General features: G+C 63.9%; 94 protein-coding genes and 1 tRNA gene (1 of these 95 running past the window's edge). 52 read left to right on the top strand and 43 right to left on the bottom strand.

Annotated elements, in window-relative coordinates; genetic code table 11:
- Positions 1-940, bottom strand: partial view of an anthranilate phosphoribosyltransferase gene (gene trpD, locus M2D63_RS10790; RefSeq protein WP_285862873.1) — the 5' portion only. The gene continues 110 nt to the left of window position 1, outside the view; 940 of the gene's 1,050 nt are visible here — the first part of the coding sequence; its start codon is at positions 938-940; its stop codon lies off the left edge, out of view.
- Between the two features lie 9 nt (positions 941-949).
- Entirely contained in the window at positions 950-1,543 is a 594-nt protein-coding gene (locus tag M2D63_RS10785; protein ID WP_285862871.1) for an aminodeoxychorismate/anthranilate synthase component II, read from the bottom strand.
- Between the two features lie 386 nt (positions 1,544-1,929).
- Between M2D63_RS10785 and estP the strand changes: the two genes are divergently transcribed.
- Positions 1,930-3,852, top strand: coding sequence for an esterase EstP (gene estP / locus M2D63_RS10780; protein ID WP_285862870.1), 1,923 nt, complete (start codon positions 1,930-1,932; stop codon positions 3,850-3,852).
- A gap of 42 nt (positions 3,853-3,894) precedes the next feature.
- On the opposite strand, the gene trpE is transcribed toward estP, so the two are convergent.
- The 9 genes from trpE to M2D63_RS10735 form a co-directional block, all read right to left on the bottom strand.
- Positions 3,895-5,376, bottom strand: coding sequence for an anthranilate synthase component I (trpE, locus tag M2D63_RS10775; RefSeq protein ID WP_285862869.1), 1,482 nt, complete (start codon positions 5,374-5,376; stop codon positions 3,895-3,897).
- A gap of 69 nt (positions 5,377-5,445) precedes the next feature.
- Positions 5,446-6,264, bottom strand: coding sequence for a phosphoglycolate phosphatase (locus tag M2D63_RS10770; RefSeq protein WP_285862868.1), 819 nt, complete (start codon positions 6,262-6,264; stop codon positions 5,446-5,448).
- A complete protein-coding gene (gene rpe / locus M2D63_RS10765; protein ID WP_285862867.1) occupies positions 6,261-6,935 on the bottom strand; it encodes a ribulose-phosphate 3-epimerase in 675 nt (224 codons plus the stop codon). The genes M2D63_RS10770 and rpe overlap by 4 nt, the downstream gene beginning before the upstream one ends.
- 180 nt (positions 6,936-7,115) lie before the next feature.
- Positions 7,116-7,943, bottom strand: a complete 828-nt coding sequence (locus M2D63_RS10760; RefSeq protein WP_285862866.1) for an ABC transporter permease — start codon at positions 7,941-7,943, stop codon at positions 7,116-7,118.
- A gap of 11 nt (positions 7,944-7,954) precedes the next feature.
- Positions 7,955-9,202, bottom strand: a complete 1,248-nt coding sequence (locus tag M2D63_RS10755; RefSeq protein ID WP_285862865.1) for an ABC transporter permease — start codon at positions 9,200-9,202, stop codon at positions 7,955-7,957.
- A gap of 64 nt (positions 9,203-9,266) precedes the next feature.
- A complete protein-coding gene (locus tag M2D63_RS10750; RefSeq protein ID WP_285862864.1) occupies positions 9,267-10,298 on the bottom strand; it encodes an ABC transporter substrate-binding protein in 1,032 nt (343 codons plus the stop codon).
- 40 nt (positions 10,299-10,338) lie between these two features.
- Positions 10,339-11,463 (bottom strand): ABC transporter ATP-binding protein, encoded by a 1,125-nt coding sequence (locus M2D63_RS10745; RefSeq protein ID WP_285862863.1) that lies wholly within the window; start codon positions 11,461-11,463, stop codon positions 10,339-10,341.
- A gap of 288 nt (positions 11,464-11,751) precedes the next feature.
- Positions 11,752-12,384: a response regulator transcription factor gene (locus M2D63_RS10740; RefSeq protein WP_285862893.1), complete on the bottom strand. Its 633-nt coding sequence runs from the start codon at positions 12,382-12,384 to the stop codon at positions 11,752-11,754.
- Between the two features lie 7 nt (positions 12,385-12,391).
- A complete protein-coding gene (locus tag M2D63_RS10735; RefSeq protein ID WP_285862862.1) occupies positions 12,392-14,782 on the bottom strand; it encodes a PAS domain S-box protein in 2,391 nt (796 codons plus the stop codon).
- Between the two features lie 94 nt (positions 14,783-14,876).
- Between M2D63_RS10735 and M2D63_RS10730 the strand changes: the two genes are divergently transcribed.
- A complete protein-coding gene (locus tag M2D63_RS10730) occupies positions 14,877-15,881 on the top strand; it encodes an alpha/beta hydrolase family protein (protein WP_285862861.1) in 1,005 nt (334 codons plus the stop codon).
- Here the strand turns inward: M2D63_RS10730 and M2D63_RS10725 are convergent.
- Genes M2D63_RS10725 through M2D63_RS10715 form a run of 3 tightly spaced genes read right to left on the bottom strand, consistent with a single transcriptional unit; the run spans position 15,878 to position 18,337 of the window.
- Positions 15,878-16,642, bottom strand: a complete 765-nt coding sequence (locus tag M2D63_RS10725) for a TerB family tellurite resistance protein (RefSeq protein WP_285862860.1) — start codon at positions 16,640-16,642, stop codon at positions 15,878-15,880. The two genes, M2D63_RS10730 and M2D63_RS10725, sit on opposite strands and share 4 nt — an antisense overlap.
- 1 nt (position 16,643) lies before the next feature.
- Positions 16,644-17,315 carry an N-acetylmuramate alpha-1-phosphate uridylyltransferase MurU gene (gene murU, locus M2D63_RS10720; protein ID WP_285862859.1) on the bottom strand — a complete coding sequence of 224 codons (672 nt, stop codon included), beginning with the start codon at positions 17,313-17,315 and terminating at the stop codon, positions 16,644-16,646.
- The gene (locus tag M2D63_RS10715) at positions 17,312-18,337 is read right to left on the bottom strand and encodes an aminoglycoside phosphotransferase family protein (RefSeq protein WP_285862858.1); all 1,026 of its coding nucleotides are present in this window, start codon (positions 18,335-18,337) and stop codon (positions 17,312-17,314) included. The genes murU and M2D63_RS10715 overlap by 4 nt, the downstream gene beginning before the upstream one ends.
- Before the next feature lie 129 nt (positions 18,338-18,466).
- On the opposite strand from M2D63_RS10715, the gene M2D63_RS10710 reads away from it, so the two are divergent.
- The 11 genes from M2D63_RS10710 (at position 18,467) to M2D63_RS10660 (ending at position 32,536) form a co-directional block, all read left to right on the top strand.
- Positions 18,467-21,316 (top strand): LPS-assembly protein LptD, encoded by a 2,850-nt coding sequence (locus tag M2D63_RS10710; protein ID WP_285862857.1) that lies wholly within the window; start codon positions 18,467-18,469, stop codon positions 21,314-21,316.
- Positions 21,297-22,616: a peptidylprolyl isomerase SurA gene (surA, locus tag M2D63_RS10705; RefSeq protein ID WP_285862856.1), complete on the top strand. Its 1,320-nt coding sequence runs from the start codon at positions 21,297-21,299 to the stop codon at positions 22,614-22,616. Before M2D63_RS10710 ends, surA begins: the two co-directional genes overlap by 20 nt.
- Positions 22,613-23,602: a 4-hydroxythreonine-4-phosphate dehydrogenase PdxA gene (gene pdxA, locus M2D63_RS10700; RefSeq protein ID WP_285862855.1), complete on the top strand. Its 990-nt coding sequence runs from the start codon at positions 22,613-22,615 to the stop codon at positions 23,600-23,602. The genes surA and pdxA overlap by 4 nt, the downstream gene beginning before the upstream one ends.
- A complete protein-coding gene (gene rsmA, locus M2D63_RS10695) occupies positions 23,599-24,405 on the top strand; it encodes a 16S rRNA (adenine(1518)-N(6)/adenine(1519)-N(6))-dimethyltransferase RsmA (RefSeq protein WP_285862854.1) in 807 nt (268 codons plus the stop codon). Before pdxA ends, rsmA begins: the two co-directional genes overlap by 4 nt.
- A 104-nt stretch (positions 24,406-24,509) precedes the next feature.
- The gene (gene apaG / locus M2D63_RS10690; protein WP_285862853.1) at positions 24,510-24,890 is read left to right on the top strand and encodes a Co2+/Mg2+ efflux protein ApaG; all 381 of its coding nucleotides are present in this window, start codon (positions 24,510-24,512) and stop codon (positions 24,888-24,890) included.
- Positions 24,890-25,765, top strand: a complete 876-nt coding sequence (locus M2D63_RS10685) for a symmetrical bis(5'-nucleosyl)-tetraphosphatase (RefSeq protein WP_285862852.1) — start codon at positions 24,890-24,892, stop codon at positions 25,763-25,765. Before apaG ends, M2D63_RS10685 begins: the two co-directional genes overlap by 1 nt.
- A 14-nt stretch (positions 25,766-25,779) precedes the next feature.
- Positions 25,780-26,109, top strand: a complete 330-nt coding sequence (gene glpE, locus M2D63_RS10680) for a thiosulfate sulfurtransferase GlpE (RefSeq protein ID WP_285862851.1) — start codon at positions 25,780-25,782, stop codon at positions 26,107-26,109.
- A gap of 283 nt (positions 26,110-26,392) precedes the next feature.
- The gene (locus M2D63_RS10675) at positions 26,393-28,315 is read left to right on the top strand and encodes a PrkA family serine protein kinase (RefSeq protein ID WP_285862850.1); all 1,923 of its coding nucleotides are present in this window, start codon (positions 26,393-26,395) and stop codon (positions 28,313-28,315) included.
- A gap of 104 nt (positions 28,316-28,419) precedes the next feature.
- Complete coding sequence (locus M2D63_RS10670) at positions 28,420-29,691, top strand: YeaH/YhbH family protein (protein ID WP_285862849.1); 1,272 nt, start codon at positions 28,420-28,422, stop codon at positions 29,689-29,691.
- Positions 29,688-31,250, top strand: coding sequence for a SpoVR family protein (locus M2D63_RS10665; RefSeq protein ID WP_285862848.1), 1,563 nt, complete (start codon positions 29,688-29,690; stop codon positions 31,248-31,250). Before M2D63_RS10670 ends, M2D63_RS10665 begins: the two co-directional genes overlap by 4 nt.
- Before the next feature lie 56 nt (positions 31,251-31,306).
- Positions 31,307-32,536, top strand: a complete 1,230-nt coding sequence (locus M2D63_RS10660; protein ID WP_285862846.1) for a multifunctional CCA addition/repair protein — start codon at positions 31,307-31,309, stop codon at positions 32,534-32,536.
- A gap of 51 nt (positions 32,537-32,587) precedes the next feature.
- On the opposite strand, the gene folK is transcribed toward M2D63_RS10660, so the two are convergent.
- Both folK and folB read right to left on the bottom strand, forming a co-directional pair.
- Positions 32,588-33,097, bottom strand: a complete 510-nt coding sequence (gene folK, locus M2D63_RS10655; protein WP_285862845.1) for a 2-amino-4-hydroxy-6-hydroxymethyldihydropteridine diphosphokinase — start codon at positions 33,095-33,097, stop codon at positions 32,588-32,590.
- Positions 33,088-33,441, bottom strand: coding sequence for a dihydroneopterin aldolase (folB, locus tag M2D63_RS10650; protein WP_285862844.1), 354 nt, complete (start codon positions 33,439-33,441; stop codon positions 33,088-33,090). The genes folK and folB overlap by 10 nt, the downstream gene beginning before the upstream one ends.
- A gap of 74 nt (positions 33,442-33,515) precedes the next feature.
- Between folB and plsY the strand changes: the two genes are divergently transcribed.
- Positions 33,516-34,085: a glycerol-3-phosphate 1-O-acyltransferase PlsY gene (gene plsY / locus M2D63_RS10645; RefSeq protein WP_285862842.1), complete on the top strand. Its 570-nt coding sequence runs from the start codon at positions 33,516-33,518 to the stop codon at positions 34,083-34,085.
- A gap of 23 nt (positions 34,086-34,108) precedes the next feature.
- Here plsY and tsaD read toward each other — a convergent pair whose 3' ends face one another.
- On the bottom strand, positions 34,109-35,134 hold the full coding sequence (tsaD, locus tag M2D63_RS10640) for a tRNA (adenosine(37)-N6)-threonylcarbamoyltransferase complex transferase subunit TsaD (protein WP_285862841.1): 1,026 nt from the start codon (positions 35,132-35,134) through the stop codon (positions 34,109-34,111).
- Positions 35,135-35,336: 202 nt separating this feature from the next.
- Between tsaD and rpsU the strand changes: the two genes are divergently transcribed.
- The 16 genes from rpsU to M2D63_RS10560 all read left to right on the top strand — a co-directional run bounded on the left by rpsU (position 35,337) and on the right by M2D63_RS10560 (position 55,573).
- Positions 35,337-35,552 (top strand): 30S ribosomal protein S21, encoded by a 216-nt coding sequence (rpsU, locus tag M2D63_RS10635; protein ID WP_002551877.1) that lies wholly within the window; start codon positions 35,337-35,339, stop codon positions 35,550-35,552.
- Between the two features lie 304 nt (positions 35,553-35,856).
- Entirely contained in the window at positions 35,857-37,827 is a 1,971-nt protein-coding gene (gene dnaG / locus M2D63_RS10630) for a DNA primase (protein WP_285862839.1), read from the top strand.
- Positions 37,828-37,894: 67 nt separating this feature from the next.
- Complete coding sequence (gene rpoD, locus M2D63_RS10625; protein ID WP_285862838.1) at positions 37,895-39,745, top strand: RNA polymerase sigma factor RpoD; 1,851 nt, start codon at positions 37,895-37,897, stop codon at positions 39,743-39,745.
- Positions 39,746-39,853: 108 nt separating this feature from the next.
- A complete protein-coding gene (locus tag M2D63_RS10620) occupies positions 39,854-43,597 on the top strand; it encodes a bifunctional diguanylate cyclase/phosphodiesterase (RefSeq protein ID WP_285862837.1) in 3,744 nt (1,247 codons plus the stop codon).
- A gap of 13 nt (positions 43,598-43,610) precedes the next feature.
- Positions 43,611-43,687, top strand: a tRNA-Ile gene (locus tag M2D63_RS10615).
- A gap of 321 nt (positions 43,688-44,008) precedes the next feature.
- A complete protein-coding gene (locus M2D63_RS10610) occupies positions 44,009-44,800 on the top strand; it encodes a lipopolysaccharide biosynthesis protein (RefSeq protein ID WP_285862836.1) in 792 nt (263 codons plus the stop codon).
- Positions 44,801-44,891: 91 nt separating this feature from the next.
- Positions 44,892-45,350, top strand: a complete 459-nt coding sequence (locus tag M2D63_RS10605) for an Lrp/AsnC family transcriptional regulator (RefSeq protein ID WP_285862835.1) — start codon at positions 44,892-44,894, stop codon at positions 45,348-45,350.
- 163 nt (positions 45,351-45,513) lie between these two features.
- Complete coding sequence (locus tag M2D63_RS10600; RefSeq protein WP_285862834.1) at positions 45,514-47,196, top strand: NAD(P)/FAD-dependent oxidoreductase; 1,683 nt, start codon at positions 45,514-45,516, stop codon at positions 47,194-47,196.
- Between the two features lie 13 nt (positions 47,197-47,209).
- The gene (locus M2D63_RS10595; protein ID WP_285862833.1) at positions 47,210-48,010 is read left to right on the top strand and encodes a carbon-nitrogen hydrolase family protein; all 801 of its coding nucleotides are present in this window, start codon (positions 47,210-47,212) and stop codon (positions 48,008-48,010) included.
- Between the two features lie 38 nt (positions 48,011-48,048).
- The gene (gene pqqF / locus M2D63_RS10590; protein WP_285862832.1) at positions 48,049-50,391 is read left to right on the top strand and encodes a pyrroloquinoline quinone biosynthesis protein PqqF; all 2,343 of its coding nucleotides are present in this window, start codon (positions 48,049-48,051) and stop codon (positions 50,389-50,391) included.
- Positions 50,392-50,550: 159 nt separating this feature from the next.
- Positions 50,551-50,622, top strand: coding sequence for a pyrroloquinoline quinone precursor peptide PqqA (gene pqqA / locus M2D63_RS10585; RefSeq protein WP_008365141.1), 72 nt, complete (start codon positions 50,551-50,553; stop codon positions 50,620-50,622).
- A gap of 67 nt (positions 50,623-50,689) precedes the next feature.
- The gene (gene pqqB / locus M2D63_RS10580; protein ID WP_285862831.1) at positions 50,690-51,601 is read left to right on the top strand and encodes a pyrroloquinoline quinone biosynthesis protein PqqB; all 912 of its coding nucleotides are present in this window, start codon (positions 50,690-50,692) and stop codon (positions 51,599-51,601) included.
- An 8-nt stretch (positions 51,602-51,609) separates the two neighbouring features.
- The gene (gene pqqC / locus M2D63_RS10575) at positions 51,610-52,365 is read left to right on the top strand and encodes a pyrroloquinoline-quinone synthase PqqC (protein ID WP_285862830.1); all 756 of its coding nucleotides are present in this window, start codon (positions 51,610-51,612) and stop codon (positions 52,363-52,365) included.
- Positions 52,362-52,637 (top strand): pyrroloquinoline quinone biosynthesis peptide chaperone PqqD, encoded by a 276-nt coding sequence (pqqD, locus tag M2D63_RS10570; protein WP_285862829.1) that lies wholly within the window; start codon positions 52,362-52,364, stop codon positions 52,635-52,637. Before pqqC ends, pqqD begins: the two co-directional genes overlap by 4 nt.
- Positions 52,609-53,769, top strand: coding sequence for a pyrroloquinoline quinone biosynthesis protein PqqE (pqqE, locus tag M2D63_RS10565; RefSeq protein WP_405309706.1), 1,161 nt, complete (start codon positions 52,609-52,611; stop codon positions 53,767-53,769). The genes pqqD and pqqE overlap by 29 nt, the downstream gene beginning before the upstream one ends.
- On the top strand, positions 53,735-55,573 hold the full coding sequence (locus M2D63_RS10560; protein WP_285862828.1) for a S9 family peptidase: 1,839 nt from the start codon (positions 53,735-53,737) through the stop codon (positions 55,571-55,573). Before pqqE ends, M2D63_RS10560 begins: the two co-directional genes overlap by 35 nt.
- An 80-nt stretch (positions 55,574-55,653) precedes the next feature.
- Here the strand turns inward: M2D63_RS10560 and M2D63_RS10555 are convergent, their stop codons facing one another.
- Complete coding sequence (locus M2D63_RS10555; protein WP_003177654.1) at positions 55,654-55,812, bottom strand: YqaE/Pmp3 family membrane protein; 159 nt, start codon at positions 55,810-55,812, stop codon at positions 55,654-55,656.
- A gap of 160 nt (positions 55,813-55,972) precedes the next feature.
- Positions 55,973-57,253 (bottom strand): aspartate aminotransferase family protein, encoded by a 1,281-nt coding sequence (locus M2D63_RS10550; protein ID WP_285862827.1) that lies wholly within the window; start codon positions 57,251-57,253, stop codon positions 55,973-55,975.
- Between the two features lie 158 nt (positions 57,254-57,411).
- On the opposite strand from M2D63_RS10550, the gene M2D63_RS10545 reads away from it, so the two are divergent.
- Entirely contained in the window at positions 57,412-58,335 is a 924-nt protein-coding gene (locus M2D63_RS10545; protein ID WP_285862826.1) for a LysR family transcriptional regulator, read from the top strand.
- Positions 58,336-58,565: 230 nt separating this feature from the next.
- Here M2D63_RS10545 and M2D63_RS10540 read toward each other — a convergent pair whose 3' ends face one another.
- The 9 genes from M2D63_RS10540 to bioB form a co-directional block, all read right to left on the bottom strand.
- Positions 58,566-60,344, bottom strand: coding sequence for an acyl-CoA dehydrogenase C-terminal domain-containing protein (locus tag M2D63_RS10540; RefSeq protein ID WP_285862825.1), 1,779 nt, complete (start codon positions 60,342-60,344; stop codon positions 58,566-58,568).
- Between the two features lie 123 nt (positions 60,345-60,467).
- The gene (locus M2D63_RS10535) at positions 60,468-61,751 is read right to left on the bottom strand and encodes a diguanylate cyclase (protein WP_285862824.1); all 1,284 of its coding nucleotides are present in this window, start codon (positions 61,749-61,751) and stop codon (positions 60,468-60,470) included.
- A gap of 222 nt (positions 61,752-61,973) precedes the next feature.
- On the bottom strand, positions 61,974-63,779 hold the full coding sequence (locus M2D63_RS10530) for a phenylacyl-CoA dehydrogenase (protein WP_285862823.1): 1,806 nt from the start codon (positions 63,777-63,779) through the stop codon (positions 61,974-61,976).
- A 269-nt stretch (positions 63,780-64,048) separates the two neighbouring features.
- Positions 64,049-64,345 (bottom strand): pyrroloquinoline quinone biosynthesis protein PqqE, encoded by a 297-nt coding sequence (locus M2D63_RS10525; RefSeq protein ID WP_285862822.1) that lies wholly within the window; start codon positions 64,343-64,345, stop codon positions 64,049-64,051.
- A 107-nt stretch (positions 64,346-64,452) separates the two neighbouring features.
- Positions 64,453-65,133, bottom strand: a complete 681-nt coding sequence (gene bioD, locus M2D63_RS10520) for a dethiobiotin synthase (RefSeq protein WP_285862821.1) — start codon at positions 65,131-65,133, stop codon at positions 64,453-64,455.
- Between the two features lies 1 nt (position 65,134).
- Positions 65,135-65,959: a malonyl-ACP O-methyltransferase BioC gene (gene bioC / locus M2D63_RS10515; protein ID WP_285862820.1), complete on the bottom strand. Its 825-nt coding sequence runs from the start codon at positions 65,957-65,959 to the stop codon at positions 65,135-65,137.
- Positions 65,952-66,683 (bottom strand): alpha/beta fold hydrolase, encoded by a 732-nt coding sequence (locus M2D63_RS10510; protein ID WP_285862819.1) that lies wholly within the window; start codon positions 66,681-66,683, stop codon positions 65,952-65,954. The genes bioC and M2D63_RS10510 overlap by 8 nt, the downstream gene beginning before the upstream one ends.
- Positions 66,676-67,848: an 8-amino-7-oxononanoate synthase gene (gene bioF / locus M2D63_RS10505; RefSeq protein WP_285862818.1), complete on the bottom strand. Its 1,173-nt coding sequence runs from the start codon at positions 67,846-67,848 to the stop codon at positions 66,676-66,678. The genes M2D63_RS10510 and bioF overlap by 8 nt, the downstream gene beginning before the upstream one ends.
- 7 nt (positions 67,849-67,855) lie before the next feature.
- The gene (gene bioB / locus M2D63_RS10500) at positions 67,856-68,914 is read right to left on the bottom strand and encodes a biotin synthase BioB (protein WP_285862817.1); all 1,059 of its coding nucleotides are present in this window, start codon (positions 68,912-68,914) and stop codon (positions 67,856-67,858) included.
- An 88-nt stretch (positions 68,915-69,002) separates the two neighbouring features.
- Here bioB and M2D63_RS10495 point away from each other — a divergent pair, with 88 nt between their 5' ends.
- The 5 genes from M2D63_RS10495 (at position 69,003) to rarD (ending at position 74,597) form a co-directional block, all read left to right on the top strand.
- On the top strand, positions 69,003-69,740 hold the full coding sequence (locus M2D63_RS10495; RefSeq protein WP_285862816.1) for a ComF family protein: 738 nt from the start codon (positions 69,003-69,005) through the stop codon (positions 69,738-69,740).
- 58 nt (positions 69,741-69,798) lie between these two features.
- Positions 69,799-70,563 carry a TOBE domain-containing protein gene (locus M2D63_RS10490; protein ID WP_285862815.1) on the top strand — a complete coding sequence of 255 codons (765 nt, stop codon included), beginning with the start codon at positions 69,799-69,801 and terminating at the stop codon, positions 70,561-70,563.
- Positions 70,564-70,627: 64 nt separating this feature from the next.
- Positions 70,628-72,529 (top strand): PhoX family phosphatase, encoded by a 1,902-nt coding sequence (locus M2D63_RS10485; RefSeq protein ID WP_285862814.1) that lies wholly within the window; start codon positions 70,628-70,630, stop codon positions 72,527-72,529.
- Positions 72,530-72,671: 142 nt separating this feature from the next.
- Complete coding sequence (locus M2D63_RS10480; protein ID WP_285862813.1) at positions 72,672-73,646, top strand: serine/threonine protein kinase; 975 nt, start codon at positions 72,672-72,674, stop codon at positions 73,644-73,646.
- A gap of 63 nt (positions 73,647-73,709) precedes the next feature.
- On the top strand, positions 73,710-74,597 hold the full coding sequence (gene rarD, locus M2D63_RS10475) for an EamA family transporter RarD (RefSeq protein ID WP_285862812.1): 888 nt from the start codon (positions 73,710-73,712) through the stop codon (positions 74,595-74,597).
- Positions 74,598-74,808: 211 nt separating this feature from the next.
- Here rarD and M2D63_RS10470 read toward each other — a convergent pair whose 3' ends face one another.
- The gene (locus M2D63_RS10470) at positions 74,809-75,327 is read right to left on the bottom strand and encodes a glycine cleavage system protein R (RefSeq protein ID WP_285862811.1); all 519 of its coding nucleotides are present in this window, start codon (positions 75,325-75,327) and stop codon (positions 74,809-74,811) included.
- A 435-nt stretch (positions 75,328-75,762) separates the two neighbouring features.
- Here M2D63_RS10470 and M2D63_RS10465 point away from each other — a divergent pair, with 435 nt between their 5' ends.
- Positions 75,763-77,940, top strand: a complete 2,178-nt coding sequence (locus M2D63_RS10465; RefSeq protein WP_285862810.1) for a malate synthase G — start codon at positions 75,763-75,765, stop codon at positions 77,938-77,940.
- 54 nt (positions 77,941-77,994) lie between these two features.
- Here the strand turns inward: M2D63_RS10465 and M2D63_RS10460 are convergent, their stop codons facing one another.
- Complete coding sequence (locus tag M2D63_RS10460) at positions 77,995-78,438, bottom strand: response regulator (protein WP_285862809.1); 444 nt, start codon at positions 78,436-78,438, stop codon at positions 77,995-77,997.
- A gap of 236 nt (positions 78,439-78,674) precedes the next feature.
- Between M2D63_RS10460 and M2D63_RS10455 the strand changes: the two genes are divergently transcribed.
- The 7 genes from M2D63_RS10455 (at position 78,675) to M2D63_RS10425 (ending at position 86,914) form a co-directional block, all read left to right on the top strand.
- Complete coding sequence (locus M2D63_RS10455; protein WP_285862808.1) at positions 78,675-80,612, top strand: DUF294 nucleotidyltransferase-like domain-containing protein; 1,938 nt, start codon at positions 78,675-78,677, stop codon at positions 80,610-80,612.
- The gene (locus M2D63_RS10450) at positions 80,609-81,313 is read left to right on the top strand and encodes a PolC-type DNA polymerase III (RefSeq protein ID WP_285862807.1); all 705 of its coding nucleotides are present in this window, start codon (positions 80,609-80,611) and stop codon (positions 81,311-81,313) included. Before M2D63_RS10455 ends, M2D63_RS10450 begins: the two co-directional genes overlap by 4 nt.
- A gap of 95 nt (positions 81,314-81,408) precedes the next feature.
- Positions 81,409-81,927: an RNA polymerase sigma factor gene (locus M2D63_RS10445; RefSeq protein ID WP_285862806.1), complete on the top strand. Its 519-nt coding sequence runs from the start codon at positions 81,409-81,411 to the stop codon at positions 81,925-81,927.
- Positions 81,924-82,889, top strand: coding sequence for a FecR domain-containing protein (locus M2D63_RS10440; RefSeq protein ID WP_285862805.1), 966 nt, complete (start codon positions 81,924-81,926; stop codon positions 82,887-82,889). Before M2D63_RS10445 ends, M2D63_RS10440 begins: the two co-directional genes overlap by 4 nt.
- A 193-nt stretch (positions 82,890-83,082) precedes the next feature.
- The gene (locus M2D63_RS10435; protein WP_285862804.1) at positions 83,083-85,527 is read left to right on the top strand and encodes a TonB-dependent siderophore receptor; all 2,445 of its coding nucleotides are present in this window, start codon (positions 83,083-83,085) and stop codon (positions 85,525-85,527) included.
- An 83-nt stretch (positions 85,528-85,610) separates the two neighbouring features.
- Positions 85,611-86,744: a PepSY domain-containing protein gene (locus M2D63_RS10430; protein WP_285862803.1), complete on the top strand. Its 1,134-nt coding sequence runs from the start codon at positions 85,611-85,613 to the stop codon at positions 86,742-86,744.
- Positions 86,741-86,914, top strand: a complete 174-nt coding sequence (locus M2D63_RS10425; RefSeq protein ID WP_285862802.1) for a hypothetical protein — start codon at positions 86,741-86,743, stop codon at positions 86,912-86,914. Before M2D63_RS10430 ends, M2D63_RS10425 begins: the two co-directional genes overlap by 4 nt.
- A gap of 98 nt (positions 86,915-87,012) precedes the next feature.
- On the opposite strand, the gene M2D63_RS10420 is transcribed toward M2D63_RS10425, so the two are convergent.
- The 8 genes from M2D63_RS10420 to glnE all read right to left on the bottom strand — a co-directional run bounded on the left by M2D63_RS10420 (position 87,013) and on the right by glnE (position 97,064).
- Entirely contained in the window at positions 87,013-88,455 is a 1,443-nt protein-coding gene (locus tag M2D63_RS10420) for a lipopolysaccharide kinase InaA family protein (RefSeq protein ID WP_285862801.1), read from the bottom strand.
- On the bottom strand, positions 88,455-89,207 hold the full coding sequence (locus tag M2D63_RS10415) for a lipopolysaccharide kinase InaA family protein (protein WP_285862800.1): 753 nt from the start codon (positions 89,205-89,207) through the stop codon (positions 88,455-88,457). Before M2D63_RS10415 ends, M2D63_RS10420 begins: the two co-directional genes overlap by 1 nt.
- Positions 89,204-89,938, bottom strand: a complete 735-nt coding sequence (locus M2D63_RS10410; RefSeq protein ID WP_285862799.1) for a lipopolysaccharide kinase InaA family protein — start codon at positions 89,936-89,938, stop codon at positions 89,204-89,206. The genes M2D63_RS10415 and M2D63_RS10410 overlap by 4 nt, the downstream gene beginning before the upstream one ends.
- On the bottom strand, positions 89,938-90,744 hold the full coding sequence (rfaP, locus tag M2D63_RS10405) for a lipopolysaccharide core heptose(I) kinase RfaP (RefSeq protein WP_285862798.1): 807 nt from the start codon (positions 90,742-90,744) through the stop codon (positions 89,938-89,940). Before rfaP ends, M2D63_RS10410 begins: the two co-directional genes overlap by 1 nt.
- Positions 90,741-91,865 (bottom strand): glycosyltransferase family 4 protein, encoded by a 1,125-nt coding sequence (locus M2D63_RS10400; RefSeq protein WP_285862797.1) that lies wholly within the window; start codon positions 91,863-91,865, stop codon positions 90,741-90,743. The genes rfaP and M2D63_RS10400 overlap by 4 nt, the downstream gene beginning before the upstream one ends.
- Positions 91,865-92,923: a lipopolysaccharide heptosyltransferase I gene (gene waaC / locus M2D63_RS10395; RefSeq protein WP_285862796.1), complete on the bottom strand. Its 1,059-nt coding sequence runs from the start codon at positions 92,921-92,923 to the stop codon at positions 91,865-91,867. The genes M2D63_RS10400 and waaC overlap by 1 nt, the downstream gene beginning before the upstream one ends.
- Positions 92,924-93,973: a lipopolysaccharide heptosyltransferase II gene (waaF, locus tag M2D63_RS10390; RefSeq protein WP_285862795.1), complete on the bottom strand. Its 1,050-nt coding sequence runs from the start codon at positions 93,971-93,973 to the stop codon at positions 92,924-92,926. It abuts the gene before it with no gap.
- Between the two features lie 157 nt (positions 93,974-94,130).
- A complete protein-coding gene (glnE, locus tag M2D63_RS10385; protein WP_285862794.1) occupies positions 94,131-97,064 on the bottom strand; it encodes a bifunctional [glutamate--ammonia ligase]-adenylyl-L-tyrosine phosphorylase/[glutamate--ammonia-ligase] adenylyltransferase in 2,934 nt (977 codons plus the stop codon).
- A gap of 435 nt (positions 97,065-97,499) precedes the next feature.
- On the opposite strand from glnE, the gene aceE reads away from it, so the two are divergent.
- Complete coding sequence (gene aceE / locus M2D63_RS10380) at positions 97,500-100,145, top strand: pyruvate dehydrogenase (acetyl-transferring), homodimeric type (protein WP_285862793.1); 2,646 nt, start codon at positions 97,500-97,502, stop codon at positions 100,143-100,145.
- Between the two features lie 13 nt (positions 100,146-100,158).
- The gene (gene aceF, locus M2D63_RS10375) at positions 100,159-101,793 is read left to right on the top strand and encodes a dihydrolipoyllysine-residue acetyltransferase (protein ID WP_285862792.1); all 1,635 of its coding nucleotides are present in this window, start codon (positions 100,159-100,161) and stop codon (positions 101,791-101,793) included.
- 822 nt (positions 101,794-102,615) lie between these two features.
- Here aceF and M2D63_RS10370 read toward each other — a convergent pair.
- From M2D63_RS10370 to paaN, 5 genes are all read right to left on the bottom strand, one after another.
- On the bottom strand, positions 102,616-104,103 hold the full coding sequence (locus M2D63_RS10370) for an aldehyde dehydrogenase family protein (RefSeq protein ID WP_285862791.1): 1,488 nt from the start codon (positions 104,101-104,103) through the stop codon (positions 102,616-102,618).
- 233 nt (positions 104,104-104,336) lie between these two features.
- Positions 104,337-105,254: a transcriptional regulator FeaR gene (gene feaR, locus M2D63_RS10365; RefSeq protein ID WP_285862790.1), complete on the bottom strand. Its 918-nt coding sequence runs from the start codon at positions 105,252-105,254 to the stop codon at positions 104,337-104,339.
- Between the two features lie 39 nt (positions 105,255-105,293).
- Positions 105,294-106,217 (bottom strand): phenylacetic acid degradation operon negative regulatory protein PaaX, encoded by a 924-nt coding sequence (paaX, locus tag M2D63_RS10360; RefSeq protein ID WP_285862789.1) that lies wholly within the window; start codon positions 106,215-106,217, stop codon positions 105,294-105,296.
- 73 nt (positions 106,218-106,290) lie between these two features.
- Positions 106,291-106,887, bottom strand: coding sequence for a phenylacetic acid degradation protein PaaY (gene paaY / locus M2D63_RS10355; protein ID WP_285862788.1), 597 nt, complete (start codon positions 106,885-106,887; stop codon positions 106,291-106,293).
- A 10-nt stretch (positions 106,888-106,897) separates the two neighbouring features.
- Positions 106,898-108,583, bottom strand: a complete 1,686-nt coding sequence (paaN, locus tag M2D63_RS10350; RefSeq protein ID WP_285862787.1) for a phenylacetic acid degradation protein PaaN — start codon at positions 108,581-108,583, stop codon at positions 106,898-106,900.
- Between the two features lie 403 nt (positions 108,584-108,986).
- Between paaN and paaF the strand changes: the two genes are divergently transcribed.
- From paaF to paaK, 6 genes are all read left to right on the top strand, one after another.
- On the top strand, positions 108,987-109,760 hold the full coding sequence (gene paaF, locus M2D63_RS10345; RefSeq protein ID WP_285862786.1) for a 2,3-dehydroadipyl-CoA hydratase PaaF: 774 nt from the start codon (positions 108,987-108,989) through the stop codon (positions 109,758-109,760).
- A gap of 43 nt (positions 109,761-109,803) precedes the next feature.
- The gene (gene paaG, locus M2D63_RS10340) at positions 109,804-110,595 is read left to right on the top strand and encodes a 2-(1,2-epoxy-1,2-dihydrophenyl)acetyl-CoA isomerase PaaG (RefSeq protein ID WP_285862785.1); all 792 of its coding nucleotides are present in this window, start codon (positions 109,804-109,806) and stop codon (positions 110,593-110,595) included.
- A 3-nt stretch (positions 110,596-110,598) separates the two neighbouring features.
- Positions 110,599-112,116 (top strand): 3-hydroxyacyl-CoA dehydrogenase PaaH, encoded by a 1,518-nt coding sequence (gene paaH, locus M2D63_RS10335; RefSeq protein ID WP_285862784.1) that lies wholly within the window; start codon positions 110,599-110,601, stop codon positions 112,114-112,116.
- Entirely contained in the window at positions 112,109-112,558 is a 450-nt protein-coding gene (gene paaI / locus M2D63_RS10330) for a hydroxyphenylacetyl-CoA thioesterase PaaI (RefSeq protein WP_285862783.1), read from the top strand. Before paaH ends, paaI begins: the two co-directional genes overlap by 8 nt.
- Positions 112,551-113,756: a 3-oxoadipyl-CoA thiolase gene (gene pcaF / locus M2D63_RS10325; protein ID WP_285862782.1), complete on the top strand. Its 1,206-nt coding sequence runs from the start codon at positions 112,551-112,553 to the stop codon at positions 113,754-113,756. Before paaI ends, pcaF begins: the two co-directional genes overlap by 8 nt.
- 86 nt (positions 113,757-113,842) lie before the next feature.
- Complete coding sequence (gene paaK / locus M2D63_RS10320) at positions 113,843-115,156, top strand: phenylacetate--CoA ligase PaaK (protein WP_285862781.1); 1,314 nt, start codon at positions 113,843-113,845, stop codon at positions 115,154-115,156.
- The last annotated feature ends 187 nt before the right edge of the window (positions 115,157-115,343 follow it).

Raw genomic sequence — 115,343 nt, 5'->3', positions numbered from 1 at the left:
TGAGACTCATCGCGTGGTCGGCGGCATAGAGCGCCGCACCAGCGTTGAGCACGATCATTTCGGCGGCCTTCTGGCCGTTCTCGGTCTTGCGTCGGCTCAGCGCATCACGGATCAGCTCCAGCGATGCCTCTGGGCCTTCGACCGCCAGGCCATGCAGACTCTGGCTCTTCATGCCGAGGTCTTCCGGCTCGACCCAGTACTCGGTGATCTGGTCATTCTTCAGTTCGGCGACGAAGGTCGGTGCGGCCAGGCTGAACTCATCCAGGCCATCCTTCGAATGCACCACCAGCACATGCTTGCTGCCCAGGCGCTGCAGCACCTCGGCCAGTGGGCGGCACAGGGCCTGGGTGAAGACCCCGACCACCTGGTGCTTCACGCCGGCCGGATTCGTAAGCGGACCGAGCATGTTGAACAAGGTGCGCAGACCCAGCTCGCGACGCGGGCCGGCAGCGAACTTCATGGCCTTGTGATGGGTCTGGGCGAACATGAAACCGATGCCGAGGCTGTCGATGCAGCGGGCAACCTGCACGGGGGTCAGGTTCAGGTAGATACCGGCGGCCTCCAGCAGATCGGCGCTGCCGCTCTTGCCGGAGACGGCACGGTTGCCGTGCTTGGCCACCGTACAACCTGCCGCCGCCAGGACGAAGGCCGAGGCGGTGGAGACGTTGAAGATGTTGGCGCCATCGCCACCGGTGCCGACGATATCGACCACGCCGTCGAGGGTCTGCAGCTCGACCTTGTCGGCCAGCTCGCGCATTACCGACACCGCGCCGACGATCTCGTCGATGCTCTCGCTCTTCATGCGCATGCCCATCAGGAAGGCGCCGATCTGCGCTTCGCTGCATTGGCCGGTCATGATCTCGCGCATGACGTCACGCATTTCTTCGGTGCTCAGGTCCAGATGGCCGACGATGCGGCTGAGCGCGCTCTTGATATCCATGATCGATCCTTAGCGGCGGCCGCCGGTCTGCTTGAGGAAGTTGGCGAACAGCTCGTGGCCCTGTTCGGTGAGGATCGACTCGGGGTGGAACTGTACCCCTTCGATGTTCAGGGTCTTGTGGCGCAGGCCCATGATCTCGTCCACCGAACCGTCTTCGAAGGCGGTCCAGGCGGTCAGCTCCAGGCAGTCGGGCAAGGTTTCGCGCTTGACCACCAGCGAGTGATAGCGGGTGACGGTCAGCGGGTTGTTGAGGCCGGCGAATACACCCTGGTCCTTGTGGAACACCGGGCTGGTCTTGCCGTGCATCACCTGGCGGGCGCGCACCACATCGCCACCGAACGCCTGGCCGATGGACTGGTGGCCCAGGCAGACGCCCAGGATCGGCAGCTTGCCGGCGAAATGCAGGATGGCCTCCAGCGACACGCCGGCTTCGGTCGGGGTGCAAGGGCCGGGAGAAACGACGATGCGCTCGGGGTTCAGGGCTTCGATCTGGGCGATGGTCAGTTCGTCATTGCGAATGACCTTGACCTCTGCACCCAGCTCGCCGAGGTACTGCACGACGTTGTAGGTGAAGGAGTCGTAGTTGTCGATCATCAGTAACATCTGGGTTCAACCTCTTGCATCGACTGACTTTGATGATATGCCTTGCGTACCAAGGGCGTACGCAGACCGCTCTGTGTGCGACGGTGCAGTGACAGCGACAGCGGTTTGAGAAAGGCAAAGCGGTACTGGGCCGGAAGATCCGGCAGGAGATAAAGTCAGGCGCGCCAACGCCAACGGGCGTGGGCCTTGATAACGCGCATCAAGAGTTTGCTGACGATCAACACGGGGTAGGTCTCGTTCATACGTTCCCGCACAGTAGCCTACCGCAGCGGTACGCGCAATATGACGGAGGCATGCCGAAACGCTTTATCGATGGAAGACCGGCGCAATGCTTTGCTAACGTCCCTGGGCGTCATCCGATAACAACAACGAAAAAGGATCTTGCGATGTTGAAAGCGCGTTCGCTATTACCCTGTGCTTTTTCCCTGCTGGCCCTGGCCTGCTCCAGTGCCATTGCCAGCCCTTCCCCCTACTCCACCCTGATCGTGTTTGGCGACAGCCTCAGCGATGCCGGCCAGTTCCCCGACAGCAATGGCCCGGCAGGCTCCGTGCAGCGCTTCACCAATCGGGTCGGCCCGAGCTACGGCAATGGAGAACCGTTCGCCGCCGTGTCGCCCATGCTGCTGGGCACCCAGCTGGGGATCTCACCGACAGAACTGGGCGCCTCCACCTCCCCGGTCAATGCCGCACTGGGCTTGCCCGACGGCAACAACTGGGCAGTCGGTGGTTATCGCACCGACCAGATCCTCGACTCGATCACCGGCACCTCCGATGTGGTGATACCCCCGGGTAATCCCGGCGCCGGGACTGTGCTGCGGGAACGCCCGGGCTACCTGGCCGGTGGCCTGCGTGCCGATCCCAATGCCCTCTACTACCTGACCGGCGGCGGCAACGATTTCCTCCAGGGCCGTATCACCAGCCCGGCAACGGCAGCGGCGGCAGCAAATCGCCTGGCCGCCAGCGCCCAGGCCCTGCAGCAGGCGGGCGCCAACTACATCATGGTCTGGCTGCTGCCCGACCTGGGCCTGACCCCGGCGATCAGCGGCACGCCCCAGCAAGGCGCGGCCTCGCAGTTGAGCAGCCTGTTCAACCAGCAACTGATCGGCCAGCTGGCGCAAATCGATGCACAGGTCATCCCCCTGAACGTGCCCCTGCTGCTCCAGGAAAGCCTGGCCAACCCGGAACAGTTCGGCCTGGCCAGCGGGCAGAACCTGGTCGGCACCTGCTTCAGTGGCAATGGCTGCCGGGAAAACCCGCTGTATGGCATCAACAGCGCCACCCCGGACCCAAGCAAGCTGCTGTTCAATGACGGGGTTCACCCCACCAGCGCGGGCCAGGATCTGATTGCGGACTACGCCTTTTCAATTCTCTCCGCCCCCTGGGAACTGACGTTGCTTCCGGAAATGGCCCACGCCAGCCTGCGCGCCCACCAGGATGAACTGCGCAACCAGTGGCAAGGCAAGTGGCAAGCGGTTGGCCAGTGGCAGGCCATTGTCGCCGCCGGTGGACAGGACCTGGATATCGACAGCCAGCGCAGCTCGGCCAGCGCTGACGGCCACGGCTACAACCTGACCCTGGGCGGCAGTTATCGCCTGGATGCCGCCTGGCGCCTGGGCGTCGCGGTCGGCGCCTATCAACAGAAGCTGGAAGCGGGCGAGCAGGACTCCGACTACAAGCTCGACAGTTACCTGGCAACCGCCTTCGCCCAGTTCCAGCAGGACCGCTGGTGGGCCGACGCCACCCTGACCGGCGGCCACCTGGATTACAGCGACCTGAAGCGAGCCTTCGCCCTGGGCGTCAACGATCGCACTGAAAAGGGCGATACCAATGGCGAGCTCTGGGCCTTTGCCGCGCGCCTGGGTTATGACCTGGCCGCCCCTGGCAGCGAATGGAGCCTGTCACCCTTCGTCAGCGCCGACTATGCACGGGTGGAAGTCGATGGCTATGCCGAGAAAGGCACCCGCGCCACCGCGCTGAGCTTCGACGACCAGGATCGCGAGTCGCGACGCCTGGGTGTGGGATTGCAAGGCAAGTACCAGGCGGCGCCAGCCACGCTGCTGTTTGCCGAGCTCGCTCACGAACACGAGTTCGAGGACGATCGCCAGGACCTGGGCATTCATCTCAACAGCCTGCCGGGCAATGACTTCACCCTGACCGGCTACACACCGCAGAGCAACATGGACCGGGCAACGCTCGGTATCAGCCAGACCCTGGCGCCGGGGCTGGCCCTGCGCGGCAGCTACAACTGGCGCAAGAGCGATGAGCTGACCCAACAGGGGATCAACCTGGCCGTCAGCCTGGACTTCTGAGCCCCAAAAAAAACGGCGCCCACCTGGAGCGCCGTTTTTTCATCAACTGCGTGGCGTCTGTTCCGCCAGCGCCACCGCGCGGAACATGGCCCGGCGCTTGTTGATGGTTTCTTCCCATTCCAGGGCCGGCACCGAGTCGGCAACGATGCCGCCACCCGCCTGCACATGCAGTTCACCGTCCTTGATCACCGCGGTACGAATGGCAATCGCGGTGTCCATGTTGCCGTTCCAGGCGAAGTAACCGACGGCCCCGCCGTAGACCCCGCGCTTGACCGGCTCCAGTTCGTCGATGATTTCCATGGCGCGGATCTTCGGCGCCCCGGACAAGGTCCCGGCCGGCAGGATGGCACGCAGTGCATCCATGGCACTGAGGCCCTGCTTCAACTCGCCGGTGACGTTGGAGACGATGTGCATGACGTTGGAATAACGCTCGATCACCATTTTCTCGGTGACCTTGACCGAGCCTGTCTCCGATACCCGCCCGGTGTCGTTGCGACCCAGGTCGATCAGCATCAGGTGCTCGGCGATTTCCTTGTCGTCCGACAGCAGGTCCTCTTCCAGCGCCCGATCCGCTTCCTCGGTGGCGCCCCGTGGCCGGGTACCGGCGATCGGGCGGACGGTGACCAGGTTGTCTTCGACGCGCACCAGCACTTCCGGCGAGCTGCCGACCACATGGAAGTCGCCGAAGTTGAAGAAGTACATGTACGGCGTCGGGTTGAAGCAGCGCAGCGCCCGGTACAGGTCGATGGGCGCGGCCTTGAAGTCGATGGACATGCGCTGGGACGGCACTACCTGCATGCAGTCACCGGCCAGGATGTACTCCTTGATGGTATCGACCGCGCGCTCGTAGTCGCTCTGGGTAAAACTGGAACGGAAGGCCGGCTCGGCAGCGGGCGGGCCGCCCAGTTCCAGGCCACGACGCGGGGTGATCGGCTGGCGCAGTTGCTCCAGCAGTGCTTCCAGGCGCGCCAGGCCGTTTTCGTAGGCCTGCTCCCGGGCAGGGTCGACCAGCACGATCGCGTGCATCTTGCCCGCCAGGTTGTCGAACACCACCACGGCATCGGAAACCATCAGCAGGATGTCCGGTACGCCCAATGGATCGGGGTTCGGGCACTTGCCCAGACGGCGCTCGACATAGCGCACGCAGTCATAGCCGAAGTAACCGACCAGACCACCGTTGAAGCGCGGCAGGCCGGCGATGGTCGGCACCTTGTAGCGGTCCTTGAAGCTTTCGACGAAAGCCAGCGGGTCTTCGACCTCGTGGGTTTCGATCTCTTCACCGTCGTGGGTGATCCGCACCTGGTGATCATGCACCCGCATCACGGTGCGGCACGGCAGACCGATGATCGAGTAACGCCCCCACTTCTCGCCGCCCTGCACCGATTCGAGCAGGTAGGAGTTGGGTTGGTCAGCCAGTTTCAGGTAGATCGACAACGGCGTGTCGAAGTCGGCCAGGGTTTCGCAGGCCAGGGGAATGCGGTTGTAGCCGGCAGCGGCCAGGCGCAGGAATTCTTCGCGGGTCATGATAGCCTCGTGGCAAGCAGCAATGGGGTCAGGCAGGCAAACGGGCCGGCAACGGCCGGCAGACCAACGTCAGGCGCGCCAACGCCAGCGGGCCAGGGCCTTGATGACTTTCATCCAGAGTTTGCCGGATACCGCCACGATGGAATCTCGATCTGAGGGGGGATTAACGTCCGTCAACGTTATCCCAGTGGCCGGTTCTAAGCAACCTGGCAACAGTGCACGCAGGTCGTCGATTACCAGGCACGGGGCTTCCTCGCTGATCGGTCGCCCGTGGTTGTAGCCATAGGTGAGGCCCACGCATTTGACTCCAGCGGCCTTGGCGGCCAGTACATCGCTGCGCGAGTCGCCAACGAACAGGGCCTGTTCGGCCGGCACGTTGGCCATTTTCATCACGAACAGCAGGGCTGCCGGGTCGGGTTTCTTCTGCGGCAAGGTATCGCCGCCGATGATCCAGCGAAAGTAACGACCGATCTTCATCTGGTCGAGCAAGGGGCCAACGAAGCGTTCCGGCTTGTTGGTGATCAGGGCCATTTCCACGCCCTGCTTGTGCAGCCACTTGAGGGTGTCGCGCACACCGGGGTAGACCACGGTCAGTTCATGGCTCTCGGCATAGGCCTGCATGAACAGTTCAAGGCCCTGTTCCGCTTCGTCGTCATCGACTGAAGCATGGTCCAGGCCGCCGGCCAGGGCCCGGCGCACCAGCACCGGAGCCCCATTGCCGACCCAGTGGCGTACCGCCTCAAGGCCTGCGGGCTTGCGCCCCATTTCGAGCAGCATGCGATCCACCGCCGCCGCCAGGTCCGGTACCGAGTCGATCAGGGTACCGTCCAGATCGAACATCACCAGCCTGGGCAATGCGCCGGGAAACAGCTGCTCGAAGCCACTCATGGGCGGGCCAGGGCCAGTTCGGCATGCATCTTGGCGATGACTTCCTGGTAGTTCGGGGCGTTGAAGATCGCCGAGCCTGCAACGAAGGTGTCAGCACCGGCCGCGGCGATCTCGCGAATGTTGTTCACATTCACGCCACCGTCGATTTCCAGGCGGATATCGCGACCGCTGGCATCGATCAGCGCACGGGCTTCACGCAGCTTGTCGAGGGTGGCGGGGATGAACTTCTGGCCGCCGAAGCCCGGGTTGACGCTCATCAACAGGATCATGTCGACCTTGTCCATCACGTACTTGAGGGTGTCGAGCGGGGTGGCCGGGTTGAACACCAGGCCGGCCTTGCAGCCGCCGTCGCGAATCAACTGCAGCGAACGATCGATGTGCAGGCTGGCTTCCGGGTGGAAGGTGATGTAGCTGGCGCCGGCTTCGATGAAGTCGCCGATGATGCGATCGACCGGGCTGACCATCAGGTGCACGTCGATCGGCGCGGTGATGCCGTACTTGCGCAGGGCGGTGCAGACCATCGGGCCGATGGTCAGGTTCGGCACGTAGTGGTTGTCCATGACGTCGAAGTGAACGATGTCGGCACCTGCGGCCAGCACGTTATCGACTTCCTCGCCCAGGCGGGCGAAGTCGGCAGAAAGAATGGAGGGGGCAATAGCGTAGGGCTGCATGGCGCACCTTAGGGCAAAATCACGGTGGCGCGCATTGTACCTCAGGGAAGCGGCCAAGGGCTGACCGGTATCAAACCGTACGACAGATGTCTCCTACATCCCATCGCGGGGCAAGCCCGCTCCTACAGGTAGGAGCGGCGGTGCGACGACTCGACTTGCCCCGCGATCAGGCCCGCCAGATCAACCCGGCTGCTGGGTGCGCAGCTTCTCGCTACGCCCGCGCAGCCATTCCAGGGTCAGCAACAGCAGCACCGAGAAGGCAATCAGCAAGGTCGCCGCGGCGGCGATGGTCGGGCTGAGGTTCTCGCGGATACCGCTGAACATCTGCCGTGGCAGGGTCGCTTGTTCGGGGCCGGCGAGGAACAGGGTCACCACCACTTCGTCGAACGAGGTGGCAAAGGCGAACAAGGCGCCGGAGATCACTCCCGGGGCAATCAGCGGCAAGGTCACCCGGCGGAAGGTCGTCAGCGGCGAGGCGCCGAGGCTGGCGGCTGCACGCACCAGGTTGTGGTTGAAACCCTGCAAGGTCGCCGACACGGTGATGATGACGAACGGCACACCCAGCACGGCATGCACCAGGATCAGCGAGATGAAGCTGTTACCCATGCCCAGCGGGGCGAAGAACAGGTAGCTGGCAACACCGATGATCACCACCGGCACCACCATGGGCGAAATCACCAGGGCCATGATCAGCGACTTGCCGGGAAAGTCCCCGCGGGTCAGACCGATCGAGGCCAGGGTGCCGAAGACCATCGCCAGTACCGTGGCCGCCGGGGCGACGATGATGCTGTTCTTCAAGGCCCGCATCCACTCCGCCGAGGCGAAGAAGTCGTGGTACCACTGCAGCGAGAAGCCCTGTAGCGGGTACACCAGGAAGCTGCCCGAGTTGAACGACAACGGAATGATCACCAGCACCGGCAGTACCAGGAACAACAGGATCAGCCCGCAAAGGATGCGCAAGCTGTAGAACCAGACCCGCTCGACGGGCGACATGTAGGGGCTCAGCATGACAACGCTCCTCAGCTCAGACGCAGGCGGCTGGCGCCGACCAGCCAGCTATAGATCAGGTACAACAGCACGGTAGCCAGCAACAGCAGACCGCCCAGCGCAGTGGCCATGCCCCAGTTGATGCTGGTGTTGGTATAGAAGGCCACGAAGTAGCTGACCATCTGGTCGTTGGGGCTGCCGAGCAGCGCCGGGGTGATGTAGTAGCCGATGGCCAGGATGAACACCAGCAGGCAACCGGCGCCTACACCGGCGTAGGTCTGCGGGAAGTACACCCGCCAGAAGCTGGCAAATGGATGGCAACCCAGGGAAATCGCCGCACGCATGTAGGTCGGCGAGATGCCTTTCATCACGCTGTAGATCGGCAGGATCATGAACGGCAGCAGGATGTGGACCATGGAGATGTACACACCGGTGCGGTTGAACACCAGCTCCAGCGGCTTGTCGATGATCCCCAGGGCCATCAGCGCGCTGTTGATCAGGCCACCGGACTGCAGCAGCACGATCCAGGCCGCGACCCGCACCAGGATCGAGGTCCAGAACGGCAGCAGCACCAGGATCATCAGCAGGTTGCTTTGCCGGGTCGGCAGGTTGGCCAGCAGGTAGGCCAGCGGGTAGGCCAGCACCAGGCAGATGGCGGTGATCACGAAGCCCATCCACAGGGTGCGGGTAAAGATGTCCAGGTAAATGGCCTGGTCCGGGGTGGCCTTGGCCAGCTCGCCAAGGTCATCGATGCGATGATCCAGGGCCGCCAGCAGGTAGAACGGGGTGACGCTACTGGTGTTACGGCGGATGGCCTGCCAGTAGGCCGGATCGCCCCAGCGCTCGTCCAGTTCCTGCAGGGCGTCCTTATAGGAGGCCGGCTCGGTCTTGAACGGCAAGGCGCGGGCGGTCTTGGCCAGCAGGCTGCGATAGCCGGCCAGCTCCATGTTCAGGCGTTTGGAGGTATCGCCCAGGGTCTGGTTCTTGCGTGCCTGGCCGAGGTCTTCACTCAGTGCCTTGTACACCGGCTCACTGGGCAGACCCTTGCCATCCCACTGTGCCACCGCCTCGACGGTCTTCGGCAGGCCGGTGACGACTTCCGGGTTACCGACGCTCTTGTAAAGCAGCGCGGCGATAGGCACCAGGAAAACCAGCAGCAGGAACAGCGCCAGCGGCGCAATCAGGGCCTGCGCTTTCCAGCGGTTGACCCGCTCGGCATGGGCCAGGCGCTGCTTGAGGGTGGATCCGGCGCCTTCTTTGAGGGGCACTGCGATGGCCATAGCGAACTCCGAAATCTTGAGAACAGGGAGCGTCGGCAACGCGCCGACGCTCCATCAGCCAACCTTACTTGGCGGCCCAGGCGTTGAAGCGTTGCTCCAGCTGCTCGCTGTTGTCAGCCCAGAAGGCGACGTCGATCTGCACCTGGTTGGCAATGTTCTCCGGGGTGGTCGGCATGTCTTTCTTGATGGTGTCGGACAGCAGGCTCACCGCCTTGGAATTGGCCGGACCGTAGGCAATGTTCTCCGAGTAGGTCTTCTGCTGCTCGGGCTGGACCGAGTAGGCGATGAACTTCTTCGCCGCCTCTACGTCCTTCGCCCCTTTCGGAATGGCCCAGGCGTCGAAGTCGTAGATGCCGCCGTTCCAGACGACCTTGAGGTTGCTCTCTTTCTGTACCGCGGCGATACGGCCGTTGTAGGCCGAGCTCATGACCACGTCACCCGAGGCCAGGTATTGCGGCGGCTGGGCGCCGGCTTCCCACCACTGGATGCTCGGCTTGAGTTCGTCGAGTTTCTTGAAGGCACGGTCCTGGCCTTCCTTGGTGCCGAGCACCTTGTACACATCCTTGGGCGCCACGCCATCGGCCATCAGGGCGAATTCCAGGGTGTACTTGGCGCCTTTGCGCAGGCCACGCTTGCCCGGGAATTGCTTGGTGTCCCAGAAATCGGCCCAGCTGGTCGGTGCGGTTTTCAGCTTGTCGGCGTTGTAGGCCATGACCGTGGACCAGACGAAGAAGCCCACGCCGCACGGCTGGATAGCGCCAGGCACATAGTCGCCCTCGTTGCCGAACAGGGCCGGATCGAGCTCTTCGAACATGCCTTCATCGCAACCACGGGCCAGCTCCGGCGATTCGACTTCCACCAGGTTCCAGGACACGCTCTTGGTGTCGACCATGGCTTTGACCTTGGCCATTTCACCGTTGTACTCGCCGGCGACGATCTTGCCGTTGCCTGCCTTCTCCCATGGCTCGTAGAACGCTTTGACCTGGGCGGCCTTGTTGGCGCCGCCGAAGGAGATCACGGTGAGGTCGGCAGCCACGGCCTGGGCTGCCGCAAAGATACCCACTGTCAGGGCGGTCAACTTCAAGTGTTTGAGCATTATTATTCTCTCCACAGTACAGGGTTGGTGAAGCAAACCTTCAATTGGCTTCCTGGATCGGATCGAGCGCGCGGGCGTGTTCGACCTCCCAGCCAAGCGGTACCACATCGCCCACGGCCAGGGCCGGGTCGAGTTCGGCAATCGGCTGCTTCACGAAGAAATCGGCCTTGCCGCAGACTTCCAGGCGCACCCGCACGTGGTCGCCCAGGTAGATGAATTCGGCCACCCGGCCGGAGAAGCGGTTGACGCAGCTTTCGCTGTGGCCGTTGAGGCGCACGCGCTCGGGACGGATCGACAGGGTCACCGGTTCGCCGGTCTGGCCGACATTCACCGCCAGCGCCTCGACCTTCTCGCCACGCGCCAGCTGCACATGGCAACGGTCGCCGTCCTGGCTGATCAGGCGGCCGTTGATGCGGTTGTTCTCGCCAATGAAGTTGGCCACGAAGGTGTTCTTCGGCTCTTCGTAGAGGGTCCGCGGGTCGGCGATCTGCTGGATCTCACCCTGGTGGAACACCGCCACGCGATCGGACATGGTCAACGCCTCGCCCTGGTCGTGGGTCACGTAGACCACGGTGACGCCCAGGCGCTGGTGCAGGTGCTTGATTTCCATCTGCATGTGTTCGCGCAGTTGCTTGTCGAGGGCGCCCAGCGGTTCGTCCATCAGCACCAGCTGTGGCTCGAACACCAGCGCCCGGGCCAGGGCCACACGCTGCTGCTGGCCGCCGGACAACTGGCCCGGGTAGCGTTTGGCGAAGGCGTCGAGCTGGACCATGTTGAGCACGCGCTTGACCCGCTCGCTGATGTCGGTCTTGCTCAGGTTGCGCACGGTCAGGGGGAACGCCAGGTTCTCGGCCACGGTCATGTGCGGGAACAGGGCGTAGTTCTGGAACACCATGCCGATGTCGCGCTTGTGCGGCGGCACGTTGTTGATCGAACGGCCAGCCAGCTGGATCTCGCCGGCGGTCGGCGTTTCGAAGCCGGCCAGCATCATCAGGCTGGTGGTCTTGCCGGAGCCGGACGGGCCGAGCAAGGTCAGGAACTCGCCTTTGCGAATATCCAGGTTGAGGTCTTTGACGATCAGCGACTCGCCGTCGTAGCTCTTCTGCACACCACGGAAGCTGACCAGCACTTCGCCGGCTGCAGCGCTCGAATTCACCTCACTCATACCTGTACCTTCTTGTTGGATGACTGCCGTTGTCACAGCCTAGAGAAGGTGCAAGCCCCCGGAAATCGGGGGTGGAGAGAGATTGATATCAGCCGCATGGAAGGTTTGGGGTAGGGATTGCCCTACAAGGATGACGCTTTCAGACAAGACCCGAGGGATTCTCCGGCTTCAGTATCGCCATCGCTGGCTACGCCAGCTCCCACATACCTAGTCCCTGTGGGAGCTGTGGGAGCTGTGGGAGCTGGCGTAGCCTGCGATGGCAGCACCACGATGTCGCAATTGGAACACTCAGACCAGCTTGTGTTCCATGGCGTACTTCACCAACTCTGCCAGCGAGTTCACGTTGAGCTTCTGCATCAGGCGCGCCTTGTGGGTGCTGATGGTCTTGTTGCTCAGCGCCAGTTGCTGGGCGATGTCGTTGACATTGGCGCCCTGGGCCAGGCGCTCGAACACCGAGAACTCGCGCTCGGACAGCAACGAATGCAGCGGCCGGGCATCGGTCAGGCCGACCTCGAAGACCATCCGGTCGGCCAATTCCGGATCGATGTAACGACCGCCGCCGGCCACCCGCCGGATCGCCGCCAGCAGCAGGGCCGGATCGCTGTCCTTGGTGGCATAGCCCGCCGCCCCGATCTTCAGCGCCCGCGCCGCCATCTGTGCTTCGTCATGCATCGACAGCACCAGGATCGCCGGCGGATCGTTCAGCGCACGGATCCGTGGAATAGCCTCCAGGCCATTGACGCCGGGCATGGAGATATCCAGCAGCACCACCTCGCACTCGGTATGGCGCAGGGTCTCCAGCAACTGCTCGCCATTGGCGGCCTCCCCCGCCACCTGCATGTCCTTGGCCAGGCCGATCAATTGCTTGATACCCTCGCGGACGATGGTGTGGTCTTCGGCTACCAGAACTCGAATCACGATACCGCTCCTATTTCAGAGGAATGCCCACGCTCAGGCTGGTGCCTTCGCCCGGTTCGCTTTCCAGGGTCATTTGCCCGCCCAGCATCAATACCCGCTCACGCAGGCCAACCAGGCCGAAAGAGGCCGGGCGGTTCTGCTCCAGCGCAAAGCCGATGCCATCGTCGATCACCGTCAAGCGCAAGGTCTGCCCATCCAGGCTCAGGTTGATCTGCACAGTATGCGCCCGGGCATGGCGCATGACATTGGTCAGGGCCTCCTGGAGGATGCGAAACAGGCCAATGGCCTTGGCATCGCTCAAGGGTGGCAGATTTTCCGGCACCTGGACCAGGCAAGGAATCTGCGTGCGTGCTTCAAATCGCCGCGCCTGCCATTCGATGGCCGAGGCGATGCCGGCATCCAGGATTGGGGGGCGCAAGGCCGTGGCCACATCGCGCACCAGTTGGAACAGCTGGGCAATCAGGCGCTTCATGCTGGCCAGGCGCTCATTGAGGCCGGGGTCGAGGTCGGCGTAGGCCAGTTCGCACATGGACGTTTCCAGCTTGAGCACGGTCAGCATCTGCCCCAACTCGTCATGCACTTCCCGGGCGATGCGCGCCTTTTCTTCTTCCCGCACGCTTTCCAGGTGCGCCGACAACTCTCGCAACTGTTCCTGGGAACGCGCCAGCTCAAGCTCGACCCGCTTGCTCTGGGTAATGTCCCAGACCACGCCGTCCCAGACCACCCGGCCATCGCCCAGGCTGCGGGTACTGGCCTTGATGTCGGCCCAGCGCTGCTCACCGTCGCGGGTCAGGATGCGGCCCTGCCAGGACCAATCGCGGTCAGTGGCCAGGGCCAGGTCCTGGACCTTGTGGTAATCGGCCCGGTCCTCCGGGTGCACCAGATTGCGCAAGCCCATGTCCGGGTGCTGCAGGACTGCCGGTGAATAGCCGACCAGCGCCTCGCTGCCCTCGCTGATGTACGGAAACTCCAGCTCGCCTTCCGCCGGGTTGCGCTCCAGCCGGAACACCAGCCCCGGCACATTGCCGGCGATGCCCTTGAGCCTGGCCTCGCTTTCGCGCAAGGCCGCCAGGGCGCGACGACGCTCGGTGACATCGGTGAGGAACACCACCAGGTACTCGGCATCGCGAAAGCGCAGGAAGCTCAGCGACACATCCACCGGCAGCAGGCTGCCGTTGGCGTGCAGGCACTGGGTTTCGAAATGCTGGGCAGTGTCGTTGCTGGCCCGGGCGCGCTTCCACAGTTCCAGCCAGCGGTCCATGTGCAGGTTGGGTTCGAAATCGATCAATGGCCGGTCGATCACCGCCCCTTCGGGGTAGCCGAGCATGCTTTCGGCCGCCCGGTTGGCGTAGCGCACATGACTGTCCCAGTTGACCCAGAGGATGCCCACCGTGCTCTGGTCGATGGAAAACTGGCTCAGGCGCAGGGCCTCCTCCCGCGCCTGGCGCTGGTTGATGGTTTCTCGGGCCGTGAGCAGGTTGTGCTCCAGCTGGCGCAACTGACGCCGCTGCCAAACAACGATGGCCATGCAGCTCAACAGCAAGGCGGCGAGCAACAATCCCAGGTTCTGCCAGAAACCGGGCGACTCGCTCAGGCGCGGGTACTTGGGCTCCAGCCAGCGCTGGTGCAATTGCTCCAGGTCCTTGGCCGGGATGGCCTGCAAGCCGCGCTCGATGATTTCTGCCAGCTGTGGCCAGTCGCGCCGCGACGCCACACGCAGCAACTGCGGCAAGCCAATATCGCCGACCACGGCCAGGTCGCTGAACTCGCTCTCCCGCGACAGCCGGCTCAGTTGCGCTTCGTCGACCACGGCATAGCGGGCCTGCTCGCTGAGCACCAGTTGCAAGGCCTGGCGTTCCTGGGGAACCCCTTGCAGGTTGAGGTTCGAATAGGTGGCGCGCAGGTAGTCGGCCACCGCACTGGGCATGCGTACCGCGACCCGCTCGTTGTCGACGAGCTTTTCCAGGTCCACCGCCACCGCACCGGTACGCGAGCCGACGATCAGTTGCGGCACGCGCATGTAGGGATCGCTGAACAACCACAGGCGCAGGCCGGCCGGGGTCTGGGTCAGGCCGGGCGCCAGGTCGACTTCGCCGGCGAGCAGTGCATGCTCCAGCGACTCCTGGTCAGGAAAGTTGCGCCAGGTCAGGTCCAGCCCCAGCGCGCGGCCCAACCAGTTCATCAGCTCGACATTGACCCCGTACAGCTGTTGCAGGCGCCGGTCGAACTGGGCGAAAGGTGCCTGCAGCACCAGCCCGACCCGCAGGCTGCGATGCTGCTCCAGCCATTGCTGCTGCGCCGGCTCCAGCACCACGGCGCCGGGCGGCGTGACTGGTGCTGCCGATGTGATCAAGGGCAGGCACAAACAGCCGATAAACAACAGGCAGCGCAATGACTTCATCTGCACTCTCATCAAAGGAAGGATGGCCAGCGAGCATGGCCGTCCCGGACAAATACTATTAGGCTGCCGGTATTAATCTGGCCTGGATCGATCCATGTTCTCACTGTATCGCACGACGCTTCCCGCGTTCTGCCTTTCATTGATATTACCTTGTAGCGCAAATGCGGCTACTGGCGAAACGCCAGAAGCGGCTGCCGACACCCCGCCTGCCGCGGTTCAGCGCCAGCCACTGGCCGAGCGCAGCCAGGAAGATGCCCAGGCCCTCGAGCGCCAGGTGCCCAAGGCCGAGCAGCAGATGCTGCAAGCGGGCAGCGAGACCTTCCTGGCGTTGTGGAAGCCGGCCAACAGCAGCGAACCCGAGGGGGCACTGATCATCCTCGCCGGTGCTGGCGAAACCGCCGACTGGCCAAAGACCGTCGGCCCCCTGCGGCGCAAGTTCCCGGATGCCGGCTGGCACAGCCTGAGCCTGAGCCTGCCGGACCTGCTGCAAGACAGCCCGCAAGCCCGTGTCGAAAGCGCAGCGCCGGCAAATCAGCCCACCGCCGAAGGCCAGAGCGCGCCGGCCAAGGACACCCCAGCCGACGCCAATGCCAGCGTCGAACAGGCCACTGCCGTCGACAACGAGGCGGCCGAAAGTGCCACGCCATCAGCGGCCGTCAACAGCGATGACAAGGCCGACGCCGAGCGCATCTTCGCCCGCCTCGATGCCGCCGTGGCCTACGCGCAGCAGCACAACGCCCGCACCATAGCCCTGGCCGGCAGTGGCAGCGGCGCCTACTGGGCTGCCCGCTACCTCAATGAGCGCCAGCCGGCACAGGTGCAGAAACTGGTGATGATCGCAGCGCAGACACCGGCGCAAGCTGAACAGAGCCTGGACAGCCTGGCGCCTTCGCTGAGAGTAGCGACCGGCGATTTCTACTACAGCAATCAGGCCCAGGCCCGTCGCGCCGCCGAACTGCGCCTGCAAGCGAGCAAACGGCTCAAGGACAACAGCTATCGGCAGGTGGCCCTGACCGCCATGCCCGGTAACAGCAAGGCGGAACAAGAGCAATTGTTCCGCCGCGTGCGCGGCTGGCTGAGCCCGGAAAACGTCGACTAGAAGCCGCGGCGCTTGCGGATGATCGCGTAGGCCTGATGCAGTTCACGGGTACGCTCGGTCGCCTCGCGTACCTGGGCCGGGCTGGCGCCACTGCCGACCAGCTTGTCCGGATGGTGACGGCTGAGCAAGCGCCGATAGGCCTGCTTGATCTGCCCGGGCTCGGCCTCGACCGCAACCCCGAGCACGCGCAAGGCGTCCTGATAGCCGAGGCTGGCACTGGCCAGCGCAGGACGCTGGGGTTCGTACTCCAGCGCCAGGGCCTGGACCTTGCTGGCCGACCACCCCAGTTGCTGGCCCCAGTCCAGCAGCAGCTCGCGTTCCAGGCGCCCGGCCCGACCATCGGCCCAGACCATGCGCCAGCACGCGCGCAGCATGCCTTCGGCCGCGTGGGGTTGTTGCTTGAGACGACGCAGGTAGTGGCCCAGGCGCTCCTTGCCCCGCTTGCCGCGGTTGAATGCAGCGATCGCCCGCCGGCGTACCGGCTCGCTCATCCCCAGGCGTTGCATTTCCTGGCGCGCCTGCTGGATATGGCCATCGACCACCCGCCCGTCGCACTTGGCCAGACGGCCGAGCAGCACGAACAGCACCTCGTCGTCGCGCAGCACCGGGCGTCCACCCAAGCGCTCGCGCAGGTGCGCCCAGCTGTGCAGCTGCAAGCGGCGATCCATCGCCTGGCCCAGCAATGCCCCCAGCAATGCGCCTGGAATGCTGGCAATGGCGAAACCGGCCCCGGCACCAATCACTGTGCTCGGCCACAGCATCTCAGTGGCGCCCGGCGATCAAGCGTTCGACTTCGGCCAACCGCTCCAGGGTGCCGACATCCACCCAGTGCCCGTTGAAGTACTCGCCCGACACCAGGCCTTCAGCCATGGCCTGACGCAGCAACGGCGCCAGCTTGAATGCACCGGCGCTACAGCCTTTGAACAGTTGCGGGTCGATTACCGCGATGCCGCTGTAGGTCAGGGTGTCCGCGTCTTCGCTGCCGTCGCTGACTTGTCCCTGTTGCAGGCAGAAATCGCCCTTGCCGTGATGGCCGGGATTGTCTACCAGCACCAGGTGCGCAAGGCCGGCAGGCTTTGGCGGCAGCTGGCTGAAGTCGTAATCGGTCCAGACATCGCCGTTGACCAGCACGAAGGGCTCATTACCCAGCAACGGCAGGGCCTTGAAGATCCCGCCGCCGGTCTCCAGCGGCTCACCTTCTGCGGAATAACTGATATTCAGCCCCAAGCCCGATCCGTCGCCCAGGTGGGCCTCGATCTGCGCCCCGAGCCAGGCATGGTTGATCACCACGTCCTTGAAGCCTGCGGCCACCAGGGCGCGCAGGTGGTATTCGATCAAGGGCACGCCCGCAACCGGTACCAGCGGTTTGGGCGTGTGCAAGGTCAACGGCCGCATGCGCTCGCCCTTGCCGGCGGCCAGGATCATCGCCTTCATGGACGCTCCCCGGCACTGGCCTGGAGGCTCTCGATCAGCTCGTCGAGCTCAGCCAGCTCCGGACGGCGGGCGATCACTTCATCTATATAGGCAAAGAAGCGCGGTACGTCGGTCAAGTAGCGCGGTTTGCCATCGCGGTGACAGATGCGGGCAAAGATGCCGATGACCTTGAGGTGGCGCTGCACGCCCATGAGGTCGCTGGCCCGATGGAAGTCCTCGAAGTCCTCCTGCACCGGGATGCCCTTGGCCCGGGCCTGCTCCCAGTACTGCTTCAGCCAGCCTTCGACCCGTGCCTGCGGCCAGCTCAGGAAAGCATCCTTGAACAGGCAGGTGACGTCATAGGTCACCGGGCCATACACCGCATCCTGGAAATCCAGCACCCCGGGGTTCGGCGTGCTTTGCATCAGGTTGCGCGGCATGAAGTCACGGTGCACCAGCACCTTGGGCTGGGCCAGGGCGCTGTCGATCAGCAGGGTGCTGATGCGCTGCCAGGCGGCCAGCTGCACATCGGTCAGGCCCAGGCCGAGTTCGCGCCCCACATACCATTCGGGGAACAATTCCAGCTCACGGCGCAGCAGGGCTACGTCGTAGCTGGGCAGGGGGGCGTCCATCGGCAGCTGCTGGAACGCCAGCAGCGCCTCGACGGCATCAGCGAACAGGCCATCGGCGTTATCGGCATCGATCACATCGAGGTAGGTCTTGGTGCCCAGGTCGCTGAGCAGCAGGAACCCACGCGCCAGGTCCTGGGCATGGATCACCGGGACATTGACCGAGGCGCTGGCCAGCAAGTGGGCAATATCGACGAAAGGACGGCAGTTTTCTTGCGGAGGCGGTGCATCCATTACAATGAAACTGTGGCCATCGGCCTGCCAACGAAAGTAGCGACGGAAGCTGGCGTCGCTGCTGGCGGCGGTCAGGGTGCCGGTCGGAACGGCACCCCAGTCTTGGGATTGAAACAGCTGCGCCAGTTGTTCGGCGAGCCAGGCTTCCAGTAGTTGCAGGCGTACATCGTGTTCAGGCATTACAAGGGTCTCCGACGGCCCTAGCCGTCAAGCGGGTCATGCTTTATTATCCAGCATCTTTTTCAGACCATCGAGAGGCGTGCGGCCCCACCGCGGGCAGATGGCACGCAGGAAGCCCGGACTAATAAGATGGCATTGAAATCCCCCGCGTTTCGTAAAAAATTCCCGTTGCTGGTCACCGGCGGTTTGCTGGCGCTGCAACCGCTGGCCACCTCGTATGTGGTCGCCGCCGAGCAGTTCGACTGCCAAGTGTCCGCTGCCGGAGGCTGGGACTGCAAGCCCAAGACCAACGCTGCGCCTCTGCCCCCCCGCCCAGTGCACCAGGGTGCGGCCGCCGCTGCCGCTGGCGAGAGCACCGCAGCCTCCGGCGAAGCCGTCGAAGCGCCTGGCGAGACGCCAATGCTGGTCACCGAGAGCAAGGGCCGCGGCCTGAAGACCCGCAGTGCCGATTACAGCCACCTGGACTGGGTACCACGTGATCAACTGACCCCGGCCCAGCTCGCCGAAACCGGCCCCTACTGCGCCGGCGCCTACGTCGAGCCGATCCGTCCGGGCATGCAAGACACCACGCCGAAGGACGAAGCACCGACCTTCATCGGCGCCAAGGTTTCCCGCTACCAGCAAGAACAGCAGATCGCCACCCTCGCCGGTGACGTGGTCATGCGCCAGGGCAGCATGCAGGTCGAAGCCGACGAGGCCAACCTGTACCAGGCCGAAAACCGGGGCGAGCTCAGCGGCAACGTCAAGATCCGTGACAACGGTTCGCTGGTGGTCGGCGATCACGCCGACATCCAGCTCGATACCGGCGAAGCCAAGGTCGACAACGCCGAATACGTGATGCACAAATCGCGCATCCGCGGCAGCGCGCTGTACGCCAAACGCGCCGAGAACGCCATCATTCGCCTCAAGGACGGTACCTACACCACCTGTGAGCCGAACAGCAACGCCTGGCAGCTCAAGGGCAACAACATCACCCTGAACCCGGCCACCGGCTTCGGTACCGCGACCAACGTCACCCTGCGGGTCAAGGATATTCCGGTGTTCTACACACCTTATATCTACTTCCCGATCGACGACCGTCGCCAGTCCGGCTTCCTGCCGCCGTCGTTCAGCACCAGCAGTGACACCGGTTTCACCCTGGTCACGCCGTACTACTTCAACCTGGCGCCGAACTACGACGCCACCTTGTATCCGCGTTACATGGCCAAACGTGGCCTGTTGATGGAAGGCGAGTTCCGCTACCTGACCGAATCCAGCGAAGGTCAGTTCGGTGGTGCCTACCTGAACGACAAGGATGACGAGCGCAAGCTGCAGACCGACTACGAAGACCAGCGCTGGATGGTCAACTGGCAGCACAAGGGCGGCCTGGATTCACGCGTGTTTACCGAGGTCGACTACACCGACATCAGCGATCCGTTCTACTTCCAGGACCTGGAGACCGACCAGATCGGCGTCGAGAGCCGCGACTACCTCAACCAGCAGGGTGCCATGACCTACCGCGGTGACGACTACACCGCGCGCCTGAACGTGCAGGCCACCGAGCTGGCGACCATCTCCCAGATCACCCCGTATGACCGGCTGCCTCAGGTCACCTTCAACGGCATGCTGCCGTATCATCCGGGCGGGTTCGACTTCAGCTACGAGACCGAAGCGGTGCGCTTCGACCGTAACCTGAAGGACGACCTGGTCTTCGACGAAGATGGCAACCCGGACCCAACCGCCGGGCTGGTGACCGATGCTTCCGGTAACGTTATCGGCGGCAAGCGACTGGACGAGAACATCTTCGGCGTTGCCCGTTCGAACGGTACCCGTCTGAATGCCGCGCCGATGATCAGCCTGCCGCTGCGGGAAACCTATGGCTTCCTGACGCCTTCGATCAAGTACATGACCACTCATTACGATCTTGATCTGGACGGCAAAGGCAAGAACGACCTGGCGACCGCCAGCCCGGAAACACTGGCGCTGCAGGGTGAGTTCCATGGCACGCAGAACCGCAATGTGCCGATCTTCAGCATCGACAGCGGCCTGTACTTCGACCGCAACACCCAATGGTTCGGCAAGAACTACCGGCAGACGCTGGAACCGCGCCTGTTCTATCTCTATGTGCCTTATGAAGACCAGCGCGACATCCCGGTCTTCGACACCAGCGAGAACACCTTCAACTACGCCTCGCTGTTCCGCGACAACCGCTTCTCCGGCATCGACCGTATCGGTGACGAGAACAAGCTGTCGCTGGGCGTGAACAACCGCTGGATCGAAGAAAACGGCTTCGAGCGTCAGCGCCTTGCCGTGGGTCAGGCCCTGTACTTCCGGGATCGCAAGGTGCAACTGCCGGGCGTCAACTTCGACGATCGCAAGGATGCCCAGTCGGATGTATCGCCGTACGCACTGGAGTACGAGTACAAGTTCAACCGCGACTGGCGCTTCAACTCCGATTTCAACTGGGATCCGGACAGCCGCAGCACCCGTTCGGGCAGCGCGATGTTCCACTACCAGCCTGAAGACAACGTGAACAAGGTGGTCAACCTCGGCTATCGCTACCGCAACGACATGGTGACCTACAACAGCACCACGGGTCGTTGGCAGGTCGGTGGCGGCGACTACCTCACCCCAGGCGAACCGGGCTACATCAAGGACTACTACAAGATCGAACAGCATGACTTCTCGGTCATGTGGCCGATCGTTCCACAATGGACCGCGATCGCTCGCTGGCAGCACGACTACAACCGCAACCGCACGCTGGAAGCGTTCGGTGGCTTCGAGTACGACAGCTGCTGCTGGAAGCTGCGTCTGATCAACCGTTACTGGATCGATTACGACGACTTCAGCCAGGCGACTCCGCAAAACGAAAAAGGCGACCACGGCGTCTTCCTGCAGATTGTGCTGAAAGGCCTGGGCGGCGTAGTGGGCAACAAGGTCGAGTCGTTCCTCGACCAGGGCATTCAAGGTTATCGTACACGTGAAGACCAAGCTTACTGATTGTCTGCGCCCGCTGTTGCTGGGCGCTGTATTGCTGAGCGGCGCGGTACATGCCGCCGTTCAGCCCCTGGATAGCGTTGTGGCCATCGTCGACAACGACGTGGTCATGAAAAGCCAGCTGGACCAGCGCGTGCGCGAAGTCCAGCAGACCATCGCCAAGCGCGGCGGCTCCGCGCCGCCCGCCAGCGTGCTGGACCAGCAGGTGCTCGAGCGCCTGATCGTCGAGAACCTGCAACTGCAGATCGGCGATCGTTCGGGCATCCGCATCACCGACGAAGAACTCAACCAGGCCATCGCCACCATTGCCCAGCGCAACGGCATGAGCCTGGAGCAGTTCCGCGCGGCCCTGGCCCGTGACGGCCTGTCCTATGACGATGCCCGCGAGCAGGTACGCCGCGAGATGATCATCAGCCGCGTGCGCCAGCGCCGTGTGGCCGAGCGCATCCAGGTGTCGGAACAGGAAGTGAAGAACTTCCTCAACTCTGACCAGGGCAAGATGCAACTGTCGGAAGAGTACCGCCTGGCCAACATCCTTATCCCTACGCCTGAAGGCGCCAACTCGGAGCAAATCCAGGCCGCGGCCCGGAAAGTCGGTGAGCTCCACCAGCGACTGCGCAGTGGTGCCGACTTCGCCCAGATGGCGATCGCCAATTCGGCCAGCGATAACGCCCTGGAAGGCGGCGAGATGGGCTGGCGCAAAGCAGGCCAGCTGCCTCCGGACTTCGCCAAGATGCTCAGCAGCATGGCGATCGGCGACATCACCCAGCCAATCCGCATCCCCAACGGCTTCATCATCCTCAAGCTCGAGGAAAAGCGCGGCGCCGGCAGCAGCGTGGTGCGTGACGAAGTTCACGTACGCCACATCCTGATCAAGCCAAGCGAAATCCGCAGCCCTGAAGCGACCCGGCAACTGGCGGAGAAACTCTACGAGCGCATCCAGAACGGTGAAGATTTCGCCGAGCTGGCCAAGAGCTTCTCGGAAGACCCGGGCTCGGCGCTCAACGGCGGCGACCTCAACTGGGTCGACCCCAACGTCCTGGTGCCGGAGTTCCGCGAGCAAATGGCCAACGCCCCGCAAGGTCAGGTGACCAAGCCGTTCCAGACCCAATACGGCTGGCACGTGCTGGAAGTCCTCGGCCGCCGCGCGACCGACAGCACCGAGCAGGCGCGTGAGCAGCAAGCGATGAACGTCCTGCGCAACCGCAAGTACGACGAAGAGCTGCAGACCTGGCTGCGTCAGATTCGCGACGAAGCCTACGTTGAAATCAAGCTTCCCGGCGCCGACCAGGCCTCCCAGTGAAACTCAAGCGCTTCGCCCTCACCCCCGGTGAGCCAGCCGGCATAGGTCCAGACCTGTGCCTGCTGCTGGCCACGCAAGCCCAGCCGCACCCCCTGATCGCCATCACCAGCCGTGACCTGCTCGCCGAGCGGGCCACGCAGCTGGGGGTGGCCGTCACCTTGCTGCCGGTAACCCCTGATGCCTTCCCTGACCAGCCTGCCGCCGCCGGCAGCCTGTATGTCTGGGATACACCACTGCAAAACCCGGTGGTTGCCGGGCAGCTGGACAAGGCCAACGCCGCATTCGTCCTGGAAACCCTGACCCGCGCGGGCCAGGGCTGCCTGGACGGGCACTTTGCCGGGATGATCACCGCACCCGTGCACAAGGGTGTGATCAACGAGAGCGGCATCGCCTTTTCCGGCCATACCGAGTTTCTCGCCGACCTGACCGCCACCACCCAGGTGGTGATGATGCTCGCCACCCGCGGCTTGCGCGTGGCGCTGGTGACCACCCACCTGCCCTTGCGCGATGTCGCCGACGCCATCACCCCGGAGCGCCTGGAGCGGGTCACGCGGATCCTGCATGCCGACCTGCAACAGAAGTTCGGCATCGCCAGCCCGCGCATCCTGGTCTGTGGCCTCAACCCCCATGCGGGTGAAGGCGGCCACCTGGGCCATGAAGAAATCGACACCATCGAACCGACATTGGCGCGCCTGCGCAGCGAAGGCATGGACCTGCGCGGCCCGTTGCCTGCCGATACCCTGTTTACCCCCAAATATCTGGAGCATTGCGACGCAGTGCTGGCGATGTACCACGACCAGGGCCTGCCCGTACTCAAGTACAAGGGCTTTGGCGCCGCAGTGAACGTGACCCTGGGCCTGCCGATCATCCGCACCTCGGTCGACCACGGCACTGCCCTCGATCTGGCCGGCAGCGGCAAGATCGACACCGGCAGCCTGCAGGTCGCCCTGGAAACCGCCTACCAGATGGCCGAGACCCGACTATGAGTGAGCAATACCAACACCGGGCGCGCAAGCGCTTCGGCCAGAACTTCCTGCACGACGCCGGCGTCATCGACCGCATCCTGCGCTCGATCAACGCCAAGTCTGCCGACCGCATGCTGGAAATCGGCCCGGGCCAGGGCGCCCTGACCGAAGGCCTGCTGGGCAGTGGTGCACAGCTGGACGTGGTCGAGCTGGACAAGGACCTGGTGCCGATCCTCAACCAGCAATTCGCCGGTCGCGACAACTTCCGCCTGCACCAGGGCGACGCCCTGAAGTTCGACTTCACCAGCCTCGGCGCCGCACCGCGCAGCCTGCGGGTGGTCGGCAACCTGCCGTACAACATCTCCACCCCGCTGATCTTCCACCTGCTCGATAACGCCGAGCTGATCCGCGACATGCACTTCATGCTGCAGAAGGAAGTGGTCGAGCGCCTGGCCGCAGGCCCCGGCGGTGGCGACTGGGGTCGGCTGTCGATCATGGTCCAGTACCATTGCCGGGTCGAGCACCTGTTCAACGTCGGCCCGGGCGCGTTCAATCCGCCACCGAAGGTCGACTCGGCCATCGTCCGCCTGGTGCCGCACGAAACCCTGCCGTTCCCCGCCAAGGACCACCGCCTGCTCGAACGCATCGTTCGCGAAGCCTTCAACCAGCGCCGCAAGACCTTGCGCAACACCCTCAAGGCCCTGCTCAACAGCGAAGCCATCGAAGCCGCTGGCGTCGACGGCAGCCTGCGTCCGGAGCAACTGGACCTGGCCGCCTTCGTGCGCCTGGCCGACAAGCTGGCCGAACAGCAAGGCGCCCAGTAAGGCCCTCGCCTGGCCAGTCATGCCCGCATGACTGGCCGGCACCCCCGCCAATGGCCTAGACTGACGCAATCGCCGTATTTGCGTCTGTTTCCAAGGCCCCTTGCATGTCAGATCCCCGCTATCAGATCGACGTCAGTGTCGTGACCCGCTTTCTCAAAGAACAATCCGATCCTGAAAACGACCGTTTCGCCTTCGCCTACACCATCACCGTGCAGAACAACGGGTCGCTTACGGCCAAGCTGTTGTCCCGTCACTGGCTGATCACCAACGGTGACGGCCAGGTCGAAGAAGTGCGTGGTGCCGGCGTGATCGGCCAGCAGCCGCTGATCGAGCCCGGCAAGAGCCACACCTACAGCAGTGGCGCGGTGATCAGCACCCGGGTCGGGACCATGCAGGGCAGCTACCAGATGTTCGCCGAAGACGGTAAGCGCTTCGACGCCGTCATCGCCCCCTTCCGCCTGGCCGTGCCCGGAGCGCTGCACTGATGGCGGTGTACGCCGTCGGCGACCTGCAAGGCTGCCTGCAACCGCTCAAATGCCTGCTGGAACGGGTCAGGTTCAACCCGGCCGTCGACCGTCTGTGGCTGGTCGGCGACCTGGTCAACCGCGGCCCGGAGTCGCTGGAGACCCTGCGTTTTCTCTATTCGATCCGCGATTCGCTGGTGTGCGTGCTGGGCAACCATGACCTGCACCTGCTGGCGGCCTGGCACAACATCGAGCGCCTGAAAAAGAGCGACACCCTGCGCGAGATCATCGAGGCCCCGGACGCCGCCGACTTGCTCGACTGGCTGCGTCGGCAGAAGCTCCTGCATTACGACGAGCAGCGCGGCGTGGTCCTGGTGCATGCCGGCATCCCGCCGCAATGGACCCTGGGCAAGGCCCTGGCGCTGGCGGCCGAGGTGGAAGAGGTGCTGCACGACGACAACCGCCTCAAGCCCTACCTCGATGGCATGTACGGCAATGAGCCGAACAAGTGGAGCAAGGACCTCAGCGGCGTGACACGCCTGCGGGTGATCACCAACTACTTCACCCGCATGCGCTTCTGCACCAGCGAGGGCAAGCTCGACCTCAAGGGCAAGGAAGGCGTTGAAACCGCCCCGCCGGGCTACAAGCCCTGGTTTGCGCACAAGGGCCGTCGCTCGCGCCATGTGAAGATCCTCTTCGGCCACTGGGCGGCCCTGGAAGGACGCTGCAAGGAGCCCGGGGTCGTCGCCCTGGACACCGGCTGCGTCTGGGGCGGGGCCATGACCCTGTACAACGTCGACAGCGGTGAATTCCATCGTTGCGAGTGCAATGACCAGGGCGCCGTACGGCCCCAGCCAGCAGCGCCACAACCAGATAGAATGAACGACCAGTCCTGAAGGAAACCGTACCCATGAGCGAATTCAAACGCATCCCTCCCGAGCAGGCCCAGGCCCTGCGCGAACAAGGTGCGGTCGTGGTCGATATTCGCGACCCGCAAGCCTATGCCGCCGGCCATATCACTGGCGCGAAGCACCTGGACAACCACTCGGTGGCGGAATTCATCCGCAATGCCGACCTCGACGCACCGACAGTCGTGGTCTGCTACCACGGCAACTCGAGCCAGAGCGCCGCGGCCTACCTGATCGGCCAGGGCTTCTCCGACGTCTACAGCCTCGACGGCGGCTTCGAGCTGTGGCGCGGCAGCTACCCTGCCGAAACCGCTCAAGGCTCTGCCGAATAATTTTTTTCAATTCCTGCAGCCCGCGTCCCGTGCGGGCTTGCGCCTGACCTGACGAACGGTCGCCGGCAACAATTCATCCAACGGCCCTTGACCTCGCCGAGAACGAACTATCCTTAAGCCCAGGCCATCCAAAAAAGGGGAGAGCCGGTACACCGGCGTGCGGGTCATCGGTAGCGACTTTACAGGTGTTCTGGGGGGTATACAGCAATCGGCAGTGCCGATTGCATGCCAGCATCAGCTGACTGATCCGGCGTCGGCTCCACGTATCGAGCGAGGTGACGTCATGAGTATTTTTAGCCACTTCCAACAACGTTTCGAGTCCACCCGTCAGGAAGAACTCTCGCTGCAAGAGTATCTCGAACTCTGCAAGAGCGATCGCAGTGCTTATGCCTCGGCAGCCGAACGCCTGTTGATGGCTATCGGCGAGCCGGAGCTGGTCGACACCTCGCACAATTCAAGGCTGTCGCGGATTTTCTCGAACAAGGTGATCCGTCGCTATCCGGCCTTTGAAGACTTCCATGGCATGGAAGAATGCATCGACCAGATCGTCTCCTACTTCCGCCATGCCGCTCAGGGCCTGGAAGAGAAGAAGCAGATCCTCTATTTACTCGGCCCGGTGGGGGGCGGTAAATCCTCGCTGGCTGAAAAACTCAAGCAACTGATGGAGAAGGTGCCCTTCTATGCCATCAAGGGCTCGCCGGTCTTCGAGTCGCCCCTGGGGCTGTTCAACGCCACCGAAGATGGCGCCATTCTCGAAGAAGACTTCGGCATTCCACGGCGCTACCTGAACACCATCATGTCGCCCTGGGCGACCAAGCGACTGGCCGAGTTCGGCGGCGACATCAGCCAGTTCAAGGTGGTCAAGCTGTACCCCTCGATCCTCAACCAGATCGCCGTGGCCAAGACCGAACCGGGTGACGAGAACAACCAGGACATCTCCGCCCTGGTGGGCAAGGTCGATATCCGCAAGCTCGAAGAATATCCACAGAACGACGCCGACGCCTACAGCTACTCGGGCGCCCTGTGCCGGGCCAACCAGGGCCTGATGGAATTCGTCGAGATGTTCAAGGCGCCTATCAAGGTCCTGCACCCGTTGCTGACCGCGACCCAGGAAGGTAACTACAACAGTACCGAAGGCCTGGGTGCGATCCCCTACTCCGGCATCCTGCTGGCGCACTCCAACGAATCGGAATGGCACAGCTTCCGCAACAACAAGAACAACGAGGCCTTCATCGACCGGATCTACATCGTCAAGGTGCCGTACTGCCTGCGCGTCAGCGACGAGATCAAGATCTACGACAAGCTGCTGTTCAACAGCTCGCTGGCCAAGGCCCATTGCGCTCCCGACACCCTGAAGATGCTCGCCCAGTTCACCGTGCTGTCGCGCCTCAAGGAGCCGGAAAACTCGAACATCTACTCGAAAATGCGGGTCTACGACGGCGAAAACCTCAAGGACACCGATCCGAAGGCCAAGTCGATCCAGGAGTACCGCGACGCCGCCGGTGTCGATGAAGGGATGAACGGCCTGTCGACCCGCTTCGCCTTCAAGATCCTGTCGAAGGTCTTCAACTTCGACCCCCATGAGATCGCCGCCAACCCGGTACACCTGCTGTACGTGCTGGAACAGCAGATCGAACAGGAACAGTTCCCGGCCGAGGTGCGCGAACGCTACCTGCGCTACCTGAAGGAATACCTGGCGCCGCGCTACATCGAGTTCATCGGCAAGGAAATCCAGACCGCCTACCTGGAGTCCTACAGCGAGTACGGCCAGAACATCTTCGACCGCTACGTGCTGTACGCCGACTTCTGGATTCAGGACCAGGAATACCGCGATCCGGAAACCGGCGAGATCCTCAACCGCATCGCCCTCAACGAGGAGCTGGAGAAGATCGAGAAACCGGCGGGCATCAGCAATCCGAAGGATTTCCGCAACGAGATCGTCAACTTCGTCCTGCGTGCCCGGGCCAACAACAATGGCAAGAACCCGACCTGGCTCAGCTACGAGAAGCTGCGGGTGGTGATCGAGAAGAAAATGTTCTCCAACACCGAAGACCTGCTGCCGGTCATCAGCTTCAACGCCAAGGCCAGCAAAGAGGATCAGCAAAAACACAACGACTTCGTCACCCGCATGGTGGAACGCGGTTACACAGACAAGCAAGTTCGGCTGCTCTCGGAATGGTACCTGCGAGTCAGAAAATCGCAGTGACCGAGCTGTAAGTGGCAAGCCGCAAGCTCCCGGCCAGGCACCGGCACATCGCCTGGCACGGCTTGCGGCTTGAAGCTTGAGTCTTCAGCTCCCCGGAGGGGCCTATGAGCTATGTGATCGACCGACGCCTGAACGGCAAGAACAAGAGCACGGTCAACCGCCAGCGCTTTTTGCGGCGTTACCGTGACCACATCAAGAAAGCCGTCGAGGAGGCCGTGAGTCGCCGCTCCATCACCGACATGGAGCATGGCGAACAGATCAGCATCCCCGGTCGCGACATCGACGAACCGGTGCTGCACCATGGCCGCGGCGGCAAGCAGACCATCGTGCACCCGGGCAACAAGGAATTCACCGCTGGCGAGCATATCGCCCGGCCCCAGGGCGGTGGCGGCGGGGGTGGCCGCGGCAAGGCGGGCAACTCCGGCGAAGGCATGGATGAGTTCGTGTTCCAGATCACCCAGGAGGAGTTTCTCGAATTCATGTTCGAGGACCTCGAGCTGCCCAACCTGGTCAAACGTCACCTGGCCGGTACCGACACCTTCAAGACCGTACGTGCCGGTATCAGCAACGAAGGCAATCCATCCCGGATCAACATCATTCGCACCCTGCGTTCGGCCCATGCCCGGCGCATCGCCCTGTCCGGCAGCAGCCGCGCCAAACTGCGCGCCGCCCAGGAGGAACTGGAGCGGCTGAAACGCGAAGAGCCAGACAACTTCGGCGATATCCAGGAAATCGAAGCGGAAATCGCGCGTTTGAGCGCGCGCATCAACCGCGTGCCGTTCCTCGACACCTTCGACCTCAAGTACAACCTGCTGGTCAAGCAGCCCAACCCCAGCTCCAAAGCGGTGATGTTCTGCCTGATGGACGTTTCCGGGTCGATGACCCAGGCCACCAAGGACATCGCCAAGCGCTTCTTCATCCTTCTGTACCTGTTCCTCAAGCGCAACTACGACAAGATCGAAGTGGTGTTCATTCGCCATCACACCAGCGCCCGCGAAGTCGACGAAGAGGAGTTCTTCTACTCCCGGGAAACCGGCGGCACCATCGTCTCCAGCGCCCTGAAGCTGATGCAGGAAATCATGGCCGAACGCTACCCGGCCAATGAGTGGAACATCTACGCGGCCCAGGCGTCCGACGGGGACAACTGGAACGACGACTCACCGATCTGCCGCGAGATCCTGACCAAGCAGATCATGCCGTTCGTCCAGTACTACACTTATGTCGAGATCACCCCTCGCGAACATCAGGCATTGTGGTTCGAGTACGAACGCATCGGCGAAGCCTTTGCCGATACGTTCGCCCAGCAACAGTTGGTGTCGGCCGGCGATATCTATCCGGTCTTCCGTGAACTCTTCCAGCGCAGGTTAGCGACATGACCGCCAGAGAGCAGAAGCGCCACCCCCTTTCCACCGGGTCCGAATGGACATTCGAACTGATCCAGGCCTATGACCGGGAAATCAGCCGCCTGGCCGAGCGCTATGCCCTGGACACCTACCCCAACCAGATCGAAGTGATCACCGCCGAGCAGATGATGGATGCCTACGCCTCCGTCGGCATGCCCCTGGGCTATCACCACTGGTCCTATGGCAAACACTTCCTCAGCACCGAGAAATCCTATAGCCGTGGGCAGATGGGCCTGGCCTACGAGATCGTGATCAACTCCGATCCCTGCATCGCCTACCTGATGGAAGAAAACACCATGTGCATGCAGGCACTGGTGGTTGCCCATGCCTGCTACGGGCACAACAGCTTCTTCAAGGGCAACTACCTGTTCCGCACCTGGACCGACGCCAGCTCGATCATCGATTACCTGGTGTTCGCCAAGCAGTACATCACCCAGTGCGAAGAGCGCCATGGCATCGATGCGGTCGAGGACCTGCTCGATTCCTGCCACGCCCTGATGAACTATGGCGTGGACCGCTACAAACGGCCCTACCCGATTTCCGCCGAAGAGGAGCGGCGGCGGCAGAAAGAGCGCGAAGAGCACCTGCAAAAGCAGATCAACGACCTGTGGCGCACCATCCCCAAGGGTGCCGACAAGAACAGCGAACGGGACAACGCGCGCTTTCCGGCCGAACCCCAGGAGAACATCCTCTACTTCATCGAGAAGCATGCCCCGCTGCTCGAACCCTGGCAGCGCGAGGTCGTGCGCATCGTGCGCAAGATCGCCCAATACTTCTACCCGCAACGCCAGACCCAGGTGATGAACGAGGGCTGGGCCACCTTCTGGCACTACACCCTGATGAACGACCTGTACGACGAAGGCCTGGTCACCGAAGGCTTCATGATGGAGTTCCTGCAGTCACACACCAGCGTGGTGTTCCAGCCCGGCTTCGACAGCCCCTACTACAGCGGCATCAACCCTTATGCACTGGGCTTTGCCATGTACCGCGACATCCGTCGCATGTGCGAGCATCCCACCGAGGAGGATCGCCGCTGGTTCCCCGATATCGCCGGCAGCGACTGGCTGTCGACCATCAAGTTCGCCATGAGCAGCTTCAAGGATGAGAGCTTCATCCTGCAGTACCTGTCACCCACCGTGATCCGCGACCTCAAGCTGTTCAGCATCCTCGATGACGACCAGCGCGAAGACCTGCTGGTGCCGGCCATCCACGACGAGGGCGGCTACCGGATCATCCGTGAAACCCTGGCGGCCCAGTACAACCTGGGCAACCGTGAACCCAACGTGCAGATCTGGAGCATCGACCGCCGTGGCGACCGCTCGCTGACCCTGCGCCACCAGCAACACGACCGCAAGCCACTGGGCGACTCCACCGAAGAGGTGCTCAAGCACCTGCATCGCCTCTGGGGCTTCGATATCCACCTGGAGACGCTGCAAGGCGACCAGATCATGAAAACCCACCACGTGCCGCCACGGGGCGAGCACGGCGAAGCAGACTACGGTCGCATGGACCTGGCCGTGGTGCACCTCTAGACCAGCCCTCCGTTGCTGCCAGACAGGTTATCCTGTGGCATCAACGGAGGTTTTTCATGCAGATCTACAAAGTCGGCGGCGCCGTGCGCGACCGCTTGCTCGGCCGAACGGTCAGTGACATCGATTGGGTCGTGGTCGGCGCCACGGCGCAAGAGATGCAAGCGCTGGGCTATCGGCCCGTAGGCGCCGATTTCCCGGTGTTCCTGCATCCGCACAGCGGCGAGGAATATGCCCTGGCGCGCACCGAGCGCAAGAGCGGCCACGGCTACGGTGGTTTCACGTTCCACGCCAGCCCCGAGGTAACCCTCGAAGAAGACCTGATCCGTCGCGACCTGACCATCAACGCCATGGCCGAGGACGAACAGGGCAGGGTCTACGACCCCTATCACGGCCAGAAAGACCTAGAATCCCGAATCTTGCGCCATGTTTCCCCGGCGTTTGCCGAAGATCCCTTGCGCGTACTGCGCGTCGCGCGCTTCGCTGCCCGCTACGCCGGGCTGGGGTTCAGGGTAGCCCCGCAAACGATCGAGCTGATGCGTCAGCTCAGCGGTTCCGGCGAGCTCCAGGCGCTGACCGCCGAGCGCAGCTGGAAGGAAATCGCCCGGGCGCTGATGGAGGATCAACCCCAGGTGTTCATCCAGGTGCTGCGTGACTGCGGCGCCCTCAAGGAGTTGATGCCCGAACTCGACGCACTGTTCGGCGTGCCGCAACCTGAGGCCCATCACCCGGAGATCGACACGGGCCTGCATACCCTGTCGGTGCTGGAGCAGGCCGCCCGGCACCAGCAGCCCCTGAGCGTGCGCTGGGCCTGTTTGCTGCATGACCTGGGCAAAGGCCTTACCCCCGAAGAGGAATGGCCACGGCACATCGCTCACGAGCAGCGCGGGCTGAAGCTGATCAAGGCAGTGAACCAGCGCTTCAAGGCGCCACGGGAGTGCCAGGAACTGGCCCTGCTGGTCGGTGAGTACCACACCCATTGCCATCGCGCCCTGGAGCTCAAGGCCTCGACCCTGCTCGAACTGCTGCAGAGCTTCGATGTCTATCGGCGCCCGCAGCGCTTCGAGGAATTCATCGCCGCCTGCGAGATGGACGCACGCGGGCGCAAGGGACTGGAACAGCGGGATTATCCACAGGCCGATTACCTGCGCGGGGCCGCGGCGGCAGCACGGGCGGTGCAGGTGCAGCCGCTGGTGCAGCAAGGGCTGACCGGGCAGGCACTGGGGGAAGCACTCAAGGGCGAGCGCCTGAAGGCGCTGAAGGCCTACAGGGACGCTGCCAGGGGCTGAATCATCGCGGGGTAGGAGCGGGCTTGCCCCGCGATGGAATACGACACGGACTCAGATAGCGGTCAGCTGTTGTCCGCGCCACTCGAATGGCACCGGCGCAAGCACCTGGTCGATCCGCGCCTCCTCCCACAGCTGGCTCATGCTCTTGCCTGCCCCCGGATGCACCAGTTGCGGCGCAATCAACGACAGCGGCCAGAGTACGAAGGCATTCTTGAGAATTTCGGCCCTGGGCAACACCAGCCCGTCGAAGGTGCCGTGCAGATCGTTGTACATCAGCACATCGATATCCAGCGGCAAGCCTTTGCGCTCAGGGGCGTAGCGGCCGTTGTCGGCCTCGATGAACTTGAGCCGGCGATCCAGCTCTATCAGCGGCAACGCGGTCAGCCCGGTGACCACCAGGTTGAAAAACGGACCACTCTTGATTCCTACGGCCTGGCTCTCGAACACCGCCGAACAGTGCATGTCGGTCAGCAGGCCGGCCAGCGCCTCAAGCCCCGCACACAGGTGCCGCTCGCGCTCGACATTGCTGCCGAGGCCAAGGTAAACCCGGTTCAGAGACATCCGCGCTCGATCTCCACGCCCACGCCGGTGGCGGCCGGGATGGCGCCAGGCTTGGTCAGCTTGAGGCTCAGCCAGGGGATCTGGAATTCGCTCATCAGCACCGCGGCCAGGCGCTCGGCGAAGGTCTCCACCAGCTCGAACTCGGCCTGCTCGGCAAATGCCTGGATACGGGCCGTGACGCTGGCGTAGTCCAGGGCCAGGGTCAGGTCGTCGCCCGCTGCCGCCGGGCGGTTGTCCCAGGCAAAACGCAGGTCTAGACGCAGGCACTGGCGAATGCCACGCTCCCAGTCATAGGCACCGATCACGGTATCGACTTCCAGGCCTTCGATGAACACTCTGTCCAAGCACTTCTCTCCACTGCACGACAAGGGCGACTGGCGCCGTTAGAATCAGGGCGTCCTCGCCCGGAATAGTTAGCATGTTTTGGTTACTGGCGCTGCTCGCCTACCTGCTCGGCTCGCTGTCCTTCGCCATTGTCCTGAGCCGCCTCAATGGCAGCCCGGACCCACGCATGAGCGGTTCAGGCAATGCCGGAGCAACCAACATGCTGCGCCTGGCCGGCCGCAAGCTGGCGGTCCTGACCCTGCTGGGCGACCTGTGCAAGGGCCTGCTGCCCGTGCTGATCGCCCATCTTGCCGGCCTCGACCTGCAACAACAGGCCTGGATCGGCTTGTGCGCGGTGATCGGCCACCTGTTCCCATTGTACTTTTGCTTTCGCGGCGGCAAAGGTGTCGCCACCGCCGCCGGCATGCTGCTGGGGCTCTACCCCCCTGCCGCACTGCTGGCCATCAGCGCCTGGCTGCTGACCTTCTACCTGACCCGCACAAGCTCCCTGGCCGCACTGATCGCCACGCCCCTGACCCTGCCACTGCTGGCCTGGCGCGAGCCTGCGGCGCTGCTGCCGATCAGCGTGTTGACCGTGCTGATCGTCTGGCGCCACCGCGGCAATCTACGCGACCTTTTTGCCGGTCGCGAACGGCATTTCTGAATCCACGGCATGCGCCGGACTCATCACAGCGGTGCCAGTTGCTCCATCGGCCAGCGCGCATGCACGCTGATCGCCAGGCTTTCCTGCTGCCCCGCCGCCAGGCGCTGGCAACCGGCATAAGCGATCATGGCGCCGTTGTCGGTGCAAAACTGCGGACGGGCGTAGTACACATTGCCCTTGATGCCCGCCAGCATCTCTTCCAACGAGGCACGCAGGGCCTTGTTGGCACTGACGCCGCCAGCGATCACCAGACGCTTGAGGCCGGTCTGCTTCAGGGCCCGCTTGCACTTGATGGTCAGAGTCTCCACCACCGCCTGCTGGAAGGCCAGCGACACGTCGCAACGTGTTTGTTCGCCGTCGTCTCCAGACTGCTGGCATTGCTGCCAGGTGTTCAGGGCGAAGGTCTTCAGGCCGCTGAAGCTGAAATCCAGGCCCGGCCGGTCGGTCATCGGCCGCGGGAAGACGAAACGCCCGGCAACGCCCTGGGTCGCCAGGCGAGCGATTTCCGGGCCGCCCGGGTAATTCAGGCCCATCAGCTTGGCGGTCTTGTCGAACGCCTCGCCCGCCGCATCGTCGAGGGTTTCGCCGAGCAGCTCATAACGGCCGATACCGTCCACCCGCACCAGTTGCGTATGGCCGCCGGACACCAGCAAGGCGACGAACGGAAACTCCGGCGGCTGCTCTTCGAGCATCGGCGCCAACAGGTGCCCTTCCATGTGATGCACGCCCAGCGCCGGGATACCCCAGGCGAACGCCAGGGCCTGGGCACAGGAGGCGCCCACCAGCAGTGCACCGACCAGGCCGGGGCCTGCGGTGTAGGCAATGGCATCGATCTCGGTGGCCACGCAGCCGGCCTCGTCCAGCACCTGGCGGATCAACGGTAGCATGCGCTTGACGTGATCACGCGAGGCCAGCTCCGGCACCACGCCGCCATAGACGCGGTGCAGGTCGATCTGACTGAACAGCGCATCGGCCAGCAGGCCGCGTTCGCTGTCGTATAATGCGACGCCGGTTTCGTCGCAGGATGTTTCCAATCCCAGTACTAGCATGGGTCTGCGCCTTGTGGAGGCTGAATTCGAAGCCGCGCATGATAGTCGCCACTCCGGGTGCCGACCAGCGGTTTTCGATCAGAGGCTTTGCATTCCGGCTGGCTAAGGGTTAACATCCGCAACCCTTAAAAACCGACGTTCTCCAGTGCACAGTTTTGCCACGAGTTCGTTGACCCCCGGTAATGAATGAAGGTAGCTCTGGATGCCAGCCGTCAAAGTTAAAGAGAATGAACCCTTCGACGTAGCTCTGCGTCGTTTCAAGCGCTCCTGCGAAAAAGCCGGTGTTCTGGCTGAAGTTCGTAGCCGCGAATTTTACGAGAAGCCGACTTCCGAGCGTAAGCGCAAGGCAGCAGCCGCTGTCAAACGTCACGCCAAGAAAGTTCAGCGCGAACAGCGCCGCGCCGTTCGTCTGTACTAATACAGACGCTCGACGCAAGCTTCTGCCTCGCCCGGCCCAAAGCCGGGCTGCCGGCAGATGCCGCTTTACCCTCGGGTCCCCGGACCGGAGGCGTCCCGTTACCCTGTAATGCGGACAACCTGCCCGAATCGTCAGAACTGGCCTCAACGCCAGCTGTGCACGTCGTTACTGACGAGCCCTCACCGGCTGCAGACGAGCACGTCTTTCCGAATTTTGTGTTACGCCATTCGACATCGCTCGAACGCGCCGTCGTTCCTGCAGCATTAGCGATTACACTTGTTTATCGCCTGATGACGAGAAAGCCATGGCCGGGCTGATCCCCCAGAGTTTCATCGACGACCTCCTCAACCGTACCGACATCGTCGATGTGGTGAGCTCGCGCGTGCAACTGAAAAAGGCCGGCAAGAACCTCACCGCCTGTTGCCCGTTCCACAAGGAAAAAACCCCCTCCTTCAGCGTCAGCCCCGACAAGCAGTTCTATTACTGCTTTGGCTGCGGCGCCGGCGGCAACGCCCTTGGCTTCATCATGGACCACGACAACCTGGACTTCCCCCAGGCGGTCGAGGAACTGGCCAAGGCCGCCGGCATGGAGGTGCCCCGCGAGGAAGGCGGACGCGGGCACAAGCCTCGCCAACCGGTCGACTCGCCGCTCTACCCGCTGCTGGAGGCCGCCGCCGAGTTCTATCGCCAGGCGCTGAAAAGCCACCCGACGCGCCGCTCGGCCGTGGAATACCTCAAGGGTCGCGGCCTGTCCGGTGAAATCGCCCGCGACTTCGGCCTGGGTTACGCCCCGCCGGGCTGGGACAACCTGTTCAAGCACCTGAGCAGCGACACGTTGCAACAGAAGGCCATGATCGACGCCGGCCTGCTGATCGAGAACGCCGAAACCGGCAAGCGCTACGACCGCTTCCGCGACCGGGTCATGTTCCCGATCCGCGACAGCCGTGGCCGGGTCATCGCCTTCGGTGGCCGGGTGCTGGGCGACGACAAGCCCAAGTACCTGAACTCCCCGGAAACCCCGGTGTTCCACAAGGGCCAGGAGCTGTACGGGCTGTTCGAGGCGCGCAAGTTCAACCGCAACCTCGATGAAATCATCGTGGTCGAAGGCTACATGGACGTCATCGCCCTGGCCCAGCAAGGCTTGCGCAACGCGGTGGCGACCCTGGGCACGGCCACCAGCGAAGAGCACCTCAAGCGCCTGTTTCGCGTGGTGCCCAGCGTATTGTTCTGCTTCGACGGCGACCAGGCCGGCCGCAACGCCGCCTGGCGCGCCCTGGAGTCGACCCTGTCGAGCCTGCAGGATGGCCGCAAGGCGCGCTTCCTGTTCCTGCCCGAAGGCGAAGACCCGGATACCCTGATCCGCGCCGAAGGCACCGATGCCTTCCGCGCCCGGATCAACCAGCACGCCCAGCCCCTGGCCGACTATTTCTTCCAGCAGCTGACCGAGGAAGCCGACCCGCGCTCGCTCGAGGGCAAGGCGCACATGGCCACCCTGGCAGCACCGTTGATCGAAAAAGTGCCCGGCGCCAACCTGCGCGCACTGATGCGCAATCGGCTCAAGGAAATCACCGGGCTGGACAACCAGCAGGTCGAGCAACTGAGCCACAGTGCGCCGGTCGAAGCGCCGCCCAGCTACGACCCCGGCATCGATTACGACGCCATTCCCGACTACGCCCCGGATTACGGCGACTTTCACCAGCCGGAGTACGCGCCGCCCCAGCAGCAGTGGACGCCGAACAAGGGCGGCAAGAAGAAATGGGACGGCAAGCCGTGGGACAAGAAAGGCAAGCCCTGGGAGCGCAACGGCCAGCGCCAGGACGCCCCGCCGCGGGTGCCGACCTCGGTGGAACCGCCGACCTTGAGCGCCCTGCGCACCCTGCTGCACCATCCGCAGCTGGCCAAGAAGGTCGAGGATGCCGGCCATTTCGCCGCCGAGGAACACGTCTACGCCCAGCTGCTGGTGGCCCTGCTCGAGGCCCTGCAAAAGAATCCTGAGCTACGCTCACTACAGTTGATCGCACGCTGGCACGGCACCGAACAAGGGCGTCTGCTGCGAGCACTGGCGGAAAAGGAATGGCTGATCGATGCCGACAACCTTGAACAACAGTTTTTCGACACTATAACTAGCTTGTCCGCTCGCCAACGCGAGCGCAGCCTGGAACATCTGCTCAGGAAAGCACGTCAAAGTGAGTTGAGCGCAGAGGAAAAAAATCAGCTGCGTGACCTGCTAAGCCGGAATGTTCCCGCACAAACCCCGACCTCAACTGGCGCGTGAGGTCCATGCTCGGGTATAATCCTCGGCTTGTTTTTTGCCCGCCAAGACCTTCAGTGGATAGGGTGTTATGTCCGGAAAAGCGCAACAGCAGTCTCGCATCAAAGAGTTGATCACCCGCGGCCGTGAGCAGGGCTACCTGACTTACGCGGAGGTCAACGACCACCTGCCAGAGGATATTTCAGATCCGGAGCAGGTGGAAGACATCATCCGCATGATCAACGACATGGGGATCAACGTATTCGAGAGTGCTCCGGATGCGGATGCCCTTTTGTTGGCCGAAGCCGACACCGACGAAGCCGCAGCTGAAGAAGCCGCCGCTGCGTTGGCGGCTGTGGAAACCGATATCGGTCGCACGACAGACCCGGTGCGCATGTACATGCGCGAAATGGGTACCGTCGAGCTGCTGACCCGTGAAGGCGAGATCGAAATCGCCAAGCGTATCGAAGAAGGTATCCGTGAAGTCATGGGCGCCATCGCCCACTTCCCCGGTACCGTCGAGTACATCCTCTCCGAATACGATCGCGTCACCAGCGAAGGTGGCCGCCTGTCCGACGTCCTGAGCGGTTATATCGACCCGGACGATGGCATTGCGCCGCCTGCTGAAGTGCCGCCTCCGCTCGACGCCAAGGCGCCGGCCAAGGCCGAAGCCGACGACGACGAGGACGAAGAGAAAGAAGGTGGCGAGGAAGAGGAAGAGGCCGAAAGCGGTCCCGATCCGGAAGTCGCTCGCCAGCGCTTCGGTGCCGTTCAGGAACAACTGCTCGCCACCCTCAAGGTTCTGAAAAAGAACGGCCGCACGCACAAGGACAGCCTCCAGTCGATGCTGGATCTGGCCGAGCTGTTCATGCCGATCAAGCTGGTGCCCAAGCAGTTCGAAGCCCTGGTCGAGCGCGTACGCAGCTCCCTTGACCGCCTGCGTCAGCAAGAGCGCGCGATCATGCAGCTGTGCGTCCGTGATGCACGCATGCCGCGTGCCGACTTCCTGCGTCTGTTCCCGAGCAACGAAATCGACCAGACCTGGGCCAGCGACCTGGCCAAGCGCAGCACCAAGTGGGCTGCTGCCCTGGGTGAGAAGAGCGACGCCATCGTGGCCTGCCAGCAGAAGCTGATCGACCTCGAAAGCGAAACCGGCCTGACCATCGCCGAGATCAAGGACATCAACCGTCGCATGTCGATCGGTGAAGCCAAGGCTCGTCGTGCCAAGAAGGAAATGGTCGAGGCCAACCTGCGTCTGGTGATCTCGATCGCCAAGAAGTACACCAACCGCGGCCTGCAGTTCCTCGACCTGATCCAGGAAGGCAACATCGGCCTGATGAAGGCGGTGGACAAGTTCGAATACCGTCGCGGCTACAAGTTCTCGACCTACGCCACCTGGTGGATCCGCCAGGCGATCACCCGTTCGATCGCCGACCAGGCGCGCACCATCCGTATTCCGGTGCACATGATCGAGACGATCAACAAGCTCAACCGTATTTCCCGGCAGATGCTCCAGGAAATGGGCCGTGAACCGACCCCGGAAGAGCTGGGTGAGCGCATGGAAATGCCTGAGGACAAGATCCGCAAGGTATTGAAGATCGCCAAAGAGCCGATCTCCATGGAAACCCCGATCGGTGACGACGAAGATTCGCATCTGGGTGACTTCATCGAAGACTCGACCATGCAGTCGCCAATCGATGTGGCCACGGTCGAAAGCCTCAAGGAAGCGACCCGTGACGTGCTCTCGGGCCTGACCGCACGCGAAGCCAAGGTGCTGCGCATGCGTTTCGGTATCGACATGAACACCGATCACACCCTCGAAGAGGTCGGCAAGCAATTCGACGTGACCCGTGAGCGGATCCGTCAGATTGAAGCCAAGGCGCTGCGCAAGTTGCGCCACCCGACGCGAAGCGAGCACCTGCGCTCCTTCCTCGACGAGTGATGACAAACCCCGGCCCAGGCCGGGGTTTTTCTTGCGCGACAGAAAACATCTGGACCTTCGGCCGACCCGTCTACACTCGAATCAATTCATCTGTGTGACGAGGCCGCTATGCCCAGAATGCCGGCCCTCCTGTTACTGCTCCAGCTGTGCTGGAGCGCAACGGCCGGCGCCCTGACCCTGACCGACGACGAGCACGCCTGGCTCAGCGCCCACCCACAGCTGCGCCTGGGCGTCGACGCGTCCTGGCCACCATTTGAATACCGTGACCAGGATGGCCGCTACCAGGGATTGGCCGCCGATTACATCGCCCTTATCCAGGAACGCCTGGGTGTCAGCTTCAAGCCGGTCGAGCCGAGCAGCTGGACGGCCGTCATGGAGCAGGCACGGCAGAACAAACTGGACCTGCTCCCGGGCATCATGTCGACCCCGGAGCGGCAAAGCTACCTGGCGTTCACCCGCCCCTACCTGGACTTCCCGATCGTCATCCTGGCCCACAAGGGCGGGCCGCAGCCGCGCAATATCAAGGACTTGTACGGGCTGAAAGTCGCCGTGGTGGAAAACTACGCCCCCCATGAGCTGCTGCGCGCCCGTCACCCCGACCTGAACCTGGTCGCCCTGGCCAATGTCAGTTCGGTCCTGCAGGCACTGGCCACCGACGAAGTCGATGCGGTGGTCGGCGACCTTGCTTCCAGCATCTGGAGCCTGCGCCAGCTCAAGCTCGAAGGCCTGTATGTCAGCGGCGAAACCCCGTACCGCTACCAGCTGGCCATGGCCGTGCCCCAGGAACAGAAGATTCTGGTGGGCATCATCGACAAAGTCATGGCTGACATGAGCGCCAGTGAGATCAGCGATATCCAGGAGCGCTGGGTCGGCAAGGTCATCGATCACCGCAATTTGTGGTCCGACCTGCTGGTCTATGGCCTGCCCGGTATCTTGCTGCTGGTGGCCATCCTCGCCGCGGTGATTCGCATCAACCGGCGACTGAGCTCGGAAATTTCCCGCCGCATCGCCCTGGAACAGGAACTGCGCAGCAGCGAATATCACTACCGCGGGCTGGTCGAAAGCCTGTCAGCCATTGCCTGGGAGGCCGATGCCAACGATTTCACCTTCAGCTACGTTTCGCCCCATGCCGAAGACCTGCTCGGTTACCCACTGAGCCAGTGGCGGCGCCCCGGTTTCTGGCGCAGCATCCTCCATCCTGACGACGCCCTCTGGGTCCAGGCCTTTTGCGAAAGCGAAACCGCAGCCGGTCGCGATCACAGCTTCGACTACCGGGTGATCCGCGCCGATGGAGGCCACCTGTGGGTGCGCGACATCGTCAGCCTGATCGAGCACGGGCACAAACCGGTGATGCGCGGGCTGATGATCGATATCAGCGAAACCAAGAATGCCGAAGCCGCCCTGCGCCTGTCCGAACAGAAGTTCGCCTCGGTGTTCCAGCAATGCCCGGATATCCTGCTCATTGCCCGCCTCAGCGACGGCTGCCTGCTGGAAGTCAACGAAGCCTTCGAAGAGCAGATCGGCCTGGGCCCGGAACACGTCATCGGCCGTACGGCCACCGAGCTGAACATCTGGGGCGTCGACGGTGTCGGGCCGAGCCTGCTGCAGCGCCTGCAGACGGGAAGCATCCGCAACCTGGAAACGCTGTTCCGCCGCAGCAACGGCCAGTTGTTCACCGGCCTGATCTCGGCCGAGACCTTCGAACTGGACAACGCCCCCGCCCTGGTGGTGACCGTACGCGACATCAGCCAGCTCAAGGAAACCCAGGAGCAACTGCAAACCTCGGAAGAAAAGTTCGCCAAGGCGTTCCACGCCTCCCCTGACGGCCTGCTGCTGTCGCGCCAGAGCGATGGCTTGCTGCTGGAGGTCAACGAGGGTTTCTGCCGCCTGACCGGTTTCGACGACCACACATCCCTGGACCACACCACCCTGGACCTGGGCATCTGGGTTGACCTGAACGAACGTCGGCGCCTATTGAACATGCTCAAGCGGGACGGTTTCGTCCGCGATTTCAGTTGCCATATCCGTCGCCGCGACGGGCAGATCCGCCTGTGCGAACTTTCCGCCCGGCCGCTGCCGATCGCCGGTGTCGATTGCATGCTGACCATCGCCCGGGACATCACCGAGCGCCACCTGATGCAGGAAAAACTGCAACTGGCTGCCACCGTGTTCGAAAACACCGCTGAAGGTGTATTGATCACCGACACCGAACAGCGCATCAGCGCGGTCAACCGGGCCTTCAGCGAAATCACCGGCTACAGCGAATTCGAAGCCCTGGGCCAGACCCCGCGCCTGCTTGCCTCCGGCCAGCACGACAGCGCCTTCTATGCCGCCATGTGGCACCAACTGACTGCCGAAGGCCACTGGCAGGGCGAGATCCAGAACCGGCGCAAGAACGGCGAGTTGTACCCCAGCTGGCTGACCATCAGTGCCGTGCGCAACAGTGAGCGGGTCATCACCCACTTCGTTGCGGTGTTCGCCGATATCTCCAGCCTCAAGCACGCCCAGGCCAAGCTCGACTACCAGGCCCACCACGACCCGCTGACCGGGCTGCCCAACCGCACCCTGTTCGAGAACCGCCTGCAGGCCGCACTCACCTGCCCGCAGGCTGCCAAGCGCCAGGGCGCGGTGCTGTTCCTGGACCTGGATCGCTTCAAGCACATCAACGACAGCCTCGGCCACCCGGTCGGCGACCTGTTGCTCAAGGGCATTGCCCAGCGCCTGAAGGAACAGGTGCGCGACATCGACACGGTGGCGCGCCTGGGCGGCGACGAATTCATCATTCTCCTGCCGGGCCTGCACCAGCCAAGCGACGCCGAACACATCGCCAATAAACTGCTGGCCTGCTTCAGCGCCCCTTTCCAGGCCGGCGAGCACGAGTTCTTCACCAGCGCCAGCATCGGCACCAGCCTGTACCCACAGGACGGCACCGACGTCGCCTCGCTGATCCGCAATGCCGACGCGGCGATGTACCGCTCCAAGGCCAAGGGCCGAAACCGGGTCGAATCCTATACCCGCGACCTCACGGCCCAGGCCAGCGAACGCATTGCCCTGGAGCACGAACTGCGCCGGGCCATCGAACGTAACGAACTGAGCCTGAGCTACCAGCCCAAGTTCAGCCTGAAAACCCAGAGCCTGGTGGGGGCCGAAGCGCTGATCCGCTGGACCCACCCGCTGTTCGGCGAAGTGCCGCCGGAACACTTCATCAGCCTGGCCGAAGAGAACGGCACGATCCTGCAACTGGGCGACTGGGTGCTGGAACGGGCCTGCCGGCAGATGCAGGCCTGGAAGAAGAACTACCTGGCCTTCGGCCCGCTGTCGATCAACCTGGCCGGCGCCCAACTGCGCCAGCCCAGCCTGGTCAAGCGCATCGACCAGTTGCTCAAGGCCCACCAGCTCAAGGCCGGCGACCTGCAGCTGGAAATCACCGAGAACTTCATCATGAGCCAGGCCGAAGAAGCACTGGCCATCCTCCACCAGCTCAAGCAACTGGGCGTGCAACTGGCCATCGACGACTTCGGCACCGGCTATTCCTCGCTGAGCTACCTCAAGCGCCTGCCGCTGGACATCCTCAAGATCGACCAATCGTTCATACGCGGCCTGCCGGACGACCCCCATGACGCCGCCATCGCCCGGGCGATCATCGCCCTGGGCCGCAGCATGCAGCTGACGATCATTGCCGAAGGCGTGGAGAACCAGGCCCAACAACAATTCCTTGCCGCCGAAGGCTGCGAACAGATCCAGGGTTACATCGTCAGCCTGCCGCTGCCCGCCGAGGAATTCGCCGCGACCTTCCTTCGCATAGCAGTTTCGGATCTTTCGGATAGCACAGCCTGGAAACCCTCGTTATAATCCGCGACCACTGGGGCCTATAGCTCAGTTGGTTAGAGCAGAGGACTCATAATCCTTTGGTCCACGGTTCAAGTCCGTGTGGGCCCACCAGACAAAAAGCCGCGCATTGCGCGGCTTTTGCGTTTCCAGCGAACGGCTAATGCCCTCTGCAGTGATTTGCCGCCACCGTTGCTGCTTCCGGCACGTCTCCCTTCCCCTCGCTACTACCGCCTTCCCACAACCTGATACAGCCCCTGCAAGGCCAGTGCCCAGCGCCGCCCAGTGCGCATCAAGCGTCCTTGACCATGGAACTCAAGCCCTCGCGTCCGGTCGAATTTGTTTACAGTTTTTCACAATTCGACTTAAATCGTTTGCTAGCTATCATTTATTCAGGTGAGTGCGTCCACCTGCCAGTCGCCAGGGAACACTGAAATGGACACCACCAAAACACGATCGACCGCTGACGCGCCTGTTCGCGCAAACGTTTTCGACGATTGCCGGAACATCGCGTCAGGTGCGGTTTTCCTGATCGCTTCAGGCCGCTCGGCACAGGACTTCCCGTTTCAGCAATTCGCCGACATTCCGATGATCACGATGAATGGATCGATCTCCATGTTCATCGATACGCCGATCAAGCCGTTCTTCCATGTCTGCACCGACCGCGACTTCTCCAACCAGCAACCCGAGATGTTTGCCGAAGCCATGCGTCGCAGTCAGCGGGTCGCGTTGTGGGAAGATCACTACCAGTCCAGCCAGGCGTCGCCCACGGGCGAGCTGTACTTCCTGCGCAAGGCGCCCAGGGCCACGTTGGCGGACCTGCTGCGCACAGACCCCGAGCTTGTGCGCAACCGCGTGTTTCCCTGCAGCCGCAAGAAGCCACTGGGCTTCAGCAAGAACCTGCAGCGCGGCTTCTTCGACGCCCGCACCGTGGCTTATGTGGCCTTGCAGATCGCCTATCATGCGGGGTTCAACACGGTCTTTCTGGTGGGTCTTGACCTGGACCAGAGCATTGGCAGGTTCTATGAGCACGAGCACTCCAACCTGTCACCCTGCGGCCTGGATCAGCATTACCAGAACAGGATCCTGCCCTCGTTCGAGTTGATGGCCGAGTCGGTCGTCGGCGACGATTTCGCCGTCTACAACCTGTCGCCCTCCTCCCGCCTGCCACGCACGGTCGTGCCCTACCGGAGCCTCGACGAAGTGCAGGCGCTGGTACGAGGCTGAGCATCAACACCTTGCTGGCCGGCAAGTGGAATGGATAGGCTAGTGGGTTCATTCCCTGCGCCGTCCAACACGGCGTCTACAGAGAGTCCTCATGTCCGACAGCCGTCCCGTCGCCCTCGACGAAATCGACCGCCAGCTGATTTCGCTGCTGCAGATCAACGCCCGTGAAAGTGTCGCCACCCTCGCTCGGCACCTGGGCATCGCCCGTACCACGGTCACCTCGCGCCTGGCTCGCCTGGAAAAGACCAAGGTCATCAGCGGCTACGGGGTGCGCCTGGGCCAACGCCTGGCCGATGGCGGGTTGCAGGCGTACGTGGGTATCACCGTGCAGCCACGTTCGGGCAAGGACGTGGTGCGCCGCCTGAGCGCCATGGGCCAGGTCCAGCAGCTGTGCGCCGTGAGCGGCGAGTTCGACTACGTGGCCTGGCTGCGCAGCGAGTCGCCGGAGCAACTGGACCAGTTGCTCGACCAGATCGGCAGTGTCGAAGGGGTGGAGAAGACCACCACCTCGATCATCCTCAGCAGCAAGGTGGACCGTGGTCCGGTTTGACGGGCCAAGTCAAAATGCATTACTTGTTGGTCATTATGATTATTCGGCATGCAAATAGACGACACTCTGCATCTTAATTACGTAATCCACTGTCCCTAAACTGACCGCCAGCATTTTCTATACTCAAGCTCCGCATCCCGCGCAGCCCTGGCCAGGTCAGACCATGAACAAGAACAATCGCCACCCCGCCGACGGCAAGAAACCCATCACCATCTTCGGCCCGGATTTCCCGTTCGCCTTCGACGACTGGATCGAGCATCCGGCGGGCCTGGGCAGCATCCCGGCCGAGCGTCACGGTGAAGAGGTGGCGATTGTCGGTGCCGGTATCGCCGGCCTGGTAGCCGCCTATGAGCTGATGAAGCTGGGCCTCAAACCGGTGGTGTACGAAGCCTCGAAAATGGGCGGCCGCCTGCGCTCGCAAACCTTCGAAGGCACCGACGGCATCATCGCCGAGCTCGGCGGCATGCGCTTTCCGGTGTCCTCCACCGCGTTCTACCACTATGTGGACAAGCTCGGGCTCGACACCAAACCCTTCCCCAACCCGCTGACCCCGGCGTCGGGCAGCACGGTGATCGATCTGGAAGGCCAGACGCACTACGCCGAGAAGCTCTCCGACCTGCCCAAGCTGTTCCAGGAAGTGGCCGACGCCTGGGCCGACGCCCTGGAAGACGGCGCCCGCTTCGGCGATATCCAGCAGGCCATCCGCGATCGCGACGTGCCGCGTCTCAAGGAGCTGTGGAACACCCTGGTGCCGCTGTGGGACGACCGCACCTTCTACGACTTCGTCGCCACCTCCAAGGCCTTTGCCAAGCTCAGCTTCCTGCACCGCGAAGTGTTCGGCCAGGTCGGTTTCGGCACCGGCGGCTGGGATTCGGACTTCCCCAACTCGATGCTGGAAATCTTCCGCGTGGTGATGACCAACTGCGACGATCACCAGCACCTGGTGGTCGGCGGCGTCGAGCAGGTTCCGCTGGGCATCTGGCGCCATGTGCCGGAGCGCTGCGCGCACTGGCCGGCAGGCACCAGCCTGAGCTCGCTGCACCGTGGCGCCCCACGCCCGGGGGTCAAGAGCATCCGCCGCGATGCCGACGGGCGCCTGGCCGTGACCGACAACTGGGGCGACACTCGCCACTACGCCGCCGTGCTCACCACCTGCCAGAGCTGGCTGCTGACCACCCAGATCGAATGTGAAGAGTCGCTGTTCTCGCAAAAGATGTGGATGGCCCTGGACCGCACCCGCTACATGCAGTCGTCGAAGACCTTCGTGATGGTCGACCGGCCGTTCTGGAAGGACAAGGACCCGGAAACCGGCCGCGACCTGATGAGCATGACCCTGACCGACCGCCTGACCCGCGGCACCTACCTGTTCGACAACGGCGACGACAAGCCGGGGGTGATCTGCCTGTCGTACTCGTGGATGAGCGACGCCCTGAAGATGCTCCCGCATCCGGTGGAAAAGCGCGTCAAGCTGGCCCTCGATGCACTGAAGAAGATCTACCCGAAAGTGGACATCGCCGGGCATATCATCGGCGATCCGATCACCGTTTCCTGGGAGGCCGACCCGCACTTCCTCGGCGCGTTCAAGGGTGCTCTGCCCGGCCATTACCGCTACAACCAGCGCATGTATGCCCACTTCATGCAGCAGGACATGCCGGCCGAACAACGCGGCATCTTCATCGCCGGTGACGACGTGTCCTGGACCCCGGCCTGGGTCGAAGGCGCGGTGCAGACCTCGCTCAACGCGGTGTGGGGTATCATGAATCACTTCGGGGGCCATACCCATCCGGACAACCCAGGCCCGGGCGATGTGTTCCACGAAATCGGACCTATCGCCCTGGCCGACTGACGGGAGATTCGCCATGCGCATCGCGCTGTATCAAGGTGTTCCACAGCCACTGGATGTGCCCGGCAACCTCGAGCGCCTGCACCAGCAGGCGCAACTGGCCGCCGCCCGCGGTGTCGAACTGCTGGTGTGCCCGGAGATGTTCCTGACCGGCTACAACATCGGCAGCGACGCGGTAATGCGCCTGGCCGAGGCCGAGGATGGCCCGTCGGCCATGAGCGTGGTGGAGATTGCCCAGAGCAATCGCATTGCCATTGCCTACGGTTATCCGGAGCTGGCCGACGATGGCCAGGTGTTCAACGCCGTGCAGTTGATCGACGCCCATGGCAGCAGCCTGTGCAACTACCGCAAGACCCACCTGTTCGGTGGCCTGGACCGGGCGATGTTCAGCCCGGGGCCTGACCACTTCCCGGTGGTGGAGTTGAACGGCTGGCGCCTGGGCCTGCTGATCTGCTACGACATCGAGTTCCCGGAAAATGCCCGGCGCCTGGCCCTGGCCGGTGCCGAGCTGATCCTGGTACCGACAGCGAACATGGTGCCCTATGACTTCGTCGCCCAGGTCACCGTGCGCGCCCGCGCCTACGAGAACCAGTGCTACCTGGCCTACGCCAACTACTGCGGCGCCGAGGATGACATCCACTACTGCGGGCAAAGCAGCATTGTCGGGCCGGACGGCAGCATCCTGGCTATGGCCGGGCGCGACAGCATGCTGTTGCAGGCCGACCTCGAACTGCAGCGGGTCCACGAGGGACGGGCCAACACGCCCTATCTGCACGACCTGCGCCCGGAGCTCTACGGCGCGCCGCGCCAGCAATAATCCGCTAGCATGACGGTTCGTGCTGTACGGGAACCGTCATGTCCTCCACCCTGCGACACCTTAGCCTCGACAATGGCCTGCAGGTCACCCTGCGCCACGCCCCGCAGCTCAAGCGCTGCGCGGCTGCCGTGCGGGTCATGGCCGGCAGCCACGACGCCCCGCGCCGCTATGCCGGCATGGCCCACTTTCTCGAACACCTGCTGTTTCTCGGCAACCAGCGCTTCCCGCTCGACGACGGCCTGATGCGTTATGTGCAGCGTCATGGCGGGCAGGTCAATGCCAGCACCCGCGAGCGCACCACCGACTACTTCTTCGAAGTGCCGCAGGCGGCATTGGCCGGGGCGCTTGAGCGCCTGTGCGAAATGCTCGCCCGGCCCTCGTTCGACATCCCGCGCCAGCTGCGTGAGCGGGAGGTGATACACGCCGAGTTCATCGCCTGGTCCCGCAACGCCCAGGCCCAGGCGCAGTTCGCCTTGTTGCAGCAGGTATCGCTACGCCATCCGCTGAGTGCCTTCCAGGCGGGCAACCGCTTCAGCCTGCCGGTGCATAGCCACGAGTTCCAGACGGCCTTGCAGCACTTCCACCAGCGCTGGTACCAGGGCGGGCAGATGCATTTGAGCCTGAGCGGCCCGCACCGCCTCGACGAGCTTCAGGCGCTGGTGCAACAGGCCGGGAGCGTTATCGCCAGCGGTGCACGCATCGTTCAGGCAACACCACCGGCGCTGGTCGACAGGCCACTGGCGCCGACCTTGAACGGCCGGCACCTCGACCTGCTGCTGGCCGTCGAGCGGCAGTCGGCCGGCCTCGACCAGGCCATCGAGTTCCTCGCCACCTGGCTGGCCGATACCCGTGCCGGCGGATTGCAGGCCGCCCTGCGTCAGCGCGGATGGCTGCAGGCATTCGAGTGCTCGCCGCTGTACAGCTTTGCCGGGCAGGCACTGCTGCACCTGCGGGCAAGGCTCGGCGACGCCGGCAATGCCGATCAGGTCCAGGCCTTGCTGTTCGACTGGCTGAGGTTTTTCCGCGAGGCCGACTGGAGCCCCCTGAAGCAGGAATACACGCGCTTGCAGCAGCGCCGCGAACAGACCGCAACCGCCCTGGACCTGGCCCGCCGCGACAGTAGCGCTCAGCCGTACCTGGCCTTGAGCGGACAAGCCGAGGCAACGCTGCGTGTCCTGCTCGACCAGATGCTGGAAAACAGCCCGCCTGTCTACAAGGAGCCCTGGCGCCTGCCTGCTGCCGAGCCGCTGCTCGATGTGCCACGCAGCGAGCTGACGTTCACCCCTGCCCCTGCCGGCCTGGTCGTCAGCCCCCTGCTCCCCGCGCAACGCCAGCACGGTGTCGTCTACCTGCGCTGGCAGTTGGCCTCGGCCCTGCGCGGGCAGCTCTGGCAGGTGCTCGACCAGGCCTTGCAGCCCTTGCGTGAGCGTGCGGCCAGCGCTGCCATCGAGTTGCAGTTCGACGCCACCGGCCCCTTCTGGCAACTGCGCTGCAGCGGCGTACCGCAAGCTGTGGTCATGGTGGTGATGGAGGCCTTGGAAACCCTGCGCCACCCGTCTCCAGCCAACTGGATGGCGAAGGCCGCCAGCGAGCCGGAGCCGATGCCGATCCGTGCCTTGCTCGGGCAACTGCCTGAACAGCTGGTCGGCCAGGACAAGGCCCCCTCGCCCAGCGGTAGCCTGAACCAGAGCGATGTCGATGCCCTGTGGGCACATGCCCGCTGGCAAGGTATGGCCACAGGTTTCGATGACCCCGCCCAGCAGGCACTCAACCGCGCCCTGCAGGCCGTGCCCGGACACCCGCAGGCGCAGCAGCCGGTAGTGATCGAGCCGGTGCGACGCTGGCAAACGCTGCTGCCACCTGCCAGCGAACACGCCGTGCTGTTGTTCTGCCCGCTCGCCGATGAGGCCTGCGCCCGCTTGCTGGCGCAACAGATCCAGGGGCCGTTCTACCAGCGTCTGCGAGTCGAACTGCAACTGGGTTACGCCGTGTTCAGTGCCTTTCGTCAGGTGCAGGGCTGCAGTGGCTTGCTGTTTGGCGTGCAGTCACCCAGTGCCAGCCATGCCCAGATCCTCGATTATGTCCGTGAGTTTTTCGCTGCGCTGCCGCAGACCCTGGGCTGTAGCGCCGATAGCCGTGAGGCCCTGGCCGCACAACTGGACGAAGCGGCGATGAGCAACGCCGAGGTCGCCGAATGGGCCTGGCAGACGCAGCTGGCGGGGCGATCGCAAGCCAGTCTGGAGGCGCTGCGCAGCGCAGTCCTCGCTGTCGATCAAGCCCGCCTGCACCAGTGCGCCGAAGACCTGCTGCAGGCCAGGCACGGCTGGCTGTGCCTGGCCAACGGCCCCGCGCCTGGCGACGACTGGCACGCCAGGCGCTGATTCTTACCAGGAATGTAACGACATTTATCGTAGATTTAACCATTCAGCAGCTGGTTTTTTAGTAAGATAGCGCAATCTCGGCTATTGGAACCCCTCACCCGGAGGGTGGACTAAATAAGTAGCTGGCAACCCCAGGACCTATCCGGAAGGAGTAAACCCATGTGGACCAAACCTGCTTACACTGACCTGCGTATCGGCTTTGAAGTGACCATGTATTTCGCAAGCCGCTGAATCTGCTTGCGGTACAACGCCTCGGTCTGCCGGGGCGTTTTTATTTCAAGACGCGGCAGGAGACGCCATGTACATCCAGATCCTAGGTTCCGCCGCCGGTGGCGGGTTTCCGCAGTGGAACTGCAACTGCGAGAACTGCAAGGGCTTTCGCGATGGCACCTTGCGGGCCACGGCGCGCACCCAGTCGTCGATCGCGCTGTCCGACGACGGCGTGCACTGGGTGCTGTGCAATGCCTCGCCGGACATCCGTGCCCAGCTGCAGGGCTTTGCCCCCCTGCAACCGGCCCGGGCGCTGCGTGACACCGGCATCGACGCGATCGTCCTGCTCGACAGCCAGATCGACCACACCACCGGCCTGTTGAGCCTGCGCGAAGGCTGCCCGCACCAGGTCTGGTGCACCGAGATGGTCCACCAGGACCTGACCACCGGCTTCCCCCTGTTCACCATGCTCAGCCACTGGAACGGCGGCTTGCACTGGAACCGTATCGAGCTCGAAGGCAGCTTCGTGATCGAGGCGTGTCCGAACCTGCGCTTTACCCCCTTCCCGCTGCGCAGTGCCGCGCCCCCCTACTCGCCCCACCGTTTCGACCCGCACCCGGGCGACAACCTCGGACTGATGGTCGAGGACCTGCGCAGCGGCGGCAAACTCTTCTACGCCCCGGGCCTGGGTCAGGTCGACGACCAGTTGCTACGGATGATGGCCGAGGCCGACTGCCTGCTGGTCGACGGCACCCTGTGGGAGGATGATGAAATGCAGCGCCGTGGCGTCGGCACCCGCACCGGGCGGGAAATGGGCCACCTGGCGCAGAACGGCCCGGGCGGCATGCTCGAGGTGCTGGAAGGCTTCCCCCGCCAGCGCAAGGTACTTATCCACATCAACAACACCAACCCGATCCTCGATGAAGACTCGGCCGAACGCGCCGAACTGGACCGGCGCGGCGTCGAAGTGGCCTTCGACGGCATGAGCATCATTCTCTAGGAGCCGACATGAGCGACGCCAAAGCACTGTCCCCCGCCGAATTCGAACAGGCCCTGCGTGCCAAGGGCGCCTACTACCACATCCATCACCCCTACCATGTGGCGATGTATGAAGGCCGCGCCAGCCGCGAGCAGATCCAGGGCTGGGTCGCCAACCGCTTCTACTACCAGGTGAACATTCCGCTCAAGGATGCCGCGATCCTGGCCAACTGCCCGGACCGTGAGATTCGTCGCGAGTGGATTCAGCGCCTGCTCGATCATGACGGTGCACCCGGCGAAGACGGTGGCATCGAGGCCTGGCTGCGCCTGGGCCAGGCGGTCGGCCTGGACCCGGACCAGTTGCGCTCCCAGGAACTGGTGCTGCCCGGCGTGCGCTTTGCCGTCGATGCCTACGTCAACTTCGCCCGCCGCGCCAGCTGGCAGGAAGCGGCCAGCAGTTCGCTGACCGAACTGTTCGCCCCGCAGATCCACCAGTCGCGCCTGGACAGCTGGCCGCAGCACTATCCCTGGATCGACCCGGCCGGCTATCAATACTTCCGCACCCGCCTGGGCCAGGCCCGGCGCGATGTCGAGCATGGGCTGGCAATCACCCTGCAGCACTACACTACAGTTGAGGGCCAGCAGCGCATGCTGGAGATCCTGCAGTTCAAGCTGGACATTCTCTGGAGCATGCTCGACGCCATGAGCATGGCCTACGAACTGAACCGTCCGCCCTATCACAGTGTCACCAGCGAACGGGTCTGGCACAAAGGAATCGCCCTATGAGTTTCAATCGCGAACAGGTCCCGGCCTGGCGCCCGGGCTACCGCTTCCAGTACGAGCCGGCGCAAAAGGCCCATGTACTGCTGTACCCCGAGGGCATGATCAAGCTCAACGAAAGCGCGGCGCTGATCGGCGGGCTGATCGACGGCCAGCGCAATGTCGCGGCGATCATTGCCGAGCTGGACAAGCAGTTCCCCGACGTAGCCGAGCTCGCTGACGACATCGTGCAGTTCATGGAGGTGGCCCGTGCCGAACACTGGATCACACTCAAGTAAGGTGCCGGCAACGCCGGAAGTCGGCCTGCCGCTGTGGCTGCTCGCCGAGCTGACCTACCGCTGCCCGCTGCAGTGCCCGTACTGTTCCAACCCGCTGGATTTCGCCGCGCAAGGGCAGGAGTTGAGCACCGCCGACTGGTTCCGGGTGATGGCCGAGGCCCGTGAGATGGGCGCCGCGCAGCTGGGTTTTTCCGGCGGCGAACCACTGGTGCGCCAGGACCTTGCCGAGCTCATCGGTGAAGGCCGTCGCCTGGGCTACTACACCAACCTGATCACCTCGGGCATCGGCCTGACCGAGCAGAAAATCGCGGCGTTCAAGCAAGCCGGCCTGGACCACATCCAGATCAGCTTCCAGGCCAGCGACGAGCAGGTCAACAACCTGCTGGCCGGGTCGAAAAAGGCCTTCGCGCAGAAGCTGGAGATGGCCCGGGCGGTCAAGGCCCACGGCTATCCCATGGTGCTGAACTTCGTTACCCATCGGCACAACATCGACAAGATCGACCGCATCATCGAGCTGTGCATCGCCCTGGAAGCCGACTTCGTCGAACTGGCCACCTGTCAGTTCTACGGCTGGGCGCACCTGAACCGCCTCGGCCTGCTGCCGACCCGCGCACAGCTGGAGCGCGCCGAGCGCATCACCAACCAATACCGGGAAAAACTGGCGGCGGCAGGCAACCCCTGCAAGCTGATCTTCGTCACCCCCGACTACTACGAAGAACGTCCCAAGGCCTGCATGAACGGCTGGGGCAGCGTGTTCCTCACCGTCACCCCGGATGGCACCGCGTTGCCGTGCCATGGCGCGCGCCAGCTGCCGGTGCAGTTCCCCAATGTGCGCGAGCACAGCATGCAGCACATCTGGTACGACTCGTTCGGCTTCAACCGCTATCGCGGCTATGAATGGATGCCCGAGCCGTGTCGCTCCTGCGACGAAAAGGAGAAGGACTTCGGCGGCTGTCGCTGCCAGGCCTTCATGCTCACCGGCGACGCCAGCAACGCCGATCCGGTGTGCGCCAAGTCCGCCGAGCACGGCATCATTCTCAAGGCGCGCGAAGAGGCCGAGCACGCCCGCTTGAACATCGATCAACTGACCTTCCGCAATGAGCGAAATTCTCGTGTCATCGCCCGCGGCTGAGCGCTTCAGTGCCGAGCAGGCGGTGGCCGCCGGCACCGATTTCGCCGAACTGCGGGTTGGCCCACAGGGTCTGTTCTGGAACGAATTCCGCCCGCGCGACGGCGCCTGCCGGATCTGGCACTGGCGTGATGGCCAGGCCCGCTGCCTGACGCCCGATGGCTTCAGCGTGCGCAGCCGGGTCTACGAATACGGCGGCGGCAGTTTTTGCCTGAGCGATGATGGCCTGGTGTTCGTCAACGAGGCCGACCAGCAGCTCTATGCCCAAGCCCTGAACGGCAGCGCGCCCCAGGCATTGACCCAGGGCGAACGGCGCTATGGTGACCTGCGCTGGGCCAACGGCGAGGTGCTGGCCGTAGAAGAAAGCCACGGCGCCGAGCAGGTCGAACATCGCCTGGTCGCGATCAGTGCGCAGCAGCGAGAAGTGCTGGCCGAAGGCGCCGACTTCTACGCCTCGCCGACCCTGAGCGCCGATGGCGCACGCCTGGCCTGGATCGAATGGAGTCGCCCCGAGCAGCCCTGGACCGCCACCCGCCTGCTCTGTCGCGAACGGCTGGCAGACGGCCGCTTCGGTGCGCCGCGCTGCATCGCCGGCGGCGAGGGTCCGGCGCAATCCCTGCAGCAGCCACGCTTCGATGCCGCTGGGCGGCTGTACTGCCTGTCCGACTGCGAGGGCTTCTGGCAACCCTGGGGTGAAACGGACCGAGGCTGGGCTGCGCTGCCCGCCGCCCTTGCCGACCATGCCGCAGCCCCCTGGCAACTGGGCGCCAGCACCTGGCTGGCGCTGGGCGAACAGCAGTACCTGGCCACCTGGTTCGAAGACGGTTTCAGCCGCCTGGGCCTGCACGATGCCGACGGCTCGCTCCAGCAGGTCGACATCGACTACAGCCGCCTACGCTGCCTGGACCTCGACCAGGAGCACCTCTATGCCATCGCCGCGTCGGCGACACGGCCGCCTGCAGTGATCGCCATCAACCGCCGCGATCACGCGGTCACGGTACTGGCGGGCGGCGTGCCGCCCTTGCCGGCCGAGCGGATCAGCCGACCACGGCCGTTGCGCTACCCCAGTGGCGAAGGCGTCGCCCATGGCTTCTTCTACCCGGCCATGAACGGGGCCAAACGCCCGCCCTTGATCGTCTTCATCCACGGCGGCCCGACCTCGGCCTGCTACCCGGCGCTGGATCCGCGCATCCAGTACTGGACCCAGCGCGGCTTTGCCGTGGCCGACCTCAACTACCGCGGCAGCAGCGGTTATGGCCGGGCCTATCGCCAGGCCCTGCACCTGCGCTGGGGTGAGATCGATGTCGAGGATGCCTGCGCGGTGGTCAGCCACCTGGCCGGGCGTGGGTTGATCGACCCGGACCAGGCCTTTATCCGTGGCGGTAGTGCCGGTGGCTACACCACGCTGTGCGCCCTGGCCTTTCACGATGTGTTTCGCGCCGGCGCCAGCCTGTATGGCGTCAGCGATCCCCAGGCATTGGCCCGGGCCACGCACAAGTTCGAAGGTGACTACCTGGACTGGCTGATCGGCGACCCGCTGGCCGATGCCGAACGCTACCGCCAGCGCACCCCGTTGCTGCATGCCGCACAGATCAAGGTGCCGGTGATCTTCTTCCAGGGCGAACTGGACGCGGTGGTGGTCCCCGAGCAGACCCGCTCGATGCTCGCCGCGCTCAAGGCCAATGGCATCAGGGCCGAAGGCTATTTCTACCCTTCCGAGCGCCACGGGTTTCGCACCGCGGCCAACCTGGCCCATGCCCTGGAGGAAGAGTGGAAGTTCTACCGCCAGGTGTTGGCCACAGGGTAGGAGCGGGCTTACCCCGCGATGCGCCAGAACGATCGATCGCGGGGCAAGCCCGCTCCCACCGATTGCAATCTGGCCATGCCTTACCGCTTGGCGATGATGTACACCGCATGCACGATGCCCGGGATGTAGCCCAGCAGGGTCAGCAGGATATTCAGCCAGAAGGCGCCACCGAAGCCGACCTGCAGGAACACGCCCAGCGGCGGCAGGAGAATGGCGATGATGATGCGGATAAAGTCCATGGCGCAGCTCCCTTCAGTGATGTTCTAGAACTGACTGTAGCGCTGCATCAGGGTTCAACCGGCAAAGCGCAGACAAAAAAACGCCCCAAGCCAAAAACTGCAGGCCCGGGGCGATGCGCAGGAACGCGAGACGGTTCGTAGAATTCTTCAGTACAGGCGATCAGGCCGTGGCTTCACGCCGCTGGTGCTGTTGCGCCGAATGCACGCGGGCGAAGGCCCGGGCCAGACGCAGGAGCATTTCGTCGATGTTGCCCTTGCTCACGGTCAGGGCCGGCGAGAAACGCAGCACATCGGGCTGCGGGGCGTTGAGCAGCAACCCTTCGTGCAGGGCCGCCTCGACCAGCTCGGCGGCAATCTCCTCACCCAGTTGCAGCGCCCAGAGCAGCCCCTGGCCGCGGACTTCGCGCTGGCCATAGCGACCGGCCAGGCGGCTCAGGCCATCACGCATGTGCCGGCCGGCATCCTCGACCTGCTCGAAAAAGCCGGGTTCCAGTACGGTCTCCAGTACCGCAAGACCGGCCGCGCTCATCAGCGCATTGCCATGATGGCTGCCTTCAAGCTCACCGGCCTCGGCGCAACAGGCACTGCCACGGGCCAGCAAGGCCGCCAGCGGTACGCCGCCACCCAGGCCCTTGCCCAGGGTGATGATGTCGGCGCGCACGCCGTAGGTCTGCTCGGCAAGCAAGGCGCCACAGCGGCCAACACCGGTCTGCACCTCGTCGAGGATCAGCAGGATGCCCAGCTCGCGGCACAGGCGCTCGACACCCTTGAGGTAGTCGGCCGTTGCCGGAATCACCCCGGCCTCGCCCTGGATAGGTTCGAGCATGATCGCCACGGTGCGCGAATCGACAGCGGCGTGCAGCGCCTCCAGGTCGTTGAACGGCACCTTGCTGAAACCTGGCAGGCCCGGTTCGCAGCGGTTGCACGGCGACGGATCGGAAGCCGACAGCGCACCCAGGCTGCGCCCGTGGCAGCTCTGGCTGGCGGTGATGATGTGGTAGGCGCCGTTACGATGCAGCTGGCCCCATTTGCGTGCCAGCTTGATGGCGCCTTCACAGGCCTCGGCGCCGCTGTTGAGCAAGTAGGCCTGGTCGCTGCCGGTGCTCTGGCACAGAAGGTTGACCAGCGTCAGCAGGCCACGGCTATGGAAGCCGGCGCCTGGATTGATCAATGCCTGGGCCTGGCTGCCCAGTGCCTTGACCAGCACGCTGGGGCTATGGCCGAGGCTGTTGACCGCACAGCCCTGGGTGAAGTCGAGGTAGGCATGGCCTTCGCTGTCCCACAACCAGGAGCCCTGGCCGCGGACGAACACCTGCGGCGCACGTTCGCTAGCGGGCATCAGGCAATCGCGCGACAACGCATCATTGGACGTTGCGGCAACCGGCACAGGCTCGCGCTCGGCCACGACGGGCGCAGGACGTCGAAAACTGAACAGATTCATGTTTTCAACCCTTTTGCCATGCCTATGTAAACAACATCCTGATACACGCTGCTCATCCCGCCTTGTGGCTCTGCAAGCCTTATGAATACGGGATAGACTAGGCGTATTGGCGGTCAACGGCCATTTGGTTTTTCGAGCATTTTTGATAAGTATTTCTTATGGATTTTCGCCAACTGCGTTATTTCGTCGCGGTCTATGAAGAAGGCCATGTAGGCCGGGCCGCCGAGCGCCTGTCGTTGTCGCAACCGGCACTGTCGCAACAGATCCGCCAGCTCGAACACAGCCTCGATGTCAGCCTGTTCGAACGGGGCAACAAGCGCCTGTTGCCGACCCTGGCAGCGCATACCCTGTACAACCACGCCCTGCCCCTGCTCGACGGCCTGCAGCGGGCCCGCGAGGCCCTGCGCAACTTCAAGGGCCAGGCACTGCGCACCCTGGCCATCGGCGTCCTGCAGACCGTGCGCCCGAGCCTGGTGCCGCAATTGCTCGACCGGGTGCGCAAGGCCCAACCGCACCTGGTGGTGCAGATCTATGAGCTGTCGGGGCTGGAGATCGAGCGGCGCCTGCTCAATGGCAGCCTGGACATTGGCATCAGTTACCTGCCGCCGCGCCAGCCAGGGTTGCATGGCCTGATGCTGTACGAAGATGAACTGCAACTGGTCATCCCCAACACGCATCCACTGCGCGAATTCAAGAAGGTTTCGCTCAAGCAGGCCGCGGAGCTGCCCATGCTGCTACTCGGCGAAGAGTTCCAGGTACGGCAGATCTGGCAGACGCAACTGGCCAACCTCGGCCGACGTCCGCAGGTGCAGGCCGAAATGAACAACATGGGCGGGATTCTCGACAGCCTGGCGCATACCTCGCTGGCAACGGTGCTGCCGGGCCGGGCCAAGGAAGTGGTCGAAGACGATCAGGAACTGCTGTGGAAGCCTCTGAGCGAACCGCGGGTGCCGCTGAAGATCGGCCTGGTGTTTCGCGACGCACAACGCCAGCAAGCCTCGGTCGAGTTGCTGCGCACGCTGCTGGAAGAGGAAGCCGATCCGCGGCAGATGGGTGTTTCACCTTTGGATGTGCTGGGCTGAAAACTTTTCTTCAGGCAAAAGAAAACCCCGCCTAGGCGGGGCTTTGCAGACTGTTTCCCTGACATCCATTTCGCCCCGCCGTCCTGGCAGGAATCCTTCGTGTCCATGTTCTGTACATTGCGCTTCCTGCGCTACGTCCATGTGAGAAGATTAGCTGTGGATCCAATCTTCCGATAGAGGCGAAAAGTCACCACGTCATGTAAGAGAATGCTTACAAGCGCGCCACGCCATCAAAACTGCGCCGCATCGAGCAGGTACAGCGATTCGCTACCGGCCTTCACCGAGGCGCTGAGCGAGTGGATACGTGGCAGCAGGCGGGCAAAGTAGAAGCGCGCAGTGCCCAGCTTGCTGGCGTAGAAATCGTCTTCGCCCTGCTTGGCCAGTGCCGTGCGTGCCATCAGCGCCCACATGTAGGCATATGCGGTATAGCCGAATGCCTGCAGGTATTCCACCGAGGCGGCGCCAATTTCATTCGGATTGCTCTTGGTCCGGTCCAGGACCCAGGCCGTCAGCTCGTCGAGGTTGTCTAGGGCGGCATTCAGCGGTTTGATGAACTCGTCCAGCTCAGTGCCGGCGCTGGCGGTGAACTGGCGGATCTCGTCGGCGAACAGTTTGTACAGTGCGCCACCGCTGCCCACCACCTTGCGCCCCATCAGGTCCAGGGCCTGGATGCCGTTGGTACCCTCGTAGATCTGGGTAATGCGCACATCACGCACCAGTTGCTCCTGGCCCCACTCGCGAATGTAGCCATGGCCACCGAATACTTGCTGGCCATGGACCGTCGACTCCAGGCCCAGGTCGGTGAGGAATGCCTTGGACACTGGCGTCAGCAACGCCACCAGGTCGTCGGCACGCTTGCGAGTGGTAGCATCTTCGCTGAACTTGGCGGTGTCCAGTTGCATCGCCACGTAGGTGGAGAAGGCCCGGCCGCCCTCGTTCAGCGCCTTCATGGTCAGCAGCATGCGACGCACGTCCGGGTGGACGATGATCGGGTCGGCGACCTTGTCCTTGGCCTGCGGGCCGGTCGGCGCACGGCTCTGCAGGCGGTCACGGGCGTATTCGACGGCGTTCTGGTAGGAGCGCTCGGCCGTGGCCAGGCCCTGGATACCTACACCCAGTCGCTCGTAGTTCATCATGGTGAACATCGCCGCCAGGCCCTTGTTCGGCTCGCCGACCAGGTAGCCCACGGCGTCATCGAAGTTCATGACGCAGGTGGCCGACGCCTGGATGCCCATCTTGTGCTCGATCGAGCCACAGTTGGCCGGGTTGCGCGCCCCCAGGCTGCCGTCGGCGTTGACCAGGAACTTGGGCACCAGGAACAGGGAAATGCCTTTCGGCCCGGCCGGTGCGTCCGGCAGCTTGGCCAGCACCAGGTGGATGATGTTTTCGGTCAGGTCGTGTTCGCCACCGGTGATGAAGATCTTGGTGCCGCTGACCTTGTAGCTGCCGTCGGCCTGCGGCTCGGCGCGGGTGCGGATGATCCCCAGGTCCGTACCGGCGTGAGGTTCGGTCAGGCACATGGAACCGGCCCAGGTTCCGGCGTACATGTTCGGCAGGTATTTGTCCTTGAGCTCGTCGCTGGCATGGGCGTTGATCGACAGGCAGGCGCCGGCGGTCAGCATCGGGTACAGGCCGAAGGCCAGGCTCGAGGAGTTGACCATTTCCTCGACCTGGGCCGAGATCACCTTGGGCATACCCATGCCGCCATAGGCCGGATCGCCACCCACGCCTACCCAGCCGCCTTCGGCGTAGGTCTTGTAGGCGTCGATGAAACCCGCCGGAGTGCGCACGACGCCGTTGTCCCAGTGGCAGCCTTCTTCGTCGCCGCTGCGGCTGAGCGGCGCGATGCTCTTGCCAGTGACCTTGCCGGCCTCCTCCAGCACCGCCAGGGCGGTCTCTTCGTCGACGGCTTCGGCCAGCCCGGGCAATTGCGCCCAGAGCCTGGCCACTTCGAAGACTTCATTGAGGACGAAGCGCATATCGCGCAGGGGCGCTTTATAGTCAGCCATGGCAACCTCTCACACTTGAGTCGGGGACGGCCCCGCAGGACCGTTTCACTGTTATGCAGGCAGTGTAACCGAACAACTTTTGCGAGACATAGGGTCATCTAGCGACCGCATAGTCAGTTTTGGTCACGCCATGCGTACCGCTCCACGCTTGGCCTGGACCCCATGGGCCATGACGCAGTTACGCCCCGCGCCCTTGGCGCTGTACAAGGCCTGGTCCGCCGATTTGAGCACTTCGTCGGGTGAGCGGTGATCGACCAGGCGCTCGCTCACCCCGATGCTGATGGTCACCGACACACTGGATGCGCCCGAGGCTCCACGGCGCTGGCGCCCTTGCTGATCGTCCAGCGGCCGGCTGTCCTGGTTGCGCAACTGGATGTTGTAGTTGGCGATCACCTCACGCACCGCCTCCAGGTGCGGCAGGCACTCCTCGACCGTCTTGCCGGCGAACACCAGGGCGAACTCCTCGCCACCGTAGCGATAGGCCCGGCCACCACCGGTCACTCTGGACAGTTTGCTCGCCACCAGGCGCAGCACCTGGTCGCCGACGTCATGGCCATGGGTGTCGTTGAATTTCTTGAAGTGATCGACGTCGGTCATCGCCAGCACATAGTTGCGCCCCAGGCGCTGCATGCGCTCGTTGAGGGCGCGGCGTCCCGGCAAGCCGGTCAGTTCGTCACGGAAGGCCATCTGGTAGGCCTCGTGGGAAACCGCCGCGGCGATCATCAGCATCACCTGGCTGCACATGATGTTCAGGGTGAAGGGCAGGATGAAGGTCTTGGGCAGCATCCAGAAGATACCGATCAGGCCGATGATCTGCGCGGCATGCAAGGGCCGTGGCTGGCGCAGGTACTGCACCACCAGCAGGATGAAGGCGATGAGGAACACCGGATAAGCCAGCTGGATCAGGCTCATCCACTGGCCGTGCAGCGAAGGCCAGCGAATCTCTGCCAGCCAGCCCAGCAACGCCTGTGGAAAACTCTGCTCCAGCCCCAGGGCGACACTGCCCACGGCCAGCAATACGGCGAAGCGCGCCACCATGTCCTGGAACAGGTGGGTGCGCTCCTGCCAGGCGCCGTACAACGCGAACATCAGTGGCAACAGCAGGCAAACCAGATGAAACACCACCGCTGCATCTTCGCGGACACGGCCATTGTCACGGTAGAAATCGGTCTGGGTATCGAGCAGGAAGTAGGCGATATACACCGTGACCATCAGGAACAGTTCGCGCTGCCTGCGATAAACAGCGCAGTAGGCACCACCCAGCAACAGCACCAGGGTAGGCAGGACGTTGAACAGCGATGTGAAGAAGACGCTGAGGTCCCTGACATAGGCAGCCGCGAGCCCTGACACCAGCAGGCAGGCTGATGGCAGAAAGTGGCTCAGGCGTACAGCGGATAAACGAAACAAGGGTAATCTCCGACCCGGCAGATCAATAATGGCATTGTGCCGTCAATGTATCGGCAACGCACATGAATAGATGAACCCGGGGTCGACAGAAATCCTGGTAGGAGCGGGCTTGCCCCGCGATGCAATGTGGCTGCCCGTACGTAATCGCGGGGCAAGCCCGCTCCTACAAAGCAAAAAAAACGCCTGCCGGTGAGGGCAGGCGTTCTGGTTGCAGCGCAGGACTCAGTACGACAGGCCGAAGTGCTCTTCGTTCATGTCCATCAGGTTGCCGGCGCCCGACAGCATGGTCGCAACGTGGGTGCGGGTACGCGGCAGGATGCGCTGGAAGTAGAAGCGCGCCGTCTGCAGCTTGGCGGTGTAGAACGCCTCTTCGCTGGTGCCAGCCGCCAGTTTCTCGGCAGCCAGGCGCGCCATGTCGGCCCAGAAGTAGGCCAGGCAGGCGTAGCCGGAGTACATCAGGTAGTCCACCGACGCCGCACCGACTTCCTCGCGGTCTTTCATCGCTGCCATACCGACCTTCATGGTCAGCTCGCCCCACTCCTTGTTCAGCTGGGCCAGGGGCTCGACGAATTCCTTGACGGCGTCGTTGCCTTCCTGGGACTGGCAGAACTTGTGCACGATCTTGGTGAAGCCCTTGAGCGCTTCGCCCTGGGTCATCAGCACCTTGCGGCCGAGCAGGTCCAGCGCCTGGATACCGGTGGTGCCTTCGTACAGCATGGAGATACGGCTGTCGCGCACGTTCTGCTCCATGCCCCACTCGGCGATGAAGCCGTGGCCGCCATAGATCTGCACGCCGTGGTTGGCGGCTTCGAAGCCGACTTCGGTCATGAACGCCTTGGCGATCGGGGTCATGAAGGCCAGCAGTGCGTCGGCTTTCTTGCGCTCTTCTTCGTCCTGGCTGTACTTGACGATGTCGACCTGCTTGGCAGTGAAGTACACCATCGCACGGTTGCCTTCGGCGAAGGCTTTCATGGTCAGCAGCATGCGACGCACGTCCGGGTGGACGATGATCGGGTCAGCCGCCTTGTCCGGTGCCTTCGGGCCGGTCAGCGAGCGCATTTGCAGGCGGTCGCGAGCGTATTTCAGACCACCCTGGAACGCCACTTCGGCGTGGGCCAGGCCTTGCAGCGCGGTACCCAGGCGAGCGGTGTTCATGAAGGTGAACATGCAGTTCAGGCCTTTGTTGGCCGGGCCGATCAGGTAGCCGGTGGCCTCGTCGAAGTTCATCACGCAGGTGGCGTTGCCGTGGATGCCCATCTTGTGTTCGATGGAACCGCAGCTGACCTTGTTGCGCTCACCGACGGTGCCTTCGGCGGTCGGCAGGAACTTCGGCACGATGAACAGGGAAATGCCTTTGGTGCCGGCCGGTGCGTCGGGCAGGCGGGCCAGGACGATATGAACGATGTTGTCGGCCATGTCGTGTTCACCGGCCGAGATGAAGATCTTGGTGCCGGAGACTTTGTAGGAACCATCAGCCTGAGGTTCGGCCTTGGTGCGCAGCATGCCCAGGTCGGTACCGCAATGAGGCTCGGTCAGGCACATGGTGCCGGTCCACTCGCCGGATACCAGTTTGGTCAGGTAGGTGTGCTGCTGCTCGGCGGTGCCGTGCTCGGAGATGGTGTTCATCGCGCCATGGGACAGGCCCGGGTACATGCCCCAGGACCAGTTGGACTCGCCGACCATCTCGCTGATTGCCAGGCCCAGCGACTCGGGCAGGCCCTGGCCGCCGTGATCGACGTCATGGGCCAGGCTCGGCCAGCCACCTTCGACGAACTGGTTGTAGGCTTCCTTGAAACCGGTCGGCGTCTTCACGCCCGACTCGCTCCAGGTGCAGCCTTCCAGATCACCCACACGGTTCAGCGGGGCCAGTACCTGTTCACAAAACTTGGCGCCTTCTTCGAGGATGGCGTTAACCATGTCTGGAGTAGCGTCCTGGCAAGCCGGCAGGCTCTGATAATGCGCTTCGTAACCGAGCAGCTCGTCACGAACGAAGCGAATATCACGCAAGGGGGCTTTGTAATCAGGCATAGCGATGAACCTCTGCTGATGAATCCTGGATAGGGAGACCGCGACAGACCGACCAGCTCTTGGCGGCTTTCGGTCAAACAGTTGTTTGAAACATACGTTTACGCCGAAAACTTGTCAAGCATCAACCAGAGGGCAGTTCCGCCATGGCAAACTCCGCGTAGCACCGGCGCCAACCCTGAACAAACGGGCAGCCGAACGCCCACCGACAAGGCCAGGGTGCTGATACTCAAAGGTTAGTTGACGCCGCGCAGGGGGCGCGGCAGGACGGCTCAGGCGTAGGTGTCGATGAGCGTGCCGAGCATTTCGTCCGATGCTTTGGCCACTTTGACACCGAGTTCGACCTGGTGCTTGCCCAGGGCCATTTCCACGGTGCTGGTGGCCAGGTCCATCTGCTGACTGCGATCGACCGCGCGCAGGCGCTCGGCCTGATAGTCGCTGGACTGGCTGGTGGCGCTGCGTTCGACGCTGGTGGTGGCGATCTGGCTGGCGGCCTGGTCGACGCGTTGCTGGCCGGCCTGGATGGCGCCCAGGCCTGCATAGAATACCGAGTTGCCCGAGATTTCCATGTCAAAACTCCCTGACGCTGAAGGCGAACAGCCTCTATTGAAGCAGACCTGGGGGTAATATGCCCGTTGAAATCAGTAATGGCATGTTGCCATTTGATAGGTACTGGCTAGTCCAGCAAATCCAGCTGCAAGTGTTCGGCGACCTGCTCCGCCGAAGCCTGCTTGAGCTTGGGCACCCGCCCCAGGCAAGGGGCCGGCAAGCGTTCGGCGAGGGTCGCGAGGTTCTCTTCCAGGCGCGAGGTGCGCGGATCGACGATGTTGGCCACCCAGCCGGCCAGGGGCAAACCATCGCCGGCAATGGCTTCGGCGCTCAGCAGCGCATGGCTGATGCAGCCCAGGCGCACGCCTACCACCAGGATGACCGGCAGTTTCAGGGCCATGGCCAGGTCCGACAGGTTGGCCTGGCCGGACAGCGGCACGCGCCAGCCGCCGGCCCCTTCGATCAGGGTAAAGTCGGCGCCCTGGGCAAGCACATGGCGCATGGGGGCCAGCAGCGCCTGCACGCTCAACGTCACCCCCGCCTCCCGGGCCGCCAGGTGCGGTGCGATGGCGGGTTCGAAAGCGAACGGATTGATCTGTTCGTAAGGCAGCTTGAGCGTACTCTGGTCCATCAACGCCAGGGCGTCGGCATTGCGCAGGCCTTTGCCACTGGTCACGCACCCGGATGCTACGGGCTTGGCGCCCAACGTGCTCAATCCGGCCTGGCGCGCCGCATACAGGAGTCCGGCGGCGATGGTGGTCTTGCCGACGTCGGTGTCGGTTCCCGCGATGAAATAGGCCGGGCTCATCTCATTCACCTCCTGGCAGCGGCTTTCGCAATACACCGTAGACCACTTGATAGGTCGCCGGCAGGCCCTGGGCGTCACGGAACTGTTCGTAGGCCTGCAGCAGGCCCTGCATCCGCGCCCGGCCGGTGAGGCCGGCGGGGCGGCCGGGGTTCAGATTATGCGCCCCCAGGGCCTTGAGTTCGTGGGTCAGGCTGCGCACGTCGGGGTAATGCAGCACATGGGGGCGCGCCTCCAGGCTCAGCACCTGCATCTGGCTGGCGCCACACAGGCGCTGGTAGTCCTCCAGGCGACGGAAGCGATTGACGTGCACCAGCCCGTCGACCGCCTGCCAGCTTTCACGCAGTTCATGCAGGGTACCAACGCACAGGCTGGAGAACGCCAGCACGCCACCGGGCTGCAAGACCCGTCGGGCCTCCTCGAGCACGGCGGCGAAGTTGCCGCACCACTGCACCGCCAGGCTGCTGAACACCAGGCCGACACTGGCTTCGCGCAACGGCAGGCGCTCGGCATCGCCGGCGACATAATCGTGGGCACCGCCGTGCTGGCGGGCGTGTTCGAGCATGCCCTGGGCGATATCCACGGCAATGCCGGGCGCCTCGGCAAAACGGGCGGCCAGGGCCCGGCTGAAATAGCCCGTACCGCTGCCCAGGTCCAGCCAGCGTTGCGGTTGCAGGTCTTGGGGCAGTTGCTCGATCAATGCCGTGCCGACGGCGCGCTGCAATTCGGCGACGCTGTCGTAGCTGGCCGCTGCGCGAGAAAACGAAGCCGCCACCTGACGCTTGTCGGGCAACGCACCGGGCAGGCCCGATTGGGAAAGATCAGTCATCGCCACTCTCATGCAGGAAACTCTTGATGCTGGCAGCCAGCTCCTGGGGATACTCGAGGAGGAAGGCATGGGCGCTGTCTTCGACCAGGCCTACCTCCACGTCGGGTAGCAACTCGCCAAGGCCTTGCGCCGCTTCGGCAGGCACCAGAGCGTCGCGACCGGCGAACAGGTGCAGCTGCGGCCCCGTATAGCCTTGCAGTGCCTCACGGGTGTCCAGTTCGGCCAGCACTTCCAGGCCCTTGGCGAGGAACACCGGATCGGTATCGGGGATACCGACGCGCAACTGGCGGATCAGGCTGCGCGGCTCTGCGGCGCCTTCGCTGCACAGTGACATGAAGCGCTTGAGGGTGACCTGGGTGTGGCTGCGGCAACCGTCGAGAAAGGTCGCGAAGGTATCCACAGGCATCGCATGGGGCCAGTCCTTGCGCACGACGAAACTCGGGTTGCTGGCCAGGGTCAGCAAGCCACAGCAATGATCGCCCCGGCGCGCCGCCAGTTCGGCAGCGAGCATGCCGCCCAGGGACCAGCCACCCAGCCAGGCATCGGTAGGCAAACGCCGGTCGAGGTAATCCAGCCAGTGCTCCAGGGTGCCCTCGGCAAGCTCGGGCAAAGGCGCCAGTTCAATCTGCAGCTTGGCATCCTGGGCGCGCAGGCTGGCCGCCAGCGGTTGCAGGGATTCAGTGCCCAGGCCCCAGCCCGGCAGCAGAACGAGTCGGTTACGCATCAGCAGGCTCCAGCAGCGGGTAACAGTCGGCCAATGCATCCAACAATAGCTGCACCTGTGCCGCACTGTGCGCCGCGCTCAAGGTTACCCGCAGGCGCGCGCTGCCGGCGGGTACCGTCGGCGGACGAATCGCCGTGACCAGCAGGCCACGTTCGCGCAGCATCTGCGAGAGCCGCAAGGCACGGGCGCTGTCACCGATCAGGATCGGCTGGATCGGGGTGAAGCTGTCCATCAACTGCAGGCCGATCTGCTCGGCACCACTGCGAAACTGCTGGATCAGCGCCGCCAGGTGCTCGCGACGCCAATGCTCGCTGCGCAGCAGTTGCAGGCTGCGCAAGGTGGCGCAGGCCAGGGCCGGCGGCTGGCTGGTGGTATAGATGTAGGGGCGGGCGAACTGGATCAGGCACTCGATCAACTCTTCGCTGCCGGCAACAAAAGCGCCGGCGGTGCCACAGGCCTTGCCCAGGGTGCCGATCAGCACCGGCACCTGCTCATGGCTCAGGCCGAAATGCTCGACGATCCCGCCACCGTTGCGTCCCAGGGTGCCCAGGCCGTGGGCGTCGTCGACCATCAGCCAGGCATCGCGGGCCTTGGCGGCGGCAACCAGGGCCGGCAGGTCGGCGATGTCGCCATCCATGCTGAACACCCCGTCGGTGACCACCAGGGTATTGCCCACCGCCTTGTCCAGGCGGCTGGCGAGGCTGGCGGCGTCGTTGTGCAGGTAACGGTTGAAGCGTGCGCCACTGAGCAACCCGGCATCGAGTAGCGAGGCGTGGTTGAGGCGGTCCTGCAGCACCGTGTCGCCCTGGCCGACCAGGGCCGTCAAGGCGCCCAGGTTAGCCATGTAGCCGGTGGAAAACAGCAAGGCGCGGGGCCGCCCGGTCAGTTCGGCCAAGGTTTCCTCGACCTCGTGATGCGGTGTGCTGTGGCCGATCACCAGGTGCGAAGCGCCACCGCCCACGCCCCAGCGCTCGGCCCCGGCGCGCCAGGCGGCAATCACTTCGGGGTGATTGGCCAGGCCCAGGTAGTCGTTGCTGCAGAAGGCCAGCAACGGCTGGCCGTCGACCACCACCTGCGGGCCCTGCGGGCTCTGCAGCAAAGGCCGCTGGCGGTACAGGTCGGCAGCGCGGCGTTGCTCCAGCCGCGCGCGAAGATCAAAGGCCATGGCCGCCTCAGGCCGAGGCGGCGTTGTAGAACAGCTCGCTGCTCTTCTGTTCCACCAGTGCCTGCTCGATGGCGGCCTGATGGACTTCGTCGGCGTGCTCTTCACGGGCTTCGGGCTGGATGCCCAGGCGGGCGAACAGTTGCATGTCCTTGTCGGCCTGCGGGTTGGCGGTGGTCAGCAATTTCTCGCCGTAGAAGATCGAGTTGGCGCCAGCGAAGAAGGCCATGGCCTGCATCTGCTCGTTCATCGCCTCGCGACCGGCCGACAGGCGCACATGGGATTTGGGCATGAGGATCCGGGCCACGGCGAGCATGCGGATGAAGTCGAACGGATCGACCTCCTCGGCGTTTTCCAGCGGTGTACCGGCCACTTTCACCAGCATGTTGATCGGCACCGACTCCGGGTGCTCCGGCAGGTTGGCCAGCTGGATCAGCAGGCCGGCGCGGTCGTCCAGCGACTCGCCCATGCCGAGGATGCCGCCCGAGCAGATCTTCATCCCGGCGTCACGTACGTAGGCCAGGGTCTGCAGGCGCTCGCTGTAGGTGCGGGTGGTGATGATGCTGCCGTAGAACTCCGGCGAGGTGTCGAGGTTGTGGTTGTAGTAGTCCAGCCCGGCTTCAGCCAGGGCCTGGGTCTGCTCCTGATCGAGCTTGCCCAGGGTCATGCAGGTTTCCAGGCCCATGGCCTTGACCCCTTTGACCATCTGCAGCACGTAGGGCATGTCTTTGGCCGACGGGTGTTTCCAGGCCGCGCCCATACAGAAACGGGTCGAGCCGATGGCCTTGGCGCGGGCCGCCTCTTCGAGGACCTTCTGCACTTCCATCAGCTTCTGCTTTTCCAGCCCGGTGTTGTAGTGGCCGGACTGCGGACAATATTTGCAATCTTCCGGGCAGGCGCCGGTCTTGATCGACAGCAGGGTCGAGACCTGCACCCGGTTGGCGTCGAAGTGCGCGCGGTGCACGGTCTGCGCCTGGAACAGCAAGTCATTGAACGGTTGCTGGAACAGCGCCTTGACCTCGGCCAGGGTCCAGTCGTGACGTGTTGTTGCAGTTGTGCTGGCGCTCATCGGCGGTTCCTTGTTTAGGCTTTGACTGGCGCCGGGCAGGAAAGCCCGCCAGCGCATCACGGATAGCCCGCATAGTTAAGGAAGGCCGATGCACTGTCAACCACCACTCAAAACACTGGTTTACAACTGGTTAAATAATAACCGTGCCTGCCTGCTCTGCAGCGAGCCGGCCGAACAGCGCTATCCCCTGTGCGTGGCCTGCGAGGCAGAGCTGCCCTGGCTCGAGGATGGCTGCCAGGTGTGCGCCCTGCCCTTGCCGATGAACGGTCTGACCTGCGGCCAGTGCAGTCGCCGGGCGCCAGCCTTCCACAGGGTCGAAGCCCCTTGGCACTACGGTTTTCCGCTGGATGCGTTGATCAGCCGCTTCAAATACCAACGCCAATGGCCGCTGGGGCGCTTGCTGGCACAGTTGCTCGGGCGCTGGCTCATGCACCGCTACAGCGAAGGCCTGGCGCGACCGACCGCCTTGCTGCCGGTGCCGCTGGCCTGCCGCCGCTTGCGCCAGCGTGGCTACAACCAGGCGGCCATGCTCGCACGCTGGCTGGCCGGGCAGATCGGCATCCCCTGCAACGAGCGGGTGCTCAAGCGTCAGGTCGATACCCCGGCGCAACAAGGCCTCTCGGCGCGGGCACGCCAGCGCAACCTACGCCTGGCCTTCACCGTGGAGCACGCCGAGGCGATCGAAGGCCGTCACCTGGCCCTGGTCGACGATGTGCTGACCACCGGCGCCACCGCCCAGGCCCTGGCCAGCCTGCTGCTCAAGGCGGGCGCCGCACGGGTCGACGTGTATTGCCTGGCCCGCACGGCCAAGCCCGGCAGCGCTTGACTTGCCGCCAGGGTGCGGGCACTTTCGTGACTGAATCTTTCCTCATCCCGTGCCGCTCATGTCCTTGCCCGCCTTGCTCACCCAACACATCGTTCGCCGCCCACAACGCATTGCGTTGTTGCAGCACATCGCCGAACAAGGCTCGATCACCCGCGCGGCGAAAAGCGCCGGCATGAGCTACAAGGCCGCCTGGGACGCCATCGACGAACTCAACAACCTGGCCGCCAGCCCCTTGGTCGAGCGCAGCGTCGGCGGCCGTGGTGGCGGCGGCGCCAAGCTGTCGCAGGAAGGTTTGCGGGTGCTGCGCCTGTACCAGCGCCTGCAGGCGTTGCAGGCGCAGATCCTGGAAGCCGCCGAAGACGCCAGCGACCTGGACCTGCTCGGCCGCCTGATGCTGCGCACCAGCGCCCGCAACCAGTTGCACGGGCGGGTCAGCAGCATCCAGGTCGAAGGACATTACGACCGCATCCGCCTGGCCCTGGCCGGGGACTTGAACATCGACGCCCTGATCACCCGCGACAGCACCCAGCGCCTGGAGCTGACCCCGGGCACCGCGGTCTGCGCCCTGATCAAGGCCGGCTGGTTGACCTTGCTCGAACCGCAGGAGCAGCCGCAGCCAGACTGCAACTGCCTGCAGGCCAGGGTCGAGGCCCTGCTTGAGGATCCCCAGGGGCCAACCGAGGTGCGCCTGACCCTGAGCAACGGACAAACCCTGTGCACCTTCGCCGAACCCCTGTGGCTTGGCGCGCACGCTGTGACAGCCGGAAGCGACCTACGCGTTCAATTTCAGCCATCCTACGTGCTTATCGGAACGCCGTTATAAAAACGGACACAAAACCGTCACAAGCCCTGACTAAGGTGACTGCCAAACTCGCAGGAAGCCTGTCATGCACCTACTCGAAGAACACCAGAACACCGACCTTGAAAACCTGGTCAGCCTGAGCCGTCGGCGCTTCATCGGCGCTGGCGCCCTGTGCGGCGCCGCCCTGTTCCTGGGCGGCAACCTGCTCAGTCGCAGCGTCATGGCCGCCAGTGCCGGCACCGGCAACAGCAGCCTGCTCGGCTTCACCGGCATTCCCAGCGCCACCGCCGACAGCATCAGCCTGCCGCCGGGCTACAAGGCCTCGGTCCTGATCAGCTGGGGCCAACCGCTGCACGCCGACTCGCCCGCCTTCGATGTGTCCGGCAATGGCAGCGCCAAGGCCCAGGAGCTGCAGTTCGGCGACAACAACGACGGCATGAGCCTGTTCCCCTTCCCCGGCGACGACAACCGGGCGTTGATGGCCATCAACAACGAGTACACCAACTACCGTTATCTGTTTGCCCATGGCGGCCAACCGAAATCGCCGGAGGAAGTCCACAAGGCCCAGGCCGCCGAAGGCGTGTCGGTGATCGAGGTCAAGCGCAGCAACGGTCAGTGGCAGTTCGTCCAGGGCTCGCCGTACAACCGGCGCATCCACGGCAACTCACCCATCCGTGTCAGCGGCCCGGCAGCCGGCGACGCCCTGCTCAAGACCGCGGCAGACAACAGCGGCCGCAAGGTGCTCGGCACCTTCCAGAACTGCGCCAATGGCAAGACGCCCTGGGGCACCTACCTGACGTGCGAAGAAAACTTCACCGACTGCTTCGGCAGCAGCGACCCGGCCCAGGCCTTCGACGCCGGACAAAAGCGCTATGGCGCCTCGGTCAGCGGCAAGGAAGTCGGCTGGCACCTGCATGACCCACGCTTCGACTTGGCCAAGAACCCCAATGAACTGAACCGCCACGGCTGGGTCGTGGAAATCGATCCGTTCGACCCGGATTCGACCCCGGTCAAACGCACCGCCCTGGGCCGATTCAAGCACGAGAACGCGGCCCTGGCCGAAACCCGTGATGGCCGGGCAGTGGTATACATGGGCGACGACGAACGTGGCGAATTCATCTACAAGTTCATCAGCCGCGATCGCATCGACCACAAGAACCCCAGCGCCAACCGCAGCCTGCTCGACCACGGCACCCTGTACGTGGCGCGCTTCGACGATGGCGACAAGAACACCGACCATCCACGCGGCAAAGGCCAGTGGCTGGAGCTGAGCCATGGCAAGAACGGCCTGATCGCCGCCAACGGTTTTGCCAGCCAGGCCCAGGTGCTGATCCATGCACGCCTGGCCGCCAGCCAGCTCCAGGCCACGCGCATGGACCGCCCGGAGTGGATCGTGGTCAGCCCCAAGGATGGCCAGATCTATTGCACCCTGACCAACAACGTCAAGCGCGGCGAAGACGGTCAGCCGGCAGGTGGCCCCAACCCGCGCGAGAAGAACCTCTACGGGCAGATTTTGCGCTGGCGTGAAAGCGCCGATGACCATGGTGCCATGAGCTTCGACTGGGACCTGTTCGTGGTCGCCGGCAACCCTGCCGTACACGCCGGGGACGCCAAGGGCGGCTCCAGCAACATCACCGCGCAGAACATGTTCAACAGCCCCGATGGCCTGGGCTTCGATGCCGATGGCCGGCTGTGGATCCTTACCGACGGTGACTACAGCAACAGTGGCGACTTTGCCGGCATGGGCAACAACCAGATGCTCTGTGCCGACCCGGCCAGTGGCGAGATTCGCCGCTTCATGGTCGGCCCTGTGGCTTGTGAAGTGACCGGCATTGCCTTCGCACCAGACCAGCGCACGCTGTTCGTGGGCATCCAGCATCCCGGTGAAACCGGCGGCTCGACCTTCCCCGAGCACTTGCCCAATGGCAAACCGCGATCGTCGGTGATGGCGATCAGTCGCGAGGATGGCGGCATCGTCGGCACCTGACCTGTGGGAGCGGCGGTGCGACGACTCGACTTGCCCCGCGATCACGCTGTGTCCGTCACATCGCAATCGCGGGGCAAGCCCGCTCCTACTGCGTTACCATGCAGGGAACCTTGCGGCCACCTGCCGCGCAGCAGGAGCGAACATGTCCCACCCCTTCGATACCCTTACCCCCGACCTGGTGCTCGACGCCGTCGAAAGCATCGGCTTTCTCAGCGATGCCCGCGTCCTGGCGCTCAACAGCTACGAGAACCGCGTCTATCAGGTAGGCATCGAAGGGGCCGAACCACTGATCGCCAAGTTCTATCGTCCGGATCGCTGGAGCGATGCGGCGATTCTCGAAGAACATCGTTTCACTGCCGAACTTGCCGACTGTGAAGTGCCGGTGGTCGCGCCGCTTGTCCACAACGGCGCAACACTGTTCGAGCACAGCGGCTTTCGCTTCACCCTGTTCCCCCGTCGTGGTGGTCGAGCGCCGGAGCCTGGCAACCTGGACCAGCTCTATCGCCTGGGCCAGTTGCTCGGTCGCCTGCACGCGGTCGGCGCCACCCGTCCTTTCGAGCATCGCGAAACGCTGGCGGTGGATAACTTCGGTCATGCTTCGCTCGACACCTTGCTCGAAGGCGACTTCGTACCGACCAGCCTGGTGCCGGCCTTCGAATCGGTGGCCCGTGACCTGCTCACGCAGATCGAAGCCATCTACGCCGACACCCCGCACCAGACCATCCGCCTGCACGGCGACTGCCACCCGGGCAACATGATGTGCCGCGACGAGGTGTTCCATATCGTCGACCTCGACGACTGCCGCATGGGCCCGGCCGTCCAGGACTTGTGGATGATGCTCGCCGGCAGCCGCCAGGAGCGTCTGGGCCAACTGGCCGAGCTGATGGACGGCTACAACGAGTTCCACGACTTCGATCCCCGCGAGCTGGCCCTGATCGAGCCTTTGCGCGCCCTGCGCCTGTTGCACTACAGCGCCTGGCTGGCGCGACGCTGGGACGATCCGGCCTTCCCGCGCAGCTTCCCCTGGTTCGGCCAGGAGCGTTACTGGGGCGACCAGATTCTCGCCCTGCGCGAACAGCGGGCGGCACTGGACGAAGAACCGCTGAAATTGTTCTGAAGCGCAGGCAAGTCTGTCTACAATATCCACCGTTTTAGTTAGCTGCCTAAGCAAGGACTCTGCATGCAAGCCGCCAACCCGCGCCGCGGGTACATCCTGGGCCTGAGCGCCTACATCATCTGGGGCTTGTTCCCGCTCTACTTCAAAGCGCTGCAAAGCGTGCCCGCGGTGGAAATCATCGTCCACCGGGTGCTCTGGTCGGCGCTGTTCGGCTCGCTCCTGCTACTGGTCTGGAAACACCCGGGCTGGTGGCGCGAGCTGCGCGAAAACCCGCGACGACTGGCGATCCTGGCCCTGAGCGGGTCGTTGATTGCCGGTAACTGGCTGACCTATGTCTGGTCGGTGAACAACGGCCGCATGCTCGAAGCCAGCCTGGGTTACTACATCAACCCGCTGATCAACGTGTTGCTGGGCATGCTGTTGCTCGGCGAACGCCTGCGCCGGCTGCAATGGTTGGCGGTGGGGTTCGCCACCGTGGGTGTGGCGCAACAGGTGTGGCAGGTCGGCAGCCTGCCCTGGGTGTCGCTGGTGCTGGCCTTGAGCTTCGGTTTCTACGGCCTGATCCGTAAACAGGCACCGGTGGCGGCCCTGCCCGGCCTGGTGGTGGAAACCTGGATGCTGGTGCCGCTGGCGGTTGGCTGGCTGTTGCTCAACCCGCTGGCCGCCAGCGCCCAGCCGAGTTTCTACACCAGCAGCGAGGCGCTCTGGCTGGTGGCCGCCGGGCCGGTCACGCTGATCCCGCTGGTATGTTTCAACGCCGCCGCCCGGCACCTGCCCTACACCACCCTGGGCTTCCTGCAGTACCTGGCCCCGACCCTGGTGCTGCTGCAAGCCGTGTTGCTGTTTGGCGAGCACCTGTCGAGCAGCACCCTGGTCGCCTTCATGTTCATCTGGGCTGGCCTGGCCATCTACAGTGTCGATGCCTGGCTGAGCCTGCGCCGGCGCGCCTGATCAAAAAACGTACAAACCTCTACAGGCCACGTCAATCGTGGCCTGTAGCAATATCTCCCAAGGTTATCCACACCCTCATCCCCGCGCTTTGTGCACAAGCCACTGATTATTGGTGGTTTTTTGCTCAAAGTCGGCAAAGCCGCAGCCCGCCTGGGCTGGCGACGGCTTCCCCCAGCTTATCCACAGGCCGGTCCCCGGCAAAACGGGATAACTAGTCTTCCGGGCGCAGATTCAATTCCACCATCAGGTCGTCGGCCAGTGCCTCAAGCTTGCGCTGCAGGTTGTCCAGAGGCAGGGTCAGGGGCACTGCCAGCAAGGCATCGGCATGAAACAACGGTTCACTGCTCATGGGAGCCGGCTTCACGTCGGTGTTCAGATGCTCGACATTGACCCCCAGTTCGGCCAGCAAGCGCGTGATATCAAGGACGATGCCCGGGCGATCATTGCCCACCAGCTCCATGGCGATCGGCTTCCAGGTGCAGGACGGCTCGATGCCGCTTTTGGCAATCAGCACGCGAATTTCATGCTTGCTCAAGGCCTGCAGGGCCTCGTTCAGCTCATCGTAGTTCTCAGCCGGCACTGCCACCTTGAGGATCCCGGCAAACTGCCCGGCCATCCGCGCCATGCGGCTCTCCAACCAGTTACCGTTATGCTCGGCAATGCATTTAGCGATACGTTCGACCACGCCAGCCTTGTCGGGAGCGATCACTGTCAGTACGAGATGATCCACGCGGTAACCCTCTGCTTTGAAAGGTCAGGCCCCTGAAATCAAAGGGCGCGCAGAAAGTATAGGCAAGGCGCGGCAACCTGCCGCAGCGGGTTCACGGAACAAATCGTGTACTGTTTCAAGATTTATCTGGAACAATCCGCCACTTTTTTGAGAACATACTGTCTCCCAGCGTGACCTTCTGCGACTAATTGGTCGCAGAACGACGTATTTAGTCTGATTTTCACAACCGCTGCGCATCATGTAGTATGCCGCAGCGTGGACTACAAAACGTCGAATCGATGTCTGCCAAGGCGCCTGTGAAAATACGCCAATGCCCGCCAGCCTGTCTGGCAGGCCGCACCCAGCCGCCCATCGGGCATGTTCTGGTGCCGTGTTTAGAGAAGCGCGCAAGGCTTAAATAGAAGAGCTGAATAGCTGAGCAGAGTGAGGCAAGCAATGACTGAACACGTTCAAGTCGGTGGCCTTCAGGTCGCCAAAGTCCTGTTCGACTTCGTGAACAACGAAGCCATTCCCGGAACTGGCGTCAACGCCGAGCAATTCTGGGCCGGGGCGGAAAAGATCATCAACGACCTCGCTCCAAAGAACAAAGCACTGCTGGCCAAACGTGACGCACTCCAGGCTCAGATCGATGCCTGGCACCAGGCGCGCAAAGGCCAGGCTCACGATGCCGTGGCTTACAAAGCCTTCCTCCAGGACATCGGCTACCTGCTGCCAGAAGCTGCAGACTTCCAGGTCTCGACCCAGAACGTCGATGACGAAATCGCCCGCATGGCTGGCCCGCAGTTGGTCGTACCGGTAATGAATGCGCGCTTTGCGCTCAACGCCTCCAACGCCCGCTGGGGCTCGCTGTACGATGCCCTGTACGGCACCGACGCCATCAGCGAAGCGGGTGGCGCGGAAAAAGGCAAAGGCTACAACAAGGTTCGCGGCAACAAGGTCATCGCCTTCGCCCGCGCCTTCCTCGACGAGTCCGCGCCACTGGCCGCCGGCTCCCATGTCGATTCCACTGCCTACCGCATCGAAGCCGGCAAGCTGGTCGTCGCCCTCAAGGGTGGCAGCAACACCGGCCTGCGTGACGACGCGCAACTGATCGGCTTCCGGGGCGACGCCTCGGCACCGACCGCCATTTTGCTCAAGCACAATGGCCTGCACTTCGAAATCCAGATCGATGCCAGCACCCCGGTCGGCCAGACCGACGCGGCGGGCGTCAAGGACGTGCTGATGGAAGCCGCCCTGACCACCATCATGGACTGCGAAGACTCGGTTGCTGCGGTCGACGCCGACGACAAGGTCGTGGTCTACCGCAACTGGCTCGGCCTGATGAAGGGCGACCTGGCTGAAAGCGTCAGCAAAGGTGGCCAGACCTTCACCCGGACCATGAACCCGGACCGCGAATACACCGCGCCCAACGGTGGCTCGGTGACCCTGCACGGTCGCTCGCTGCTGTTCGTGCGTAACGTCGGTCACCTGATGACCATCGATGCCATCCTCGACAAGGACGGCAACGAAGTGCCCGAAGGCATCCTCGATGGCCTGGTCACCAACCTGGCAGCGATCCACAACCTCAACGGCAACACCAGCCGCAAGAACAGCCGCACCGGTTCGGTCTACATCGTCAAACCGAAGATGCACGGCCCGGAAGAAGCGGCGTTCACCAACGAACTGTTCGGTCGCATCGAAGACCTGCTGGGCCTGCCGCGCTTCACCCTGAAGGTCGGCATCATGGACGAGGAGCGCCGTACCACGGTCAACCTCAAGGCTTGTATCCAGGCGGCCAAGGATCGCGTGGTGTTCATCAACACCGGCTTCCTCGACCGTACCGGTGACGAGATCCACACCTCCATGGAGGCCGGCGCCGTGGTGCGCAAGGGCACCATGAAGACCCAGAAGTGGATCGGCGCCTACGAGAACTCCAACGTCGACATCGGCCTGGCTACCGGCCTGCAGGGCCGCGCCCAGATCGGTAAAGGCATGTGGGCCATGCCGGACCTGATGGCCGACATGCTCGAGCAGAAGATCGCTCACCCGCTGGCCGGTGCCAACACCGCCTGGGTACCGTCGCCGACCGCCGCCGCGCTGCACGCACTGCACTACCACAAGGTCGACGTCTTCGCCCGTCAGGCAGAGCTGGCCAAGCGTGCACCGGCCTCGGTGGACGACATCCTGACCATCCCGCTGGCGACCGACACCAACTGGTCGGCCGAAGAGATCCGCAACGAGCTGGACAACAACGCCCAGGGCATCCTCGGCTATGTCGTGCGCTGGATCGACCAGGGCGTCGGCTGCTCGAAGGTACCGGACATCAACGATGTCGGCCTGATGGAAGACCGCGCCACCCTGCGTATCTCCGCCCAGCTGCTGGCCAACTGGCTGCGTCACGGTGTCGTCACCGAGACCCAGGTGCTGGAAAGCCTCAAGCGCATGGCGCCGGTGGTGGACAAGCAGAACGCCAACGACCCGCTGTACCGCCCGCTGGCACCGGACTTCGACAACAACATCGCCTTCCAGGCGGCGGTCGAGCTGGTGGTAGAAGGCACCAAGCAGCCGAACGGCTACACCGAGCCGGTGCTGCATCGTCGTCGTCGTGAGTTCAAGGCCAAAAACGGTCTGTAACCCGCCATCGCGGGGCAAGCCCGCTCCCACTGTGGGAGCGGGCTTGCCCCGCGATCAAGCTACACCCAACTCCTTGCGCACCAACCTCACCAGCTTGTCCAGATCAATCGGCTTGAGCAGAAAGTCGACAACGCTCAAATGCATCGCCGCAATGGCGTCCGGTACATCGGCATCGCCGGAAACAATAATGATCGGCAACGCGGCCTTCTCCGACTCGCGAATCTTGCGAATCAGCTCCAGGCCATCGAAGGGCCCCATGCGCAAGTCGGTGATCAGCAAACCGATGTCACGCTCGCCTTTGAGATACCCAAGCGCCCGCTCGGCATTCTCCGCCGTCAGGCATTTGATACCCTTGGCCTTCAGGTAACTGGCCAGCGCTTCCCGGGCTTTCGGATTGTCATCGACGATCAAGACTTTCTGCGGTGCAGCCGCAGGTGCGGTCACCGTTGCCAGCGCTTCACGCTCGGCGTCGCTCAGAATGTCGTCTTGGTCGTGCATGGCTGTCTCATCGTCAATGACCCTTGAAAAATGTCCCTTGAATCAAGTTCAGACTGCTTTTGATCCACTTGCAACCTGCTTTTCGTCGTGTAATTGACACCTGTCGCCTGGCCCATGCGGCCTTTCGCCATTTATAGACTTACGTCCAATGGGCACTGGCCGGTTGGCGACCGACCATGAGGGTCGAAAACAACAAGGTCGGCACCCGGTGCCACGATAAAGACGCGGTAAGGTTCATGAGCAAAATGGACGCCTTCACCCAGGCCGGAAAAACTGCAGTACTGCAGAATATCCAAGGGACCCTGCAGTTTCTGCAACGCTTTCCCCCCTTCAACCAGATGGAAAGCGCCCACCTGGCGTTTCTGGTGGAACAGTGCCAGCTGCGTTTCTATGCAGCCAACGACAGCATCATCAAGCCCGCCGACGGCCCGGTGGAGCACTTCTACATCGTCAAGCAGGGCCGGGTGGTCGGTGAGCGCCAGCACGTGACCCGCGCCGGCACCGAAACCACCTTCGAGATCACCACGGGCGAATGCTTCCCCCTGGCTGCCCTGCTCGGCGAACGCGCTACCCGCACCGAGCACCTGGCCGCGGAAGACACCTTCTGCCTGCAATTGAACAAGGCCGCGTTCATCCGCCTGTTCGCCCTGTCCGAGGCCTTTCGCGACTTTGCCTTGCGTGGCGTCAGCAGCCTGCTCGACCAGGTCAACCAGCAGGTCCAGCGCCGGGCGGTGGAAACCCTGGGCACCCAGTACTCGCTCAACACCCGCCTGGGTGAACTGGCCATGCGTCACCCGGTGGTCTGCGACCGACAGACGCCCCTGCGCCAGGCCGTGGCCCTGATGCACGAGCAGCAGGTCGGCAGCATCGTGATCGTCGATGAGCAGCGTTTTCCCATCGGTATCTTCACCCTGCGCGACCTGCGCCAGGTGGTGGCCGACGCCAGCGCCGACTTCGCCGAGCCCATCGCCGGGCACATGACCGCCGAACCCTTCTACCTGAGCCCCCAGGCCAGTGCCTTCGACGCCGCCATCGCCATGACCGAGCGGCACATCGCCCATGTCTGCCTGGTCGAAGACAAGCGCCTGTGCGGCGTAGTCTCCGAGCGCGACCTGTTCTCCCTGCAGCGGGTCGACCTGGTGCACCTGGCCCGGACCATCCGCCACGCCACGCGAATCGAAAGCCTGGTGTCGCTGCGCGGTGAAATCGGCCAGCTGGTCGAGCGCATGCTGGCCCACGGCGCCTCCTCGACCCAGATCACCCAGATCATCACCCTGCTCAACGATCACACCGTATGCCGGGTCATCGAGCTGGCCATCGAGGAAAAAGGCGACCCGGGCGTACCGTTCAGCTGGCTGTGCTTCGGTAGCGAAGGCCGCCGCGAGCAGACCCTGCACACCGACCAGGACAACGGCATCCTCTTCGAAGCCCGCGATGCCGCCCATGCCGCCGAGATCCGCGGACGCCTGCTGCCCCTGGCCCAGTACATCAACCAGGGGCTGGCCCAATGCGGCTTCACCCTGTGCAAGGGCAACATCATGGCCGGCAACCCCGAGCTATGCCTGTCCCGTGCCGAGTGGGCCCGGCGCTTCGCCGCGTTCATCCGCGAAGCCACGCCGGAAAACCTGCTGGGCTCGAGCATCTATTTCGACCTGCGGGTGGTCTGGGGCGATGAGCGCGCCTGCGAGCAACTGCGCCAGGGCATACTCGAACAGGTGGCCGACAATCGCCTGTTCCAGCGCATGATGGCCGAGAACGCCTTGCGCCAGCGGCCGCCGGTGGGGCGTTTCCGCGAGTTCGTGCTGACCCGCCAGGGTAACGACAAGGCCGCGACCCTGGACCTCAAGGTGCAGGGCCTGACCCCCTTCGTCGACGGCGCACGGCTGCTGGCCCTGGCCAACGGCGTCAGCGCCATCAACACCCTGGAGCGTCTGCGCGAACTGGTGAGCCGTGAGGTGATCGATCCGCTCGACGGCGCCGCCTATGAGGAGGCCTACCACTTCATCCAGCAGACCCGCATGCAGCAGCACCAACTGCAGAGCCGGCAGAACCTGCCCTATTCCAACCGCGTCGACCCGGACAGCCTCAACCACCTGGACCGGCGCATCCTGCGCGAGTCCCTGCGCCAGGCCCAGCGCCTGCAGAGCAGCCTGGCCCTGAGGTATCAGCTGTGAGCCTGTTCACCTGGCTGCGACCGCGGCAAATCAACGACCAGGTGCGCCAACGGGTGAGCCGCCTGACACCGCCGGCGCCGCTCGGCGAACACACCCTGCGCAAGCAGCGCTGGGTCGTGCTGGACCTGGAGACCAGTGGCCTGAACACCAACCGTGACCAAGTGCTGGCCATTGGTGCGGTGGTCATCGAAGACGGCGCCATCGACTTCAGCCAGCAGTTCGAACGCACCCTCTATCAACGCGACCACAAGCTCACCTCCAGCGTGCTGCTGCATGGCCTGAGCCCCAGCGCCATCGCCGCCGGCTGTGATCCGGTCGAAGCCTTGCTCGACCTGATGGACTTCATCGGCGACAGCCCGGTGCTGGCCTTCCACGCGCCTTTCGATCAACGGATGCTGGCCCGGGCCTTGAAGGACCACCTGGGTTATCTGCTGCAACACCCCTTCTTCGACCTGGCCGAACTGGCTCCGCTGCTCAACCCGCAGATCACCCTGCGCGAGGCCGGGCTGGACGACTGGACCGCCTGTTTCGGCCTGGAGGCCATCGAACGTCACAATGCCAGTGCCGACGCCATGGTCACCGCCGAACTTGCCCTGATCCTGTTCAGCCAGGCCCGGCGCCAGCACCTGGACAGCCCAGCGCTGCTCGACCAGCACCTGCAGCGCTGGCGGCGCCGACGGCAACAGGGTCACGGCTTCTAGCGTCATCCGATGAGCGTCAATTGCGTCCTGCGAGTAGATTCTGCAACAATCGCGAATAATTCTCGTTAGTTAACGCATCTTTTTCGGGGAACGCCTTGTCGTCCGTGCAAAGCCCACACAGTGAGCTGGTCGGTACCCTTTATCGCGACCACCGCAGCTGGCTGCTTGCCTGGCTGCGGCGCAATATCGCCTGCGCCGAGCGCGCCGAAGACCTGAGCCAGGACACCTTCGTGCGCCTGCTCGGTCGCGAGCAATTGCCGCCACCCCGCGAACCCCGCGCGTTCCTCATGGCCATCGCCAGGGGCCTGCTGTTCGATCACTTTCGCCGGGCGGCGCTGGAGCAGGCCTATCTGGCCGAGCTGATGCTGATCCCGGAGGCCGAACAGCCCTCCCCTGAAGAACAGCACCTGATCCTCGAAGACCTCAAGGCCATCGACCGCCTGCTGGGCAAGTTATCGAGCAAGGCCCGTGCAGCCTTCCTGTACAATCGCCTCGATGGCCTGAACCATGCCGAGATTGCCGAACGTCTGGGGGTTTCCGTTTCCCGGGTACGCCAGTACCTGGCCCAGGGCATGCGTCAGTGCTACATCGCCCTGTACGGAGAGCCTACATGAACAGCAAGCCGGTCAGTGCCCGGGTCCTGGACGCCGCGATCGCCTGGCAACTGTGCCTGGATTCGGGCACTGGCAGTGCCGAGGAGCGCGCCGAATTCGCCCGCTGGCACGCCGCCGATGAGGAACACGCGCGCGCCTGGATACAGCTGCACATGCTCGACCAGCGCTTCAGCGCCGCCGCCGGCCCCGCGCGCCAGGCCCTGCTGCAATCGCGCGCGGACATGCGCCAGCGCGTGCGCCGGGTGGGCAGCGGCCTGGCCAGCCTGGTGCTGGTGGCCGGCCTGCTCAGCTGGGTCAGCGCCTACCAGTCGCTGGGCTATTGGCTCGCCGACCAGCGCACCGGCACCGGCGAGCAACGCAGCCTGCGCCTGAGCGACGGCACCCTGATCAGCCTCAACACCCATTCGGCGGTGGACATCCGCTTCGATGAAAAGGAACGCCTGATCGTGCTGCACGAAGGCGAGATTTCCATCGAGACCGGGCACAAGGACGATCGCCCGTTCATTGTCGCCACCGAAGACGGCCGCTTGCGTGCCCTGGGTACCCGTTTCCTGGTGCGCATGGAAGCGCAAGGCACCCGCCTGAGCGTGCTGCAATCGGCGGTGGCGGCCAGGCCCCAGGACAGCGGCGACGAACAGATTCTCCACGAAGGCCAGCAGGTGCTGATGAACCACGACCGGCTCGGCACCATTGCCGGCCTGCCCCTGGGCGTCGATGCCTGGACCCGCGGCATGCTGGTGGTCGACAACGTGCGCCTGAGCGAGCTGGTCGATGAACTGGGCCGTTACCGCAGCGGCTACCTGGGGGTGGCGCCGGAAGTGGCGAACCTGCGCATTACCGGCAGCTTCCCGCTCAACAACACCGACCTGGCCCTGACCTCCCTGCTGCCGACCCTGCCGGTGCAGATCGAGCAGCACACGCCCTGGTGGGTATCGGTGGTGGCCAAACACGACAAGCCTTGAGGGCCTTATCGCAGGCTTCGCCAGCTCCCACAGGGTCAGCACACACCGGGTGGGAGCTGGCGAAGCCTGCGATTGGCTGCACCGCAGTCGCACCTACAATCAAAATCGAAATAATTTTCACTAACCCCTGTCACTTTTTCTCTCTCGCTCGGCAAGGAAGCTAGTTAGCACTTATCCGTCGAGGAGCCGCTGCATGACCCGCGCTTTTGAAACCCTCCTGCGCCCCAGCTTGCTGGCCATGGCCATTGCCCTGTCCGTGCCGCTGGCGAGCAGCCCGCTGATTGCCGCCGAGCAGTCCGCCAGCCTGCGCAGCTACAACCTGCCTGCCGCGCCGCTGTCCACCACCCTGAACCAGATCGCCAGCCAGGCCGGCATCGCCCTGGCCCTGGACCCGAGCGTGATCCAGGGGCGCACCTCGGCACCGGTCAACGGGCAATACAGCGGCATCGACGCCCTGCAGGCCGCCCTGCGTGGCACCGGCGTGCAGTTGCAGCAAAGTGGCGCCGGAACCTTCACCGTGGTCGCCGCGCCCGAGGGGGCGATGTCATTGCCGGTGACCGACATTCGTGCCGAAGGCGATCTGGAAAGCGCCTGGGGTCCGGTCGAAGGTTATGTCGCCAAGCGCACGGCAGTGGGCACCAAGACCGATACCGCACTGGTCGAAGTACCACGCTCCATTTCCGTGGCCACCCGCGAGCAGATGGATGATCGCAGCGTGCACAGCCTCGATGACGCCGTGCGCTACATGCCGGGTATCGTCTCCGCCAGCTTCGGCAGCGACACGCGTTTTGACTGGATGCGCGTGCGCGGCTTCGAGCCGACCCAGTTCCTCGATGGCCTGCCGCTGCCCAAGGGCGTGTACGCCAACCCGAAAGCCGAGACCTGGAACCTGGACCGGCTCGCACTGCTGCGCGGCCCGGCCTCCTCGGTGTACGGCCAGACGCCACCGGGTGGCCTGCTGGACATGGTCAGCCGTCGCCCGCAGGCCGAAAGCAGTAATGAAGTCCAGCTTCAGTACGGCAGCGACAACCACCGGCAAATCAACTTTGCCAGCACCGGCAAGATCGATGATGAAGGCCAGTTCCTCTACAGCCTCAGTGGCGTGGTGCGCGATGGCGGCACCCAGATCGATCACATCGACGACAAGCGCTACAACATCGCCCCAAGCCTGACCTGGAACATCGACGAAGACACCACGCTGACCTTCCTGTCGCAATTCACCCGCGACGATACCGGCGTCACCAGTCAGTTCCGCCCGATCCAGGGCACCAAGATCGACATGCCGTTCGGCGACATCTCCCACCACAAGAACCTGGGTGACCCGAACTACGAGTTCTACGACCGCACCTACTACGCGCTGGGATACGCCTTCGAACATCGCATCAACGATGTCTGGCAATTCCGTCAGAACCTGCGCTACACCAAGTCGGACCTTGAGTTCCAGACCATTACCGTCAACAGCTACATTCCCGAGTTTGCAGACTTCGGCTTTGTCGTCGACGACGACGGCAACACCGGCCGCGGGACCACCAACGTCGACGAAGACATCAGCCAGTTCGCGGTCGACAACAACTTCCAGGCCGACTTCGCCACCGGCGCCATCAGCCACACCCTGTTGCTCGGCCTGGATCACCAGCGCAGCAACACCAACTACCTGTCGATCTTCGGCAGCGCACCGGACATCAACGTCAATCACCCGGAATACGGCTTGCCGATCACCCGTCCGCCACGCTCCGACGCCTTCTACGACTACAACCAGAAAACCCGTCAGACCGGCCTCTACGTCCAGGACCAGATGGCCCTCGACAACTGGCGCCTGACCCTGGGCGGGCGTGAAGACTGGGTGCATACCGGTACCAAGTTCTTCAACAAGGGCGATGCCACCAACACCGAGCGCGACACCAATTTCAGCGGCAATGCGGCGATCAGCTATGTCTTCGACTCGGGCTTCGTGCCTTACCTGTCCTACGCCGAGTCGTTCCAGCCGACCAGCAACGCCACCGCGGATCCGGAGCAGTCGTTCAAGCCGACCGAAGGCGAGCAATGGGAACTGGGCATCAAGTACCAGCCGCCAGGCTCCAGCACCCTGCTGACAGCTGCGGTGTATGACCTGACCCAGAAAAACGTCTCGGTCACCAACAACGTCGGCAATGTCACCGTCACCAGCCAGACCGGGGAAGTGAAAGTCCACGGCCTGGAGCTTGAAGCCGTATCCGACGTTACCGAGAACCTGAAAGTGATCGCGGCCTACACCCTGGCCAAGTCCGAAGTGCAGGATGGCGAGTTCAAGGGCAACCGCCTGCAACTGATGCCGAACCAGCAAGCCTCGCTGTGGGCCGACTACACCTGGCACGACGGCGTGCTGGACGGCTTCGGTATCGGCGGCGGCGCGCGCTACACCGGCAACACCTATGGCGACCAGGCCAACTCCGAACTGGGCAAGGCCGATGCCTACACCGTGTTCGATGCCGCCGTGCACTACGACCTGGGCCGCCTGGATAACAGCCTCAAAGGCGCATCGCTGGCCGTCAACGCCAACAACGTGTTCAACAAGGACTACATCTCCACCTGCGACGGGTTCTACTGCTACTACGGCGACCTGCGCAGCGTTGTCGCCAGCGCCACCTACAAGTGGTGATGGCCTGACTCTGTACGCGTGATGACCAGGCCGTCCCAGCGGGGACGGCTTTGGTTTTTCTGAAAGCCGAGAAATAAAATGCAATGAAAAGCTCAACCATACGCCGCTGGTCCTCGGTCCACACCTGGACCAGCCTGATCTGCACCCTGTTCCTGCTGATGTTGGCGCTGACCGGTTTGCCGCTGATCTTTCACCACGAGATCGACCACTTGCTGGGCGATGCGCCACAGCTCAAGGAAATGCCGGCCGATACCCCGAAGCTGGACTTGCAGGAACTGGTGCTCAAGGCCCAGGCCCACCGCCCCGGCGAAGTGATGCAGTACTTCGGCTGGGACGAGGATGACAGCAACGGCGTGGTGACGATCATGGCGGCCACCGCCGGCACCGAACCGAACTCATCGCACACCTTCATGCTCGACGCCCGTACCGGCGATGTGGTGGAAATGCCCTCGGCCAACGGCGGCTTGATGATGACCATGCTGCGCCTGCACGTGGACATGTTCGCCGGCCTGCCCGGCAAGCTGCTGCTGGCGTTCATGGGCCTGCTGTTCGTGGTGGCGATCATCTCCGGCGTGGTGCTCTATGCCCCGTTCATGCGCCGCCTGAAGTTCGCCACGGTACGCCATGACAAATCCGCGCGGCTGCGCTGGCTCGACCTGCACAACCTGATCGGCATCGTCACCCTGACCTGGGCCCTGGTGGTGGGCGTCACCGGGGTGATCAGCGCCCTGTCGGACCTGGTGATCGCTGCCTGGCGCAACGAGAGCCTGGCGGCGATGGTCGCGCCCTACCGCGATGCGCCGCCGCTGACCGAGCTGGCGCCGGTCAGCCGGGTGCTGGACATCGCCGCCGAAGCCGCGCCGGGCATGCAACCGGATTTCATTGCCTTCCCCGGCACACGCTTCTCCAGTGAGCACCACTACGCGGTGTTCATGAAAGGCAGTACCCACCTGACCGCTCACCTGCTGACACCAGTTCTGATCGATGCCAGCACCCTGAAAGTCACCGCCATCGGCGATCGCCCCTGGTACATGGACGCCATGGGCCTGTCGCAACCGCTGCACTTTGGCGACTACGGCGGCCGACCGATGCAGATCCTCTGGGCGGTGCTGGATGTGCTGACCATCATCGTGCTGGGCAGTGGTGTGTACCTGTGGGTGGTACGGCGTCGCGCGGTGGCGACGGTTGCGGCAGCACGGACGGAGATGGCGGGATGAAGCGTCAGTCGTCGAGCCTGTGGGCGGTGTTCGCCCAGCCTGGCCTCATCGCCCTGCTCGGGGCGCTGGGGCTGTTTGCCGCGCTGCTGGGTGATGGTGGCTGGGATGCACTGGCCTGGGTAGGGCTGGGGATGCCGGCCTGGTACGGGGTGCGGGGGTTCTTCAGATAGCCATCGCGGGGCAAGCCCGCTCCCACTGTGTGAACTGTCCACTTTCTGGGGTGCAGTTCAGTGCTGTGGGAGCGGGCTTGCCCCGCGATGAGGCCCTATCAATCAGCCAGCTTAGGCAGGCACTCATCCAGACGCTTGTGCAGCGCACTGTCACTCGGCCAGTTGCGCAGCAGGCGCGCCCGGTCACGGGCAAAGGCCGGGGCGAAACTGAGCTGGGTGGCGTGCTGACACATCGCATCCAGATCGATCAGCGACCACTGGCCATCCTGCCAGAACAGGTTGTGGCCCTTCATGTCGCCATGGCTGATGCGCTCATGAATCAACTGCCCCAACAAATGCTGCAGCGCCTGCAGCTGTTCATCCGGCACCTCGCCCGAGGCAACATAGGGTGCAAAGCACTCCAGCAGGTCTGGCCCATCGGCATACTCGGTGACCAGGTAGGCGCGGCTGCGCAGGCCCATGAAACGCAGTTCCTGGACCGCCAGCGGCTTGGGCGTGGCGATGCCGAGGAACTCCAGGCGATGCCCTTCGATCCATGAATGCCAGGCCCGGCTCGGGCGCCAGAAGCGCTTGAACCAGTGGGCGGTGTTCTTGATGTTGTAGCGTTTGAGCACCAGCGGCCGACCGTCCACCTCGACCCGCGCAACACTGGCCGCGCCACCGGTCTTGTACAGGTGGCCCTGGTCGATCAGCGTATCGGCCTGCTCCAGCACCGGCAGCATGGCCGCAAGTTCCGGGCGACGGATCGAGCGCAGGCCGGACGGGCCTCGCTCGACGCTGAACAGCGTGCACTCGCGCCCGGCCTTTTCCAGGTAATCCTTCTGGCGCCAACTGCGCACCTTGTCGACCTGCTTCTGCAGCGCTTCCAGCGGCAGGGCATGTTCGGCGTTGGCCAGCAGGTAATACACCAGCAGCTCTTCGATGAAGGGCTCCAGGCGCTTGGGCAACTGGGCGAACAGCACGCCGAGGTTCTGCAGCACCTGCGGGCGCGACAGCGGCTTGCCCGGGGTTTCGGCCTTGATCCCGGCACCGTCGATCAGGTACAGCTGGCCGCCATGACGCAGCAGGTTGTCCAGGTGCAGGTCTTCCTGCCACAGGCCCTTGGCATGCATCTGCGCCACGGCCGCCAGGGCTTCGCCGAGCACCAGCGTTTGCTCATCGGCCAATGGCTTCAAGGCTTCGACATCAGCCCAGGCGTCGGCCAGGCTCTGGGCGTCTTCGAGAAACTCGAACAACAGCCAGCCACCCTCGCCCTCGCGCAAGCCATCGGCCAGCAGCAACGGCGTGGTCAGCCCTTGCGCCGCCAGCAGGCGCGCACCGTCGAGCTCACGCTGGAAATGCCGGGCGGCACTGTTGCCCACCAGCAACTTGGCCAGCACCGGTTTGCCGCGCCAGATGCCGGCGCCCACGTAACGCTGCCCGGGCAGCACGCGCAGCAAGGTGAGCAACTGCAGCTCGGCAGTGCCGGCGGCGTCGGCCAGGCCGATGTTCAGCGGCAGGTCCGGGTGGCGCCCGGCTTCCTTGAGTTCGGACAAACGCATCAGCGAGCCTCTTTCTCACGGCGGCGGCGCGTCAGGCGCTGCAGCCAGGTATCGACCAACGGGCTGTCGGCGGGCTGGTCCAGGTAGGACGACAGCAGCACGCGCACTTCAGCTTCGCTCCAGACCGGTGCGCGACGCAACAGCGGCTCAAGGTCCTTGAGCCGGTCGCGCATGCCCAGCCACAGCGGCCGGGTCTTCTCCAGGTCGATCAGTTGCGCCTGCCAGCCATCGCTGCGGGCGCGCAGGAAAATATGCTTGGGGTAGAAACAGCCGTGCACCTGGCGTGCGCGGTGCAGCGTACGCGCCAGCAGGCCACAGGCGCGCAGGATGCCCTGGCGCTGGCCGATTCTGAGCTGCGGCCACTGCCCGAGCAGGCTGTCCAGGTCGTTCCAGTCATCCAGGGCGCGGGTCATCAGGATCGCCCGGTGTTCGCCATCGACCTTGCGCTCGCCGTAGTAGACCGCCTGCAAGGCCGGGATCCCGAGCTTCTGGTAGCGGCTGATGTTGCGGAACTCGCGGGCGAAGGTCGGCTCGCCGAACGGCCGGTGCAGGGTGCGCGTCAGGTAGTCGCTCTGGCGCTTGAGGTAGTAGCCCTTGCCTTCGAGCTCCAGGCGATAGACGCTGCTCCAGCCGCCACGGCCGGTGTTGGGCTCGTCCACCGCATCGAGTTGCAGCGCCCAGAGCTGGTCGAAACCGTTCAGTCCATGGCGCTCAAGCAGTGCCATGTCGGCACTGGCGAGAAAATCTGTCATTCGCGTCCCTCGAAAAACGTCACGATATGCCGGATGCGGCGCTTGTCCGACGCATTCAGGCGTTCGCGCCTGCGGTACTGCAGGTAGAAGCGCAGCCGCTGGGTGGCCGACAAGTGATACTTGGCCACTTTGTCCAGGCATGCCAGGTCCTTGGTGATGCGGTAGCGCAGCATGAAGCTGCGCCAGAAATCACCGGTCGGGCAATCGATGAAGAACAACATGGCCCGGTCATCCACCAGCAGGTTGCGCCATTTCAGGTCGTTATGGGTGAAATGGTGATCGTGCATCATCCGGGTATGCCGGGCGAGCTGGCGGCTGATGCGGTCGACCCAGCCGCGATCGGCCAGGCGTGGATCCTTGCGCTCGGCCAGGGCCGAGAGGTCTTCGGTACGCGGCAGCTCGCGGGTGATCATCGCCCCGCGGCCAAACGCCAGGCCCTTGCGCTCCAGGCCCCAGGCCACCACCTCGGCGGTGGGAATGTCCCACTTGGCGAACTGCTTGAGGTTCTGCCATTCGGCCTTGATCCGCGGGCGCCCCAGGTAGCGGCGCAGGCCTTTGCCGGCACCGATGTAGCGTTTGACGTAATAGTTGACCCCGTCGCGCTCGACGCGGATCACTTCACTCAGCGGGTCGTGGGTCAGGCGCTCGCCCTTGAGGGCGAAGACCGCCTCGAGGCTGCCAAAGTCCGCGGCCAGTGCCTGGTAACCGGGCGCCAGTGTCCACCCCGCCATCAGAGCGCGTCCCCGTATCGCTGTTTACGCGCATAGAGCTTGCGCGCCTTGCCTTCCAGCCAGCGCAGCAGCGTGGCTTCCTCGGCCAGGATGCGGCGCAGCGGCTGCTGGAAGTAGCCGCGCAGGAAGCGCAACTTGTCGCGCCGGGTCAGGCCGATGTCCAGTGCCGAAAAATACAGCGCCGCCAGGTCCTTGTTGCGCCAGCGCCGGGAGATGCTCGCACGGGTCTGGGCGCGGTGCAGGTCGATGACCGACAGCTTGAAGTCATCGGCCGTCACTTCCCGATCGGTGTGCAGCAGGAAGTGGCAGATATAGCAGTCGCGGTGATTGACCCCGGCGCGGTGCATCATGCCGGTCATGCGCGCCACCTCGGCGATCAGCGCACGCTTGAGGCGTGGCACCGGCGGCTGCTTGACCCAGTCGATGCTGTAGTCTTCCAGGCTGATGGTCGGCGCCAGTTCCTCGGTGACGATGAACGAGTGCTGCTGCGCCGGGTTGCTGCCACGCTCGCCATAGGCGACGGCGGTCATGGTCGGCACGCCGACCTGGTGCAGGCGCTGGATCGCCTGCCACTCCTGGCCGGCACCGAGCACCGGCAACTTGGCGGTGAACAGGTTCTTGAAGATCTCGCCCCAGCCGATGCCGCGGTGGATCTTGACGAAATAGCCGCGTCCCTCGACTTCGGTACGCAGGGTGCGACGTCCTTCCAGCTCGCGGTACACCTGCCCTTGCAGGCCCTCCACGGCATCGAAGGCATCGTGCCCGGCCCACAGGCGCTTGAACGGCTCGGCCAGTATCAGTTTCATGGGCGCTCCGGGGCCAGGATCACATCGGCGGCATGCTCGGGCATGCTGTAGAGGTCGGCGGTTTCGGCGAAGGCCAGGCCGTTGCCCGACCAGGCGCCACGGGCCGCATCGTCTTCGAGCATGCGCTGCAGGTAGCGGTTGAGCTGCTCCTGCTCGAACGGCTCGTCGAGCACCAGGCCGCTGTCGGCCTCGGCGATGTAATGGGCATAGCCGCAGACCGCCGAGACCAGCACCGGCAGACCGGCCACCAGCGCTTCGAGCAGCACCGTACCGGTGTTCTCGTTGTAGGCCGGGTGGATCAACAGGTCGGCGCCGAGCAGGAAGCGCGGGATATCGCTGCGCCCCTTGAGGAACTGCACCTGATCGGTCAGGCCCAGGGTCGCGCTTTGCAGCTGGAACACCTTGGGATCGTCCTGGCCGATGACCATCAGCCGGGTGCGCTTGCGCAAGGCCGAAGGCAAGGCCGCCAGGGCCTTGAGGGTGCGATCCACGCCCTTGGTCTTGAACCCGGAACCGATCTGCACCATCAGCAGCTGATCGTCCTTGAGGTCGAACTCGCGACGGAACTCGGCGCGGATTTGCGCGGCATTGGCCGGTGCCCGGCGATCCTGGCTGATGCCCGGTGGCAACAGGTGGAAGCGCTCGATCGGCGTGTCGTAATGCTTGATGAACAGCGGTTGCTGGACTTCGGAGATCATCAGGACCTCGGTCTTGGCGTCCTTGGCGAACACCGCCCGTTCGTACTCGGCGAAGTGCCGGTAGCGGCCCCAGCGCCGGTACAGCGAGTTGCGCAGGTTCTGCGCCTTGTCTTCGAAGCAGCCGTCGGCAGCGTAGTAGACGTCCAGCCCGGGCATCTTGTTGAAGCCGATCAAGCGGTCCACCGGGCGCTTGGCCAGGTCCGCCTCCATCCAGGCGCTGAGTTTCTCGTTGCGTCGATGGTTGAACAGCGCCTTGACCGGCGCCACCAGCACCTCGAAGCCTTCAGGCACGTCGCCTTCCCAGATCAGGGTATAGACGCGGATCTGGTGGCCACGGCGCTGGCACTCCAGGGCGATGCGCATGAAGTCACGCTGCAGGCCACCGAAGGGAAAATACTTGTACAGAACAAAAGCCAGTTGCATCAACGAACATCCTCAGCCAGCAGCAACGCGCGCAATTGGCTCGCCACACGCTCGGGATTCAGGCGAGTGAAGCACAACGGCCACTCGCGTTTGAGATCGAACCGGCGCTGATCGTCAGCGCTCGGTTTATAAGTGCATTTTTTCTGCAGGCACGGGGCGCAGGCGAAATCGCTGGCCAGGTGCACCTGGGATTTGCCGTAGGCCCCGGTCAGCCCCGGGTTGGTCGGGCCGAACAGCGACAGGGTCGGCACATCCAGGGCTGCCGCCAGGTGGCCAAGGCCGGTATCCACCGCCACGCAGGCCTTGGCGGCCGCCAGTACGCGGGCAACACCTGCCAGGTTTAACTTGGGCAGTACCTGGCAGTTATTCAAGCCCTTGGCGATGCGCTCGGCGCGGGCCTGCTCGGCCGGGTTGCCCCACGGCAGGCGCACCTCAAGCCCCTGCTGGCCCAGGCGCTCGGCCAATTGGCGCCAGTAGGCCTCGGGCCAGTGCTTGGTCGCCCAGGTGGTGCCATGCAGGAACACCACGAAGGGCGCCGCCGGTGGCAATTGCAGGCGATTGAGGTCCAGGCCGTAGTCGCCCAGGCCAGCCGGCAGGTCGTAGCCCAGGGCCAGGCCGAACAACTGGCGCACCCGCTCCACCGCGTGTTGCCCGCGCTGCACCGAAAAACGCCGGTCATAGAAACGGCTGGACAGCCCCTCACGGGCCGAATAGCGGTCCAGACCGGCCACCGGTGCCTTGACGTAGCGGGTCAGCCAGGCCGACTTGACCAGGCCCTGGGCGTCGATCACCAGGTCGTACTTGGTCTCGCGCAGGCGCTGCTTGAACTGGCGCCATTCGCCATTCTTGAAGGTCTGCCAGAGGTTCTTGCGCCAACGGCGGATCGCCACCGGGATAACCTTGTCCACCGCCGGGTGCCAGCTGGGGATCTCGGCGAAGCCTTCCTCGACCACCCAGTCGAAGCGGATGCCGGGAATCGCCCGGGCGGCATCGGTCAGCGCCGGCAGCGCATGAATCACATCGCCCAGGGACGACGTCTTGATCAGCAATACCCGCACTTAGTCGACCTCGGCCATGACATCGATCAGGGTCGGGCCGTTCAGGCGCTGCAACGCGGCCACCACGGCATCGGGTTCAAGCTGGCGCAGGCAGTTGTAATGACCGAAGCGGCAGGTGCGGTCGAAGCACGGGCTGCACTCGAGCCCCAGGCGCACCACCTCGACCTGGTCGGCCAGCGGCGGGGTGAAGCCCGGCGAGGTCGAACCGTAGACCGCCACCAGCGGGCGGTTCAACGCCGCAGCAACGTGCATCAGGCCCGAATCGTTGGACACCACCGCGTCGCTGCACGACATCAGGTCGATGGCCTCGGCCAGCGACGTTTCACCGCTGAGGTTATAGGACTCTTCGCGCAAGCCGGGGATCAGCCGATCACGAATCGACTCGCCCACGGCGTGATCGTTCTTCGAACCGAACAGCCAGACCTGCCAGCCTTCACGGATCTTGACTTCGGCAACCTTGGCGTAATGCTCCGACGGCCAGCGCTTGGCCTCGCCGAACTCGGCGCCCGGGCACAGCGCCAGTACCGGGCGGTCCAGGCTCAAGCCGAACTTGGCCAGGGCGGCGTCACGACTGGTCGTTTCGATCTGCAGGCTTGGCCGCGGGTACGGCTTGGGCAGCTCGGTACCGTCCGGGTAGGCCAGGGCCATGAAGCGTTCGATCATCAGCGGGTAGCGGGCCTTGTCGAGCTTGCGCACATCATTGAGCAGGCCGAAGCGCAGCTCGCCGCGCCAGCCGGTACGCTTGGGGATGCCGGCGAAGAACGGCACCAGTGCCGATTTCAGCGAGTTGGGCAGCAGGATCGCCTGGTCGTACTGGCCGGCCAGGGATTTGCCGATGCGTCGACGGGTCGCCAGTTCCAGCGCGCCGTGGCCGAGCGGAAAGCTCAAGGCCTGGCGGACTTCAGGCATGCGCTCAAGGATCGGCCGGCTCCACTCGGGGGCCAGCACGTCGATCACGCACGCCGGGTGCTGTTGCTTCAGGCACTGGAACAGGGTCTGCGCCATTACCATGTCGCCCACCCAGCTGGGGCCAATGATCAAAATTCTCATGCTTTATCCAGAAACGATCAGGGAGGCTGCAGCCTGTCCGCGAACAGCCTGGCCTCCCTTCTTTATATTCAGGCTATAGATGGACCAGTGTACGCCACTCGGGCTGTACTGTGGTCAAGGCAGGCTTCCTGCCGCCTGATTCGCCTGGTTCAACCGCTCACGTCAGGCCCAGTTCGGACCAGATCCGCCGTACTTCGCCGCGCTCCTGCACGAACTGCCCGGCATCGATCACCCCGGCCTGTTTCTGCAGGGCCTGGCGGTGCGCGGCCGAACGGAACGCCTTGTACACCTCGCGCAGCAGTACCGCGTCGCTGGCGGGCATCAGCCCGGCCTGCTCGAGCTCTTCGAGGATGCGGATGTTATCGGTCCAGCGCAGCAGTTCCGGATGGTCGTGAGACCAGGCCAAAGCGGCGTATTGCACCATAAATTCGATATCGACGATACCACCGGCATCTTGCTTGATATCGAAGGGCACGCCGGTGTCGAAGGCATTGGCGCCGGTGCCGGCCGCCGTGGCCTTGGTCCCCAGGTTGTCGCGCATCTTGGCGCGCATCTCGCTGACTTCCGCCTGCAGTTTCGGCAGGTCGCGCGCCTGCCCGAGAATCCGCGCACGCACCGCCTCGAAGGCGGCGCCCACCTGCGGGCAACCCACCAGCACCCGGGCGCGTACCAGGGCCTGGTGTTCCCAGGTCCAGGCTTCGTTCTGCTGATAGCGCTCGAATGCACCCAGGGAGCTGACCAGCAAGCCCGAAGCGCCGGAGGGACGCAGGCGCATGTCCACGTCGTAGAGCTGCCCGGAGTTGGTCTGGGTGGCCAGCAGGTGAATGATCCGCTGCCCCAGGCGGGTGAAGAACTGGGCGCTGTCGATGGGCTTGGCGCCGTCGGTTTCGGCCTGCGGGTCGCCATCATGGATGAACACCAGGTCCAGGTCCGATCCGTGGCCCAGCTCGATGCCGCCGACCTTGCCGTAGCCGACAATAATGAAGCCCGGGTCACACAGGCTGCCGTCGCTGCGCTTGGGCTGGCCGTGACGGGTCACGGTCTGGCGCCAGGCCAGGGCCAGCACCTGGTTGAGGATGGCTTCGGCCAGCCAGGTCAGGTAATCGCTGACCTTCATCAACGGCAGGTTGCCGGCGATCTCCGAGGCGGCCACCCGCAGGCTGTGCGCCAGCTTGAAGTGCCGCAGGGCTTCCATCTGCTGTTCCAGATCGTCCTCGGGAATCCGCGTCAGTCGCTCGCGCAGCTCGGCGGCCAGTTCCGGCGCCTTGGGCGGGCTGAACAGACGCCCCTCGTTGAGCAGCTCATCGAGCAGCAGCGGGAAGCGGGTGATCTGCTCGGCGATCCAGGGACTGGCGGCGCACAGGGTCAACAGCCGACGCAGCGCCCCTGGGTTCTCGGTGAGCAGCACCAGATAGGCCGAACGCCGGGCCACCGCCTCGACCAGCGGCAATACCCGCTCCAGCACCAGGTCCGGATCGGCATGCTCCACCGCCTGGGCCAGCAGGCGTGGAATAAAGGCATCCAGACGCTCACGCCCCAGGCGCTGCATGGCCCGCAACTGCGGGCTGCTGCGCAGCCCGGCCAGTTGCCTGAGTGCCTTGCCCGGGTCGGTAAAGCCGGCGTCCTGCAGCTGGCGGCAGGCGGCGTCTTCGTCCTGGGCTTCTTCCCAGAGCGGCAGCCATTCGCCGCCGACAATCACTTCGCCCTCTTCATCGTCTTCGTCCGGATCGGCGATCACCTGGCGGAAGTGCCAGTCGATACGGCCGCGCCAGTGCATCAGTTGGGCGTGGAATGCCGGCCAGTCGGCAAAGCCGAGCATGAAGGCGATGCGCGCGCGGTCCCGCTCGTCGTCCGGCAGCATCTGGGTCTGGCGGTCGGCGATGGCCTGGATGGCGTGCTCGGTGTAACGCAGGAACTCGTAGCCCTCGCGCAGTTCGGCGACCACTGCCGGCGGCAGGAAACCCTGGCCTTCCAGGGTCGCCAGCACCTTGAGCAAGGGTCGCTGCTGCAGGCTCAGGTCGCGACCACCGTGGATCAGCTGGAACGCCTGGGCGATGAACTCGACTTCGCGAATGCCACCGGCACCCAGCTTGATATTGTCGGCCATGCCCTTGCGCCGCACTTCCTGCTGGATCAACTGCTTCATGGTGCGCAGCGCTTCGATGGCCGAGAAGTCCAGGTAGCGGCGATAGACGAAGGGTCGCAGCATCTCCAGCAACTGCGCCCCGGCGACCTGGTCGCCCGCCACCACCCGCGCCTTGATCATCGCGTAGCGTTCCCAGTCGCGGCCCTGGTCCTGGTAGTACTGCTCCAGGGCATTGAAGCTGAGCACCAGTGCGCCGGACGAGCCATACGGGCGCAGGCGCATGTCGACGCGGAACACGAAGCCGTCGACGGTGATCGGGTCCAGGGCCTTGATCAGGCGCTGGCCCAGGCGGGTGAAGAACTCCTGGTTGTCCAGCGAGCGCTTGACCCCTTCGGTCTCGCCGCCTTCGGGGAAGGCGAAGATCAGGTCGATGTCCGACGACAGGTTCAGCTCCACGGCGCCGAGTTTGCCCATGCCCAGCACCACCATGTGCTGTGGCTGGCCGCTGCGGTGGCCGATGGGTGTGCCGAACTGCTGGCAATGACGCGGGTAGAGCCACTGGTAGGCCTGGTCGATACAGGCGTCGGCGAGGTCCGACAGGTCGCGGCAGCTCTGCACCAGGTCGGCCTGGCGGTTCAGGTCGCGCCAGATGATCCGCACCTGCTGGCGGTTGCGCTGGCGGCGCAGGTTGCGCGCCAGCGCGTCTTCGCTTTCGGCCGCCTGGGTGGCGGCGGCGATCTGGGCGCAGAGCTCGCCGGCAGCGAAGCTGCGGTCGAGTTCGCCGCTGCCGGCCAGCTCGACCAGCATGGCCGGGTCGCGCACCACCTGCTCAAGGACATAGTCGCTGGCCACGGTGACCCGGGCGAATTGCGCCCAGCGTTCATCGCTCCAGTCGTCGACCGTTAAAGCCGTGTGCTGGGCAAGCGCTGTGCGAAACGCGTGCTCGTTGCGGCTGACCAACGGTGCAAGGGTGGCGGGCAGTTCAACCAGCAGAGGCAGGCTCATGGTCTATCCTTGATCGGCGAGAAAAGATTGGCGGTTGTGGGAGCGGGCTTGCCCCGCGATGCGATTCCCCTGGCAAAAGCGATCGCGGGGCAAGCCCGCTCCCACCCGCCACGGTTGGACTGTCATACAAAAGTTAGAAATAGCTGAAAATTCTGATTTTCTGGCAGTAACCATCGCAGCAAACCTTTTCTTGACTGGTTTTTAACCACCGGTATCGTTTTTTCCCACAACCCGAACAGAGGCCACGAGCCATTTTTGTGTAGTTTTACTACTGTCTTTTCACTTCAAAAGCATGAAATGGTGATTCATTTGTAGTAAAACTACACAACGCCGGTACACTCTCCGGTAATCCAAGAATTTCATGTCGTCTGCCCAAAAGGCCAGTCGCAAACTCAGGCAACCGATTCTGGAAGCCTTTCCGCCCTGGAGCAAGCCATGCAAGACCTCGATCCCGTCGAAACCCAGGAATGGCTGGACGCCCTGGAGTCGGTTCTCGACAAAGAAGGCGAAGACCGCGCTCACTATCTGATGACCCGTATGGGCGAGCTGGCCACCCGTAGTGGCTCCCAGCTGCCATATGCCATCACCACGCCATACCGCAACACCATCCCTGTCACCCACGAAGCACGCATGCCTGGCGACCTGTTCATGGAACGCCGCATTCGCTCGATGGTGCGTTGGAACGCGCTGGCGATGGTCATGCGCACCAACCTGAAAGACTCGGACCTGGGCGGCCACATTTCGAGCTTCGCCTCCAGCGCCACCCTGTATGACATCGGCTTCAACTACTTCTTCCAGGCCCCGACCGAAGAACACGGCGGCGACCTGATCTTCTTCCAGGGCCACGCCTCGCCTGGCGTCTACGCCCGCGCCTTCATGGAAGGCCGCATCAACGAAGACCAGATGAACAACTTCCGTCAGGAAGTCGATGGCAAGGGCCTGTCGAGCTACCCGCACCCTTGGCTGATGCCTGACTTCTGGCAGTTCCCGACCGTTTCCATGGGTCTGGGCCCGATCCAGGCGATCTACCAGGCTCGCTTCATGAAGTACCTGGAAGCCCGTGGCTTCATCCCGGCCGGCAAGCAGAAGGTCTGGTGCTTCATGGGCGACGGCGAGTGCGACGAGCCGGAATCCCTGGGTGCAATCGCCCTGGCCGGCCGCGAGAAGCTGGACAACCTGATCTTCGTCATCAACTGCAACCTGCAGCGCCTCGACGGCCCGGTTCGCGGCAACGGCAAGATCATCCAGGAACTCGAAGGCGTGTTCCGTGGCGGTGGCTGGAACGTCAACAAGGTGGTCTGGGGCCGTTTCTGGGACCCACTGTTCGCCAAGGACACCAACGGTGCCCTGCAGCGTCGCATGGACGAAGTCATCGACGGCGAGTACCAGAACTACAAGGCCAAGGACGGCGCGTTCGTCCGTGAGCACTTCTTCAACACCCCGGAACTCAAGGCCATGGTCGAAGACCTGTCCGACGAAGAGATCTGGAAGCTCAACCGTGGCGGCCACGACCCGTACAAGGTCTATGCGGCCTACCACCAGGCGGTCAACCACAAAGAGCAACCGACCGTCATTCTGGCCAAGACCATCAAGGGTTATGGCACCGGTGCCGGCGAAGCCAAGAACACCGCGCACAACACCAAGAAGGTCGACGTCGACAGCCTGCGTCAGTTCCGCGACCGCTTCGACATCCCGGTCAAGGACGACGAGCTGGAGAACCTGCCGTTCTTCAAGCCTGAGGAAGGCAGCGCCGAAGCCCGTTACCTGGCCGAGCGCCGTTCCGCCCTGGGTGGTTTCGTGCCACAGCGCCGCGCCAAGAGCTTCAGCGTGCCGACCCCGCCACTGGAAACCCTGAAGGCGATCCTGGACGGCTCGGGCGACCGCGAAATCTCCACCACCATGGCCTTCGTGCGGATCCTCGCGCAACTGGTCAAGGACAAGGAAATCGGCCAGCGCATCGTCCCGATCATCCCGGACGAAGCCCGTACCTTCGGTATGGAAGGCATGTTCCGCCAGCTGGGCATCTACTCGTCCGTCGGCCAGCTCTACGAGCCAGTCGATAAAGACCAGGTGATGTTCTACCGCGAAGACAAGAAGGGCCAGATCCTCGAGGAAGGCATCAACGAAGCCGGCGCCATGTCGTCGTTCATCGCTGCCGGTACCTCGTACAGCTGCCACAACCAGCCGATGCTGCCGTTCTACATCTTCTACTCGATGTTCGGCTTCCAGCGTATCGGCGACCTGGCCTGGGCCGCTGGCGACAGCCGTACCCGCGGCTTCCTGATCGGCGGTACCGCCGGCCGTACCACCCTCAACGGTGAAGGCCTGCAGCACGAAGACGGTCACAGCCACATGATGGCCGGTACCATCCCGAACTGCCGCACCTACGATCCGACCTACGGCTACGAGCTGGCGGTGATCATCCAGGACGGCATGAAGAAGATGACCGAAGAGCAACAGGACATCTTCTACTACATCACCGTGATGAACGAATCCTACCAGCAGCCAGCCATGCCGGTCGGTGTCGAGGAAGGCATCATCAAGGGCATGTACCTGCTCGAGGAAGATACCCGCGAAGCTGCGCACCACGTCCAGCTGATGGGCTCCGGCACCATCCTGCGCGAAGTGCGTGAAGCGGCGAAGATCCTGCGTGAAGAGTTCAACGTCGGCGCCGACGTCTGGAGCGTCACCAGCTTCAACGAACTGCGTCGCGACGGCCTGGCCGTAGAGCGCAGCAACCGCCTCAAGCCTGGCCAGAAGCCACAGCAGACCTACGTCGAGCAGTGCCTGAACGGTCGCAAGGGTCCGGTCATCGCCTCCACCGACTACATGAAGCTGTTCGCCGAGCAGATCCGTCAGTGGGTGCCGAGCAAAGAATTCAAAGTCCTAGGTACCGATGGCTACGGTCGCAGCGACAGCCGCAAGAAGCTGCGTCACTTCTTCGAAGTCGACCGTCACTTCGTCGTGCTGGCTGCCCTGGAAGCCCTGGCTGACCGTGGCGAGATCGAACCGAAGGTGGTGGCCGACGCCATCGTCAAGTTCGGCATCGACCCGGACAAGCGCAACCCACTGGACTGCTGAGGAGTATTTTTAAGTGAGCGAACTCATTCGCGTACCTGACATCGGCAGCGGTGAAGGTGAAATCATTGAGCTGTTCGTCAAAGTCGGCGACCGCATCGAAGCCGACCAGAGCCTGCTGACCCTGGAGTCCGACAAGGCCTCCATGGAGATCCCGGCCCCCAAGGCCGGCGTGATCAAGGCGCTGAAGGTCAAGCTGGGCGACCGCCTGAAAGAAGGCGACGAGCTGCTGGAACTGGAAGTCGAGGGTGCCGCCGCGGCACCCGCGGCTCCAGCCGCCGCTGCGCCTGCCGCCGAAGAAAAGCCTGCCGCAGCTCCGGCTGCAGCGGCCGCTCCGGCGCCAGCTGCTGCCCCTGCTGCTGCCAGCGTCCAGGACATCCACGTTCCGGACATCGGCTCCTCGGGCAAGGCCAAGATCATCGAAGTACTGGTCAAGGTCGGCGACACCGTCGAAGCCGACCAGTCGCTGATCACCCTGGAATCGGACAAAGCCTCGATGGAGATCCCGTCTCCAGCCGCGGGCGTGGTCGAAGCCGTGATCGCCAAGCTGGATGACGAAGTCGGCACCGGCGACCTGATCCTCAAGCTGAAAGTTGCAGGCGCTGCCCCTGCCGCCGCGCCAGCCCCTGCCGCTGCCGCTCCGGCGCCGGCCGCTCCTGCTGCCGCCCCGGCTGCGGCACCTGCACCGGCTGCTCCAGTTGCTGCTGCGGTTACTGCCCCGGCAGCTACCAACGGCGCCAAGGTTCACGCCGGTCCTGCCGTGCGTCAGCTGGCCCGTGAGTTCGGTGTCGAGCTGAGCGCAGTAGCGGCCACCGGTCCGCACGGTCGCATCCTCAAGGAAGACGTGCAGGTTTACGTCAAGGCCATGATGCAGAAGGCCAAGGAAGCTCCAGCCGCCGGTGCAACCGGTGGTGCAGGCATCCCGCCGATTCCGGAAGTCGACTTCAGCCGTTTCGGCGAAATCGAAGAAGTGCCGATGACCCGCCTGATGCAGATGGGTGCTACCAACCTGCATCGCAGCTGGCTGAACGTGCCGCACGTCACCCAGTTCGATTCGGCCGACATCACCGAGCTGGAAGCCTTCCGCGTTGCGCAGAAAGCCGTTGCGGAGAAGGCCGGCGTCAAGCTGACCGTACTGCCACTGCTGCTCAAGGCCTGCGCCCACCTGCTCAAGGAACTGCCGGACTTCAACAGCTCGCTGGCCCCTAGCGGCAAGGCGATCATCCGCAAGAAGTACGTCAACGTCGGCTTCGCGGTCGATACCCCTGACGGCCTGCTGGTACCGGTGATCAAGAACGTCGACCAGAAGAGCCTGCTGCAACTGGCTGGCGAAGCGGCGGCCCTGGCTGAAAAAGCCCGGACCAAGAAGCTGTCGGCTGACGACATGCAAGGTGCCTGCTTCACCATTTCCAGCCTCGGCCACATTGGCGGCACCGGCTTCACGCCGATCGTCAACGCGCCGGAAGTGGCGATCCTGGGTGTCTCCAAGGCCACCATCCAGCCAGTCTGGGACGGCAAAGCCTTCCAGCCGAAACTGATGCTGCCGCTGTCGCTGTCCTACGATCACCGCGTGATCAACGGCGCCGCTGCCGCGCGCTTCACCAAGCGCCTGGGCGACCTGCTGGCCGACATCCGCACCATGCTGCTGTAATGCTGTTCCCTGTCTCCCTCTGCCGGGGGAGACAGGCTCCCTTTTCGAGCTGCCACGCTCGTACCTCAACCCCGTCACTTTGGCGGGGCTTTTTTTTTGGTTCTTCACGGAATTCCGGGAACTAGGTTCCTTGGGCTTGGGCTTGGGCTTGGGCTTGGGCTTGGGTGTCGAGTCTGCGGGCTTATCCATTCCATGCAGCGACGCTGCCGGCCCCTTCCGCCTTTACGGCGGCCTACTTTTCTCTTGGGAAAAGTAGGCAAAACCGCTTGCTCCTACATACGGCCTCCTGAAGTCGCATTCTGCAGCGCCTGAACTGACGCGCATGAAGATCAAGAGCAACCGTAGGAGCGGGCTTGCCCCGCGATGGCGTCAGCCAGGCCGCGCCAACATCTGCCTTCGAAGATGCGCCAGCACAGGCGCCACCCGTAACTTCGCGACTTCAGGAGGCCGAGCGGAGGTGTCTGGAGGGGGCGGGTGCGTAGCACCCTTCGGCGTAGCCGAAGAACGCGAGCCGTAGACTTGGCGAAGCAAGTCGTAGGCCGCGCAGCCCCTGGAAGACACCGTAGCGAGGGAACCCGGAGCGCAGCGTAGGGCCGGATGCAGGAGCGAGCGGTTTTGGTTCCTTTTGCCAAGACAAAAGGGACCCGCCGTAAAGGCGGAAGGGGCCGCCAGCGTCGCTGCATGGAATGGATAAGCTCGCCACCCCGACACCCAAGCCCAAGCCCAAGCCCAAGCCCAAGCCCAAGGAACCTAGCCCCCGGAATTCCGTGAAGAGCCAAAAAAAAGGCAGGCCAGAGGCCTGCCAAGAGGAGCACACAATGATCAGTGAGCGATGCACACCGACTTGATTTCCGTATAGGCCTCGACCACGCTACGGCCGAACTCACGCCCCATGCCCGACTGTTTGACCCCACCGAACGGCATGTTCGGGTCGAGCAGCACATGGGCGTTGACCCACACGGTACCCGCCTCGATGCGTGGCACCAGGTTCATCGCCTTGGTCAGGTCGTTGGTCCACAGGCTGGCAGCCAGGCCGTAGTCACTGTCATTGGCCATGGCAATGACCTGCTCCTCGTCGTCGAACGGAATCACCGAGAGTACCGGACCGAATACTTCGGCGCGGGCCACGGCCATGCTGTGATCGACATCGGCAAGCACCGTCGGCTGCACGTAGAAACCGGCACTGTCGACCGGCTCACCCCCGGTGACCACACGGGCACCTTCCTGCCTGGCCGTCTCGATGTGCTTGAGCACGCTCTGCTGTTGCTTGCGCGACACCAGCGGGTTGACCGCCGCGGTAGTATCCATGCCCGCACCGATCGGCATGCCGGACACCGCAGCGGCAAGGCCGGCGACGAAGTCGTCGTAGCGCGAGCGGTGCACATAGAAGCGCGAGGCCGCCGCGCACACCTGGCCGTTGTTGAGCAGGCCGCCAAGCAATGCACCTTGCACGGCTTTGTCGATGTCGGCATCGGCGAGGATGATCATCGGGTTCTTGCCACCCAGTTCGAGGGCGAAGCGGGTCATGTTCTGCACGGCGACGCCGCCGACAATCTTGCCCACGGCGGTGGAGCCGGTGAACGACACCTTGTCGACCTTCTTGTGCGAGGCGAGCGCCTGGCCAACGTTGCCACCCCCGGTCACCAGGTTGAACACGCCAGCAGGAATGCCCGCCTCGAGAGCGAGCTCGACCAGGCGCAGGGCGGTCAGCGGGGTTTCCGGCGACGGCTTGATCACCACGGTGCAACCGGTGGCCAGTGCCGGCATCAGCTTCCAGGTAGTGATCATCAAAGGGAAGTTCCACGGCACGATGCCGGCGACAACACCCACTGGCTCACGACGAGCGAATGCCGTGTAGCGCGCGCCCTCCGGCAGCGGGATGGACACGTCGAGGGTCTGCCCTTCGATCTTGGTCGCCCATCCGGACATGTAGCGCATGAACTCGACGGTGGCATTGACATCCAGCATCCGCGCCATGTTGATCGATTTACCCTGGCACAGGGTTTCCAGCTGTGCCAACTCCTCGCCGTGCTCTTCCACCAGCGCCGTGAAACGCAGCAGGATGCGCTCGCGATCGGCCGGACGCAGACCCGACCAGACCCGCGCTTCATGTGCCTTGCGCGCCGACAACACCGCACGCTCGACCAGCTCCGCGCTGGCGTCGGCCACCTGGGCGATGGTTTCACCGGTCGCCGGGTTCAATACCGGCGACGTACTGCCTTCAGGCACAACCCATTGGCCATCGATGAAGCAACCATGGCGACGCTGCAAAAAAGTGGCGACCTGTGGCAGTACATCAACTTTGCTCATACTCATTCCTCGTCGTTCATTGGATCGACCCGATTGGTTGGCAGCTGCCATGGGCAAGCCGTCGACCACGCAGGGCGCACTGCTGGCTTTTGACATGCCGAGTTATATCGCAGTGGCCGAGGAGGGATTTTTGCCTGCATGCCAGTCGTATTGGCCGCACTGCCAACACAACTGGTAGCGATGAGCAAAGCGCGCTGCCGTCACGCCAGCACAGGCTTGTGACGGGCAGGCAATCAGTGCTGGTAACGCTTGCGGTATTCGCCGGGCGATACGCCAAAACGGGCCTTGAAGGCCGTGGAGAAATAGCTGGCGTCAGAGAAACCCCAGGAATAGCCCAAGGCCGAGAGTTTGCGCTGCGCCCCATTGTGGCGCAAAGACTCGGCGCAAAAATCCAGGCGCCGGTTCTTGATGTACTGGGCAACGACCAGACCTTTCTTCGAGAACATGCGGTACAAACCTCGAACCGACACGCCTACTTCTCGAGCCAGCAGCTCCGGGCACAATTCTTCACTGCAAATGTTTTCATCAATGAACCTGAGGGTCTTGCGAAACAGCCGCTCATGCACATCCGGATCGGCCTCGGTACTGCCAATTACCGGACGCAACAAGCTGACGATGGCATCCAGCGTGGCTTCGCTCTCCTGCAGGCTGAGCGTGCCCTGCTGGGTCGCCTCCAGTACCAGCCGATTGGCCAGCACCGCGATCGGCGAGCTGGCATCGATCCGCTGGGCACAGCGAATATTGCTGAAGCGCTGGCTGTGCTCGACCAGATGACGAGGCAGTATCAACGACAACTGGCGCGAGTTGTCGCTATAGGTGAAGTCGCTTGGCAAGGTCGCATCGATCAGAGTGATATCGCCGGGGCTTAGCGTCACGCGATTAGTGCCCTGCTCCATTGCCGCATGGCCTTGCAGCTGAAACGCCGCAAAAAAGTCCCTGTTCTCGCTCTGCTCCACCTCGCGCCCGGTGCGGTACAGACGAGCCTGGGCAACATCAACGAAACTCAGCTTGAGCGCACCGGCCTTGTGCTCTCTTACCGAACCGGAAAACCCGGCTCCCAGGGTCTGGGCGCAAAAGCGGCCACAGGCCTGGTTGATTTGTTGCAGCCATTCATCAAAACGGTCTGCCTGGAGTGCACTTGCAGTCATCATGATGTTACAGGCCTCACTGCTATTTTTATTATTGGACGGCTAGTTAAGCCCGCCGAAGCGCCGGTAGAAACTGTCCCCGACTTCCGGCAACGGACCGTCGGCGGTTTCCAGCGCGCTACTCAAGTGCTCTTCGCCTTTGGCCTGAACCAGACGGTAGATGTTGCGGCACAGCTGACGCGCCGCCCGTCCCTCCCAGTCGCCGGGGAGCAACTCGTCGGGCAGTTGCGGATCGCGCAACAGCAGCTTGCGGTATTCATGAATCAGCAAGGTGCGCGCCAGGAAGCAATCCATCGGCTGCAACACCTCCTGCTCGCGCAGCACCTGCCACAAGGGCCGGAACAGCTGGATGAACTCGCTGTACTGCGCGGCCAGCGCATCGATGCTCCAGCTCTCGCGCACCTGCATGCGCAGCGCCTTGGAGGCCAGGACGTCCTGGGCGGTGGTCTCGAAGAGAATGGTGTCTTCCAGCGCTTCGAGATCCTGCAGGGTGGCGGCCACATCGACACGATCACAACGCGGGCACGCCAGCATCACCGGCGTGATCGCACCAAAACCTTGCCACTCCAGTTCCTCGCGCACCTGTTTGCGCTTGTCCTGCGGCAGTTGCGACAGCAGCGCCAGGGTCCAGGAACCATCCCAGGCCGGCAGCGCGGAACTGTAAACCCGCTTGAAGGCCTTCTCGAAACGCCGCCGACCGGTGCCGGTCAGGCTGTAGTAGCTGCGCCGGCCAACCTTCTCGGCGCTCAACCAGCCTTCCTTGGTCAGGCGGAAGATCGAGGTACGGATCAACCGCTCGTTGATGCCGATGGGTTCGAGCAATTGGATCAGGCTACCGAGCCAGACCGTTCCACCGTGCGGCTCGATGGCATCACCGTAGAGGGTGATGATCAGCGAACTGGCACGCAGCGGCGTCTGCTGTTGGAAACGGGCAATCAACTGATTGAGGGGAGCAAGGGATGTCATGGGAGAACCGGGCATGAAAGTGCTGCGAATATACCCGCTGAGCGCCAGGCATGGCCATCACGGGTGACCGCCATCACAGCCCCTCCCCCTTGGGTCGCAGGCTGCTGGCACTGATCCGTGGACGTGTCGGCTCGACCTCGCTCAACGGCTCGCAGGCGACCAGGCCCTGGGCGCAACGCCGTGCCAGCAGTTGGTACTCTTCGGTGCCGGCGCGCTTCCAGTCGACTTCTTCGTCGCGCAGGCGGCGCTTGACCTGCGCCGGAGAGCCGAGCACCAGCGACTGTTCATCGCAGCGAAAGCCGGCCTTGACGAAGGTGGTGGCGGCGATGAACGAGCGCGCACCGATCTCGGCGTTGTCCATGACCACCGCGTTCATGCCGACCAGCACGTCCTCGCCGACGCGGCAGCCGTGCAGCACCGCACCATGGCCGATGTGGCCGTTGCGCCCGACCACTGTGTCACTCTCGGGAAAGCCGTGCATCACACAGGTGTCCTGGATATTCGCGCCTTCCTCCAGGACGATGCGTCCGAAGTCGCCGCGCAGGCTGGCCAACGGGCCGACATAGCAGCCGGCACCGATGATCACGTCGCCGATCAGCACGGCACTGGGGTGCACGTAGGCGCTGGGGTGTACCACCGGGGTCAGGCCGTCGAGGCTGTAGCAGGTCATGGCAGTGTTCTCATTGGGCCGCAGGACGGCGGCTCTGGACGATAACGAAGCGCCGGCTGACAAAGGCGCCGTCGCTGATCGAGGCATTCGCCGCCGGGTTGCCACCGGTGGCATGGAAGTCGCTGAAGGCGGCCGACTGGTTGACCAGCACGCCGCCGTCGAGGTTCACCGACAGCGCCACGGCGACCTCCTGGGCCAGGGTTTCGGCCTGTTCGAGGAAACTCGGGTCGGTGGAGTACACACCCAGGGTCATGGCGCCCTTGGTGGCGATCACCTCGCGGGCGACCTGCACGCTGTGTGCACTGTCGTCGGTGGCAATGATGAAGGCGATCGGGCCGAAGCGCTCTTGCGCATAGGCATCGCGCTCGGCCGCGTCGACCTTGAGCAGCAGCGGCGTGCACACCCGCGCCGCCGGGAACTGCGGGTGCTCGCGCACTTCGCTGTCGAGCACGACCTCGCCCAGCTCGCGGCAGGCGTCGATGCGTGCCGCCGTCACCTGAGACTGGATGGCACCGAGTACCGCACAAGCGCGATCGTTGTCACTCAGCAACCCCTTGATGGCATCGGCCAGCGCATCGGCGACCTGGTCGAAGCTCAGCTGTTCATCGCCATTGCGAATGCCGCCGCGCGGCACATAGATAGCCTGGGGGGCGGTGCACATCTGCCCGGAGTAAAGGCTCAGGGAGAACGCCAGGTTCTTCGCCACCGCCTTGAGATTGGCCGTGCTGTCGATGATCACCGTATTGATGCCGGCCTTCTCGGTAAACACCTGGGCCTGCAGCGCATGACGCTCCAGCCACTCGCCGAAGGCATTGGAGCCGGTGAAGTCGACCAGCTTGACCCGCGGATCGAGCGCCAGTTGTTGGGCAACGGGGACCTCCGGGGTGTCGACCACCAGGCTGACCAGTACCGGGTCGAAGCCCAGCTCCGCGAGCACCTCCTGCGCCACCTTGACGCTCATCGCCACGGGCAGGATCGCTCCCGGGTGCGCCTTGACCAGCACCGGGTTACCGGTGACCAGGCTGGCGAACAGGCCCGGGTAGGTGTTCCAGGTCGGGAAGGTCGAACAGGCGATCACCAGCGACAGGCCGCGCGGCACGATATGCCAGCGCTTGTCCAGTTGCAGCGGGTCGAGCTTGCCCTGCGGCTTGAGCCAGTGCGCCGCCTGCGGCACCTCGGCCATCGCCCGCCAGGCATAGGCCACGGCTTCCAGGCCACGGTCCTGGGCATGAGCGCCACCGGCCTGGAAGGCCATCATGAAGGCCTGGCCAGTGGTGTGCATCACCGCATGGGCCAGGGTCGGGCTCAAGGCATTGAGGCGCTGGAGGATTTCCAGGCAGGCACCGACCCGCGCCTGCGGGCCGGCATCGCGCCAGGCCGGCAGCGCCTGCTGCTGGCGCGCCAGCAGTTGCTCGGCGTCGTACTGGTCGTAACTGATGCCGAGATCGAAGCCATAAGGCGAACGCTCGGCACCGACGCGAGCGACCGCGGCCGGCCCCTGCAACGCAAACGGCTGGTTCAGCAGCGCCTCGAAGGCCGCCTGCGCACCCTCCACCGCGGCTTGCGGGTACTGCTTGAGCTGCTCGCTGTAAGGCGACCAGTAGCCGCGCTCGGCGATGGCCTGCAGCGCGCGGTCGAGCGTGGCGCGGTGGTGGTCGAACAGTTCCAGGGCGGCACGGGTGGCGGTGGACGACATGGCGGAATTCCTCGAAAGCGGACGACAGACGACACACATTTACAGAAAGCGATGCGTCTGAACAGATTTTCTGTATCACAACGTTTTTTTTCAAATAAGTAAAGCTTTCTGTATCGGAATGTCAGCGAAGGTTGACCGGCACCCCAACAAATACCCGACATAGAGCGCCGCAACACGCCTATACGGTTGACTTTAACCACCTGTTCTCCAAGCCGATCGGCACTGAAACCTCGACGCATAAGACACGTAATTCATTTTTTCTGTTGTTGTTTTGTATCGCTTTTTGCGTATACTCGCAAAAAATGCAGCCTGGCAGGCGGCCTCGTCGGCACCCTGCCTGATCGCCATACCCCCAATAACTAGCCGGCCAACCAAGCCGCGCGTTCAGCCTGAGGAGCGTTCGATGCCTCGCACTCTTGCCGTCCTTGCCCCCGAAGCGGGCGTACGCCTGATCACCCTGCAGCGCCCGCAAGCGCTGAACGCCCTGAACACGGAGCTGCTCGGCGAGCTTGCGGTCGAGCTGGAACAGGCCGAACGCGATCCCGAGACCCGCGCCGTGGTCATCACCGGCAGCCGCAAGGCGTTCGCCGCCGGTGCCGACATCAATGAAATGGCCGAACGCGATATGGTCGGCATCCTCAACGACCCACGCGTGGCCCACTGGCAGCGCATTGCGGCCTTCTCCAAGCCGCTGGTCGCCGCGGTCAACGGCTTCTGCCTGGGTGGTGGCTGCGAACTGGCCATGCACGCCGACATCCTCATCGCCGGCGAAGATGCCCGCTTCGGCCAGCCGGAAATCAACCTCGGCATCATGCCTGGCGCAGGCGGCACCCAACGCCTGCTGCGCGCGGTCGGCAAGTCGCTGGCCATGCAGATGGTGCTCACAGGCGAGGCCATCGATGCGCGCTTCGCCCTGCGCGCCGGCCTGGTCAGTGAAGTGACCCAGCCCGAATTCACCGTCGAGCGCGCCATCGCCATCGCCCGCGTGATTGCGCAGAAAGCGCCGCTGGCGGTGCGCCTGGCCAAGGAAGCCCTGCTCAAGGCCCAGGACACGGACCTGGCCAGCGGCCTGCGCTTCGAGCGCCATGCCTTCACCGTGCTGGCCGGCACCGCCGACCGCAATGAAGGTATCGCCGCCTTCCAGGCCAAGCGCCGCCCCGAATTCACTGGCCAATAAGCCTGGCCGCCCCTTCCCTGGTTATCCCGAGAGCGCCCCTGCGATGAATTTCCAGCACATCCTGTTTGCCATTGAGGACGGCGTCGCCACCCTCAGCCTCAACCGCCCGGACCAACTCAACAGCTTCAACGCGCTGATGCACACTGAAGTGCGCGAAGCACTCAAGCAGGTGCGGCAGAACCCCGAGGTGCGTGTCCTGCTGCTGTCCGGCGAAGGCCGTGGCTTCTGTGCAGGCCAGGACCTGGGCGATCGCAACGTCGCCCCCGGCGCCGAGGCGCCGGACCTGGGCGAGTCCATCGAGCAGTTCTACAACCCGCTGATCCGTGCCCTGCGCGACCTGCCGTTGCCGGTGATCTGCGCGGTCAACGGTGTCGCCGCCGGCGCCGGGGCAAACATTCCGCTGGCCTGCGACCTGGTCCTGGCGGCGCGCTCGGCGAGCTTTATCCAGGCCTTCTGCAAGATCGGCCTGATCCCCGACTCCGGCGGCACCTGGACCCTGCCGCGGCTGGTCGGCAGCGCCCGGGCCAAGGCCCTGATGCTGCTCGGCGAGCGCCTGAGCGCCGAACAGGCCGAGCAATGGGGGCTGATCTACCGGGTGGTCGACGACGCCGAACTGCGCAACGAAGCGCTCAAGCTGGCGCGCCACCTGGCCAGCCAGCCGACCTACGGCCTGGCGCTGATCAAGCGCAGCCTGAACGCCAGCCTGAATAACAGCTTCGACGAGCAACTGGAGCTTGAACGCGACCTGCAGCGCCTGGCCGGGCGCAGCGAGGATTACCGCGAAGGCGTCAGCGCCTTCATGGCCAAACGCACCCCAACCTTCAAGGGACGCTGAGCGATGAGCGCACTGAACCACAACACCGTCGTCGCCGTGATCGGTGCCGGCGCCATGGGTGCCGGCATCGCCCAGGTGGCGGCGCAGGCCGGCCACCCGGTGAAGCTGCATGACGCCCGCCCCGGTGCCGCCGCCCAGGCCATCGACGGCATCGACCGCCAGCTCGGCAAGCTGGTGGAAAAAGGCAGGCTCAGCGCCGAGGCGCGCACCGCCACTGTGGCCCGCCTGCAGCCGGCCGACGCCATCGAGGCCCTGGCCGACGCCGGCCTGGTGATCGAGGCGATCGTCGAGAACCTTGAGGTCAAGCGCGGCCTGCTGCGCCAGCTGGAGGCGCTGTGCAGCGCCGACTGCATCTTCGCCAGCAACACCTCGTCGCTGTCGATCACCAGCCTCGCGGCCGGCCTCGCCCACCCCGAGCGGGTGATCGGCATGCATTTCTTCAACCCGGCGCCGCTGATGGCGCTGGTCGAGATCGTCTCGGGCCTGGCTACGCCGCGGGCGCTGGCCGAGCGGCTGTACGCCACGGCAAGCGCCTGGGGCAAGCAACCGGTACACACCAAATCGACTCCCGGCTTCATCGTCAACCGCGTGGCCCGGCCGTTCTACGCCGAAAGCCTGCGCCTGCTGCAGGAAGGCGCCGCCGACTGCGCGACCCTCGATGCCCTGCTGCGTGATGCCGGCGGCTTTCGCATGGGCGCCTTCGAACTGACCGACCTGATCGGCCACGACGTCAACTACGCGGTGACCTGCTCGGTGTTCGACGCCTATTACGGCGATTTCCGCTTCCAGCCTTCGCTGATCCAGAAGGAGCTGGTCGACGCCGGCCACCTCGGGCGCAAGAGCGGACGCGGCTTCTATGACTACGCCGAAGGCGCCGAGCGCCCGCAGCCGGCCGAACTGAGCAGCACCGCCAGCGTCGACTGCTGTGTGGTGGAAGGCCACCTGGGCGTGGCCGAACCGCTGGTCCAGCGCCTGCAGGATGCTGGCGTGCAAGTGGTACGGCGCGACGGCAGCGGCCTGCTGCGCGTCGGCGATGCGTTGCTGGCCCTGTCCGACGGCCGCCTGGCCAGCCAGCGCGCCCGTGAGGACGGCTTGCGCAACCTGGTGCTGATCGACCTGGCACTGGACTATGCCAAGGCCGCTCGCCTGGCCATCGCCTGCGCCGCCGATACCAGCGTCGGCGCCCGCGACCAGGCCGTGGCCTTGCTGCAACGCGCCGGCCTCAAGGTCAGCCCGCTCGCCGACCTGCCGGGCCTGGCCGTGCTGCGCAGCGTGGCGATGCTCGCCAACGAAGGCGCCGACGCCGTGCTACAGGGTGTCGGCAGTGCCGCCGATATCGACCTGGCGATGCGTGCCGGGGTCAATTACCCGCAGGGCCCGCTGGCCTGGGCCGATGCCATCGGCCTGCCCGCCGTGCTGCGCACCCTCGAACACCTGCAGGCCAGCTACGGCGAGACGCGTTATCGCCCTTCCCTGCTGCTGCGCCGCCTGGTCGCCGAAGGGAGGAACTTCCATGACTAACCACGAGGCCCTGTCACTGGCCACCCGCTGCGCCGAGGCCATGTTCGAGCGCGATACCGCCAGCCAGCGCCTGGGCATGCGCCTGCTCTCGGTCGCACCGGGCCAGACGATGATCGGCATGAGCGTGCGCGAAGACATGATCCAGGGCCACGGCACCTGCCATGGCGGCTACCTGTTCGCCCTCGCCGATTCGGCGTTCGCCTTCGCCTGCAACAGCTACAACGACGCCTGCGTGGCGATCGGCTGCAGCATCGATTACGTCGCCCCGGCACGCCTGGGCGACACCCTTACCGCCCACGCCAGCGAGCTGAGCCGCAGTGGCCGCACCGGTAACTACGACGTACGAATCGAAAACCAGCACGGCCAGTTGATCGCCCTGTTCCGTGGCAAGTCCTACAAAGTGCGCGGCACCGTGCTGGCGCAGGAGACCCCGAATGAATGACGCCCTGATCATCGACGCCATCCGCACCCCCATCGGTCGTTACGCCGGCGCCCTCTCCAGCGTGCGCGCCGACGACCTCGGCGCCATCCCGCTCAAGGCCCTGCAAGCGCGCCACCCGCAACTGGACTGGAGCGCCATCGACGACGTGATCTACGGCTGCGCCAACCAGGCCGGCGAAGACAACCGCAACGTCGCGCACATGGCCTCGCTGCTCGCCGGCCTGCCCCTGAGCGTACCGGGCACCACCCTCAACCGCCTGTGCGGTTCGGGCCTGGACGCCATCGGCTTCGCCGCACGGGCAATTCGCTGCGGCGAAGCCGGGCTGATGATTGCCGGCGGCGTCGAATCGATGTCCCGTGCACCTTTCGTCATGGGCAAGTCCGAGCAGGCCTTCGGCCGTAGCGCGGAAATCTTCGACACCACCATCGGCTGGCGCTTCATCAACCCGCTGATGCAGGCACAATTCGGCACCGACTCGATGCCGGAGACCGCGGAAAACGTGGCCGCGCAGTTCAATGTCTCGCGCGCCGACCAGGACGCCTTCGCCCTGCGCAGCCAGCACAAGGCCGCCGCCGCCCAGGCCAGCGGTCGTCTGGCCAAGGAAATCGTGGCGGTGGAGATTGCCCAGCGCAAAGGCCCGGCAAAAATCGTCGAGCACGACGAACACCCACGCGGCGACACCACCCTGGAACAGCTGGCCAAGCTCGGCACGCCGTTCCGCCAAGGCGGCAGTGTCACCGCCGGCAACGCCTCGGGGGTAAACGATGGCGCCTGCGCGCTGCTGCTGGCCAGCCCGCAAGCGGCTGCACGGCATGGCCTCAAGGCCCGTGGCCGGGTGGTGGCGATGGCCACCGCCGGCGTCGAACCGCGGCTGATGGGCATCGGCCCGGTGCCAGCCACCCACAAGGTGCTGGAACTGGCCGGCCTGAGCCTGGCCGATATGGACGTCATCGAGCTCAACGAAGCCTTCGCCGCCCAGGGCCTGGCCGTGCTGCGTGAACTCGGCCTGGCCGACGACGACGCCCGGGTCAACCCGAACGGCGGCGCCATCGCCCTCGGCCACCCCCTGGGCATGAGCGGTGCGCGCCTGGTCACCACCGCGCTGCACGAACTGGAAGAACGCCAGGGCCGCTACGCACTGTGCACCATGTGCATCGGCGTCGGCCAGGGCATTGCACTGATCATCGAGCGACTCTGACACGCCGGTCGCCGAGGGTTATTCTGCTCATTAGCACTCAAAGGCCCGCGTGCGGGCCGATGCACAAAAACAATTCGAGTGAAACCATGAATATGTCTGTTACCACCACCCTGCTTGATCCGATGGAAACCGCCAGCATCGATCAGCTTCGTCAGCACCAGCTCGATCGCCTGCGCTGGAGCCTGAACCATGCCTACCGCAACGTGCCGCTGTACAAGCAGCGTTTCGACAGCCTTGGCGTGCACCCGGACGACCTGAAGTCGCTCGACGACCTGGCCAAGTTCCCCTTCACCGGCAAGAACGACCTGCGCGACAACTACCCCTACGGCATGTTCGCGGTGCCCATGCACGACATCGTGCGCCTGCATGCCTCCAGCGGCACCACCGGCAAGCCGACCGTGGTCGCCTATACCCAGAATGACATCGACACCTGGGCCAACGTGGTGGCGCGCTCGATCCGCGCGGCGGGTGGCCGGCGTGGCGACAAGGTCCATATCTCCTACGGCTACGGCCTGTTCACCGGCGGCCTGGGCGCCCACTACGGCGCCGAGCGCCTGGGTTGCACGGTGATCCCGATGTCCGGCGGCCAGACCGAGAAGCAGGTGCAGCTGATCCGTGACTTCCAGCCGGACATCATCATGGTCACCCCCTCGTACATGCTCAATATCGCCGACGAGATCGAGCGCCAGGGCATCGACCCGCAGTCGCTGGCGCTGCGCCTGGGCATCTTCGGCGCCGAACCCTGGACCGCCGAGTTGCGCCGCGCGGTCGAGGAGCGCATGGGCATCACCGCCCTGGACATCTACGGCCTGTCGGAAATCATGGGCCCGGGCGTGGCCATGGAATGCGCCGAGACCAAGGACGGCCCGACCGTCTGGGAAGACCACTTCTACCCGGAAATCATCGACCCGGTGACGGGTGCGGTGCTGCCCGACGGTGAATACGGCGAGCTGGTATTCACTTCGTTGAGCAAGGAAGCGCTGCCGATGATCCGCTACCGCACCCGCGACCTCACGCGCCTGCTGCCGGGTACCGCGCGACCGATGCGGCGCATCGACAAGATCACCGGGCGCAGCGACGACATGCTGATCATCCGCGGGGTCAACGTGTTCCCTACGCAGATCGAGGAGCAGGTACTGAAAGTGAAACAGCTTTCAGAGACTTATGAGATACATCTGTATCGCAATGGCAACCTCGACGGCATGGATGTGCATGTGGAGCTCAAGCATGAGCTGCAAGGCCTGGACAGTGACCAGCAGAAGCTGATCGGCAATGAACTGAGCAAGCAGATCAAGACCCACATCGGCATCAGCGCACGGGTGCTGATCCAGCCTTCGCACAGCCTGAAACGTTCGGAAGGCAAGGCCTGTCACGTGTTCGACAAGCGTAACCAGGGCTGATTGCAGGCTTTCTCGACCCCGCTTCGGCGGGGTTTTTTGGGTTCCTCACGGAATCCTTGGGCTTGGGTGTTGAGGTGGTGTGCTTATCCATTCCATGCAGCGACGCTGCCGGCCCCTTCCGCCCTTACGGCGGCCTACTTTTTTCTTGGAAAAAGTAGGCAAAACCGCTCGCTCCTACATACGGCCC

Source organism: Pseudomonas sp. BJa5 (genome assembly GCF_030272875.2).
In the GTDB taxonomy this organism is placed as follows: Bacteria; Pseudomonadota; Gammaproteobacteria; order Pseudomonadales; family Pseudomonadaceae; genus Aquipseudomonas.
Note: the sequence above shows the minus strand (reverse complement) of the source record. Positions and strands in the feature narration are given on the sequence as shown.

Excerpts from the sequence above, each read along its gene's own strand:
- M2D63_RS10370 (WP_285862791.1), bottom strand. The coding sequence starts at position 104,103 with ATGAGCAAAGTTGATGTACTGCCACAGGTCGCCACTTTTTTGCAGCGT.
- trpE (WP_285862869.1), bottom strand. The coding sequence starts at position 5,376 with ATGACCCGCGAAGAATTCCTGCGCCTGGCCGCTGCCGGCTACAACCGC.
- M2D63_RS10420 (WP_285862801.1), bottom strand. The coding sequence starts at position 88,455 with ATGCGTTTGTCCGAACTCAAGGAAGCCGGGCGCCACCCGGACCTGCCG.
- paaH (WP_285862784.1), top strand. The coding sequence starts at position 110,599 with ATGAGCGCACTGAACCACAACACCGTCGTCGCCGTGATCGGTGCCGGC.
- rpoD (WP_285862838.1), top strand. The coding sequence starts at position 37,895 with ATGTCCGGAAAAGCGCAACAGCAGTCTCGCATCAAAGAGTTGATCACC.
- M2D63_RS10435 (WP_285862804.1), top strand. The coding sequence starts at position 83,083 with ATGACCCGCGCTTTTGAAACCCTCCTGCGCCCCAGCTTGCTGGCCATG.
- M2D63_RS10480 (WP_285862813.1), top strand. The coding sequence starts at position 72,672 with ATGTCCCACCCCTTCGATACCCTTACCCCCGACCTGGTGCTCGACGCC.
- M2D63_RS10670 (WP_285862849.1), top strand. The coding sequence starts at position 28,420 with ATGAGCTATGTGATCGACCGACGCCTGAACGGCAAGAACAAGAGCACG.
- M2D63_RS10785 (WP_285862871.1), bottom strand. The coding sequence starts at position 1,543 with ATGTTACTGATGATCGACAACTACGACTCCTTCACCTACAACGTCGTG.
- M2D63_RS10545 (WP_285862826.1), top strand. The coding sequence starts at position 57,412 with ATGGATTTTCGCCAACTGCGTTATTTCGTCGCGGTCTATGAAGAAGGC.
- M2D63_RS10620 (WP_285862837.1), top strand. The coding sequence starts at position 39,854 with ATGCCCAGAATGCCGGCCCTCCTGTTACTGCTCCAGCTGTGCTGGAGC.
- pcaF (WP_285862782.1), top strand. The coding sequence starts at position 112,551 with ATGAATGACGCCCTGATCATCGACGCCATCCGCACCCCCATCGGTCGT.
- bioB (WP_285862817.1), bottom strand. The coding sequence starts at position 68,914 with ATGAGCGCCAGCACAACTGCAACAACACGTCACGACTGGACCCTGGCC.
- M2D63_RS10555 (WP_003177654.1), bottom strand. The coding sequence starts at position 55,812 with ATGGACTTTATCCGCATCATCATCGCCATTCTCCTGCCGCCGCTGGGC.
- M2D63_RS10400 (WP_285862797.1), bottom strand. The coding sequence starts at position 91,865 with ATGCAACTGGCTTTTGTTCTGTACAAGTATTTTCCCTTCGGTGGCCTG.
- paaI (WP_285862783.1), top strand. The coding sequence starts at position 112,109 with ATGACTAACCACGAGGCCCTGTCACTGGCCACCCGCTGCGCCGAGGCC.
- bioF (WP_285862818.1), bottom strand. The coding sequence starts at position 67,848 with ATGGCCTTTGATCTTCGCGCGCGGCTGGAGCAACGCCGCGCTGCCGAC.
- M2D63_RS10560 (WP_285862828.1), top strand. The coding sequence starts at position 53,735 with ATGAGCGAAATTCTCGTGTCATCGCCCGCGGCTGAGCGCTTCAGTGCC.
- M2D63_RS10685 (WP_285862852.1), top strand. The coding sequence starts at position 24,890 with ATGGCGGTGTACGCCGTCGGCGACCTGCAAGGCTGCCTGCAACCGCTC.
- estP (WP_285862870.1), top strand. The coding sequence starts at position 1,930 with ATGTTGAAAGCGCGTTCGCTATTACCCTGTGCTTTTTCCCTGCTGGCC.
- M2D63_RS10530 (WP_285862823.1), bottom strand. The coding sequence starts at position 63,779 with ATGCCTGATTACAAAGCCCCCTTGCGTGATATTCGCTTCGTTCGTGAC.
- paaN (WP_285862787.1), bottom strand. The coding sequence starts at position 108,583 with ATGTCGTCCACCGCCACCCGTGCCGCCCTGGAACTGTTCGACCACCAC.
- apaG (WP_285862853.1), top strand. The coding sequence starts at position 24,510 with ATGTCAGATCCCCGCTATCAGATCGACGTCAGTGTCGTGACCCGCTTT.
- tsaD (WP_285862841.1), bottom strand. The coding sequence starts at position 35,134 with ATGCTAGTACTGGGATTGGAAACATCCTGCGACGAAACCGGCGTCGCA.
- waaF (WP_285862795.1), bottom strand. The coding sequence starts at position 93,973 with ATGAGAATTTTGATCATTGGCCCCAGCTGGGTGGGCGACATGGTAATG.
- paaX (WP_285862789.1), bottom strand. The coding sequence starts at position 106,217 with ATGACATCCCTTGCTCCCCTCAATCAGTTGATTGCCCGTTTCCAACAG.
- glnE (WP_285862794.1), bottom strand. The coding sequence starts at position 97,064 with ATGAGCCTGCCTCTGCTGGTTGAACTGCCCGCCACCCTTGCACCGTTG.
- dnaG (WP_285862839.1), top strand. The coding sequence starts at position 35,857 with ATGGCCGGGCTGATCCCCCAGAGTTTCATCGACGACCTCCTCAACCGT.
- plsY (WP_285862842.1), top strand. The coding sequence starts at position 33,516 with ATGTTTTGGTTACTGGCGCTGCTCGCCTACCTGCTCGGCTCGCTGTCC.
- M2D63_RS10430 (WP_285862803.1), top strand. The coding sequence starts at position 85,611 with ATGAAAAGCTCAACCATACGCCGCTGGTCCTCGGTCCACACCTGGACC.
- M2D63_RS10410 (WP_285862799.1), bottom strand. The coding sequence starts at position 89,938 with ATGGCGGGGTGGACACTGGCGCCCGGTTACCAGGCACTGGCCGCGGAC.
- rsmA (WP_285862854.1), top strand. The coding sequence starts at position 23,599 with ATGAGTGAGCAATACCAACACCGGGCGCGCAAGCGCTTCGGCCAGAAC.
- M2D63_RS10540 (WP_285862825.1), bottom strand. The coding sequence starts at position 60,344 with ATGGCTGACTATAAAGCGCCCCTGCGCGATATGCGCTTCGTCCTCAAT.
- M2D63_RS10460 (WP_285862809.1), bottom strand. The coding sequence starts at position 78,438 with ATGCACGACCAAGACGACATTCTGAGCGACGCCGAGCGTGAAGCGCTG.
- glpE (WP_285862851.1), top strand. The coding sequence starts at position 25,780 with ATGAGCGAATTCAAACGCATCCCTCCCGAGCAGGCCCAGGCCCTGCGC.
- folK (WP_285862845.1), bottom strand. The coding sequence starts at position 33,097 with ATGTCTCTGAACCGGGTTTACCTTGGCCTCGGCAGCAATGTCGAGCGC.
- M2D63_RS10745 (WP_285862863.1), bottom strand. The coding sequence starts at position 11,463 with ATGAGTGAGGTGAATTCGAGCGCTGCAGCCGGCGAAGTGCTGGTCAGC.
- rpsU (WP_002551877.1), top strand. The coding sequence starts at position 35,337 with ATGCCAGCCGTCAAAGTTAAAGAGAATGAACCCTTCGACGTAGCTCTG.
- M2D63_RS10770 (WP_285862868.1), bottom strand. The coding sequence starts at position 6,264 with ATGAGTGGCTTCGAGCAGCTGTTTCCCGGCGCATTGCCCAGGCTGGTG.
- rfaP (WP_285862798.1), bottom strand. The coding sequence starts at position 90,744 with ATGAAACTGATACTGGCCGAGCCGTTCAAGCGCCTGTGGGCCGGGCAC.
- paaY (WP_285862788.1), bottom strand. The coding sequence starts at position 106,887 with ATGACCTGCTACAGCCTCGACGGCCTGACCCCGGTGGTACACCCCAGC.
- M2D63_RS10525 (WP_285862822.1), bottom strand. The coding sequence starts at position 64,345 with ATGGAAATCTCGGGCAACTCGGTATTCTATGCAGGCCTGGGCGCCATC.
- M2D63_RS10735 (WP_285862862.1), bottom strand. The coding sequence starts at position 14,782 with ATGAAGTCATTGCGCTGCCTGTTGTTTATCGGCTGTTTGTGCCTGCCC.
- paaF (WP_285862786.1), top strand. The coding sequence starts at position 108,987 with ATGCCTCGCACTCTTGCCGTCCTTGCCCCCGAAGCGGGCGTACGCCTG.
- M2D63_RS10665 (WP_285862848.1), top strand. The coding sequence starts at position 29,688 with ATGACCGCCAGAGAGCAGAAGCGCCACCCCCTTTCCACCGGGTCCGAA.
- M2D63_RS10415 (WP_285862800.1), bottom strand. The coding sequence starts at position 89,207 with ATGACAGATTTTCTCGCCAGTGCCGACATGGCACTGCTTGAGCGCCAT.
- feaR (WP_285862790.1), bottom strand. The coding sequence starts at position 105,254 with ATGATGACTGCAAGTGCACTCCAGGCAGACCGTTTTGATGAATGGCTG.
- M2D63_RS10510 (WP_285862819.1), bottom strand. The coding sequence starts at position 66,683 with ATGCGTAACCGACTCGTTCTGCTGCCGGGCTGGGGCCTGGGCACTGAA.
- M2D63_RS10550 (WP_285862827.1), bottom strand. The coding sequence starts at position 57,253 with ATGAATCTGTTCAGTTTTCGACGTCCTGCGCCCGTCGTGGCCGAGCGC.
- M2D63_RS10710 (WP_285862857.1), top strand. The coding sequence starts at position 18,467 with ATGGCATTGAAATCCCCCGCGTTTCGTAAAAAATTCCCGTTGCTGGTC.
- M2D63_RS10605 (WP_285862835.1), top strand. The coding sequence starts at position 44,892 with ATGTCCGACAGCCGTCCCGTCGCCCTCGACGAAATCGACCGCCAGCTG.
- M2D63_RS10440 (WP_285862805.1), top strand. The coding sequence starts at position 81,924 with ATGAACAGCAAGCCGGTCAGTGCCCGGGTCCTGGACGCCGCGATCGCC.
- aceE (WP_285862793.1), top strand. The coding sequence starts at position 97,500 with ATGCAAGACCTCGATCCCGTCGAAACCCAGGAATGGCTGGACGCCCTG.
- paaK (WP_285862781.1), top strand. The coding sequence starts at position 113,843 with ATGAATATGTCTGTTACCACCACCCTGCTTGATCCGATGGAAACCGCC.
- M2D63_RS10595 (WP_285862833.1), top strand. The coding sequence starts at position 47,210 with ATGCGCATCGCGCTGTATCAAGGTGTTCCACAGCCACTGGATGTGCCC.
- M2D63_RS10455 (WP_285862808.1), top strand. The coding sequence starts at position 78,675 with ATGAGCAAAATGGACGCCTTCACCCAGGCCGGAAAAACTGCAGTACTG.
- rarD (WP_285862812.1), top strand. The coding sequence starts at position 73,710 with ATGCAAGCCGCCAACCCGCGCCGCGGGTACATCCTGGGCCTGAGCGCC.
- M2D63_RS10715 (WP_285862858.1), bottom strand. The coding sequence starts at position 18,337 with ATGCCTGAACACGATGTACGCCTGCAACTACTGGAAGCCTGGCTCGCC.
- M2D63_RS10725 (WP_285862860.1), bottom strand. The coding sequence starts at position 16,642 with ATGCTGTGGCCGAGCACAGTGATTGGTGCCGGGGCCGGTTTCGCCATT.
- M2D63_RS10750 (WP_285862864.1), bottom strand. The coding sequence starts at position 10,298 with ATGCTCAAACACTTGAAGTTGACCGCCCTGACAGTGGGTATCTTTGCG.
- rpe (WP_285862867.1), bottom strand. The coding sequence starts at position 6,935 with ATGCAGCCCTACGCTATTGCCCCCTCCATTCTTTCTGCCGACTTCGCC.
- paaG (WP_285862785.1), top strand. The coding sequence starts at position 109,804 with ATGAATTTCCAGCACATCCTGTTTGCCATTGAGGACGGCGTCGCCACC.
- M2D63_RS10660 (WP_285862846.1), top strand. The coding sequence starts at position 31,307 with ATGCAGATCTACAAAGTCGGCGGCGCCGTGCGCGACCGCTTGCTCGGC.
- pqqF (WP_285862832.1), top strand. The coding sequence starts at position 48,049 with ATGTCCTCCACCCTGCGACACCTTAGCCTCGACAATGGCCTGCAGGTC.
- pqqB (WP_285862831.1), top strand. The coding sequence starts at position 50,690 with ATGTACATCCAGATCCTAGGTTCCGCCGCCGGTGGCGGGTTTCCGCAG.
- bioD (WP_285862821.1), bottom strand. The coding sequence starts at position 65,133 with ATGAGCCCGGCCTATTTCATCGCGGGAACCGACACCGACGTCGGCAAG.
- M2D63_RS10730 (WP_285862861.1), top strand. The coding sequence starts at position 14,877 with ATGTTCTCACTGTATCGCACGACGCTTCCCGCGTTCTGCCTTTCATTG.
- M2D63_RS10755 (WP_285862865.1), bottom strand. The coding sequence starts at position 9,202 with ATGGCCATCGCAGTGCCCCTCAAAGAAGGCGCCGGATCCACCCTCAAG.
- M2D63_RS10495 (WP_285862816.1), top strand. The coding sequence starts at position 69,003 with ATGCACTGTCAACCACCACTCAAAACACTGGTTTACAACTGGTTAAAT.
- M2D63_RS10490 (WP_285862815.1), top strand. The coding sequence starts at position 69,799 with ATGTCCTTGCCCGCCTTGCTCACCCAACACATCGTTCGCCGCCCACAA.
- M2D63_RS10760 (WP_285862866.1), bottom strand. The coding sequence starts at position 7,943 with ATGCTGAGCCCCTACATGTCGCCCGTCGAGCGGGTCTGGTTCTACAGC.
- M2D63_RS10600 (WP_285862834.1), top strand. The coding sequence starts at position 45,514 with ATGAACAAGAACAATCGCCACCCCGCCGACGGCAAGAAACCCATCACC.
- bioC (WP_285862820.1), bottom strand. The coding sequence starts at position 65,959 with ATGACTGATCTTTCCCAATCGGGCCTGCCCGGTGCGTTGCCCGACAAG.
- M2D63_RS10675 (WP_285862850.1), top strand. The coding sequence starts at position 26,393 with ATGAGTATTTTTAGCCACTTCCAACAACGTTTCGAGTCCACCCGTCAG.
- M2D63_RS10485 (WP_285862814.1), top strand. The coding sequence starts at position 70,628 with ATGCACCTACTCGAAGAACACCAGAACACCGACCTTGAAAACCTGGTC.
- M2D63_RS10610 (WP_285862836.1), top strand. The coding sequence starts at position 44,009 with ATGGACACCACCAAAACACGATCGACCGCTGACGCGCCTGTTCGCGCA.
- pqqC (WP_285862830.1), top strand. The coding sequence starts at position 51,610 with ATGAGCGACGCCAAAGCACTGTCCCCCGCCGAATTCGAACAGGCCCTG.
- murU (WP_285862859.1), bottom strand. The coding sequence starts at position 17,315 with ATGAAGGCGATGATCCTGGCCGCCGGCAAGGGCGAGCGCATGCGGCCG.
- M2D63_RS10425 (WP_285862802.1), top strand. The coding sequence starts at position 86,741 with ATGAAGCGTCAGTCGTCGAGCCTGTGGGCGGTGTTCGCCCAGCCTGGC.
- pqqD (WP_285862829.1), top strand. The coding sequence starts at position 52,362 with ATGAGTTTCAATCGCGAACAGGTCCCGGCCTGGCGCCCGGGCTACCGC.
- M2D63_RS10465 (WP_285862810.1), top strand. The coding sequence starts at position 75,763 with ATGACTGAACACGTTCAAGTCGGTGGCCTTCAGGTCGCCAAAGTCCTG.